This window comes from Pragia fontium DSM 5563 = ATCC 49100 (assembly GCF_900112475.1).
Classification (GTDB): domain Bacteria; phylum Pseudomonadota; class Gammaproteobacteria; order Enterobacterales; family Enterobacteriaceae; genus Pragia; species Pragia fontium.
In genome coordinates, this window is the sequence record NZ_FOLW01000001.1 from 115,343 (window position 1) to 230,685 (window position 115,343).

Annotated in this window: 107 protein-coding genes and 1 riboswitch (2 of these 108 running past the window's edge); of the genes, 40 read left to right on the top strand and 67 right to left on the bottom strand. The window is 46.4% G+C overall.

The window, feature by feature from the left end; translation table 11 throughout:
- The 3 genes in view from ppdD to hofC are tightly spaced (each overlapping or abutting the next) and all read left to right on the top strand, a layout consistent with a single transcriptional unit that may run on beyond the window.
- Window positions 1–367, top strand: partial view of a prepilin peptidase-dependent pilin gene (gene ppdD, locus BMZ28_RS00535; protein ID WP_074820042.1) — the 3' portion only. Its footprint begins 83 nt before the window's first position; only the last 367 of its 450 coding nucleotides appear in the window; its start codon lies off the left edge, out of view; it ends in the stop codon at window positions 365–367.
- Entirely contained in the window at window positions 364–1,854 is a 1,491-nt protein-coding gene (gene gspE, locus BMZ28_RS00540; RefSeq protein ID WP_074820044.1) for a type II secretion system protein GspE, read from the top strand. The genes ppdD and gspE overlap by 4 nt, the downstream gene beginning before the upstream one ends.
- Window positions 1,851–3,038: a protein transport protein HofC gene (gene hofC, locus BMZ28_RS00545; protein WP_074820046.1), complete on the top strand. Its 1,188-nt coding sequence runs from the start codon at window positions 1,851–1,853 to the stop codon at window positions 3,036–3,038. Before gspE ends, hofC begins: the two co-directional genes overlap by 4 nt.
- Before the next feature lie 286 nt (window positions 3,039–3,324).
- On the opposite strand, the gene BMZ28_RS00550 is transcribed toward hofC, so the two are convergent.
- The gene (locus BMZ28_RS00550) at window positions 3,325–4,368 is read right to left on the bottom strand and encodes a GMP reductase (RefSeq protein WP_047780181.1); all 1,044 of its coding nucleotides are present in this window, start codon (window positions 4,366–4,368) and stop codon (window positions 3,325–3,327) included.
- Between the two features lie 177 nt (window positions 4,369–4,545).
- Between BMZ28_RS00550 and BMZ28_RS00555 the strand changes: the two genes are divergently transcribed.
- From BMZ28_RS00555 to yacG, 4 genes are all read left to right on the top strand, one after another.
- Complete coding sequence (locus BMZ28_RS00555) at window positions 4,546–5,394, top strand: prepilin peptidase (RefSeq protein WP_074820048.1); 849 nt, start codon at window positions 4,546–4,548, stop codon at window positions 5,392–5,394.
- Window positions 5,391–6,014, top strand: a complete 624-nt coding sequence (gene coaE / locus BMZ28_RS00560; RefSeq protein ID WP_074820050.1) for a dephospho-CoA kinase — start codon at window positions 5,391–5,393, stop codon at window positions 6,012–6,014. Before BMZ28_RS00555 ends, coaE begins: the two co-directional genes overlap by 4 nt.
- Window positions 6,011–6,763: a cell division protein ZapD gene (gene zapD, locus BMZ28_RS00565; RefSeq protein WP_074820053.1), complete on the top strand. Its 753-nt coding sequence runs from the start codon at window positions 6,011–6,013 to the stop codon at window positions 6,761–6,763. Before coaE ends, zapD begins: the two co-directional genes overlap by 4 nt.
- Before the next feature lie 67 nt (window positions 6,764–6,830).
- Complete coding sequence (gene yacG / locus BMZ28_RS00570) at window positions 6,831–7,028, top strand: DNA gyrase inhibitor YacG (protein ID WP_047780177.1); 198 nt, start codon at window positions 6,831–6,833, stop codon at window positions 7,026–7,028.
- Between the two features lie 76 nt (window positions 7,029–7,104).
- On the opposite strand, the gene mutT is transcribed toward yacG, so the two are convergent.
- The 3 genes from mutT to secM form a co-directional block, all read right to left on the bottom strand.
- Window positions 7,105–7,518 carry an 8-oxo-dGTP diphosphatase MutT gene (gene mutT / locus BMZ28_RS00575; protein WP_327078768.1) on the bottom strand — a complete coding sequence of 138 codons (414 nt, stop codon included), beginning with the start codon at window positions 7,516–7,518 and terminating at the stop codon, window positions 7,105–7,107.
- Window positions 7,519–7,817: 299 nt separating this feature from the next.
- A complete protein-coding gene (secA, locus tag BMZ28_RS00580; protein WP_047780176.1) occupies window positions 7,818–10,535 on the bottom strand; it encodes a preprotein translocase subunit SecA in 2,718 nt (905 codons plus the stop codon).
- 106 nt (window positions 10,536–10,641) lie between these two features.
- Complete coding sequence (secM, locus tag BMZ28_RS00585; protein WP_083399605.1) at window positions 10,642–11,166, bottom strand: secA translation cis-regulator SecM; 525 nt, start codon at window positions 11,164–11,166, stop codon at window positions 10,642–10,644.
- A gap of 36 nt (window positions 11,167–11,202) precedes the next feature.
- On the opposite strand from secM, the gene BMZ28_RS00590 reads away from it, so the two are divergent.
- Complete coding sequence (locus BMZ28_RS00590) at window positions 11,203–11,721, top strand: DUF721 domain-containing protein (protein WP_047780174.1); 519 nt, start codon at window positions 11,203–11,205, stop codon at window positions 11,719–11,721.
- A 3-nt stretch (window positions 11,722–11,724) separates the two neighbouring features.
- Here the strand turns inward: BMZ28_RS00590 and lpxC are convergent, their stop codons facing one another.
- The 21 genes from lpxC to cybC all read right to left on the bottom strand — a co-directional run bounded on the left by lpxC (window position 11,725) and on the right by cybC (window position 36,693).
- Window positions 11,725–12,642, bottom strand: coding sequence for a UDP-3-O-acyl-N-acetylglucosamine deacetylase (lpxC, locus tag BMZ28_RS00595; RefSeq protein WP_047780173.1), 918 nt, complete (start codon window positions 12,640–12,642; stop codon window positions 11,725–11,727).
- 118 nt (window positions 12,643–12,760) lie between these two features.
- Window positions 12,761–13,918 (bottom strand): cell division protein FtsZ, encoded by a 1,158-nt coding sequence (gene ftsZ, locus BMZ28_RS00600; protein WP_047780172.1) that lies wholly within the window; start codon window positions 13,916–13,918, stop codon window positions 12,761–12,763.
- Window positions 13,919–13,987: 69 nt separating this feature from the next.
- Complete coding sequence (gene ftsA / locus BMZ28_RS00605; RefSeq protein ID WP_047780171.1) at window positions 13,988–15,244, bottom strand: cell division protein FtsA; 1,257 nt, start codon at window positions 15,242–15,244, stop codon at window positions 13,988–13,990.
- 2 nt (window positions 15,245–15,246) lie between these two features.
- Window positions 15,247–16,077: a cell division protein FtsQ gene (gene ftsQ, locus BMZ28_RS00610; protein WP_047780170.1), complete on the bottom strand. Its 831-nt coding sequence runs from the start codon at window positions 16,075–16,077 to the stop codon at window positions 15,247–15,249.
- Between the two features lies 1 nt (window position 16,078).
- The gene (locus tag BMZ28_RS00615) at window positions 16,079–16,990 is read right to left on the bottom strand and encodes a D-alanine--D-alanine ligase (RefSeq protein ID WP_047780169.1); all 912 of its coding nucleotides are present in this window, start codon (window positions 16,988–16,990) and stop codon (window positions 16,079–16,081) included.
- Window positions 16,983–18,413 (bottom strand): UDP-N-acetylmuramate--L-alanine ligase, encoded by a 1,431-nt coding sequence (gene murC, locus BMZ28_RS00620; protein WP_217639202.1) that lies wholly within the window; start codon window positions 18,411–18,413, stop codon window positions 16,983–16,985. The genes BMZ28_RS00615 and murC overlap by 8 nt, the downstream gene beginning before the upstream one ends.
- A gap of 104 nt (window positions 18,414–18,517) precedes the next feature.
- Window positions 18,518–19,576 (bottom strand): undecaprenyldiphospho-muramoylpentapeptide beta-N-acetylglucosaminyltransferase, encoded by a 1,059-nt coding sequence (gene murG, locus BMZ28_RS00625; protein ID WP_074820059.1) that lies wholly within the window; start codon window positions 19,574–19,576, stop codon window positions 18,518–18,520.
- Window positions 19,573–20,784 (bottom strand): cell division protein FtsW, encoded by a 1,212-nt coding sequence (ftsW, locus tag BMZ28_RS00630; RefSeq protein ID WP_047780166.1) that lies wholly within the window; start codon window positions 20,782–20,784, stop codon window positions 19,573–19,575. Before ftsW ends, murG begins: the two co-directional genes overlap by 4 nt.
- Window positions 20,784–22,103 carry a UDP-N-acetylmuramoyl-L-alanine--D-glutamate ligase gene (gene murD, locus BMZ28_RS00635; RefSeq protein ID WP_074820061.1) on the bottom strand — a complete coding sequence of 440 codons (1,320 nt, stop codon included), beginning with the start codon at window positions 22,101–22,103 and terminating at the stop codon, window positions 20,784–20,786. The genes ftsW and murD overlap by 1 nt, the downstream gene beginning before the upstream one ends.
- Before the next feature lie 2 nt (window positions 22,104–22,105).
- Window positions 22,106–23,188, bottom strand: coding sequence for a phospho-N-acetylmuramoyl-pentapeptide-transferase (gene mraY / locus BMZ28_RS00640; RefSeq protein ID WP_074820064.1), 1,083 nt, complete (start codon window positions 23,186–23,188; stop codon window positions 22,106–22,108).
- Window positions 23,182–24,558, bottom strand: coding sequence for a UDP-N-acetylmuramoyl-tripeptide--D-alanyl-D-alanine ligase (gene murF / locus BMZ28_RS00645; RefSeq protein WP_074820066.1), 1,377 nt, complete (start codon window positions 24,556–24,558; stop codon window positions 23,182–23,184). Before murF ends, mraY begins: the two co-directional genes overlap by 7 nt.
- The gene (gene murE, locus BMZ28_RS00650; RefSeq protein WP_074820069.1) at window positions 24,555–26,054 is read right to left on the bottom strand and encodes a UDP-N-acetylmuramoyl-L-alanyl-D-glutamate--2,6-diaminopimelate ligase; all 1,500 of its coding nucleotides are present in this window, start codon (window positions 26,052–26,054) and stop codon (window positions 24,555–24,557) included. Before murE ends, murF begins: the two co-directional genes overlap by 4 nt.
- Window positions 26,041–27,810 carry a peptidoglycan glycosyltransferase FtsI gene (ftsI, locus tag BMZ28_RS00655; protein WP_047780161.1) on the bottom strand — a complete coding sequence of 590 codons (1,770 nt, stop codon included), beginning with the start codon at window positions 27,808–27,810 and terminating at the stop codon, window positions 26,041–26,043. The genes murE and ftsI overlap by 14 nt, the downstream gene beginning before the upstream one ends.
- A gap of 82 nt (window positions 27,811–27,892) precedes the next feature.
- Window positions 27,893–28,213 (bottom strand): cell division protein FtsL, encoded by a 321-nt coding sequence (gene ftsL / locus BMZ28_RS00660; protein WP_047780160.1) that lies wholly within the window; start codon window positions 28,211–28,213, stop codon window positions 27,893–27,895.
- A complete protein-coding gene (gene rsmH / locus BMZ28_RS00665) occupies window positions 28,210–29,151 on the bottom strand; it encodes a 16S rRNA (cytosine(1402)-N(4))-methyltransferase RsmH (RefSeq protein ID WP_047780159.1) in 942 nt (313 codons plus the stop codon). Before rsmH ends, ftsL begins: the two co-directional genes overlap by 4 nt.
- 3 nt (window positions 29,152–29,154) lie before the next feature.
- Complete coding sequence (mraZ, locus tag BMZ28_RS00670; RefSeq protein WP_047780158.1) at window positions 29,155–29,613, bottom strand: division/cell wall cluster transcriptional repressor MraZ; 459 nt, start codon at window positions 29,611–29,613, stop codon at window positions 29,155–29,157.
- Window positions 29,614–30,154: 541 nt separating this feature from the next.
- Window positions 30,155–31,165 (bottom strand): catabolite repressor/activator, encoded by a 1,011-nt coding sequence (gene cra, locus BMZ28_RS00675; RefSeq protein ID WP_047780157.1) that lies wholly within the window; start codon window positions 31,163–31,165, stop codon window positions 30,155–30,157.
- 405 nt (window positions 31,166–31,570) lie between these two features.
- The gene (gene ilvN / locus BMZ28_RS00680; RefSeq protein WP_047780156.1) at window positions 31,571–32,062 is read right to left on the bottom strand and encodes an acetolactate synthase small subunit; all 492 of its coding nucleotides are present in this window, start codon (window positions 32,060–32,062) and stop codon (window positions 31,571–31,573) included.
- 2 nt (window positions 32,063–32,064) lie between these two features.
- Window positions 32,065–33,783, bottom strand: a complete 1,719-nt coding sequence (ilvI, locus tag BMZ28_RS00685; RefSeq protein ID WP_074820074.1) for an acetolactate synthase 3 large subunit — start codon at window positions 33,781–33,783, stop codon at window positions 32,065–32,067.
- 414 nt (window positions 33,784–34,197) lie between these two features.
- The gene (locus BMZ28_RS00690; protein WP_047780154.1) at window positions 34,198–35,997 is read right to left on the bottom strand and encodes an AMP-dependent synthetase/ligase; all 1,800 of its coding nucleotides are present in this window, start codon (window positions 35,995–35,997) and stop codon (window positions 34,198–34,200) included.
- A 309-nt stretch (window positions 35,998–36,306) separates the two neighbouring features.
- The gene (gene cybC, locus BMZ28_RS00695; protein WP_074820076.1) at window positions 36,307–36,693 is read right to left on the bottom strand and encodes a cytochrome b562; all 387 of its coding nucleotides are present in this window, start codon (window positions 36,691–36,693) and stop codon (window positions 36,307–36,309) included.
- Between the two features lie 607 nt (window positions 36,694–37,300).
- Here cybC and leuA point away from each other — a divergent pair.
- The 4 genes from leuA to leuD are packed head-to-tail and all read left to right on the top strand — an operon-like array spanning window position 37,301 to window position 42,016.
- Window positions 37,301–38,854 (top strand): 2-isopropylmalate synthase, encoded by a 1,554-nt coding sequence (gene leuA / locus BMZ28_RS00700; protein WP_074820078.1) that lies wholly within the window; start codon window positions 37,301–37,303, stop codon window positions 38,852–38,854.
- 51 nt (window positions 38,855–38,905) lie between these two features.
- Window positions 38,906–39,997 carry a 3-isopropylmalate dehydrogenase gene (gene leuB, locus BMZ28_RS00705; protein ID WP_047780151.1) on the top strand — a complete coding sequence of 364 codons (1,092 nt, stop codon included), beginning with the start codon at window positions 38,906–38,908 and terminating at the stop codon, window positions 39,995–39,997.
- 2 nt (window positions 39,998–39,999) lie between these two features.
- Complete coding sequence (gene leuC, locus BMZ28_RS00710; RefSeq protein ID WP_074820080.1) at window positions 40,000–41,400, top strand: 3-isopropylmalate dehydratase large subunit; 1,401 nt, start codon at window positions 40,000–40,002, stop codon at window positions 41,398–41,400.
- Window positions 41,401–41,413: 13 nt separating this feature from the next.
- Window positions 41,414–42,016, top strand: coding sequence for a 3-isopropylmalate dehydratase small subunit (leuD, locus tag BMZ28_RS00715; RefSeq protein ID WP_074820082.1), 603 nt, complete (start codon window positions 41,414–41,416; stop codon window positions 42,014–42,016).
- 962 nt (window positions 42,017–42,978) lie between these two features.
- On the opposite strand, the gene lafU is transcribed toward leuD, so the two are convergent.
- The 14 genes from lafU to BMZ28_RS00785 form a co-directional block, all read right to left on the bottom strand.
- Window positions 42,979–43,935, bottom strand: coding sequence for a putative lateral flagellar export/assembly protein LafU (lafU, locus tag BMZ28_RS00720; protein WP_074820083.1), 957 nt, complete (start codon window positions 43,933–43,935; stop codon window positions 42,979–42,981).
- Complete coding sequence (gene motA / locus BMZ28_RS00725; RefSeq protein WP_047780147.1) at window positions 43,935–44,798, bottom strand: flagellar motor stator protein MotA; 864 nt, start codon at window positions 44,796–44,798, stop codon at window positions 43,935–43,937. The genes lafU and motA overlap by 1 nt, the downstream gene beginning before the upstream one ends.
- Window positions 44,799–44,810: 12 nt before the next feature.
- Window positions 44,811–45,521, bottom strand: coding sequence for a FliA/WhiG family RNA polymerase sigma factor (locus BMZ28_RS00730; protein WP_047782513.1), 711 nt, complete (start codon window positions 45,519–45,521; stop codon window positions 44,811–44,813).
- A gap of 30 nt (window positions 45,522–45,551) precedes the next feature.
- Entirely contained in the window at window positions 45,552–46,043 is a 492-nt protein-coding gene (locus BMZ28_RS00735) for a flagellar basal body-associated FliL family protein (RefSeq protein ID WP_047780146.1), read from the bottom strand.
- A 14-nt stretch (window positions 46,044–46,057) separates the two neighbouring features.
- Window positions 46,058–47,203 (bottom strand): flagellar hook-length control protein FliK, encoded by a 1,146-nt coding sequence (locus tag BMZ28_RS17275; RefSeq protein WP_074820086.1) that lies wholly within the window; start codon window positions 47,201–47,203, stop codon window positions 46,058–46,060.
- Window positions 47,204–47,207: 4 nt separating this feature from the next.
- Window positions 47,208–47,522 carry a hypothetical protein gene (locus BMZ28_RS00745; protein ID WP_047780145.1) on the bottom strand — a complete coding sequence of 105 codons (315 nt, stop codon included), beginning with the start codon at window positions 47,520–47,522 and terminating at the stop codon, window positions 47,208–47,210.
- Window positions 47,515–47,910 (bottom strand): flagellar export chaperone FliS, encoded by a 396-nt coding sequence (fliS, locus tag BMZ28_RS00750; RefSeq protein ID WP_047780144.1) that lies wholly within the window; start codon window positions 47,908–47,910, stop codon window positions 47,515–47,517. Before fliS ends, BMZ28_RS00745 begins: the two co-directional genes overlap by 8 nt.
- A gap of 29 nt (window positions 47,911–47,939) precedes the next feature.
- Window positions 47,940–49,250, bottom strand: coding sequence for a flagellar filament capping protein FliD (gene fliD / locus BMZ28_RS00755; RefSeq protein ID WP_047780143.1), 1,311 nt, complete (start codon window positions 49,248–49,250; stop codon window positions 47,940–47,942).
- Window positions 49,251–49,601: 351 nt separating this feature from the next.
- A complete protein-coding gene (locus BMZ28_RS00760) occupies window positions 49,602–50,441 on the bottom strand; it encodes a flagellin N-terminal helical domain-containing protein (RefSeq protein WP_047780142.1) in 840 nt (279 codons plus the stop codon).
- 186 nt (window positions 50,442–50,627) lie between these two features.
- On the bottom strand, window positions 50,628–51,458 hold the full coding sequence (locus tag BMZ28_RS00765; protein ID WP_074820087.1) for a flagellin N-terminal helical domain-containing protein: 831 nt from the start codon (window positions 51,456–51,458) through the stop codon (window positions 50,628–50,630).
- Window positions 51,459–51,724: 266 nt separating this feature from the next.
- Window positions 51,725–52,279, bottom strand: coding sequence for a DUF1120 domain-containing protein (locus BMZ28_RS00770; protein WP_074820089.1), 555 nt, complete (start codon window positions 52,277–52,279; stop codon window positions 51,725–51,727).
- 21 nt (window positions 52,280–52,300) lie between these two features.
- A complete protein-coding gene (locus tag BMZ28_RS00775) occupies window positions 52,301–54,745 on the bottom strand; it encodes a fimbrial biogenesis usher protein (RefSeq protein ID WP_126467053.1) in 2,445 nt (814 codons plus the stop codon).
- 12 nt (window positions 54,746–54,757) lie between these two features.
- Window positions 54,758–55,549: a fimbria/pilus chaperone family protein gene (locus BMZ28_RS00780; RefSeq protein ID WP_083399606.1), complete on the bottom strand. Its 792-nt coding sequence runs from the start codon at window positions 55,547–55,549 to the stop codon at window positions 54,758–54,760.
- Window positions 55,550–55,639: 90 nt separating this feature from the next.
- Window positions 55,640–56,335, bottom strand: a complete 696-nt coding sequence (locus BMZ28_RS00785) for a DUF1120 domain-containing protein (RefSeq protein ID WP_074820094.1) — start codon at window positions 56,333–56,335, stop codon at window positions 55,640–55,642.
- Between the two features lie 1,406 nt (window positions 56,336–57,741).
- Here BMZ28_RS00785 and BMZ28_RS00790 point away from each other — a divergent pair.
- Complete coding sequence (locus BMZ28_RS00790; protein WP_074820592.1) at window positions 57,742–58,722, top strand: transcriptional regulator; 981 nt, start codon at window positions 57,742–57,744, stop codon at window positions 58,720–58,722.
- Window positions 58,697–59,236, top strand: coding sequence for a hypothetical protein (locus BMZ28_RS00795; RefSeq protein ID WP_074820096.1), 540 nt, complete (start codon window positions 58,697–58,699; stop codon window positions 59,234–59,236). The genes BMZ28_RS00790 and BMZ28_RS00795 overlap by 26 nt, the downstream gene beginning before the upstream one ends.
- A 347-nt stretch (window positions 59,237–59,583) precedes the next feature.
- Here the strand turns inward: BMZ28_RS00795 and BMZ28_RS00800 are convergent, their stop codons facing one another.
- The 12 genes from BMZ28_RS00800 to BMZ28_RS00855 all read right to left on the bottom strand — a co-directional run bounded on the left by BMZ28_RS00800 (window position 59,584) and on the right by BMZ28_RS00855 (window position 69,583).
- The gene (locus BMZ28_RS00800) at window positions 59,584–60,603 is read right to left on the bottom strand and encodes a hypothetical protein (protein WP_074820097.1); all 1,020 of its coding nucleotides are present in this window, start codon (window positions 60,601–60,603) and stop codon (window positions 59,584–59,586) included.
- Window positions 60,604–60,614: 11 nt separating this feature from the next.
- Window positions 60,615–61,532 carry a flagellar hook-associated protein FlgL gene (flgL, locus tag BMZ28_RS00805; RefSeq protein WP_074820099.1) on the bottom strand — a complete coding sequence of 306 codons (918 nt, stop codon included), beginning with the start codon at window positions 61,530–61,532 and terminating at the stop codon, window positions 60,615–60,617.
- Window positions 61,533–61,636: 104 nt separating this feature from the next.
- The gene (gene flgK / locus BMZ28_RS00810; protein WP_074820101.1) at window positions 61,637–62,998 is read right to left on the bottom strand and encodes a flagellar hook-associated protein FlgK; all 1,362 of its coding nucleotides are present in this window, start codon (window positions 62,996–62,998) and stop codon (window positions 61,637–61,639) included.
- Between the two features lie 113 nt (window positions 62,999–63,111).
- On the bottom strand, window positions 63,112–63,423 hold the full coding sequence (locus BMZ28_RS00815) for a rod-binding protein (protein ID WP_047780133.1): 312 nt from the start codon (window positions 63,421–63,423) through the stop codon (window positions 63,112–63,114).
- Between the two features lie 10 nt (window positions 63,424–63,433).
- Window positions 63,434–64,510, bottom strand: coding sequence for a flagellar basal body P-ring protein FlgI (locus BMZ28_RS00820; protein ID WP_269471918.1), 1,077 nt, complete (start codon window positions 64,508–64,510; stop codon window positions 63,434–63,436).
- Between the two features lie 69 nt (window positions 64,511–64,579).
- Window positions 64,580–65,254, bottom strand: coding sequence for a flagellar basal body L-ring protein FlgH (flgH, locus tag BMZ28_RS00825; RefSeq protein ID WP_074820595.1), 675 nt, complete (start codon window positions 65,252–65,254; stop codon window positions 64,580–64,582).
- 70 nt (window positions 65,255–65,324) lie between these two features.
- Window positions 65,325–66,110, bottom strand: coding sequence for a flagellar basal-body rod protein FlgG (gene flgG / locus BMZ28_RS00830; RefSeq protein WP_047780131.1), 786 nt, complete (start codon window positions 66,108–66,110; stop codon window positions 65,325–65,327).
- A 66-nt stretch (window positions 66,111–66,176) separates the two neighbouring features.
- Window positions 66,177–66,908: a flagellar basal-body rod protein FlgF gene (gene flgF / locus BMZ28_RS00835; RefSeq protein WP_047780130.1), complete on the bottom strand. Its 732-nt coding sequence runs from the start codon at window positions 66,906–66,908 to the stop codon at window positions 66,177–66,179.
- A gap of 10 nt (window positions 66,909–66,918) precedes the next feature.
- On the bottom strand, window positions 66,919–68,106 hold the full coding sequence (gene flgE, locus BMZ28_RS00840; protein ID WP_047780129.1) for a flagellar hook protein FlgE: 1,188 nt from the start codon (window positions 68,104–68,106) through the stop codon (window positions 66,919–66,921).
- Between the two features lie 6 nt (window positions 68,107–68,112).
- Window positions 68,113–68,805: a flagellar hook assembly protein FlgD gene (gene flgD / locus BMZ28_RS00845; protein WP_074820104.1), complete on the bottom strand. Its 693-nt coding sequence runs from the start codon at window positions 68,803–68,805 to the stop codon at window positions 68,113–68,115.
- Window positions 68,805–69,230, bottom strand: a complete 426-nt coding sequence (flgC, locus tag BMZ28_RS00850) for a flagellar basal body rod protein FlgC (protein WP_047780127.1) — start codon at window positions 69,228–69,230, stop codon at window positions 68,805–68,807. Before flgC ends, flgD begins: the two co-directional genes overlap by 1 nt.
- Window positions 69,231–69,232: 2 nt before the next feature.
- Window positions 69,233–69,583 carry a flagellar basal body protein gene (locus BMZ28_RS00855; RefSeq protein ID WP_047780126.1) on the bottom strand — a complete coding sequence of 117 codons (351 nt, stop codon included), beginning with the start codon at window positions 69,581–69,583 and terminating at the stop codon, window positions 69,233–69,235.
- A gap of 102 nt (window positions 69,584–69,685) precedes the next feature.
- Here BMZ28_RS00855 and flgA point away from each other — a divergent pair, with 102 nt between their 5' ends.
- From flgA to flgN, 3 genes are all read left to right on the top strand, one after another.
- Window positions 69,686–70,501: a flagellar basal body P-ring formation chaperone FlgA gene (flgA, locus tag BMZ28_RS00860; protein ID WP_136655860.1), complete on the top strand. Its 816-nt coding sequence runs from the start codon at window positions 69,686–69,688 to the stop codon at window positions 70,499–70,501.
- A 433-nt stretch (window positions 70,502–70,934) separates the two neighbouring features.
- Window positions 70,935–71,213, top strand: a complete 279-nt coding sequence (flgM, locus tag BMZ28_RS00865) for a flagellar biosynthesis anti-sigma factor FlgM (protein WP_047780125.1) — start codon at window positions 70,935–70,937, stop codon at window positions 71,211–71,213.
- Window positions 71,214–71,218: 5 nt separating this feature from the next.
- Window positions 71,219–71,647 carry a flagellar protein FlgN gene (gene flgN / locus BMZ28_RS00870; protein ID WP_074820106.1) on the top strand — a complete coding sequence of 143 codons (429 nt, stop codon included), beginning with the start codon at window positions 71,219–71,221 and terminating at the stop codon, window positions 71,645–71,647.
- Window positions 71,648–71,791: 144 nt separating this feature from the next.
- Here the strand turns inward: flgN and BMZ28_RS00875 are convergent, their stop codons facing one another.
- The gene (locus tag BMZ28_RS00875) at window positions 71,792–72,259 is read right to left on the bottom strand and encodes a YqeJ family protein (protein ID WP_074820109.1); all 468 of its coding nucleotides are present in this window, start codon (window positions 72,257–72,259) and stop codon (window positions 71,792–71,794) included.
- The gene (locus tag BMZ28_RS00880) at window positions 72,249–73,025 is read right to left on the bottom strand and encodes a winged helix-turn-helix domain-containing protein (protein WP_074820112.1); all 777 of its coding nucleotides are present in this window, start codon (window positions 73,023–73,025) and stop codon (window positions 72,249–72,251) included. Before BMZ28_RS00880 ends, BMZ28_RS00875 begins: the two co-directional genes overlap by 11 nt.
- A 750-nt stretch (window positions 73,026–73,775) precedes the next feature.
- On the opposite strand from BMZ28_RS00880, the gene BMZ28_RS00885 reads away from it, so the two are divergent.
- A complete protein-coding gene (locus BMZ28_RS00885; protein ID WP_053007522.1) occupies window positions 73,776–74,171 on the top strand; it encodes a winged helix-turn-helix domain-containing protein in 396 nt (131 codons plus the stop codon).
- 199 nt (window positions 74,172–74,370) lie between these two features.
- Window positions 74,371–77,298: an autotransporter outer membrane beta-barrel domain-containing protein gene (locus tag BMZ28_RS00890; RefSeq protein WP_074820114.1), complete on the top strand. Its 2,928-nt coding sequence runs from the start codon at window positions 74,371–74,373 to the stop codon at window positions 77,296–77,298.
- Between the two features lie 143 nt (window positions 77,299–77,441).
- On the opposite strand, the gene fliJ is transcribed toward BMZ28_RS00890, so the two are convergent.
- The 7 genes from fliJ to BMZ28_RS00925 form a co-directional block, all read right to left on the bottom strand.
- On the bottom strand, window positions 77,442–77,867 hold the full coding sequence (gene fliJ, locus BMZ28_RS00895) for a flagellar export protein FliJ (RefSeq protein ID WP_047780119.1): 426 nt from the start codon (window positions 77,865–77,867) through the stop codon (window positions 77,442–77,444).
- A gap of 73 nt (window positions 77,868–77,940) precedes the next feature.
- On the bottom strand, window positions 77,941–79,260 hold the full coding sequence (gene fliI, locus BMZ28_RS00900) for a flagellar protein export ATPase FliI (protein WP_047780118.1): 1,320 nt from the start codon (window positions 79,258–79,260) through the stop codon (window positions 77,941–77,943).
- Entirely contained in the window at window positions 79,253–80,017 is a 765-nt protein-coding gene (fliH, locus tag BMZ28_RS00905; RefSeq protein WP_047780117.1) for a flagellar assembly protein FliH, read from the bottom strand. The genes fliI and fliH overlap by 8 nt, the downstream gene beginning before the upstream one ends.
- A gap of 4 nt (window positions 80,018–80,021) precedes the next feature.
- Window positions 80,022–81,068 carry a flagellar motor switch protein FliG gene (locus tag BMZ28_RS00910; protein ID WP_047780116.1) on the bottom strand — a complete coding sequence of 349 codons (1,047 nt, stop codon included), beginning with the start codon at window positions 81,066–81,068 and terminating at the stop codon, window positions 80,022–80,024.
- A complete protein-coding gene (gene fliF, locus BMZ28_RS00915) occupies window positions 81,031–82,659 on the bottom strand; it encodes a flagellar basal-body MS-ring/collar protein FliF (RefSeq protein WP_074820116.1) in 1,629 nt (542 codons plus the stop codon). The genes BMZ28_RS00910 and fliF overlap by 38 nt, the downstream gene beginning before the upstream one ends.
- A 10-nt stretch (window positions 82,660–82,669) precedes the next feature.
- Entirely contained in the window at window positions 82,670–83,023 is a 354-nt protein-coding gene (gene fliE / locus BMZ28_RS00920; protein ID WP_047780114.1) for a flagellar hook-basal body complex protein FliE, read from the bottom strand.
- Window positions 83,024–83,096: 73 nt separating this feature from the next.
- Window positions 83,097–84,119, bottom strand: a complete 1,023-nt coding sequence (locus BMZ28_RS00925; protein WP_047780113.1) for a sigma-54 interaction domain-containing protein — start codon at window positions 84,117–84,119, stop codon at window positions 83,097–83,099.
- Between the two features lie 576 nt (window positions 84,120–84,695).
- Between BMZ28_RS00925 and BMZ28_RS00930 the strand changes: the two genes are divergently transcribed.
- From BMZ28_RS00930 to flhA, 7 genes are read left to right on the top strand one after another with little or no spacing between them, the layout of a single operon-like run.
- Complete coding sequence (locus BMZ28_RS00930) at window positions 84,696–85,574, top strand: FliM/FliN family flagellar motor switch protein (RefSeq protein ID WP_047780112.1); 879 nt, start codon at window positions 84,696–84,698, stop codon at window positions 85,572–85,574.
- Complete coding sequence (gene fliN, locus BMZ28_RS00935) at window positions 85,567–85,959, top strand: flagellar motor switch protein FliN (protein ID WP_074820118.1); 393 nt, start codon at window positions 85,567–85,569, stop codon at window positions 85,957–85,959. Before BMZ28_RS00930 ends, fliN begins: the two co-directional genes overlap by 8 nt.
- Window positions 85,956–86,765 (top strand): flagellar type III secretion system pore protein FliP, encoded by an 810-nt coding sequence (gene fliP / locus BMZ28_RS00940; RefSeq protein WP_083399608.1) that lies wholly within the window; start codon window positions 85,956–85,958, stop codon window positions 86,763–86,765. The genes fliN and fliP overlap by 4 nt, the downstream gene beginning before the upstream one ends.
- Window positions 86,766–86,767: 2 nt before the next feature.
- Window positions 86,768–87,040: a flagellar biosynthesis protein FliQ gene (gene fliQ / locus BMZ28_RS00945; protein ID WP_047780110.1), complete on the top strand. Its 273-nt coding sequence runs from the start codon at window positions 86,768–86,770 to the stop codon at window positions 87,038–87,040.
- Between the two features lie 8 nt (window positions 87,041–87,048).
- Window positions 87,049–87,828 carry a flagellar biosynthetic protein FliR gene (fliR, locus tag BMZ28_RS00950; protein WP_074820120.1) on the top strand — a complete coding sequence of 260 codons (780 nt, stop codon included), beginning with the start codon at window positions 87,049–87,051 and terminating at the stop codon, window positions 87,826–87,828.
- Window positions 87,821–88,951 carry a flagellar biosynthesis protein FlhB gene (flhB, locus tag BMZ28_RS00955; RefSeq protein WP_074820122.1) on the top strand — a complete coding sequence of 377 codons (1,131 nt, stop codon included), beginning with the start codon at window positions 87,821–87,823 and terminating at the stop codon, window positions 88,949–88,951. Before fliR ends, flhB begins: the two co-directional genes overlap by 8 nt.
- Window positions 88,944–91,040 (top strand): flagellar biosynthesis protein FlhA, encoded by a 2,097-nt coding sequence (gene flhA / locus BMZ28_RS00960; protein WP_047780107.1) that lies wholly within the window; start codon window positions 88,944–88,946, stop codon window positions 91,038–91,040. The genes flhB and flhA overlap by 8 nt, the downstream gene beginning before the upstream one ends.
- Before the next feature lie 85 nt (window positions 91,041–91,125).
- Here flhA and BMZ28_RS00965 read toward each other — a convergent pair whose 3' ends face one another.
- Together BMZ28_RS00965 and BMZ28_RS00970 are read right to left on the bottom strand one after the other, a co-directional pair.
- Window positions 91,126–91,452: a DUF5862 family protein gene (locus BMZ28_RS00965; protein ID WP_074820124.1), complete on the bottom strand. Its 327-nt coding sequence runs from the start codon at window positions 91,450–91,452 to the stop codon at window positions 91,126–91,128.
- A 102-nt stretch (window positions 91,453–91,554) separates the two neighbouring features.
- Window positions 91,555–91,854 carry a DUF5862 family protein gene (locus tag BMZ28_RS00970; RefSeq protein WP_074820126.1) on the bottom strand — a complete coding sequence of 100 codons (300 nt, stop codon included), beginning with the start codon at window positions 91,852–91,854 and terminating at the stop codon, window positions 91,555–91,557.
- 710 nt (window positions 91,855–92,564) lie between these two features.
- Here BMZ28_RS00970 and BMZ28_RS00980 point away from each other — a divergent pair.
- On the top strand, window positions 92,565–93,281 hold the full coding sequence (locus BMZ28_RS00980; protein WP_047780105.1) for a DUF554 domain-containing protein: 717 nt from the start codon (window positions 92,565–92,567) through the stop codon (window positions 93,279–93,281).
- Window positions 93,282–93,309: 28 nt separating this feature from the next.
- Here BMZ28_RS00980 and BMZ28_RS00985 read toward each other — a convergent pair whose 3' ends face one another.
- A complete protein-coding gene (locus BMZ28_RS00985; protein WP_074820130.1) occupies window positions 93,310–94,005 on the bottom strand; it encodes a DJ-1/PfpI family protein in 696 nt (231 codons plus the stop codon).
- Between the two features lie 141 nt (window positions 94,006–94,146).
- A riboswitch (TPP riboswitch) is annotated at window positions 94,147–94,265 on the top strand.
- Window positions 94,266–94,344: 79 nt separating this feature from the next.
- Between BMZ28_RS00985 and thiB the strand changes: the two genes are divergently transcribed.
- From thiB to BMZ28_RS01005, 4 genes are all read left to right on the top strand, one after another.
- On the top strand, window positions 94,345–95,352 hold the full coding sequence (gene thiB, locus BMZ28_RS00990) for a thiamine ABC transporter substrate binding subunit (protein ID WP_074820132.1): 1,008 nt from the start codon (window positions 94,345–94,347) through the stop codon (window positions 95,350–95,352).
- Window positions 95,328–96,935 carry a thiamine/thiamine pyrophosphate ABC transporter permease ThiP gene (gene thiP / locus BMZ28_RS00995; protein ID WP_074820134.1) on the top strand — a complete coding sequence of 536 codons (1,608 nt, stop codon included), beginning with the start codon at window positions 95,328–95,330 and terminating at the stop codon, window positions 96,933–96,935. Before thiB ends, thiP begins: the two co-directional genes overlap by 25 nt.
- A complete protein-coding gene (gene thiQ, locus BMZ28_RS01000) occupies window positions 96,919–97,620 on the top strand; it encodes a thiamine ABC transporter ATP-binding protein ThiQ (protein WP_047780101.1) in 702 nt (233 codons plus the stop codon). Before thiP ends, thiQ begins: the two co-directional genes overlap by 17 nt.
- Before the next feature lie 82 nt (window positions 97,621–97,702).
- Entirely contained in the window at window positions 97,703–98,143 is a 441-nt protein-coding gene (locus BMZ28_RS01005) for a DUF1090 domain-containing protein (protein ID WP_047780100.1), read from the top strand.
- Between the two features lie 313 nt (window positions 98,144–98,456).
- Here BMZ28_RS01005 and BMZ28_RS01010 read toward each other — a convergent pair whose 3' ends face one another.
- Window positions 98,457–99,164 (bottom strand): DsbA family oxidoreductase, encoded by a 708-nt coding sequence (locus BMZ28_RS01010; protein WP_047780099.1) that lies wholly within the window; start codon window positions 99,162–99,164, stop codon window positions 98,457–98,459.
- 599 nt (window positions 99,165–99,763) lie between these two features.
- Between BMZ28_RS01010 and BMZ28_RS01015 the strand changes: the two genes are divergently transcribed.
- The 3 genes from BMZ28_RS01015 (at window position 99,764) to rluA (ending at window position 105,917) form a co-directional block, all read left to right on the top strand.
- Window positions 99,764–102,130: a DNA polymerase II gene (locus BMZ28_RS01015; RefSeq protein ID WP_074820137.1), complete on the top strand. Its 2,367-nt coding sequence runs from the start codon at window positions 99,764–99,766 to the stop codon at window positions 102,128–102,130.
- A gap of 139 nt (window positions 102,131–102,269) precedes the next feature.
- Window positions 102,270–105,176 (top strand): RNA polymerase-associated protein RapA, encoded by a 2,907-nt coding sequence (gene rapA, locus BMZ28_RS01020; protein WP_047780097.1) that lies wholly within the window; start codon window positions 102,270–102,272, stop codon window positions 105,174–105,176.
- A gap of 87 nt (window positions 105,177–105,263) precedes the next feature.
- Window positions 105,264–105,917, top strand: a complete 654-nt coding sequence (rluA, locus tag BMZ28_RS01025; RefSeq protein WP_047782505.1) for a bifunctional tRNA pseudouridine(32) synthase/23S rRNA pseudouridine(746) synthase RluA — start codon at window positions 105,264–105,266, stop codon at window positions 105,915–105,917.
- A 42-nt stretch (window positions 105,918–105,959) separates the two neighbouring features.
- On the opposite strand, the gene BMZ28_RS01030 is transcribed toward rluA, so the two are convergent.
- The 3 genes from BMZ28_RS01030 to djlA are packed head-to-tail and all read right to left on the bottom strand — an operon-like array spanning window position 105,960 to window position 108,451.
- Window positions 105,960–106,466 (bottom strand): P-loop nucleotide/nucleoside kinase family protein, encoded by a 507-nt coding sequence (locus BMZ28_RS01030; protein WP_074820139.1) that lies wholly within the window; start codon window positions 106,464–106,466, stop codon window positions 105,960–105,962.
- 26 nt (window positions 106,467–106,492) lie between these two features.
- Window positions 106,493–107,575 carry a hypothetical protein gene (locus BMZ28_RS01035; protein WP_074820141.1) on the bottom strand — a complete coding sequence of 361 codons (1,083 nt, stop codon included), beginning with the start codon at window positions 107,573–107,575 and terminating at the stop codon, window positions 106,493–106,495.
- Between the two features lie 60 nt (window positions 107,576–107,635).
- Window positions 107,636–108,451 carry a co-chaperone DjlA gene (gene djlA / locus BMZ28_RS01040; protein ID WP_047780095.1) on the bottom strand — a complete coding sequence of 272 codons (816 nt, stop codon included), beginning with the start codon at window positions 108,449–108,451 and terminating at the stop codon, window positions 107,636–107,638.
- A 179-nt stretch (window positions 108,452–108,630) separates the two neighbouring features.
- Between djlA and lptD the strand changes: the two genes are divergently transcribed.
- From lptD to apaH, 6 genes are all read left to right on the top strand, one after another.
- Window positions 108,631–111,003: an LPS assembly protein LptD gene (gene lptD, locus BMZ28_RS01045; RefSeq protein WP_074820142.1), complete on the top strand. Its 2,373-nt coding sequence runs from the start codon at window positions 108,631–108,633 to the stop codon at window positions 111,001–111,003.
- Window positions 111,004–111,064: 61 nt separating this feature from the next.
- Window positions 111,065–112,414, top strand: a complete 1,350-nt coding sequence (gene surA, locus BMZ28_RS01050; protein ID WP_074820144.1) for a peptidylprolyl isomerase SurA — start codon at window positions 111,065–111,067, stop codon at window positions 112,412–112,414.
- Window positions 112,401–113,399, top strand: a complete 999-nt coding sequence (gene pdxA / locus BMZ28_RS01055; protein ID WP_047780093.1) for a 4-hydroxythreonine-4-phosphate dehydrogenase PdxA — start codon at window positions 112,401–112,403, stop codon at window positions 113,397–113,399. The genes surA and pdxA overlap by 14 nt, the downstream gene beginning before the upstream one ends.
- The gene (rsmA, locus tag BMZ28_RS01060) at window positions 113,392–114,201 is read left to right on the top strand and encodes a 16S rRNA (adenine(1518)-N(6)/adenine(1519)-N(6))-dimethyltransferase RsmA (RefSeq protein ID WP_047780092.1); all 810 of its coding nucleotides are present in this window, start codon (window positions 113,392–113,394) and stop codon (window positions 114,199–114,201) included. Before pdxA ends, rsmA begins: the two co-directional genes overlap by 8 nt.
- 77 nt (window positions 114,202–114,278) lie before the next feature.
- Window positions 114,279–114,656, top strand: a complete 378-nt coding sequence (apaG, locus tag BMZ28_RS01065; protein ID WP_047780091.1) for a Co2+/Mg2+ efflux facilitator ApaG/CorD — start codon at window positions 114,279–114,281, stop codon at window positions 114,654–114,656.
- 35 nt (window positions 114,657–114,691) lie between these two features.
- A protein-coding gene (apaH, locus tag BMZ28_RS01070; protein ID WP_047780090.1) for a bis(5'-nucleosyl)-tetraphosphatase (symmetrical) ApaH crosses the window boundary here: on the top strand, window positions 114,692–115,343 show its 5' portion. 182 nt of this gene lie beyond the right edge of the window; only the first 652 of its 834 coding nucleotides appear in the window; it begins with the start codon at window positions 114,692–114,694; the stop codon falls past the right edge of the window.

The window sequence follows — 115,343 nt, forward strand, 5'->3', positions numbered from 1 at the left end:
CGCCTATCAAGGCTATATCCAAAAAGCCGCATTAACCGATATGCTACAGGCGATGGTACCGTATAAAACCGCTGTAGAACTGTGCGCGCTGGAAAAAGGTGAGCTCAGCCAATGTAATAACGATAGCCATGGTATTCCTGCCAGTAAAACCACCCGCTACGTTTCTCAAATAACCGTCGCTAATGGCTCGATTTCCCTAACTGGCCAAAACGCCCTGTTGGGACTCAGTGTCACCCTAACGTCAGCAATGGATAACGCAGCCGGAGGCCTATTATGGCAGCGCAGTTGCAGCACATCTAATGCCAATGAAAAAATCATTCAGGCCTGTCATGATATTTTCCGCTTTGATGAGGCAAGTGAATCATGAATCGACGTGATTTAGCCGGCAAAGATTTCACTCCGGAACTCATTACTGAATGCCTGCGTCATCGCGTGGTGCCCATAGCAATAGATACCCAGCAATTAACCATTGCCGCAATTGCCGATAGTTTACCGGCACAGGCCATCTCCGAGCTGGCATTTACCAGCGGTCGACACATTAAAGTTATCGACTGGCCGGCAATCAAAATCGAGCAACATCTTCAGCGGTTAAACCATGCTTGTCCTGACACCGCTTTAATAGAAGCCGCACAGCAGAAAAATACAGAGACCAGCAGCATCAATGAGTTATCAGGAAAAGATCATGACGATGAACCTGTAGTGCAGTTTATTAATCAGGTCATCCGACAAGCGCTTCAGCGTAGAGCATCAGATATTCATTTTGAGCCATACAGTCAGCATTATCGCATACGACTGCGCATTGATGGTGCCTTACAGGAAACCCTATCACCACCGTTGGCATTAGCCCCTCAGCTGATCGCACGCTTAAAAATAATGGCCCAACTTAATATTGCTGAACGCCGTCTTCCTCAGGATGGACAGCTTATCTTTCATTATGAACACCAACCGCGAGCACTACGCATAGCCACCATTCCCGTCAACGGCGGCGAAAAAGCGGTATTGCGAGTAATGGAGTCCGACAACCGTCAGCACACCATCTCATCATTGGGAATGAGTCAACGTGAGCAGCAACTTTATAGCGCGATGCTACAACAGCCTCAGGGAATGATATTAGTGACCGGCCCAACGGGCAGCGGCAAAACGGTGACCTTATACAGTGGATTACATCTGTTAAATGATGCTTCTCGTAATATCTGTAGCGTGGAAGATCCGATTGAAATCCCAACGGATGGCATCAACCAAACTCAAGTAAACACCAAAACAGGAGTCACGTTTAATAGCGCATTAAGAGCTTTATTACGTCAGGATCCTGATGTACTGATGATTGGAGAGATTCGGGATAAAGAAACCGCAGAGATAGCCGTTGAGGCTGCTCAAACTGGGCATTTAGTTCTGGCGACGCTACACACCAACTCAACCACTGAAACCTTATTACGCCTAAGTCTGATGGGTATCCCTGAATATCTGTTAGCCGCCAGCCTGAAGTTAGTTGTGGCCCAACGGTTGATCCGCCGCCTCTGCCCCCACTGCAAAGAAAAACGGCTATTACCGGAGCTGGTGCACACAGCAAGTAAAACCATCACGCTCTACACCAGCGAAGCCAAAGGCTGTGAAAACTGTAGCGGTGGCTACTACGGCAGAGTAGGAATTTATGAAATGCTGGTCATCAATGATGCCATAAAACAAGGGCTATTAACCAAACAGCCGGTCAGTGAACTACACCGCTTAGCCTGTGAGCAAGGTATGGTCTCGCTGTTTCAATCCGGTTTATCGCTGGTAGAACAAGATATTACCTCACTATCGGAGCTGTATAGAACCCTTGGTTCATTTTCAGGCCAAGCAATATCACCATGAAATACTCAACCCTGTTTATCTGGCAAGACATTGATGGTAAAACCGGCGAAATCCCAGCCAGCACACGAAACCATGCTAAACAGCTCCTGATTATTCAGGGAACGGTTCCGGTCAGAATAAAAGCCGGAGTAAAGTTAAGCCGGAAATGCTGGCCGCTAAGCGCGCTGTCTCTGGTTACGCGTCAGCTAGCCACAATGCTACAGGCTGGGCTTACCCTCTCCCACTGCCTTGGTTTGATTGCCGCCGAACATCCGCAACCAGCATGGCGCTATCTGCTAAAAGAGCTACAAAATCAGATAGCTCAGGGCAAGGCATTCTCTCTGGCACTATCTGAATACCCTGACGCCTTTCCCCCCTTATTCTGCGAGCTAATTAGAACGGGTGAATTAACCGGTAAATTGGAGCAATGCTGCTGGTTACTGGCCGAGCAACAAGACAAGCTCATCAAACTACAGAAAAAAGTCCGTAAGGCGCTCAGCTATCCGATATTTATTCTGGCTGTCGCGTTGCTGGTGGTACTACTGATGTTAACCTTAGTACTCCCGGCCTTCTCGGAAATCTACCAATCCTTCAATGCTCCCCTGCCGTGGTTTACCCAGTCGTTGATTGATTTATCCGACATCATCAGAGACTTCGGACTACTTATGTTAATCCTTATCTCTATTCCCATTGGCTACTATGTTAAAAAATTACGTCCCCAGCTAAATTGGCAGCAGAGAGAACAAAGGTTATTACTGCGCTTACCCCTGTGCGGAAAGCTGATCCAGACCAATGGATTAGCCAAAATATTCCGCACGCTGGCGATGACTCAACAGGCAGGCATTCCGCTAACCGCCGGCATTAAATCAGCCGCCAACGCATCGGGTAATATTCAATACCTGAATGCACTGCTGACCATACTCAAGTTAATTGAACAGGGATCGCCTTTGTGTGAAGCCCTACGTCAGCAGACACTGTTTCCTTCACTATCACATCAACTAATCCGTGTAGGTGAAGAGTCAGGCACGCTAGACGATATGCTGAATAAGCTGGCGGATATTTACGAAACCGAAGCGGAAACTCTGGCGGAAAATCTGTCCGCAAAAATTGAACCGTTAATCATGATGATACTGGGAGTAATTATCGGTGGGCTGGTGATTGCTATTTATTTACCCATTTTTCAACTGGGGAATGTGATGGCGTAGGGTAAAATATGATAAAAGTCCGCAGTGAGTATTAATGGTTGTTAGTTAAGTTTAATTACGGCGAACATTTCGTCCACTATTAGTACAGAGAATAAATCGACGTTAGTGCATGTGGCCGAGCAGAAGCGCTAAGGCGAGCGCCTCGTCCAGCATCCATGCTGGACGTGCTCCCTCACTCAGTTGTCAGCTGAATTCCAGCGCTCAATAAAAGGACAAAAAATAAAACCAACTTATAAAACTTTCTTAACTCATCAACATTACATTATTGGCGCACGTTTCTACTTCATTAAGACTGACCAAACACTCGATTTTCCTGCTCCGCCACGCGGATAAAGGTAGTGCGTTTGGTCAACTCTTTCAGACGCTCAGCCCCCACATAAGTACAGGCTGAACGCAGGCCACCCAAAATATCACGCACGGTATTCTCAACCGGCCCACGATAGGTCAATTGAACGGTTTTACCTTCAGCAGCACGATATTCAGCAACTCCGCCAACGTGGCGATTCATCGCAGAGGTCGAGCTCATGCCATAAAACAGCATATATTGGTTACCGTTTTCTTCGATAACTTTGCCTTCACACTCTTCATGAGCCGCTAACATGCCACCAAGCATAACGAAGTCGGCACCACCGCCAAAAGCCTTCGCCACATCACCTGGCATAGTACAGCCACCATCACTGACAATCTGACCACCCAGACCGTGAGCAGCATCAGCACATTCAATGACCGCAGATAGCTGAGGATAGCCAACGCCGGTTTTAACTCGAGTGGTACAAACTGAACCTGGGCCAATGCCAACCTTAACGATGTCTGCACCGGATAAAACCAGTTCTTCCACCATTTCACCTGTCACAACATTACCGGCACAGATCACTTTATCCATATGGGCTTCACGCGCTTTTTGCAGGAAGCCAACGAAATGTTCAGAGTAACCATTGGCAACATCAATACAAATAAACTTCAGCGCAGGGGAAAATGACATGATCTGACTTAACTTAGTGAAATCAGCTTCAGAGGTTCCGGTAGACACCATCACGTGACGTAACACCGACTCAGGCACTCTGGCAACAAACTCGCGCCACTGCTCAACGGTATAGTGTTTATGGACGGCAGTGAGCAAGCCAAAAGAGGCCAATGCTTCTGCCATAGTAAAGGTACCAACAGTGTCCATATTCGCGGCAATAATCGGAATACCTGACCACTGATGACCTGAGTGTTTAAAGGTGTAGGTGCGCTCAAGCTCTACTTCTGAGCGACTCTTTAGTGTGGAACGCTTAGGACGAATCAAAACATCTTTGAAGCCTAACTTCAAATCTTCTTCAATACGCATATCGATTGGTTTCCTGGTTTTTGGCGACGTATCGCAAATTAACTATAAGCTGTATGTTGGCCATGTCCAGTGACGTTATCATACACATGAATAATTAATGAACAAGTCTGAGATTTTCAAAAAATTTCAGCTATACTCCCATAAATTTATCTGCGAAAACGCAGATTAGGGCACGCCATGGAAAATGCCTTTTTCGTCGTTTGGTTTGGCCTTTTTGGCCTGTTTATTGGCAGTTTGATTACTCACCTTGCATACCGACTTCCCCTAATCTTAATCTCCCGCTGGCAATTAGCATGTTGTCCAAGCATCGTTCAATCCCTCGATAAACCACATCCATTTTATTTATCACTATTCTCCCCTTCGGGTTGTCCACACTGCCATCAACCGCTCACTTTAGCCTCACTTATTCCTGTCCTATCTTGGCTATACCAACAAGGACGCTGCCGAGATTGTCATCGAACTATTGGTTGCACTTATCCCTTCACGGAACTCACCGTCGCCTTGTTATTTATGGTGTTGGCCTCATCTAATCAGAATCTATTATGGTTAATCATCTTACTGATGATTACCTGCTTACTAATCACAGCAGCACTGATTGATATCGCCCACCAACTGCTGCCCGATGTCTTAACTTTGCCGTTAATTTGTAGTGGCCTGATTGCTGCCAGCCTGGAAGTTTCTCCGGTCACATTATCAACATCACTAGCAGGAACACTTTTTGGATACGGATTACTTTGGTTACCAGCCATCGTTTTCAAAGGGATTAGAAAAATAGAGGGATTAGGTCGAGGAGATATGAAATTATTGGCCGGATTGGGTGCCTGGCTGGGATTAGATATCTTACCCATCGTTATATTAGTCGCCAGTGTCTCAGCACTGCTGTTTATCTTGATAACGCAGAGAAATAAAAAGAATAAAAACAAACGAATTGCTTTTGGCCCCTTTCTGGCGTTTGCCGGGTGGCTTGCACTTCTGAAAGATCCCTTTATGATTGATCTATCAATATTATTACAGGCCTTATTATGAATTATATCGTGGCACTTACCGGCGGAATTGGCAGCGGAAAATCAACCGTTTCTAATGCGTTTTCCCGATTAGGTGTTCCTGTAATAGATGCCGATATTATTGCCCGCCAAGTGGTTGAACCGGGAACAGAAGCCCTTGCTGCCATTGTTCAGCATTTCGGACCATCAATCCTACAGCCAAACGGTTCACTAAATAGACAAAAATTACGAGAATGCATTTTTAACGATTCAGATGAAAAACTGTGGTTAAATAGTTTACTGCACCCACTCATTCAACGTGAAACCCAGCGGCAGTTAGCTGCTATAATATCTCCTTATGTTATTTGGGTTGTGCCATTATTAATTGAGAATAATCTCTGCTCTCGAGCTAATCGGATTTTAGTCGTGGATGTCACTCGAGAAACCCAATTACATAGAATCATGGCGCGGGACGGCAGCAGCGAACATTTAGCCACGCAAATATTAGCCGCCCAAACTTCCCGTGAAATCAGGCTGTCTTACGCGGATGACGTGTTAAACAATGATGACACTCCCGAAGCGTTACTCCCTAAGATACAGCAGCTACATCAAAAATATTTAGCCCTAGCCAATACATTCAACAAGCAGGATTTGTCTATATGAGTGATTTATCCCATAACATACTTTTTGAACATCCGCTTAATGAAAAAGTCCGTACTTGGTTACGCCTTGAATTCTTACTACAACAGTTACAAGACAACCGCACCTTAACTAACTTAACTGATACGCTAAGTTTTTTCCGTACCACCAGTGAACTACTGGATATTATCGACCGCGGTGATGTGCGCACTGAACTGGTAAAAGAACTGGAGCGCCAACAACAAAAACTGGCGCAATGGATAGACGTTCCCGGTGTCGACGTCGAGCGTCTGAATACTTTGCGTCATACGTTAAAAGAGCAATCAAGCGTTTTACTGGCCGCGCCGCGTCTGGGCCAAGCTCTGAAAGAAGACCGTTTAATCAGTATGGTGCGCCAACGCTTAAGCATTCCCGGCGGTTGCTGTAGCTTTGACTTGCCAGTTCTGCATATGTGGTTGAACAATCCTAAACAGGAACGTGATGAACAGGTGGCTGAATGGTTGGCAACCGTAACACCATTACATAATGCCTTAAATACCTGCCTTAATATGATTCGCCAGTCAGGTGAATTTCAAACACAAACCAGCCTGAATGGGTTCTATCAGGATAACGCCGAAGACTGTGATATCCTACGCATCCAGATAGATTCTAGCCATCAAATCTATCCGCAAGTTTCTGGCCATAAAACACGCTTTGCCATACGCTTTATGCCGTTCGACAGCGAGCGAGGAGAAACACCAGAACGATTTCATTTTAAGATAGCCTGCTGTTAATACCGCGGCAGATACTTACTATTTATCGTTGTCCGACATCAGTAATAGATTAAATTTGGAGAATTTTATGAGTAGCAGCCCTCTTCAGGTTAACTGCCCTACCTGCAATAAACTTGTTACCTGGAATGAAGAGAGCCCTTACCGGCCATTTTGCTGCAAACGTTGTCAGCTGATTGATTTAGGCGAGTGGGCCGATGAAGAAAAACGTATTCCAAGTTCAGGCGAAATATCCGACAACGATGAATGGAGTGAGGAACAGGAGTAACTACCGGCATAATACTGGCCGTGAATCGTTCCAACTTCCCCCTCAACTCGATATAACGCAAAAGTTAGCGCCATTTTTAAGCGGTATGATAGCGCTGCTTTAGTTCAGTAATAATGGGTTGATTGGCCTCAGGAAACTCAGCGTCAATTAACTCAGAAACATTAAGCCAGCGCGACTGCTGCCCCTCTCGCCCTTCAGGCGTTCCCTGCCAGCCATTAACAATATAAAAATGCAGCTTCAACTGACGATCCGGGTAATCATATTCTAAGGTTTTCAGCAACGAAGCATCTATGACTTGAATTCCGGTCTCTTCTTGTAATTCTCGACTGAGAGCCGCCTCAACCGACTCCCCACGGCCTGTTTCCACTTTACCGCCGGGAAACTCCCAATAGCCCGCCAGATGACTCCCCTCGGCTCTACGGGTAACAAAAATCGATTTTTTCGAATCGATAATAATACCAACTGCAATTTCAATACGCTTCACGCTCATCGTTATCCCTATTCAGCTTTAATGGATAAACCATACATACAATAAGAGCGCCAGATGGCGCTCTTAGACAGCTAACAAACATTTTTAAATTAGCTACAGTATATGTTCCGGCTGTAAAAAAAACGGCAGAATATCACCCTCGTGCTCAGCCGGAAGATCATCGGTACTTAACTACAGAGAGCGACAGGCCTAGAGTCCCTAGGGGCGCTCCGGCGGGTAAACCCGCTACGACCCCAACGGAACTCTCTCCTGTCGTTTGACAAATAAATACCTTTGTCATCATCTGCTCAGTATCACGATTACTGTAGGCTACCGTGACATTGCTTATATTTCTTACCTGAACCACATGGGCATGGATCGTTACGACCTATTTTACGCTCTTCACGTACCATTGGCTTATTGCTACCGTCAGACTCTTCCATCAGTGAATTCTCTTCCTGATGGCTAAACTGTTGCTGGCTCGCTAAACGCTCGGCCTCTTCACGACGCTGTTGTTCAACGGCTTCAACTTCTTCCGGCATACGCACCTGAACTTTGCTCAGTACGCTAATCACTTCGTATTTTAACGCTTCCAGCATGCTGGCAAACATGGAGAAAGATTCGCGCTTATATTCTTGCTTCGGATCTTTCTGAGCATAACCACGCAAGTGAATACCCTGACGTAAATAGTCCATTGCGGCCAAATGTTCTTTCCACATGGTATCCAGCGTTTGCAGCATCACGCCTTTCTCAAAGTTACGCATCATTTCATCGCCAACAACCTCTTCTTTATCGCGATAAACTTTGATGGATTCTTCCAGAATACGCTCACGCAGGGTCTCTTCGTGCAGTTCATGCTCAGTATCCAACCACTGGGCAATCGGCAACTCAAGATCAAAATCATTTTTCAAACGCGCTTCCAGCCCCGGCACATCCCACATTTCTTCCAGAGACTGATGTGGAATGTAGTTATCAATAACCGCGCTAAATACGTCCTGACGGATGCTATCAATGGTTTCGCTGATATCACTAATATCCAACAGTTCATTACGCTGACTATAGATAGCACGACGCTGATCGTTAGCCACGTCATCAAACTCCAGCAGCTGTTTACGAATATCGAAGTTGCGGCTTTCTACCTTGCGCTGTGCGTTGGCAATCGCTTTGGTTACCCATGGATGCTCAATAGCTTCACCCGGCTTCATACCCAGTTTACGCATCATGCCAGCTACGCGATCTGAGGCGAAAATACGCATCAGGGCATCTTCCATCGACAGGTAGAAACGAGATGAACCCGCATCCCCTTGACGACCAGAACGACCGCGCAATTGGTTATCAATACGGCGTGATTCGTGACGCTCAGTACCAATAATATGTAAACCACCGGCAGCTAATACGCGATCGTGGCGCACCTGCCATGCTTCTTTAATGGCTTTAATCTGCTCTTCAGTCGGCTCTTCCAACTCAGCAATTTCAGTCTGCCAGCTACCACCCAATACGATATCCGTACCACGACCAGCCATGTTAGTAGCAATGGTCACTGCTCCTTCCTGGCCCGCGTTAGCAACGATCTCAGCTTCTTTCTGGTGGAATTTAGCATTCAGTACCTGATGCACAATACCGGCTTTCTTCAGTTCGTTGGAAACCACTTCAGATTTTTCAATTGAAATCGTACCCACCAGAATTGGCTGGCCTTTAACGCTACGCTCTTTGATATCTTCAATAATCGCATCGATTTTTTCCTTCTCAGTCATATAGACTAGATCAGGCATATCGTTACGGATCATTGGGCGGTTGGTTGGCACCACGATAGTATCTAAACGGTAGATTTGACGGAATTCAAAGGCTTCGGTATCAGCCGTACCGGTCATACCAGCCAGTTTTTCATATAAACGGAAATAGTTCTGGAAAGTAATCGATGCTAAAGTCTGGTTCTCATTCTGGATGTCCACACCTTCTTTGGCCTCAACAGCCTGATGCAGACCGTCAGACCAGCGACGACCTTCCATAGTACGACCAGTATGTTCATCAACGATGATAACCTCACCGTCTTTAACAATGTAGTCAACATCGCGGGTAAATAGCGCGTGAGCACGCAGTGCCGCTGTAACATGATGCATTAACATGATATTCGTTGGTGAATACAGTGATTCACCTTCTTCCATCATTCCTGCATCCATCAGCAGCGTTTCAATCAGCACCAAACCACGTTCGGTTAAGTTAACCTGACGGCTTTTCTCATCAACGGAGAAGTGACCTTCACCTTCAAAAGTATCTGAGTCTTCTTTTTCCTGGCGCAGCAACTTAGGAATAATCTTATCGACTTTCTTATACAGCTCAGAGCTATCCTCAGCCGGACCGGAAATAATCAGCGGAGTACGCGCTTCGTCGATTAAAATAGAGTCAACTTCATCCACCAGTGCATAGTTCAGCTTACGCTGCACGCGTTCTTCAGGGCTAAATGCCATGTTATCGCGCAGATAGTCAAAGCCAAACTCGTTATTGGTACCGTAAGTAATATCAGCAGCATAAGCTTCGCGCTTAGCCGGAGGCGGCATGCCAGGAAGGTTGATCCCAACGGTTAAACCCAGGAACTCAAACAACGGGCGGTTATTTTCCGCATCGCGTCGAGCCAGATAGTCGTTCACGGTTACCACGTGTACGCCACGGCCTGACAGAGCATTTAGATAAGCAGGCAACGTTGCGGTTAACGTTTTACCTTCACCTGTACGCATCTCTGCGATACAGCGAGAGTTCAACACCATACCGCCGATCATCTGTACGTCAAAGTGACGCATACCGAATACGCGTTTACTGGCTTCACGTACCACCGCAAAAGCTTCAGGGATTAAAGAGTCCAGCGACTCTCCTTTTTCCAGACGAGCACGGAACTCAACGGTTTTCCCTTGCAGCTGCTCATCAGACAATGCTTCATATTCAGGTTCAAGGCGGTTGATTTCTTCAACGCTTTTACGCATACGGCGCAGTGTACGATCGTTACGGCTGCCGAAAATTTTTGTCATTAACTTAGTTAACATACGTCTCTATATCTCTTTGTGTACTGCCCTTCAGGCAGAGGGAATCAAATAAAAATTACCAATACATACCCCATAAATAACAAGGAAAGACATTGTTACGGGGAAATTATGCGTATAAGGAAGGGCCGGCACGAATGCCTTGAATACTAGATAGCCAGAATCTGACGGGATGTTGTATAAAACCCGTATCAATCTGGACAAGACGTGTTACTGTGAATGGAGATTTGATATCCACCGTAGCCTGTGTGGAAAGTGAATCCAACAGCGCAAGATGGCTAAGGCTTAATTTTTGATTCTCGTCTGCATCGGCTTTGGCCGTATCAGGTGTCGCCTCATCTTTAGCGAGGGAAACTGTCAGGCGAGTAAGATAGTTGCGTATCGCGAAATGCTGCCACGGATTAAGATTTTGCAGCGGGCGATTATTAATTTCACCAGACAGGGCTAATTGCCCAACGCCCGGTACCGCAGGATTAATATGATTGGCGCTGGCCAGAACCGTTGATAGCGAAACCTGTTGTGGTAAGCCATTGAGACTTACGGGCGCCCCAATGCTGGCCGCAACTACCCCGAGTAAGAGGTGAGGCCAAAAATAACGCCTGCCAAATTGTCGCCAACGATTTAGAATGCCCATTATCAATTAACTATTTTATCTGCTGGAATTTTGTTTATGCGCGATAGTCGCCCATTATTATTAGATACACTATTCGATGATGCAAACTTATTGCGAAATATTCAGCAACGAGCGATAGCACTCATCAAACTCAACAAGGCGGTTAAGGCCCTTTTACCTAAGCAAATGCATGCATTTTGTCGTGTTTCTAACTACCGTCAGGGAATGTTAATCCTTGAGGTGGCAAATGCCAGTTGGTTAACTCGCCTGCGTTATGAACAACAAATGCTGCTAAGTACGCTTAGAAGTGAAATATTACCATCTTTAGTCTCAATCGACATAAAGATTAATCCAAAGTTAAGCACAAATAATTCGACTGCTGAAAATTTAGTCCACCGCTACTCGCCCGACAGCCAAAAAGAAGAAACACCGGTGCGTCAACTCAGTGAACAAAGTGCACAGCAGTTAAGGGAATTAGCAGCGAGAAGTCCGGGGAAATTAAAGGAGAAACTAGAACGACTGGCTGCACTGGCAGGAGAGAGAGTTACCAGCACAGCGAGTCGTAATAAGAAGTAGGCCTTAAGCCAATACTGTTCTTGACGTTTTGAATGCCAACGGCATTTCTGCTTCGTCTTCGAAAGTTACGTACTCCCAAGCTTCTTGCTTAGCCAGAACGGCCTGCAATAACTTGTTGTTCAACGCATGACCTGATTTGAACGCGGTGAACGCGCCAATAATATTGTGGCCACACATAAACAGATCACCAATTGCATCAAGCATTTTATGGCGGACAAACTCGTCCTGGAAACGCAAACCATCTTCATTCAGCACGCGATAGTCATCTACTACGATAGCGCAGTCAAAACTACCACCTAAACAGAGTCCCTTAGACTGTAAGTACTCGATATCACGCATAAACCCAAAAGTACGGGCACGGCTAATCTGGCGAACAAACGCATCGGCGGAAAAATCCATACGATAACGTTGTGAACCGGAATCAATCGCCGGGTGATTGAAATCAATCGTAAAGTCTAAGCTGAAACCATTGTGAGGTGTTAATTCAGCCCATTTGTCGCCATCTTCAACGCGAACAGGTTGAGTGATGCGCAAAAACTGCTTAGGTGCGCTCAGCTCTTCAATTCCGCCGTCTAATAATAAGTAGACGAAAGGTGCCGCACTACCATCCATAATTGGAATTTCTGGTGCGTCAACTTCAATAATAATGTTGTCGATGCCTAATCCTGCCAAAGCAGCATTAAGGTGTTCTACGGTAGAGATACGCACGTCATCTTCATTAACCAAGCAAGTACATAGCATGGTATCACGCACGGATTTTGCATCTGCCGGAAAATCAACCGGTGGATTCAAGTCAGTACGACGATAGATGACACCCGTATTCGCCGCGGCTGGGCGCAGAGTCAGGCTAACCTTACGTCCGGTATGAAGACCGACGCCGGTAGCTTGAATGATGCGTTTTAGTGTCCGCTGTTTAATCATCGTATTATCTCGCAATATTGATCCAACTTACCGCAGTTTAAACCACGGTCTCCGCGATAGTTTAGCATAAAGAGCGGAGAATCAAAATCATTCAGTCTATTAGACCTAATAATTCTGATTAATCCGCTTGCTTACGCAGGAATGCCGGAATATCCAAATAATCAGGTTCTTTATTCGGTTGAACACCCTGATCGTTGACTACTTTCGCTGCCGCAGGTTTACTCTCTTGCGGTTGCAAAGGCGCCAAACCATGTTGAGCATAACGATGATCGACTGGCTGAGACGCAGGAGATTTAGATACCAGCGTAATTTCAGGACGCTTGTCCATACCAATACCGGTAGCAACTACGGTTACACGCAGTTCATCACTCATATCCGGATCTAATGACGTACCGATAACCACGGTAGCATTGTCAGAAGCAAATGCACGGATGGTATTACCGACAGTCTCAAACTCATCCAGACGCAGGTCAAAACCTGCCGTAATGTTGACCAGAACGCCGCGGGCACCAGACAGGTCGATATCTTCCAGCAATGGACTGGAGATAGCCATTTCAGCCGCTTCTTCAGCACGGTCTTCACCACGAGCAATACCGGAACCCATCATGGCATAGCCCATTTCTGACATCACAGTACGTACGTCAGCGAAGTCAACGTTCATTAAGCCAGGGCGAGTAATCAGTTCAGCGATACCCTGCACTGCGCCTTTTAATACATCATTCGCTGCACCGAATGCATCCAATAGAGAGATACCGCGACCTAACACTTTCAGCAGCTTATCGTTAGGAATAGTAATCAGCGAGTCAACGTGCTTGGACAGCTCGGCAATGCCTTGCTCAGCAAACGTCATGCGCTTTTTACCTTCAAAGTTAAATGGCTTGGTAACGACCGCAACGGTCAGAATGCCTAATTCTTTAGCCACTTCGGCAACAACCGGAGCTGCACCAGTACCTGTACCGCCACCCATGCCAGCTGCGATGAACACCATGTCGGCGCCTTCAAGAGCAGCACGCAATTGTTCACGGTCTTCCTCTGCAGAATTACGACCCACTTCAGGGTTGGCACCAGCACCTAGCCCTTTGGTGACACCGTTACCGATTTGAATCGTCTGGCCGACTGCTGTTTTACGTAATGCCTGAGCATCGGTATTGATCGCGAAGAATTCAACACCTTCAATATGCTCACGGACCATGTGTTCGACGGCGTTACCACCACCACCACCGACGCCGATGACTTTAATCACCGCATCGTTGGTTAACTCCATTGGTTCAAACATAATCTCTCTCTCCGTTTTTAACTCTTACGCAATGAATTATCGCTTAAAATGCGCTAATTGCACTACTGATTAAAATTCTTTACGTAACCAGCCACTCAAGCGTTGTGCCCAGCTACGCATAGATGTTCTTTTTTCTACTTCAGACTCACCGCGTAAGTGAGATTCTTTACCGTAGTGCAGCAAGCCTACTGCCGTTGAGTAATAAGGCTCCTGCGCATAATCCGTTAGTCCAGTAATATTTAACGGCTGTCCAATTCGTACCTGAGTATGGAATACTCTTTGAGCACATTCAGTCAGCCCATCAATCTGAGCTGCGCCTCCAGTTAACACGATACCCGCAGCTAAATGATGCTTAACACCCTGCTGCCGTAACTGTTCCTGAACCTGCAAAATCTCATCATTGACTAAATTCAGTAGCTCGGTATAACGAGGTTCAATGACATCCGCTAAAGTCTGACGCTGTAAGCTACGCGGTGGTCGACCACCTACGCTTGGTACTTCAACGTTCTCATCTTTGCTGACGATAGAACCCAATGCACAACCGTGACGTACTTTTATCGCTTCGGCATCCGTTGGCGGAGTACCGAAAGCGTAAGCAATATCACTTGTCACAACGTTACCCGCATAAGGAATGACTTTAGTATGACGTAGAGCGCCACCGGTATAAATAGCAATATCCATCGTACCGCCACCGATATCAATAACGCAGACGCCTAACTCACGTTCATCTTCAGTCAAAACCGCATAACTTGCGGCTAAACCAGCAAAAATCAGCTGATCTACTTTCAAACCGCAGCGCTCTACCGCTTTAACAATATTTTTAGCCATATCATTGTGGCAAGTAATCAGATGAACTTTGGCCTGCATCCGCACGCCTGAAAGGCCTACCGGATTTTTAATGCCTTCCTGATAATCAATCGCGTATTCCTGAGGAATAACGTGTAAAATCCGGTGTTCATCGCGAACCCGTACCGACTTAGCGGTATGAACAACGCTTTCGACATCTTCCTGAGTCACTTCTTCTTCTGAGATTGGTACCATACCAATCTCATTTTGACAGCTAATGTGTTTCCCTGAAAGCGCTAAATACACCGAAGCAATTTGGCAATCCGCCATCAGTTCGGCCTGATCGATAGCCCGCTGAACGGATTTCACTACCGACTCTAAGTCGTTAACCCCGCCCTTATCCATCCCGCGAGACGGACAGCTACCGACACCAATAATATTAACCATACCGTCAGGCAGCACTTCTCCAACCAGCGCAGCAACCTTTGCTGTACCAATTTCCAGTCCTACTACCAGTTTTCTGTCTGTCGATTTGATCATTATTAATCTGCCTGACCCTGTTGTTTAACCCAATCAGACAAAATTGTCTGATTCTCAATAAATGCGGGAGCCCAACCAACCGCTGACCCAGTGTCATAACGCATATCCAGTGAAGCAATACGTTTGTCTGCCGGCGCCTGCTGCTGCAATATAGGATAGAGAGAAATAAATCGGTCTAACCGTTGAGTCCTATTCTCTCTTCCCAGCTCAATACGCACATCATTATCTAATACTAGCTGCCATGAACGCCGTTCACTCATCGCTACCGTTTTCAGCTTAAACTTTCCGGCAGCCAGCGCTTGGCTCATGCTGTTGTATCCTTCCAGGACCTCTTTTTCGCCCCCTTCAGGGCCATATAAAAGAGGAAGGGTCTTATCACTGACTCTTTCCGCCGGTACGCTAAACACGTTACCGTCTTTATCTATCAATTGCAGATCGTTCCATCGGGCATACGGTACATACTCAACAATGTGGATTTTCAGCTCATCCGGCCATTGTTTACGCACGCTGGCCTGCTTGATCCACTTTAAATGCAGAATCTGCTGTTGCAGAACATCCACATCCTGAGACATAAAAGTCCCCGGTTCACCCGATGACAAAATCGTCTGCCGAATATCATCATTGGTCGTAATATGTCTTTCGCCGGTCACCACTAATCGAGACAGTGGTAAGCGCTGCGCGTCATTCATCCAACTGATAACCGCCCAGCATCCCCAGACAATCGTTCCAATCACCATCAGCAGGAAGACAACGCCAACCAACTGAGTGCCATTACTACGTCCGGAACGCTTCTTCTCTATTTCTTCACGGACGTTGCGTGCTGCCTGGGACATATCAGTCAGCCAATGCCAGAATCTTTACAACTAACTGAGAAAAGCTCAATCCATACTGGCGTGCCGCCATTGGTACCAAACTATGGTTGGTCATACCCGGCGAAGTATTCACTTCCAGCAGATAAAACTGACCATCGCTGTCCATCATTACGTCTACACGTCCCCAACCACTACAGCCTACTGCGTTATAAGCCGCCAGAGCCAATTCACGGATCTGCTTTTCCTGCTCATCGCTTAAACCGCTTGGACAAAAATACTGTGTTTCATCAGACAAGTATTTTGCCTGATAATCATAGAATACTCCGGCAGGCTGAATGCGAATTGAAGGTAAAACTTCACCGCCTAAAATCGCAACGGTAAACTCAGGTCCGCTTAACCATTTTTCAACCAATACGCTGGTATCATGTTTAAATGCTTCTTCCAGAGCCGGTTGCAGTTGTTCCACCGTATCAACCTTGCTCATACCTACGCTGGAACCTTCATTGCTTGGCTTAACAATTAGCGGTAAACCCAGCTGTTGAACAATCTCATTTGCCTTCACCTGTGCCAATTGATTGCTGTTCAGGGCAACATAAGGCGACACCGCCAACTTAGCGCCCTGCCATAACAATTTAGTTCGCAACTTATCCATGGTCAGCGCTGAAGCCATCACACCGCTACCGGTGTAAGGTAAATTCAGGAACTCCAACATTCCTTGCAGGGTGCCGTCTTCGCCACCGCGACCGTGCAATGCAATAAATACCTTATTGAAACCGTCCGCTTTTAGCTGAGCGACCGGATACTCTTTAGGATCGATAGGGTGCGCATCAACGCCAGCTTCACGCAAACCGGCTAAAACCGCAGCCCCTGAATTCAGTGATACTTCACGTTCTGCCGATGTTCCACCAAGGAGTACCGCTACTTTCTCAGCCATGATTTCCCTCATTTGTATTCATTGCTTGTAATTTTAATTCTGCTAATCGACGAGCCACCCGGCCAATATTACCGGCACCCTGTGTCAGAACCAGATCGCCGCTTTGTAACACCTGCTCTAACATGGCAGGTAATGCATCGACATCTGACACAAAAATCGGATCTAACTTACTGCGCCCACGAATGGTACGGCATAGAGAACGGCTATCTGCGCCCGGAATCGGTGCTTCACCGGCAGGATAAACGTCTAACATAAACAGCACATCAACCTGAGACAGCACATTCGCGAAGTCATCATACAGATCGCGAGTACGCGAATAACGATGCGGCTGGAAAATCATCACCAGACGACGTTCGTTCCATCCGGCTCTCGCCGCTTTAATGGTAACATCCACTTCGCTTGGGTGATGACCATAGTCATCAACCAACATGATGTCGCCACCATCTTCGCGCTCAAACTTACCCAGAAAATCAAAACGACGCCCGGTTCCCTGAAAGTTAGCCAATGCACGGGTAATCGATTCATCATCAATTCCCTCTTCCGTCGCCGTAGCGACCGCTGCCGCCGCGTTTAACGCATTGTGGCGACCCGGTGCATTCAACATCACTTTCAGCTCACTCTTATCCTGACGGCAGATAGTGAAAAAGCCCTGCGAGCGTTTTTGTTCATAATCTTTTATTCGCACATCAGCATCTTCACTGAAGCCGTAGGTAATCACCTGACGTCCAACCTGAGGGATAAGCTCTCTCACTACGGGATCGTCAATACACATCACTGCACGTCCATAAAACGGCAAGTTGTGTAAAAAATTAATAAACGTTTGCTTTAAATTCTCAAAGTCGCCCTGATAGGTATCCATATGGTCGGCTTCGATGTTGGTCACTATTGCAACCATGGGTTGCAAATGTAGGAAGGAGGCATCGCTCTCATCTGCTTCAGCAATCAAATAACGGCTACAGCCTAACGCAGCATGCGTACCGGCGGCTTTAACCAAGCCACCGTTAACAAACGTTGGATCTAAACCGGCTTCGGCATAAATTCCAGTCACCATCGCGGTCGTGGTCGTTTTACCGTGGGTGCCGGCGATAGCAATACCGTGACGAAAACGCATCAGTTCAGCTAACATTTCAGCCCGGCGAATCACCGGAATACGCGCTTCGCGCGCCGCAACCACTTCCGCATTCTCAGCAGGAATTGCGGTAGAAACGACCACCACACTGGCACCGAGCACATTTTCAGCACGGTGATTAAAATAAATTTCCGCACCTAATTCACTTAACTGTTGCGTGACGGCATTTGGCGCCAAATCGGAACCACTGATTTGATATCCTTCATTCGCCAGAACCTCGGCGATCCCGCCCATACCCGCGCCACCAATACCCACAAAGTGGATATGCCGAACGCGACGCATCTCGGGCACCATGGTACGAAGTTTCGCCAATCTTTTTATATCTACATGCTCATTCACGGTTTTCTATTTACTCTTGTTAATTTCGGTGACTTTTAACATTCAATATCAGGAATTATCTATAAAGCGACGCTTTTCACTACCGCCGATACTCTCTCGGTAGCATCCGGTATGGCAATCGCTCTTGCTTCCATCGCCATCGCCAGTAATCCTGAACGATTCAACGCTTCTAATGCCTCAGTCAATGAATCGACATTAAACTGAGGTTGCTCAATAATTTTCGCTGCGCCGGCTTTCTCTAACGGCAGCGCGTTCCAGTATTGTTGACGGTCTTTATGCATAAAGGGCACAAAAATCGCAGGTAAGCCTGCGGCGGCAATCTCACTCACCGTCAACGCGCCAGACCGACATACCACCACATCAGCCCAAGCATAGGCCGAAGCCATATCATCAATAAATTCGGTAATATCATGCCCGGTTAAACCGCGCTGCTGATAATCCTGTTGAACGCTTTCCTGCGCACCTTTACCGACCTGATGCCAGATGGTGATTTTATCACCCAAGCGCTCAGCAGCCTGCGGCATCGTTTGATTCAGGATCCTTGCTCCCTGACTCCCCCCAATCACCAATACCCGGATTGGGCCACTGCGTTCAGATAAACGCACTTCAGGAGCAGGTAAAGCCAGAACATCGGTACGAACCGGATTCCCTACCACATCTGCATGGGGAAACGCCCCGGGAAAAGCCTGCAATACGCGCTTAGCAATTTTAGACAACCAGCGATTGGTTAAACCAGCAATACCATTTTGTTCATGTAGCACCACCGGGATACCGCACAACCATGCCGCTAAACCGCCCGGGCCGGATACATATCCGCCCATGCCCAGTACCACATCCGGCTGATAATTGCGCATAATGGCTTTCGCCTGACGCACTGCACGAAAAATGCGTACTGGTGCCAGCAGCATGGCAAACAAACCTTTGCCGCGAATACCTGAAATGGTAATAAAATCTATCTCGATGCCGTGTTTCGGTACCAATTCAGCTTCCATACGATCGGCAGTACCCAGCCAGCGAACTTCCCAGCCTTGCGCCATCAGGTCATGAGCAACAGCCAATCCGGGGAAAACGTGCCCGCCGGTTCCACCTGCCATCACCATTAAACGCTTCTGCTTCATCGTGTACCTCTTACGTGCGCCTGGCAGTTGGCCAAACGCGTTTCATAATCAATGCGGAGTAATAACACCAACGCCGTCGACATCACCAATAAACTTGAGCCACCGTAACTGATTAACGGCAAGGTTAATCCCTTGGTGGGTAGAATACCTGCTGCGGCGCCAACGTTAACTAACGTCTGGAAACTAAACCAGATTCCAATCTCACACGCCAGAAAACCAGCGAAGCGCTGACCAGCCTCTAATGCACGACGTCCAATGAGCATTGCTCTAAAAGCGACGAAGAATACCATTAAGAGCACTAAAACCACACCAAAATAGCCCAACTCTTCACCAATAATGGCAAAAATAAAGTCCGTATGAGCCTCAGGCAGGTATTCCAGCTTTTGAATTGAATTACCTAAGCCTTGTCCCCAGAACTCTCCACGGCCAAACGCCATCAGTGATTGCGTTAACTGATAGCCAGCGCCAAACGGATCGGCCCATGGGTCCCAGAACGAGGTCACCCGGCGTAAACGATAGGGTTCTGCGATAATCAACAGTGCTACCGCAAATACACCGGAACCGATAATGGCTAAGAACTGCCACAGCTTAGCGCCGGCTAAAAACAGCATCCCCAGCGTTGTCACAAACAAAACCACTACAGTACCTAAGTCTGGTTGAGCCAGCAGTAACACCGCCAGCACCACCATCACACCCATCGGTTTACAGAAGCCCCAAAAATTATTGCGAACTTCATCCACCTTACGTACCAGATAGCTGGCTAAATAGAAAAATAGTGCTAATTTCGATAATTCTGCTGGCTGAATACGCACCGGGCCGAAAGCAATCCAACGCGATGCCCCGTTAACCGAGCTACCGACCACCAAAACAATTAGCAACATCACAATAGCGATTAATAGAATAATCGGGCTATAACGCTGCCACATCGCCAGAGGAATACGTAGAGTTACCAATGCCGCTGCCAGCGCTAATCCGATATAAATCGCATCGCGCTTAGCAAACAAAAACGGGTCATCAGTATAACGTTGAGCAACCGGCATCGATGCCGAAGTCACCATAATAAAGCCGACAATCGCCAAGCCAAAAGCTAACCACAGCAGGGTCCGATCATACATCACACCGCTATCAGCGGCATCACTGCCTGAGCGTGTACCCATTACCCATTGAGTAAAAGACTGGATAGGTTTAGCTAAACTTAATACGCTCATCAGCCAAGCTCCTGCGCCAGTCGAGCAAACTCATGGCCGCGCTGCTCGTAATTCTTAAATTGATCCAGACTGGCACAGGCAGGCGACAGCAATACCATATCGCCGGGCTTCACTCGCTGAGCAATATGCCTCATTGCCTGCTCCATGGTATCGGTCATCTCCGCGACATCCGGACGCAAATTAAATAGCGGCTGCTTATCCTGACCAAAACAGTAAAGACGAACATTCTCGCCCTGCAAATAGGTCAACAGCGGTGAGAAATCCGCAGATTTACCATCACCGCCCAGTAACAAATGTAAAATGCCATCAACCTGAATGCCGTTTAATGCTGCTTCGGTACTGCCCACGTTGGTGGCTTTAGAATCATTAATCCAACGTATTCCGTTATTTTCCCACACCAGTTGGAAACGATGTTCCAGCCCGGTAAATTGAGTCAGCGCTTGTAAACTGGAAGCTCGTGGCAATGAAACTGCATCCGCTAATGCCAGTGCAGCGAGTGCATTCAAATAGTTATGCTGCCCCACCATTTTCATTTCCGCAGCATTGAGAACCTTCTCACCATATACCCGCAGCCAGGTTGCGCCCTGCTGGTGGCTCAAGTGATAATCGCCCACATCCACACCAAAACTCACACAACGTGCATCAGCACCTTGCAACGGCATGGTCAGAGCATCATCGGCATTCACCACGCAAACTTTAGCATCGTTATAAATTCGTAGTTTTGCTTCGCGGTATTGCGGCATACCCAACGGATAACGATCCATATGATCTTCAGTTACATTGAGAATCGTTGCTGCCGCCGCCTTTAAACTGCTGGTGGTTTCTAACTGAAAACTGGATAACTCCATCACATACAGTTGGCAATTGTCGTCAAGCAGCGATAATGCTGGCTGACCAAGATTACCGCCCAGTGCAACATTCCAGCCTGCGGCTTTCGCCATATCTCCAACCAGCGTGGTCACCGTACTTTTACCGTTTGAACCGGTAATTGCTACTATCGGAGCCTGAGCTTCTCGACAAAACAGCTCAATATCACCAACAATCTCAATTCCCGCCTCAGCCGCTTCTTGTAGAATCGGCGTTGCCAGCGCAATACCGGGACTGACCACAATTAAGTCTGCGGCCAAAATCCATTCGCGATGAAAGCTTCCGGTATGACATTCAACGGTTTCTGGTAGCTTATCCAGTCCCGGTGGCGTAGCTCGGGTATCAATAACCCGAGGAGAAACATTTCGGGCAATAAAATAATCGACGCAGGACAATCCTGTAGAACCTAATCCAATGATAACAACCTGCTTGTCCTGATAGTCGATCGCCATTATTACCGCACCTTGAGCGTAGCTAAGCCAATTAATACCAGCATTAATGAGATAATCCAGAAACGCACAATCACTCGCGGTTCTGGCCAGCCTTTCAATTCATAGTGGTGGTGAATCGGCGCCATGCGGAAAATACGCTGACCGCGCAGTTTGAACGATCCCACCTGCAAAATTACCGACAGGGTTTCAACGACAAATACCCCACCCATAATCACTAATAAGAATTCCTGACGCAGCAGTACCGCTATCACACCCAACGCACCACCCAAAGCAAGGGAACCCACATCGCCCATAAATACTTGCGCCGGGTAAGTATTGAACCACAGGAAACCTAGCCCCGCCCCGACAATCGCGGTGCAGAAAATCACCAGTTCGCCAGCGTGACGAATATAGGGAATATGTAAATAGTTAGCAAAATTGACGTTACCGGTCGCCCAAGCCACCAAACTAAAACCGGCGGCTACAAACACCGTTGGCATGATAGCCAGACCATCTAAACCATCAGTCAGGTTAACTGCGTTACTGGTACCCACAATAACAAAGTAAGAAAGCAGGATATAAAGCACGCCTAACTGCGGCATAATATCTTTAAAGAACGGAACCACCAGCTGCGTTGCTGGTGTGTCTTTACCAATGGCATACATGGTAAACGCGACAATTAAGGCGATCACGGATTGCCAAAAATATTTCCAGCGCGCTATCAACCCTTTGGTATCTTTACGTACCACTTTGCGATAGTCATCAACAAAACCAACTACCCCATAACCCAGCAGGACAAACAACGAACACCAGATATAAGGATTGCTTAAGTTAGCCCACAGCAGCACAGAAACAGTGATCGATACCAGAATCAGGATACCGCCCATGGTTGGCGTACCACGTTTACTGAAATGAGATTCCGGACCATCATTGCGTACAACCTGACCAATTTGCAGTTTTTGCAAGAAGGCAATCAAGCGAGGCCCCATCCACAAAGAGAGGAATAACGCGGTCAGCAGACTCACGATAGCGCGAAACGTCAAATAAGAAAAAACGTTAAAACCGGAATAAAATGAAACCAGATGTTCCGCCAGCCATACTAACATTGTGCTATCTCCTGTACTCTGCGTACTACCTGCTCCATTGCGGCACTACGTGAACCTTTGATTAAAATTGTCATGACCGCATGCTCAGATAGCAATTCACCCAGACGTTTAGCGACAGCCTCTTTATCCCTAAAGTGCTCACCATTACCGCTTTCCATACTTATCATTTCACTTAACTGACCAACGCTTAATACTTTATCGACGCCAGCAAGACGCGCTGCCTCACCAACCTGACGGTGGCAATCTTCAGCTTCATCACCTAATTCCCCCATATCGCCAACTACCATCACACGATAGCCCGGCATGGAAGCCAGCACCTGTGCGGCCGCGGTCATCGAACCCACGTTAGCGTTATAGGTATCATCCAGTAATAGCTTGCCTTCACTTAACTGAACCGGGAACAAACGGCCTGGAACCGCTTTAAGCAGGGACAACCCCTGTTTAACATTCTCTAATGTGGCACCAACGGATAGGGCTAATGCCGCCGCGGCTAAGGCGTTTGCAATATTGTGCTTACCCGGCAAAGGCAGCTGTACCGCGATATTGCCCATGGGAGAATGCAGTACAAAATCCGTTCCCTGATGATTGACCACCACATCCGTGGCATAAAACTCAACGTTTGCGGTCTGCCCGGCAGAAAAACGCCATACTTGCTTATCCGCCAGCAAAGACTGCCAACCGGTTAAATCATTGCTGTCGGCATTAATAATCGCTACGCCATGGGGCGGTAATCCTTGAAAAATCTCACCCTTAGCTTTTGCCACGCCAGCCAGAGAACCAAACCCTTCCAAATGCGCCGACGCTAAGTTATTTACCAGCGCAGTTTCAGGATGAGTCAACGCGGTAGTATAGGCAATCTCACCACCATGGTTGGCACCCAGCTCAACCACGGCAAACTTATGTGCTTTCGTCAGGCGTAATAGCGTGAGAGGAACACCGATATCGTTATTAAGATTACCGGCGGTATATAGCACGCTACCGCACTGTTGCAAAATCGTCGCGGTCATTTCTTTAACGCTGGTTTTACCGGATGAACCGGTCAGCGCCACTACTCTGGCCGTCACTTGCTGTCTGACCCAAGCACCTATTTGGCCTAAGGCAATACGCGTATCGCTCACAACAATCTGCGAGACATCCAACGGTAAATGCTGACTCACCAATAGCGCTCCGGCACCGGCTTTAAGCGCATCAGCAGCAAAATCATGAGCATCAAAACGCTCACCTTTTAATGCGATAAACAGGCAACCATCAACGATCTTGCGGGTATCAGTAATCACATCCGTTATCTGACGGCCGGTAATGTCGGTGGTAGAGGCAATTAATTTACCCTCCACCACGTTAGCCAGTTGAGTCAGCGTTATTGGAATCATGCCATGACTCCTGCTGCTATCCCCAGCAGATTAGCGACCGTTGTGCGATCGGAATAGTCTAAACGGCGATTACCGATTACTTGATAGTCTTCGTGACCTTTACCGGCGATCACCACAACATCATCGGCTTTAGCCTGCATCACCACACTGGTTACCGCCTCAGCACGGCCATGAATCACATGAGCATGGCCAGCATCAACAAATCCGGTCAAGATATCTGCCACAATCGCTTGTGGATCTTCGCTACGAGGATTGTCATCAGTGACAATCACTCGATCGGCAAACTGCTCAGCAATACCACCCATCAGTGGGCGCTTACCGCGATCTCTGTCACCGCCGCAGCCAAACACGCACCAAAGCTGACCTTTACAATGCAGTCTCGCCGCTTCCAACGCTTTTTCTAATGCATCTGGAGTGTGGGCATAATCCACCACAATCGTCGGTTTTCCCGGTGCAGTAAATACTTCCATACGACCACATACCGGCTGTAAACTCGATGCAGTCTCAATTAAACCGCTTAATTCATAACCTAAAGCCAGCATGGTGGTTAATGCCACTAGAAGATTACTGACGTTAAATTGCCCCAGCAGTCGGCTTTCAATCACACCGCCGCCCCAACTGGAATCAAACTTAACCGTTGCACCATTATCGTGATAAGACACTTCCAAGGTACGCAACCAGCGCCCTTGCCAACCGACAGGAAGATTATCTTCCATGGTCACTGCGATGGCATTGGGCATATCGGCAATACGACGTAATCCAACTGCATCATCCACGTTAATAATCGCTTCACCCACCTGATGCTGATTAAACAGCAGCCACTTAGCCGCTTCGTATTCTTGCATCGTGCCGTGATAATCAAGATGATCGCGGCTAAGGTTGGTAAAAGCAGCAGCGGCAAACTTCAGTGCAGCAACGCGGTTCTGAACCAGACCATGGGAAGACACTTCCATGGCGGTAAACGTCGCGCCCTGCTGAGTTAAATCGCTTAATTCATGCTGTACATCAATCGCTGAACCAGTGGTATTCTCCGTCGGTATCACATGACCCAGCAGACCATTACCCACCGTGCCCATCACCGCACTGCGTTCACCCAGCAGTTGCCCCCACTGAGCCAATAGCTGAGTGGTAGTAGTTTTACCATTGGTTCCGGTTACGCCAACCAAACGCATTTTTTCCGACGGTTGCTGATAAAAACGACCGGCCAACGCGGACAGATGTTTATTCAACTGTGCAATGTAAATAATCGGTACGCCGTGGGACATGGCTACAGAACCATCGGTTGCTTCGCCCTCCGCTTCAGCAATCACCGCACTAACGCCCTGAGCGATGGCCTGAGCGATATAACGACGCCCATCAACTTTATGCCCCTTAATCGCAAGAAACAGATCGCCGGCGGCGGCCGTTCGGCTATCCAAGGTCATCTCTTTTAACTTGCGCTCAGGAACCTGAATATTCCACGGAGCGAGCAGATCGCTTAAATTAAGATCGGCCACTGGTAGCTCCTTTCTGGTTAATCACTAATTCGTTTTTATCATCCACGGGCAATGCATCGGGTTCGATGTTCATGGTCCGTAAAACCCCGCCCATAATGGCACCAAAAACCGGCGCTGAAATAGCACCGCCGTAATACTGACCGGCACTTGGATCGTTGATGACAACAACCAGTGCATAGCGTGGTTTACTGGCCGGAGCGACTCCAGCAGTATAGGCAATATATTTATTTATGTAGCCGCCATTAGGACCAACTTTTTTCGCGGTCCCGGTTTTAATCGCAATACGATAACCTTTGATTGCTGCCTTGGTACCACCACCGCCCGGTAAGGCTACGGCCTCCATCATATGCACCACAGTACGCACGGTGCTTTCAGGGAAAATACGTTTTCCCTGTACCGGTGGATCGACTTTAGTAATGGAGAGAGGGCGATAAACACCAAAGCTGCCCATAGTGGCGTAAGCACGCGCTAACTGTAATGGCGTAACCATTAGCCCGTAACCAAATGAATAAGTCGCTCTTTCAATATCAGACCAGCGCTTTCTTTGTAAAAACAGACCGCTGCTTTCGCCGACTAATCCCAAATTGGTTGGTTTGCCCAAGCCAAAACGAGAGTAGGTATCCACTAACGCGTCCGATGGCATATCTAACGCTAAATGGGAAACCCCGACGTTACTGGATTTTTGCAGAATACCGGTAATGGTTAACTCAGGATAAAGCGCCACGTCTTTAATTTCATGGCCGTTTACCCGATAAGGTCGGGTATTCAATACTGAGTTTTCTTTAATAATGCCCCGATCCAACGCGGTCATGACCACCATCGGCTTAACCGTTGAACCCGGTTCAAACATATCGGTAATCGCCCGGTTACGGAAGAAATCCTCCGGCGTACCGACCCTGTTATTCGGGTTATAGGACGGGCTGTTGGCCATAGCCAGAATCTCACCGGTATTCACGTCAACCAATACCGCGGTACCCGACTCGGCCTTATTCAAAGCAACCGCATTACTTAACTCACGATAAACCAGTGCCTGTAAACGCTCATCAATACTTAAGGTCAGGTTGTGGGCAGCCTGACTGTCAACCGAGGAGATATCTTCAATCACTCGGCCAAAACGGTCTTTACGTACCGTACGCTCACCGGATTTACCCACCAGTTTATCTTCAAAACTTTTTTCAATGCCTTCCAAGCCGCTATCATCAATATTGGTAAAACCGACAATATGAGCGGTTACCGGGCCAGCGGGATAGAAGCGACGTGACTCACCTTTTAGATAGATACCGGGCAGCTTGAGTTTACGAACATACTCTGCGGTTTCAGCATTAATCTGGCGTGCTAAATAGACAAAACGCCCCCTTGGATTGGCGTTAATGCGTTCGCTAAGTTTTTCTAACGGCATACCCGTGACATCCGCTAGCGCTTTCCAACGCATATCCGGCGAAATACCGCCACGTTCATTGAGTTCTTTCGGATCGGCCCAGATAGCATTAACCGGTACGCTTACCGCCAATGGACGACCAAAGCGGTCAGAAATCATGCCTCGAGCGGTAGGGACTTCCTGAACGCGCAAAGAGCGCATATCGCCCTCTTTGACCAATCTATCCGGTTCAATCACTTGTAGCCAGGCAGCCCGAGCCATTAGGCCAAACATCGCCAATAGAATAAACAGACAAAGCAAACCAAAACGCCAGCTTACAAAGCCGGTTTCGTTCTCTGGACGCTTGATCTTAATTTTATTGGTTCGTGCTGTTTTCATGTAAGTTTATTAGCCACCGTGATTTATCATTTCGTTTATCGGATAAATATTCATCCATTAACGTTTACTGACTCCAGCTACTCTATTTCTGGATAACAATTTGTTCCTGATCGGGCGTAACGTGCTGCATTTGTATTTTTTCATTAGCCAGACGTTCTATTCGGCTATGGTCGCCCAGGGCATTCTCTTCCAAAATCAGGTTACGCCACTCAATTTCCAACGCTTCACGCTCTAAAATCAGCTGCTCCCGCTCGGCAGTGAGTAAACGTGTACGATGGCTGGATAACACCACGGCCATCGCTGAAACTAAAACCAACACCATAAAAATCAGCGGCAATTTAGCGTGACGTAACAGGTCATCACCAATAATGCTGACTAAGTTATGGCGCTCATTTGGAATCATTCCGCCGTCCTTTCGGCAATGCGTAGCACCGAACTACGTGCCCGCGCATTATCGGCGACTTCACGTTCTGACGGCATCATTTTGCCCAGCGCCTTTAATTTTCTACCGCCGTGCTGCTTCAACTGCTCTTCCGTTAACGGCAGCCCAGCCGGAACCTGTGGCCCTTTGCTATGCTGACGAATAAAGCGTTTAACCATCCGGTCTTCCAACGAGTGGAAACTGATAACCGACAGTCGGCCACCTTCTGCCAATACATCCAGAGACCCGTCCAGTGCACGCTCGATCTCTTCCAGCTCACTGTTGATGTAGATACGAATAGCTTGAAAGCTTCGAGTCGCCGGGTGTTTATGCTTGTCACGAATCGGTGTGGCAGTGGCAATTAATTCGGCCAGTTCACGGGTTCGGGTTAACGGCTGTTCGCGATTACGCTCCACAATGGCGCGAGCGATACGCTTGGAAAAACGTTCTTCACCAAAGGTTTTTAATACCCAGGCAATATCTTCTTCTTCCGCTTTCATCAACCATTCCGCCGCAGACAAACCGCGGGTCGGGTCCATACGCATGTCCAACGGCCCATCACGCATAAAAGAAAAACCGCGTTCGGCATCATCCAGCTGCGGCGAAGAAACCCCTAAATCGAGTAACACGCCATTTATTTTGCCTTCCAGATGCAAATCGCGCATATATTCAGCTAAATCGGAAAAAGGACCGTGGATAATGGAAAAACGGGGATCGTTGATGGTTGAAGCGGCTTCAATGGCCTGAGGATCACGGTCAATGGCGATCAAGCGCCCTTCTGGCCCCAGTTGAGATAGAATCAGGCGCGAGTGTCCACCACGGCCAAAAGTACCGTCAATATAGATACCATCTTGCCGAATGCTTAAGGCGTTAACTGCTTCATCCAAAAGCACCGTGGTGTGCTGATAGTTATTCAACATAAGTTATAATGAAAAATCCTGTAACCGCTCTGATAAAGGTGAGTTGGCAGATAGCTCAGCCTCAATATCTTGTTTAACTTGTTGATACCAGTTGTCTTCACTCCACAATTCAAACTTATTGAATTGACCAACCAGCATCACTTCTTTTACCAAGTCCGCATGTTGCCGCAATGTATTAGCAATCAACAAACGACCGGCATTATCCATCTGGCACTCACTGGCATGACCTAACAGCAAGCGTTGCACGCGACGCTCAACCGGATTCATACTGGAAAGCTTGGATAATTTTTGCTCAATTTTTTCCCATTCAGGTAAGGGGTAAAGCAACAGGCACGGCTGATGGAGGTCAATGGTACAAACCAATTGGCCTTCACATCCATCCAGCAATGAATCCCGATAGCGAGTAGGGATTGCCAGACGCCCCTTACTATCAAGATTTACCGTTGTTGCTCCACGAAACATGGGCTGGTCACTCCTTAGCGACAAGTTTTACCACTTTACCCCACAAATCCCCACTTGAATAGAGTTTACGGAGGGTATTAAAAGATTGTCAAGACGAAGTACCAATACTTTTCCTCAAATAGAGGCTAATTTTGTCACCAGAAATAAATTAAAACCGTGTTTATTTAAAATAAATATAAATAACTCTATGAATAGTAATGTTTATTTTATTCGAGTGATAAACGAAGTGTTAGCAGTGATACATTTTGGCAATCAATTAATAAAATTTCCGTTAATTCAAAAAATATGCCTCAACAACCACAATGCTATCTGAATGAAGTGAACGAGGGAGAATATATTAGGTGCGTTATTCTAATCGGGGATGAATCATTGGCTTTAGCGTTTAATCGTAACATAAAGTAACGCCAGTCTATTACTCGCCGATCCTATGGCAATATCGTAAAAAGCAAAACAGAGAGTTAATCACTAACTCTCTGTTTTATTAATAACTTTAAGCGGTAAATCTATCAAAAATTGTATAATCAGGCTGTTTTTGAGGTTTTTATGACTGAACCCTGCTTAAACAACCACGTCGGAACAGGCTACGACGAATGCGCGTTAATCCCGGCTTTGGCTTCTGAGTTTCATCAATGCTTGCCAACACCAGCTCAAGTACCCGCTCAGCAACTTCCCGGTGACGCTGGGCTACGGACAAGACCGGACACTCAAGAAAATCCAATAGTTCATTATCACCAAAGGTGGCGATAGCCAGATCCGAGGGTAAGTGCCCCTGCTTTTGCAGAATCACATCCATCACGCCCTGCAACAGAGCAAATGACGTGGTGTAGATCGCCTGAGGAATCGGATTAGATTTCAGCCATTGGCCAAATGCTTCAGCAGCTGATTCGCGCTCATAGCTGTTAGCATATAAATAGCTTACTGGGCGTTTGTCATCTTTCCATGCCTGACGGAAGCCCTGCTCACGCAATTGGCTAACGGATAATTCGGGTAATGCCCCGATATAGGCAACGGTTTCCGCTTTAAAAGTCCGGAATTCTGAAGCCAACATTTCGGAGTCTTCATAGTCAGCACCGACCACACTAATGAAATGCTCACGATCTAACGCACGGTCAAGGGCAATAATCGGTAATGGGCTATTAATCCAACGCTGATAGAAAGGATGCTCCGGCGGTAACGCCGTCGAAATAATCAATGCATCAACCTTACGTTGCAGTAAATGTTCCACACAGCGCATTTCATTGTCGGGTTGGTCTTCCGAGCAGGCAATCAATAACTGATAGCCCCGCTGACGCGCCTGACGCTCAAGATAATTAGCAATCCGCGTATAACTGGTATTTTCTAAATCTGGAATAACCAAGCCGATAGAACGAGTACGACCGGCACGTAAACCGGCGGCAACGGCATTGGGTTGATAATTATGCTCCCGGACTACCGCCATGACTTTCTCAACTGTTTTATCGCTCACACGGTATTGTTTAGCTTTGCCATTAATTACATAGCTAGCAGTCGTGCGTGAAACGCCAGCGAGACGCGCAATTTCATCCAGTTTCACATTAACCCCTTAAGTATTATTTCGCCCTGTCATTGGAGGCTGAATAGCTATACTAATACAAATAACTTTCAACAAGGTAGATCTAACCCAAGATATAACAATTGAGCAAGGGCTTAATCCATTCAGTCAGTTTAATACAAAATAAAAAGCTCTACACCGGGTAGAGCTTGGGACTTTTTCAAATTGGGCCTAACGAGTATTCTGGCTGTAAAAACCTGTATAAATATCACCTAAGTGCTCAGCCGGAAAACCATCAGTACTCAGCAACGACTAGCGTCGGGCCTGGAATGGCTACGGGCACTCCGGCAGCTTTCGCTGCTACGACCCCCACGCCATTCCCTCCCTCCGATTGAGTGTATGTCAGTAGACTACTTTTTTACTTCTTCGCCCCCAACACACCTCAACCTAACGCATAATCCGCTCACCGCGACCAACGCCCACCAAACCAGAACGAGCGACTTCAACAATCTCTCCCGCTTCACGAATGGCAGCTAAAAACGCATCCAGCTTACCGCTGGTACCGACTAACTGGACGGTATACAGGGATGAGGTCACATCAACAATTTGCCCACGGAAGATATCCGCGCAGCGTTTAACCTCTTCTCTGCCTTCACCGGAAACCCGCAGCTTCACCAGCATGATTTCCCGTTCCACACAGTCGCTTTCCGTCAATTCAGTGACTCGCAACACATCAACCAGCTTATGTAGCTGTTTTTCAATCTGTTCGAGAACTTTCGCGTCCCCTTTAGTTTGAATCGTCATACGAGATAACGTTGGATCGTCCGTTGGCGCAACGGTCAAACTTTCAATGTTGTAGCCACGTTGGGAGAACAGACCAATAACGCGAGACAGAGCTCCTGACTCATTTTCCAGTAATACCGATAATATACGGCGCATGATCAGCTCCTCTCCGTTCTGCTTAACCACATTTCATCCATCGACCCGCCGCGAATCTGCATAGGATAGACGTGTTCTCTTTCATCGACGGCAACATCAACAAACACCAGCTTATTTTTAACCGCTAATGCTTCCGCCAGTTTACTTTCCAATTCTTCCGGCTTGCTAATGGATATACCGATATGACCATAAGCTTCTGCAAGCTTGATGAAATCAGGTAACGAATCCATATAAGAATGGGAATGACGACCGGCATAGATCAGATCTTGCCACTGCTTAACCATACCCAAGAATTTATTATTCAGGTTCAATACGACAACCGGCAAATCATATTGTAGCGCAGTAGATAACTCCTGAATATTCATCTGAATACTGCCATCACCGGTCACGCAAACCACCGTCTCTTGCGGCAGTGCCAGTTTGATCCCCAGAGCTGCCGGTAAGCCAAAGCCCATGGTGCCTAAACCACCAGAGTTAACCCAGTGGCGAGGTTTATCGAATGGATAGTAAAGCGCAGCAAACATTTGGTGTTGACCAACGTCTGACGCGATATAGGCTTTACCTTCGGTTAAACGATACAGGGTTTCAATAACCGCCTGAGGCTTGATGCGATCGCCGCCTTTATCGTAGGCCAATGAGTTTTTAGTGCGCCATTCATCAATGCGCGCCCACCAACCATCCAGATTTTCAAATTGCTGAGATGCATCGCGCTGCTTCAGCAAGTCCAACATCTGATTTAATACCTGCTTGGCATCACCAACAATTGGAACATCCGCGTTAACCGTTTTAGAGATCGATGTTGGGTCAATGTCGATATGCAAAACCGTCGCGTTCGGACAGTACTTCTCTAAATTATTGGTGGTACGATCATCAAACCGCACTCCAACAGCAAAAATCAGGTCACAATGATGCATGGTCATATTGGCTTCGTAGGTACCATGCATACCTAACATCCCGACAAAATGCTTATCGGTTGAAGGAAAAGCTCCCAGCCCCATCAACGAACTGGCTACCGGTAGATTGAGTTTTTCCACCAGCGCTTTCAATTCCACATCACAGGCCGAAGTAATCGCCCCACCGCCAACATAAACCACCGGGTTCTTGGCTGCCAATAACATCTGTAGCGCACGCTTTATCTGCCCGCGATGACCTTGTATCGTTGGGTTATAAGAACGCATTGAGATTTGTTCTGGGTAAGAATACGGAATTTTAATCGCCGGATTAAGAATATCCTTCGGTAAATCAACTACCACAGGCCCAGGTCGACCGGTACTCGCAACGTAAAACGCCTTTTTCAGCACGCTTGGAATATCTTCCGCATGCTTCACCAGAAAACTGTGTTTTACCACTGGGCGAGAAATTCCCACCATATCGCATTCCTGGAAAGCATCGTTACCGATTAGCGACGTCGGAACCTGCCCGGAAAGAACCACCAGTGGAATAGAGTCCATGTACGCCGTTGCAATACCAGTTATCGCATTGGTGGCGCCCGGACCGGATGTCACCAGCACCACGCCCACCTCACCGGTCGCGCGTGCAAAACCATCCGCCATATGCACCGCAGCCTGCTCATGACGCACCAAAATATGATCGATGCCACCCACCGTATGCAGCGCATCGTAAATATCCAGTACCGCGCCCCCCGGATAACCAAATACATGTTTAACGCCTTGATCGATCAGCGATCGGACAACGATCTCAGCTCCTGACAACGACTCCATGGGGCTCTCCTCCAGGTTATTTTATGTTGTGTTCACTGGCGATTTATCGCCATCGAATTATTTATAGGGTTTTACCCATGATTATATTGAATTATGACCGTTGGTCTGCCAATCAAGAGCAGTCATTCTGATAAATCATTTCCCGGTATAAACCGCGATAACGTCAGATAAAAAATAGCCAACGGACAGCTTATTACCATACCGTTGCTTTCCCACGCTGGCAAAGGCAATTTTATGTCCGACGCAAGAAAGTTTATCTGAAAGCTAACAGATTGTTTATTGAAGCAATTGAATTTTAGATAGGATAAGAGCCGCTTTAACGGCTCTATAGGGAATGGGCATAAACAAAGAACGGGTCAACACCGCACTTACCATCGGTGGAACTTCCCCAACCGATGCTAAAGAATGGCGTGATTATTCCCGATACATCTTCTCTATTTCGCTCTGATAGCGGTTTAATATCACTTTGCGACGCAGTTTAAGCGTTGGGGTAAGCTCCCCCTGCTCCATGCTAAAAGCATCAGGTAGCAACGTAAAACGCTTCACCTGTTCAAAACGTGCCAACTCTTTCTGCAATTCATTCAGCCGTTTTTCAAACAGCTCAACAATATGGCTATTGCGCAGCAGCTCCAAACGATCTTTATAAATCAGATTCATTGAATGGGCATACTCTTCCAGACTGGCAAAACAGGGCACAATCAGCGCTGAAACAAACTTACGCGCATCTGCGACAACAGCGATTTGGTCGATAAAGCGATCCTGCCCTAACGCCCCTTCAATCGCCTGTGGAGCAATATACTTGCCGCACGAGGTTTTCATTAAATCTTTAATTCGTTCGGTAATAAACAAATTACCACATTCATCCATCATGCCGGCATCACCGGTCTTTAACCAACCATCGCTAGTGAATGCCTCGGCGGAAGCCTGTGGACGATTGTAATAACCGCGCATCACGATTGGGCCACGAATCTGAATTTCATTCTCTTCGCCAATGCGTACATCAACGCCTGGTAACGGTCGACCAATCGAGCCAAAGCGGAAACCAGTTTCTTCCCAGCAGGAAACCGTTGCACAGGTTTCTGTCATGCCGTAACCATAGGTGATATGTAAACCAACCGCGTGGAAAAACAGAATAATATTATCATCCAGTTTTGCCCCGGCAGCCGGTAAAAAGCGCACATTACCGCCTAATATACCCCGTAGCTTGGTTAGCACCAGCTTATCGGCCAAACGATGACAGACTGACAGCAGTGGGTTCAAACTTTTACCCTGATGCTGAGCCCAGAATTTACGTTGGCCACACCAAATCGCTGCGCGGAACAAGCCTCTCCGATGCCACGGCGCCTGAGCAACTTTGTCATGAATCGCCGAGAACACCTTTTCATAGAAACGAGGAACCGCACACATCACCGTTGGTTTGACATCCGACATGGCTTCACGCACTGCCGCCGTATCACGCAGATACACGTTCTGCGCCCCGGCGTGCATCACATACAAACTCCACGCTCGTTCAAATACGTGAGAAAGAGGTAGGAAACTAAGAGAGACATCCTCAGCACTCACCGTCAGACGTTCATCATGCAGGCAAAACTGGGTAGCCAGATTGCGATAATCCAGCATCACGCCTTTTGGCTCGCCAGTCGTGCCGGAGGTATAAATCAGGGTAAACAGATCGTCAATATTTCGATCGTCAATACGCGACTGCAATTCGGCTAAATGACTGTCATCCGCTAATCGACAAAAATCATCAAGATGAATAGCGATATCGCAATCACCTAAATCAATCTGACTATCGAAGGCAATAATACGCTCTAGCTGAGGACAAAGCTCACGGATGGTTAACGCCGCATCCATCTGAGCCTGCGCACCAACAAACAGAGTACGCGCTTGTGCATCGTTGATCACAAACGCAGACTGGGCAGGGGTATTAGTTGAGTAAATCGGCACACCGATAGCACGTAAATGCTGGATAGATAAATCCGTGATGGCCCAATCCATACTATTAGTAGCAAAAATAGCAACACGATCCTGAACCTGTACACCGGTACTCAACAGAGCCCGGGCAATCAAGGAAATGCGTTCGCCAATTTGTTGCCAGCTCAGAGCGTTTTCCTGATGCTGGTGCCATTCCCTGAAAGCAATCCTGTCCGGATTTTGTTGAATACGATCTTGTACCCGTGCGACAGGATGAAATTGCTCAAGAGTTTGGTTCATAAAGTTGTTTCTCATTTCAGCTTACAGCTGTTCGCTGTTTTTATGATGGGCAGTCTACATTTTCTTTCTCATGGGTCAATGAAAATTCATTGAATATGCAAAAGCAGTAACAAACTTTAACTAAGTTGACAGAGATAGAAGAAAGTCAGTCCGGGGAAATTTTTCAGAAAAAATGGAAGGGGTGTTTATCTTTCAGACAATATAGCGGCAATCAGGATAAGCATACATATTAACCCCTGAATAACCGCTTTCAGGTATAGATACCGCCATACTTTCACAGAAACGGCGGTGTCTCTTCACGCAATACGATTACTTATATTTCTGGTGATACTCGTTACGCGTCATTTTGAACTGTTGCGCCGCTTCTTTGGCCTTATCTAACTGACCCGCATCGGCTAATGCTTTAGCACCGTCAATTTCCCCCATCAATACATCTAATCCATGGCGGTAGTCTTTCATACTGGCACTATCTTTATCCTGACCTTTCAGCTTGTCCGGTACGCCCTGTTGAGCTTTAGTGGCGGCGTCTTTCATTGCAGCCAATCCCTGCTTAAACTCATCAGGAGAGTTGGTGCTTAGAATCGTGCCGTAATTTTTAGCAATCACCATCATCTGATCTTGTACTTCATTAGCCTGACTTAGTGTACTGACGGATACCAACGTCATACCAATCAGCATCGCTAACCATTTATTCATGACATGCTCCTAATTATATTATTAATAAAATTATTTTATTTTCACTGCAATAATATAGTGTAGCTGTTCTGGAAATAAAGTAAGTCGTACAGAAAAAACTCACCCTATTAATGAGCAAACGATCTTATTCGTCCAATCATCCAAGGGGCAGAAACTAAATATTTTGATTCAGTACGATAATTTCATTGAAAATACAGACTTTATAGTATGTCACTATATAGCCTTCTAAATAGCGACCTTCACTTAATACATGCATCAAATCAGATTTGGATTTTGGAAAAAACGCTATTTACCTGTCAATCAACTGAATTAGCAGGTGGTTTTTTTCATTCAAATCCAAAACAATTATTGACAAACCAACGTCAATCCAGTATCAATTTACCCCATTGCTAATTTATGACATTAAGAGCACTGAATCACATGATTAAAACTGTTCGTCTCCTCAGCCTCCTCCTCCTCGCATCTCGTTGCGCGGCTGGCTTGTGGAACTCGAACTGATCAGATTCAGACAAAACACAAGAAACCCGCGCTGCCTGCGCGGGTTTTTTTTTGACCTCGCAGGGCGTTTCAACCCGATAAACCGGTCTAAAAGTAGAAGGAACACAATATGAGCCAGCAAGTCATTATTTTTGATACCACCCTGCGGGACGGCGAACAGGCATTACAGGCCAGTCTGAGCGTCAAAGAAAAAATGCAGATCGCGTTAGCCCTGGAGCGTATGGGCGTAGACGTGATGGAAGTCGGTTTTCCGGTTTCCTCCCCCGGTGACTTTGAATCAGTGCAAAGTATCGCTCGCCAAATTAAAAACAGCCGGGTATGTGCTTTAGCCCGCTGCGTAGATAAAGATATTGATGTAGCCGCAGAAGCATTGCGCGTAGCCGAAGCCTTCCGTATTCACGTGTTCTTAGCTACCTCCACCTTACATATTGAATCCAAGTTGAAGCGCTCTTTTGAAGATGTGATGGAAATGGCTATCCGTTCAGTGAAAAGAGCCCGTAATCACACCGATGATGTCGAATTCTCCTGTGAAGATGCAGGCCGTACCCCAATCGATAATCTGTGCCGTATTGTCGAAGCGGCTATTAATGCCGGTGCTACCACCATTAACATTCCTGATACCGTCGGCTATACCGTTCCACGTCAGTTTGGCGGCATTATCGAAAGTCTGTATCAACGCGTTCCTAACATTGATAAAGCCATTTTGTCGGTTCACTGCCATGATGACTTGGGCATGTCGGTAGCCAACTCCATTACCGCCGTTCAGGCCGGTGCTCGTCAAATAGAAGGCACCATCAACGGTATCGGCGAACGTGCCGGTAACTGTGCGCTGGAAGAAGTGATTATGGCGATTAAAGTGCGTCAGGATATCATGGGCGTGCACACCAATATCAATCATCAGGAAATTTACCGCACCAGCCAGTTGGTCAGCCAACTGTGCAATATGCCAGTACCGGCGAATAAAGCCGTGGTCGGTTCCAATGCCTATGCCCACTCTTCCGGTATTCATCAGGATGGCGTGCTGAAGAACCGTGAAACTTACGAAATCATGACGCCAGAATCCATCGGTTTCAGCCAGGTTCAGTTAAACTTAACCTCCCGCTCTGGCCGTGCCGCCGTGAAGCACCGTATGGAAGCCATGGGATATAGCGAAAATGATTACTCGCTGGACGATTTATATGCCGCCTTCCTGAAGTTGGCCGATAAGAAAGGTCAGGTATTTGATTACGATTTGGAAGCTTTAGTCTTCATTAGTAAGCAGCAGGAAGAGCAGGATCATTTTTCTTTGGACTATTTCAGCGTACAGTCAGGTACCAATCTGATGGCAACAGCCTCAGTGCGTTTAGCCTGTGGTGATGAAATCAAGTCAGAAGCCGCTACCGGTAACGGGCCAGTAGATGCCGTTTATCAAGCCGTTAACCGCATTGCTGGCTACCCGATCTCTATTGTGAAGTATCAGTTAACCGCAAAAGGTCAGGGTAAAGATGCATTAGGTCAGGTGGATATCGTGGCTGAATATGAAGGTCGCCGCTTCCACGGTGTTGGTCTGGCAACGGATATCGTTGAGTCTTCTGCCTTGGCATTAGTTCACGTATTGAACCACATTTGGCGGGCGCAGCAGGTTGAACAACAAAAACAGCGCTTGGCCCAATCAGTTGAATAATTTTAAAACACATTAGCAATAACAAAATAAATCATAAAGTATGGAGCAAATATGACGCGTTCTTATCACATTGCAGTTCTGCCCGGAGATGGCATCGGCCCAGAAGTTATGCAGCAGGCGACAAAAGTATTAGATGCGCTGCGCAAGCGCTTTAATATGGATATCACGACCAAAGAATATGATGTCGGTGGTGCTGCCATTGACCGCCACGGTATGCCGCTGCCAGCGGAAACCGTCGCAGGCTGTGAACAGGCTGATGCGATCCTGTTTGGATCGGTTGGCGGGCCAAAATGGGAGCATCTGCCCCCTACCGAACAACCAGAACGTGGCGCGTTATTACCATTAAGAAAACACTTCCAGTTATTCAGTAACCTGCGTCCGGCTAAACTGTATCAGGGTCTGGAAGATTTCAGTCCATTAAGAAGCGATATCTCCCATAAGGGCTTTGATATCTTATGCGTACGTGAACTGACCGGCGGTATTTACTTCGGTCAACCAAAAGGCCGTGAAGGTTCCGGTCCTCAGGAAAAAGCCTTTGATACCGAAGTGTATCATCGCTTTGAAATCGAACGTATTGCTCACATCGCGTTTGAATCGGCCCGTAAACGCCGCCATAAAGTGACGTCTATCGATAAGTCAAACGTACTGCAAAGCTCCATCTTATGGCGTGAAGTGGTCAGTGAAGTGGCCAAGCAATATCCAGACGTAGCCCTGAATCATATGTATATCGACAACGCCACCATGCAAATGGTGAAAGAGCCATCTCAGTTCGATGTGGTGTTATGCTCTAACCTGTTTGGCGATATTCTGTCCGATGAATGTGCCATGATCACCGGCTCGATGGGAATGCTGCCATCTGCCAGCCTGAACGAAAAAGGTTTTGGCTTATACGAGCCTGCTGGTGGTTCCGCTCCGGATATTGCTGGAAAAGACATTGCTAACCCAATTGCCCAAATTCTTTCCCTGTCCTTATTACTGCGCTACAGCCTGAATGCCGGTGATGCTGCCGACGCCGTTGAAAAAGCCATTAATCAGGCATTAGAACAGGGTTACCGTACCTCTGACTTAGCCGGTAATGGTAAATCCGTCAGTACCAGTCAAATGGGCGATATCATCGCTCAGTTCGTTGCACAGGGGGCATAACCATGGCCAAGACACTGTACCAAAAATTATACGATGCTCACGTGGTTTACGAAGCACCCAATGAAACACCGCTGCTGTATATTGACCGTCACTTAGTCCATGAAGTGACGTCGCCGCAGGCCTTCGATGGCTTGCGTGCGATGAAGCGCCCAGTGCGTCAGCCGGGTAAAACCTTCGCCACCATGGATCATAACGTCTCTACTCAAACTAAAGACATTAATGCCTGCGGCGAGATGGCACGAATTCAGATGCAGGAGTTAATGAAAAACTGCAAAGAGTTCAATGTCTCCCTATACGATTTGAATCACCCTTATCAGGGCATTGTTCACGTAATCGGGCCTGAACAAGGGATGACCCTGCCGGGCATGACTATTGTTTGTGGTGACTCCCATACCGCCACTCACGGCGCTTTTGGTTCTTTGGCATTCGGTATCGGTACCTCAGAAGTTGAGCATGTACTGGCAACCCAAACGCTGAAGCAGTCGCGCGCCAAGACCATGAAAATTGAGGTTCAGGGCGATGTCGCTACCGGCATCACCGCGAAAGATATCGTTTTAGCCATCATCGGTAAAATCGGCCACGCTGGCGGTACCGGCTATGTGGTGGAATTCTGCGGTAACGCGATAGAAGCCTTATCCATGGAAGGTCGAATGACCTTATGTAATATGGCGATCGAGATGGGCGCTAAAGCCGGTCTGGTTGCACCTGATGACATCACCTTCAACTACGTTAAAGGTCGTCAGTTTGCTCCTAAAGCAGATCAGTGGGATGAAGCGGTCGCTTACTGGCGCACCCTGAAATCAGATAACGGTGCCAAATTTGATGCGGTAATCAGCTTAAATGCTGCTGATATCGCACCACAGGTAACCTGGGGTACTAACCCCGGTCAGGTTATGGCGATTGATCAAGTCATTCCTGAACCCGCCTCTTTCACCGATCCGGTAGAACGCGCTTCAGCAGAAAAAGCGTTAGCCTATATGGATCTGAAAGCCGGTACCAAATTAACCGATGTCGCCATTGATAAAGTATTTATCGGTTCATGCACTAACTCGCGTATTGAAGATTTACGCGCAGCGGCAGAAGTCGCCAAAGGCCGCAAAGTCGCCCCTGGCGTGGTCGCTATGGTGGTACCTGGCTCTGGCCCGGTTAAAGCGCAAGCTGAAGAAGAAGGTTTGGATAAGATCTTTATTGAAGCGGGCTTTGAGTGGCGTTTACCCGGTTGTTCTATGTGCTTAGCCATGAATAATGACCGCTTAAACCCAGGTGAGCGCTGTGCTTCAACCAGTAACCGTAACTTTGAAGGCCGTCAGGGCCGCGGTGGCCGTACTCATTTAGTGAGCCCGGCAATGGCAGCCGCCGCTGCCGTCAGCGGTCACTTTGCCGATATCCGTAAGCTGAGCTAAGGAGACACCCAGCATGACTAAATTTACTCAACATACCGGCATTGTGGTTCCGTTAGATGCAGCAAACGTTGATACTGACGCCATTATTCCGAAACAGTTTTTGCAGAAAGTCACCCGCACCGGTTTCGGCCAGCATTTGTTTAACGACTGGCGCTTTTTGGACGATGCCGGCCAGCAGCCGAATCCTGACTTTGTGTTGAACAAACCGCGTTACAAAGGCGCTTCGATTCTGCTAACCCGTGAAAACTTTGGCTGTGGTTCATCCCGTGAGCATGCGCCATGGGCCTTAACCGATTATGGTTTTAAAGTAGTTATCGCGCCAAGCTTCGCCGATATCTTCTACGGTAACTCATTTAACAACCAGCTGTTGCCGGTGATTCTGAGCGAAACCGAAATTGATGAACTGTTTAATCTGGTGGCAAGTCAGGAAGGCGTCGAGTTTACGGTTGATCTGGAAAACCAAGCGGTTATGGCCGGCGGTAAGCGTTATGCATTCAATATTGATGCATTCCGTAAACACTGCATGATTAACGGTCTGGACAGCATTGGCTTAACCCTGCAACACGGTGATGCTATCGCCGCCTATGAAGCTAAACAACCGGCGTTTTTGCGTTGATGGTTTGATTAAGGTATTTCTCCCTTACCGTCATCCCAATTCTCGTCATCCCAATTATCCCCGCGAAAGCGGGGATCTCATCTTTAAGCCAAACATTGTCATTAAGCTAAAACCTGGATGCTGGTTTTAGCTTAATGACGAAGGGTACTGAGTAGGTTATATCGGCAATATTAATGCCGTCATCCTCACGAAAGCGGGAACGCGTAGCCGCAGGCGAAGCTAACATTCACATAGTGAATGGCCCGAAGGGGGAGCGCAGCGAATCATCTCATCTTTAAGCCAAACGTTGTCATTAAGCTAAACCTGGATGCTGGTTATCACCAGCATGACGAAGGGTACTGAGTAGGCCATATTAATAATATTAATGCCGTCATCCTCGCGAAAGCGCTGAGGAATCCCCACAAATTTTTTCTTTGGGGATTCAAAGGATTAAAGTGGGTGTTTTGTGAGCGATTTGTTCCACTTATTAGTGACTCAGTCAGAATATGATCGCATTCCCCCCCTTCGTCATTCCGGTGAAAACCGGAACGCGTAGCCGCAGGCGTAGCAAACATTCGCATAGCGAATGGCCCGAAGGGGAGCGCAGCGAATCATCTAATGTTTTCGCTTAACGACAACGCTTGGCTTAAGAACGAGATCCCCGCTTTCGCGGGGATGACGGTATAAATGTGGGAATGACAATATAAATCATAGTTAAGAATTCATGTTTATTTTTCTGGGGATTCCTCAGCGCGAAAGTGGGAATGCGTAGCCATAGATTTTCACTGGAATGACGTAGGGGAGTCGCCAACGGCGACCTGGATTCGGGGCGAAGGCGTGGGAGTGCAGAGGGCGTTCGCCTAACGCCCTCTTCTCGGCCACGTGCACCTACGTTGATTAATGCTCTGCACTGATAGTGGACGAAACTTTCGCTGTCATTAAGCTTAACTGACAAGCATTAGGACTAAATGCCCCCATTAACATTAACCTGCGGCATTCTGCGTAAGTTTATCCGCCGCTGGCTTCACCACTTTCTCACCGTGATCGCCAAAGAACTGATACAGGGCATCCGCCGCACTTTTGGTCAGAACCATAATTTCAATTCTGCGGTTCTGTGCACCGTCAGGATCGTTTTTATCCAGCAGCATCTGAGAAGACATGGCATTAACTTGCAGCACTTTGCTTTCGTCCAGACCACTTTTCTCTAACACTCTCCGTGCTTCCAGCGCCCGGTCACCGGACAGATTCCAGTTATTATAATTTTCTCGGCTCTTATAAGGCACCGCATCGGTATGGCCGGTGATAATCATTGGATTATCAATTTCATTAAACACCGGGCCAAGCTGCATCAGCAAGTCATTAAAAAAAGGTGATAAGTGCGCACTACCGCGCTGGAACATTTCCCGAGAATTATCATCCTGAATTAAAATACGTAACCCCTGCGGCACAATTTCAATATTCAGGTTAGAGCCAGCGTCCAACGCCTCGGTGATTTTTAAAATCACCCGAGCCAGTTCTTCCATTTCCATTTTGGAGTTATTTAAAGCTGCCGCCAAAGAAACCCGAGGATTAGGAATCTGTGGTAATGGTGGCTGAATCGAACGATGGGGAGCAATATTTGAGGTTTTCTCTAGCGGAATCGTTCCCGAACTCACCGGCGCTCTCACCGGCATCGGCTTCGCGGGTAAACCATCAAATGAACTAATCGGTGAAAAAGGATTACCGTCAAAAATGGAATGACGGTTAAGCATAGAAACAATTTCTTCACGCTCTTCCTGAGACACTGAGTTAACAATCCACAGCACCATAAACAGCGCCATCATTGCCAACGTAAAATCAGCAAAGGCCACTTTCCATGCGCCGGTATGCAGCGCATGATGCCCACGTTTAGACGAACGTTTAATTATCGTGGTATGACCCGACTTTCCAGCCCTCTTCATTATGCCGCTTCCATCATCTCATTAACCCAGGCATCCAGCTTGGCAAAGGTCGGTTTAGTATCTAACGGCAGCATTTTGCGTCCGGCATCCACCGCCAACAACGTTGGCTTACCGGCAACGTGATTGACTAATACGGTACGAACACATTCCAACAGTGAAAGCTGAATACGTGAGCGCTGCTCCATTGCATTAGATAATGGATCTAACAGACAATAACTAAAAAATACGCCGAGGAAAGTTCCCACCAGTGCAGCAGCAACTTTTAAACCGATAACCGCAATGGAACCATCGATAGACTGCATGGTAATAATAATACCCAAAACCGCAGCACAGATACCAAATCCAGGCATCGCTTCAGCAATACGCTGCATTGAACGGGAAGGAATTAAAATTTCATCTTCAACCGCTTCAATTTCCTGCTCAAGGATCCCTTCAAGCTCATGCTCATTAATTTTGCCCATCGCCATCAGTCGGAAGTTATCTGATACGAAGGTCATCAATTTTTTATCTTTAAGCAGTAAAGGGTAACGCTGAAATAAAGTACTCTCTTCCGGTACTTCAATATGTTGATCCAGTACTTTTAAGCCGCCATCCTGTACCATTTCCAGCAGCTCATACAGCATCATTAGTAACTGACGTTGAAATTCTGCGGTATATTCGCTTTTCTTAAATGAGGCTTTACTCTGAGCAAAAATCTCTTTTAGCACATGCTTCGGGTTAGCAATCACCAAAGCACCAAATCCAGCGCCCAAAATAATAATAATTTCAGCAGGCTGCCATATCGAAACAATTTTACCACCGGCGGCAACATATCCACCAAAAACGCAACCAAATACAATTAGCATGCCTAATAATTTCTGCATAACTTCCTCAAACTAGAAAAAACACTTAATTTTTTCAGAAATTTTCTTGTTCATCTGACAGATACGCGCTTCAGTCAGGTCCATAACCAATGCAATTTCTTTTAAACTCATCTCTTCCTGATAGTAGAGACTCAAAATCACTTTCTCACGCTCATCCAGCGACTTAATCGCCGTGGCTAACATTCTCCGGGCGATCTCTTCATCTTCAATAGAACGGCTTTGCAATACGTCCGTCTGAGATTCTGGCATCAACAATTCATCCAGACTCTCCATTGCTCTGGCACTATCCAGCAGCAAATATTCTTGATATTCCTCAGCGGAAATGCCCAGTGCCTGAGAAATTTCGTCAAAATTGGGTTCTTTACCCAGCTTTTTAGTCAGTTCACGAATCGCATCATTTAACTTATGCGTTTTCTGACGTAAACGCCGTGGCCGCCAGTCAAGCTGACGCAGTTCATCCAATATTGCCCCTCTGACCCGATGAATCGCATAAGCGGCAAACTGCTCATCTGGCGGACCGTAACGTCTTAAACAGTCCAATAATCCCATTAGCGCAATTTGTTCCATATCCTGACGATCCATAACGCTACTGGCCTGAAATGCCAGCTGGTTCACCGTGCGCTTGACCAGAGGTAGGTAGCTTTTCAGATGTGCCTCCTCTTCCTGCGCACTCATCAGAGCGACATCTTGAAACTCCGCTATCCCATGCGTTGTAGTATGCATTTCGCTCATTACTCCGTATCCAGTTCCCCGCTATTGGAAAACCATTTTGCTGATCAATACGTCATTGAATGTGACTGTCATATTCAGGCCCTTATAGGCCTTCTGATACTCAGCCAACAACTTTTTTCTTAAGTCCGATACGTTGGTGTTACGAATATCGGAGTACTTCATATTGGTCAGCAGGTTCACCGTTGAGCTCTGTATTAAAGGTATAGCACTTTCAATTTTTTTCACACTGTCGGTATCTTTGGCCGTCAACGCTAAATCCAGTAACAAATAGTGTTCATATCCGCTGGCGTTATTACCGGATAAATCAGAATTCAAAGTGATAACAATATTTTTAATGGTGACGAAGTGAACCTCAGTTTCCTTTTCTTTGGAGGAAAACAGGCTGCTAATACCGGATCCTTCCTTATCTTGTTCTTTTGTCGCCATACCATTACCGGCAAAGAACATGACGCATCCCGTTAAAGAGGCGCTAAAAATCGCTACAATTAAGGCCAGTACTATATTTTTTTTCATCCGCTCAAAATCCCTTAAGCTGTCGTTAAGATGGTGTCATCTTTCGGTTTTGCTGACTCTTCAGCCTCGGACTGTTTGGCAATTTCAGGTTCCTGAGGCTGCCCATTCGCTTGGCGATGCTGCCCCTGCTGTTGCTGCTGTCCATTTGAGGTAATTTGTACGCTAACCTGAGTAAAATTTTGTTCAACCAGAGTCTGTCTCAACTCATGGCTAATTTGTTGCAGCGCCTTATAGATATCATTCTGATTGGCATTGATCTGCACTTGCAGCTTGCCGCCGTCCATATGAAGCGAAATATCAATCTTGCCCATATCCGGTGGATCAAGGCGAATAGTGGCGTGCTGAATTCGATTATCGCTCTGGATTTGTAACCTATCGCTTAATACTGAATGCAGCTGCTGCGACCAATTTTCCTGTCTTGGCTGCATCTTTACCGTAGACCAGTTAGCAGTACGCTCAACCGTCTGGTCTTCCGTTGATAAACTATTTGGCAACCCCGTCATTATTGACGCCAGAGATGTCGATGACGATGCTGATGACACCGTCGATGAACCTTCGGTCTTGTCCAGCAGCGATCTCACCATCGTCAATGGTGTCGTTGTTGCCGCAACTTCAGGTTGAGTGTTCTCAGTGCGTAACATCGGCGTCGGATTCAGTAACTCGGTCAAATTGACGTTTGCCGCAGGCATCGCCGGACCTTGAGCCACCAGTCCATTATTTAACAATAAACTTTGTCTCATCTCCGGTGTTATCACCGGCGTCGCCCCGTTCATTGGCGTAGTTTGCTTTACCGATGCGTCTTGCGGCTGAGCATTGACATCCCCCGTCTTCGGCTTGGGAACTTCACCATTCACCAGATAGGCCAACAATGCCGCAATACCTTCCTGAGGATTACCTGCAGACAGATTCTCCAACAGCAACGCAGGATCGATTTGCACTTCACTACCAGACTCCGGTAGCGTTAAATCCGAGTTTTTATCGGCCATTTCATTGACGTGCGCGGTTAATGCCGGCAATAAATCCGTCAGTGAGAATGTCGCTCCATCCTGCCCTTGACTAGCGCTGGATAATAAGCCCATCAGATTCTCCAGTGGACTTGCCTGTGCCGAGGATTGTCCTGACGCAGGAGAAGAAAACTGGGCAAAAGAGTTAATATTCATTTAGCTACTCTTCCTCATGAAATCCAACCGAGGCGTAGGCTGCCATGCCCTCGCGATTACTCCGATGATGCCGCATTTTGCTTTCGAGTATGACTTGTTCACGACGACAATATTCGATAGTTTTCAAATGCAACTGCTGGAGGCGCTTAAGCGCTTCCAGCGTTTCAGGTGAGAGATCATCCCGCTGACGAAATGTCAGTAATAACTGAGCCACTTTCTGATCAACTTCAAGCAATCGAACCCATTGATGCAGCGAAGCTACGCGCTTTAATTCAATACCTAACTCGCGAATGGCGTTAACCTCATTAACCTCATTCACTTTTGGTACCCAGATTCTTCCAGCCATCGTGGATATTGGCCAAAATAGCTTCAACTTCTTCAATTTGAGTAATTGACAGCTTATCGCTGGCATCGTACAGACGATAAACGCTGTAATCGTACAAGCGGGCTAAATTAATAGACAGCTCGCCGCCTTTTTCAAAATCCAACGCACTGGTTAAGGCGTTCAGAATATCAATACATTTATTGATACTGTGAGCCTTACGCTCATAGCGCTTAGCTTCAATATGGCTTTTTGCCCGCACTAATTCATCCATTAGGCCGTCAAAAAGCATAATCACTAATTGATAAGGCGTTGCCGCTGCCGCTTGCATTGCCAAATCGGATTCCTGATACAGCGAGTATCCATCTGTTTGATTGCTATACATAATTGTCCTTATTTAACTCACCAGCCGGTCTATTTTGTTGTGGTAAACATACTCAACGTTGAGTTCATTTGTGCCATAACTTTCTGTAACTGACTGAATTGCTTAAGATAGCGGCTATATGATGTGTTATAGCGCGTTTCAATCAAGGCTTCGCGATCGGTCAACTGGCTCTCTTTACGATCCAGCGTTTCCTGACGCATTTTCAGTTCGCCTTTAGAAGAACTGAGGTAGCCATCCATTAATTTATCAACACCTTTAATCAGCCCATCGTTGCCGTTAAAGAAATTGGTCAATGCGGCAGGCTCTGACTTAAGGAGTTTGCTGAATTTATCGCTATCCAGTTTCAACTTACCTTCACGATCGGCGGTAATACCAAACTCAGTTAACTGATGACCGCCAAAGTCAGCGCGGATAATGCTGTTCAACTGGCGTTCCAGCGCCATAATGCCCGAGTCACCGGCAAAAGGACCGCGATCTGAACGGTTGCCACCACTCTTAGTCAGCGTACCTAAATCCGTCGCCAGCTTGTTATAGGCGTCGATAAAAGACTGCATCTTCTCTTTGGTCACCGTATCATCGGTGCCAACATTGATTCTTAGTGCAGCATCACCAGGCTTACTCGCCTGATTAAACTCAAGCGTTACACCTTGGATCAGGTTGGTGAAGGTATTGGAGTCATTGGTAACTTTAATACCTTTACCCTCTTCACCAATCCACACCTCGGCATCTTGAGCCTTAGTAATTTCAGTTTCTTGAGCGTTAACAAATGCACTACCGCTCATCGTTACATCAATTTGGTTTTTCGCTCCGGTTTCATCGCTGCTTAACATCAGCGAAATCTCACCATTAGAGCGGATAACGGAAGCGGTCATTCCTGGATTATCATCATTACCGTTAATGGCTACAGCTAGCTCTTCAATACTGTTGATATCGGTCATATCAATATCAAGCTGCTTACCATTCATCGACAGAGAAAGCGTTCCGCTACCGTTGGCAATATCATCATCGGTGATGTTAGTCAGCGCCGACTGATGTGCACTTGCCAGTTGTGAAACAAAAAAGGAGTAGTTGCCTTTAGCCGCGTTTGAATTGGTGGTGATATTCGCCATCCCTTCAACACTGGCCTTTGCCGAAGTCTGCAACATACCGTTATTAGTTTTATTTAGATCGTTCATTGCGGTACGGAAATCACTTAACGATGTTCTTAGTGATTTCAAAGCAGCCTGTTGAGAAGCCAGCTGTTTTTGTTGTGATACAAGTTGCGTCTTCATCGTCAAGATGTCGTAATACGCAAGTTTCTCAGCGGTACCCTGTGGATCTAAATTTAAAAAATCTGACATACACCTTCTCCTCTCTTCTTATCTAGCAAGTTCCATGCCAAAAAATAATTCGTTATAAAACAAATCAATAAACAAGATGCGGAAGGAAACCTTCCTTTTCGACCATTGGGAAATAGACCGTATTCTTCCGCTATTTCCCCATGCCTAACGGATTAAGACCATTAGCACCTTGGTTATGGCGTAATCCCACTAATCTAGAGCGGTACAAAACAGTGAAAACTTAATAACAAATAGAAAATATGTAGGATGAAATAATTTAGATGGGAAAAGTGTCAGATTAAGGCGGAATTGAGAGGTAAAAAAAACACCGCCATAAAGGCAGTGTTTTTATCTATACATTCTGTGGGAAAATTATCCCAGCAGTGACATAACCATACCAGACATGCTGTTAGACTGCTTCAGCATTGACATGCTGGTTTGTGCTAACATTTGGTTACGGCTCATGTTAGAAGCTTCAGAAGCGAAGTCTGCATCCATGATGTTACCGATAGCTACGTTAGTGTTGTCTTTCATGTTAGACAGGTTGTTCGCTGTGTGGCCCAGACGGTTAATGTTGGCACCCAGAGTAGAACGAACACCACTCACGTTATCTAATGCAGTATTGATGGTATCAATCATGCCGTTTGCTTTGTCTGCAACACTGATATCAGCTGCACCAACGGTGGTTTTTAGCTCAGTATCCAGCGCTGTTAATTTAGTGCTTAAGTCTAATGTCATAGTTTCGGTAGAGCTTGCACCGATTTGGAACTTAACTTCAGCGCCTAACTTTTTGTCACCAAACAGCTTGTCGCCGCTGTAGCTGGTGTTTTCCATGATGTTACCCAGTTCTTTACCTAACTCGGCGAATTCAGACTGCATAGAAGTTAAGTCTTTTGCGGTGTTAGTGCCGTTTGCTGCCTGGGTAGACAGATCTTTCATACGGTGCAGGATGTTAGTCACTTCATCGAACGCACCTTCAGCTGTTTGCAGCATTGCTGTTGCATCAGAAATGTTACGTTGAGCAACGCCCATACCGTTTGACTGTGCTTGAAGACGAGTCGCAATTTGCAGACCAGCAGCATCATCAGCGGCTGAGTTAATACGTTTACCGGTACCTAAACGTTCCATAGCGGTGCTCAGTGCGCCGTTAGATTTGTTCAGAGAGTTGGTAGAAGCCATTGCAGAAGCGTTAGTGAAAATTGATAGTGCCATTATATTATCTCCTAAATATAAACCTGTTTTTCTATCCGTTGTGGTTAGTACTTAATATAAACGACACAATCAATCGTAATATTAAGTCCTCCAGTCACTTTTTTTATTCTTTTTTGCTAAATAATTTTATTAGCAATGAAATATCAGAGATAACGCCCATATCCGGGCGTTATTTCAACGATAAAATTAACCCAGCAGAGACATCACCATGCCAGACATACTGTTAGATTGCTTCAGCATTGACATGCTGGTTTGTGCCAACATTTGGTTACGGCTCATGTTAGAAGCTTCAGAAGCGAAGTCTGCATCCATGATGTTACCGATAGCTACGTTAGTGTTGTCTTTCATGTTAGACAGGTTGTTCGCTGTGTGGCCCAGACGGTTAATGTTGGCACCCAGTGAAGAACGCACGCCACTGACTTCGTCCAGAGCGGTATTCAATGTATCGATCATGGCGTTTGCATCAGTACCTGTTGCGATGGTACCGGTCTTCAGCGCGGTAACACGATCGGTAACTTTAGTCAGATCGGCACTGATATCCAGAGTCATTTTTTCAGATGAAGAAGCACCGATTTGGAAATCTACAGCCGCTCCCAGCTTAGTGAACAATTTGTCACCGCTGTAAGAGGTGTTAGTCATGATATTGTCCAGCTCTTTACTTAGCTCACCAAACTCAGACTGCATAGAGGTTAAGTCTTTAGTGGTGTTAGTGCCGTTAGCTGCCTGAGTAGACAGGTCTTTCATACGGTGCAGAATGTTTGTAACTTCATCAAATGAGCCTTCAGCTGTTTGCAGCATTGCTGTTGCATCAGAAATGTTACGTTGAGCAACGCTCATACCGTTTGACTGCGCCTGAAGACGAGTAGCAATTTGTAGACCAGCAGCATCGTCAGCTGCAGAGTTAATACGTTTACCAGTACCTAAACGCTCCATTGCAGTACTCAGAGCATTATTAGATTTATTCAATGAATTGGTAGAAGCCATTGATGAAGCATTTGTATAAATTGATAGTGCCATGTTCCATATCTCCGCAAGTTTAGATTCAATTTCTATCCATAGTGTGGTTAGTACTTGAGATAAACGGCACAAATTCTTCCAGAATTAAATTCAAAGTATAAAATAAGATAAAAAGTCTAATTAAAAGAATAAATACAGCTAATAACACTAGCAACATTTCAATAAAAAGATTAATCGCAACAGAATGGTGGATATAACCGTTCTAATCACCGCTCTACTATGTCGAATGGAGCAAATAGGTTATCTGACGCCGAAAAAACTCAATGCTATTGATACACCTCAAACCTTATCTGGCCGTCCAACTCGGTCAAATCACGAACCCGTCCCTCATTTCCTGTTGCCGGAAAATCTAAACGCAGTTGCAGAGTCAATAAATGACGATCGTCCCCGGCATATTCTGACGCTAAGGTCGTCAGTTGGCTCCCTGGTGACAATATGACTGACTGCCCGGATGATACCCGCCGCTCTTCTTGTTGCGCAGCACTGAGCCTCAATTCGGTATCCCTACCGTTATACTGCATCGATAACAGCGACACTAACATCCTACCCGCGGTGCCAAAACGGAAATACTGGCCACTAACATCCGACTCACCGTCAATCAGCAACGTTATCGGCCCCTCCTCCGCACACTCTGCCGTCACAGTCAGTTCCTGACGGGTAAACAGCATGTCCGCATCGGCAGAATAACGCTGACTACCCAGCGCTATTTCCGGGCGTGCCGCCACCACCTGACAGCCTTGTGCAATGCTGTGTGCAGCAACACCCCATAACACTAATGCCAAGCTAACAAACTGAAATAATTGATTTATGTTACGTTGCACACATCCACCTTTATTATGCGATTAACTGCATGTCGCTGTGATACTTTCATATGCCTCACCCTTCCCTGCTTTTTCAGGCACAGAATAATGCAGGCTACAGCTTTGCTCTTGCCAACGTGCCATAAGCGGACGTTGGCCGTTTAAGTCAGTGAGAAACACCGTCCCAAAATCCACTGCCGTAGTCACATAACTACCGTCCTCAGTGGTAATGGCGCTGCCCTTCGGCAAGGGTTTTCCATCCGCCATCGTTACCGTCAGCAGCCCATTACGCGTTTGCTGTAGAAGAAAGCGGGTATCGGTCACGGCACCATGCCCAGCAACCACCTGTCGATAGCCATTGTTGACGTCGATATTTTCCGGCAATTGTTCGGTGTTCAACTCAATTTTACCGGGAGCATAGGCTGGTAAACCAGGCACAACCGCTTTCCCCCGCCAATCTGTCCATACCGTTCCCTGCGGAGTATTGATTTCCACTCCGCTGACGGCAGGTTCCACCGCTACCACGCCAAAGGTGTCGTGAATCTTATGCGGTGAAAACACAATCCCCTGCTGATGTAGCACCACACCACCGGATAAGGTGCCGGAGTAGTTACGTACATTATTATCCTCTGCATAGCCATATAGCCCCGCAGTGGTGTAATGCAGGTTGCCGGTCAAATTACCCGATAAGCTATTATTACGTTCCTGTTTTAAATTGTGCTCTGCCGCTAGCGACCAGTTGCTATTTTGCGTCATGCTGCCACTCGCCTGCATACCCGCCACCGATGAATCCGATGAATGACGGTAATAACTGCTGACCTGCTGCCCACCCAGCGGAAAACTAAAGTTAACAAACACGCTGTCACGATCGGTATCATGACACCGATAAGACTCGTGACAGTCGCGCAGATGCCGACTCTGGCGCTGCCAGTTTACTGATGCACTCATAAAACCAAAGTTACGGTTCCAGGTAGCCATCAGGCGGCGGGTGTCCCCGCTATTATTCCCTTGACGAATCTGACTGGCAGAGATCGAAACATTACCCAGCATCCTCTGGTGCCAGCTCATTCTCAGACCGGCACTGGTTCGATTGTAAGGAGAATCGGTAATGGAAACTGAATCTGTTAGCTCGCGATAACCGGGTGAATACCGGGTGATATCCCCACCAAAGCCAATATTCATCGGCGCTTGCCAGTTCACCGAGGCGGTACTCTTTGCTCCCCGCCGATCGTGGTTCCGATCCTGACTCAATGCCATAGACAGACCCATCGATATTTTCTGGTGTGGGCTAACGGTCAAACCTGCACCGCCCGCCAAATAATCAGAAGCGGTGATAGCCCCCGCCTCCAGTAATACCTGACGGGAAAGCCCCCAACCATCAGACAGGCTGGCCACCCAAGGGCGCTGATAGTCTTGGCTGACATCATCAGCTCTCAGGCGACCCAACGCCAAAGACCAGCTTTCTGGTGCCTTTGGTACCAGACTACGGAATGATGCCGCAGTGACGGTATACGCTTCTTCCTGCCCGCTCGGCGTTATCACCTTTAGGTGTAAATCGCCGGTAGTGTTCAAGACAGGAATATCGGTCAGCGTAAAGGGGCCAACCGGTACCAACGTAGAATAAATCAGGATTCCATTCTGACGAATGTCCACTCGTGACTGGTCGGCTCTGGCCATCCCATTCACTTGCACACCGCTACCCAACTGGTTCAGTGCGGTCTGCGGCACCAACTGCATGCCATCAATCGCCGCACCAGTCAGTAGATTATTGGAAAAGTTTATCTGCCCGGCCTGCAGCAACTGCTTTCTATTCACCAGCGTTTTTTGTGCGTATATATAAGCATTATCGAAAGTGAATCCACCTGCGCTGCTCTGGCGCAGGTTATGAGTACCTCGAACCATCCAGTCACCGACGTTAAGGCCAGTTTCCAGGTTCAGGTAACTAAAATCTGAACGGCTAAAATCAGAGGTAAAATGTGAATGATAAGCCGAATAATTTAGCAGGCCGGCGGTACCGCCCTGTTGATAATTTTTTTGATTATTTTCCTTCTCCAGCGCTTCAGGCGGCACCACAATCTTGACTTCCTGAGTCGCTGGCAGCAAAGAGATCGTCGCGGTTGGCCAGACATCGGTTAACGCCGGGCACGCGTCGGCTTGCGCCGAATCCCGCGGCAGGGAAGAGGTAAGCTGAATACCTGCTAACGTAAAAAATGATTCATCCGCACACATCTCACCACGGCGACCGAAATTGAGCCTCTGCATACCCCGGCTGGCACCGTTTATCTGTAACGCCACTTCCATAATACCCGGCGTAAAACGAGCACCTTCAGAGAAGTAAGCCGCAGTGGATGGATCAATACCGAGAGCCTTCAACCGACTCTCATTGAAGCGTGTCGGTCGGGAACCTTCAGCTTGCACAGAATACGCCCAACAGAAACCCGTTAGCGTAATAGCCATAATCAGTAATGAGCGGTGAAGTATTTTCATAATACTGAGCAATTATTTCCCGCTCAGAAGGGCTTTTTGTTCCCCCACATCAAACCCGTAACGCGTCACTGGGGAAAACACGACTTGTTGCTGACTGCTAAGACGAATACCGTTAGGCACGGTAGCAAACAGGCTTTCACCAGGCAGGATATAGTTTTTGCTCAGAGACAGAACTTTCCCTGCTGGCTGCAACGTGATCTGCGGTGTCAGACGCACCACATGACGCCCGGTATTGGTCACTTTTAGACGATCAGCACTCACAGACCAGTCCAGATCGACCCACATATCGCGTTTATTACTCAGTCCTTTCGGCACAATAATCACCGGTAAGTCCTGACGCACTGAAACAGATATTTGACTATTATCAGAGGTTTGTTCAGTCACCCCTTCAAAATAAACGCGCTTAATATGTTCATGCTGCAGCGGTGTATTGCTGTTCAAGACAAAGCGTACTCGCTGAGACTGACCGGGTTCTAAACGCGCCACAGGTTGGGTCACAATCAGGCGAGGTTCACGATCGTCAGATAGCTCAACAATTTTGGTATACAACAGCACCGGAACACTTTCAGTATTTTTTACATTAATGCTGCCGCCTTTCTGTGCTTCGTTAATAATAACGGCGGAAGACTCCGGTAATACTCCGGATGCATGTGCTCCAACAGTAAAAATTGATAACACCGCCAATAATAAACAGGACAACAACGTTGATCTTTTATGGCCCAAATGAGGGGGCGCGACAGAGAATAACTTATTCAAGCGGTCGCGCTTAACCAAGAGTAAATAAGCAGACAATTGAAAATTCATACAAATACACTTTATAGAAAATGGTCTTGATAAAAAGAACGGCGGATAAGTATTGTCTGGCAGGTGACTGCCAGACAATATGGTGATGGTTTACAGATATTGCAGGGTTATAGTGGTGTTGGCGCTAAAGTTAATAGCGTCTTTCGCCTCATCCACGACTTTAGGATCAACGGCAGCAGAGATATTGATAATTCCAGCGATATTAGAAGCGCTCTGTGGTACCAGGCCTTTTCCCCAGGTATGCCATTTAGTGCCATCTTGATTCATTAATGAGTTAACGTTCTTACTGTCCGCCGCCCAAGTACTTCCGTTATTATCGGAATATATCAGCTCGGCATCGTCACCATCTACCGTTGCACTGGCCAGAATAGCGGTAAAATAACCGAGCTCTTGCTCACCAACCATGCCCAAAATACCGAGTTGCTGTTGCTCACTATTCATCGTGCTCGTATCACTAAAGTAGCTTCTGATACCAAAACCAGGCTTGGTCGCTGGTTGGCTATCCGCTTGTGCAGATATCGCCACTTTTGCCGGAGTGCTGCATTGGATATTAAAATTAACAGGCTTATGCTTCAGCTGATATCCATTTTGCTCTGGGCCTTGCTCTTTCAGCTCGCCAATTTTCAAATTGCCATAATCCGCTGAACCATCAATAGAAATAGCGCACGCAGAAGGAGCCAATGTGCCTTTTACAGTAATTCTGGCAGATTCAGCCGCAATAGCAGAAAGGGAACATGTGGAAGTGACAAAAAGAAGAAACAGTGCCGTACTTTTACAGACTTTCATTTAAATACCATTATTAAAATTAGCTAACATTACACTCTCTCTGAGAGCCACACTTCCTCCATGAAAATACATTAACGCAACATCTAGTGTTGAATTCCATCAGAATACCAAAACAAACAACCACACCTAAAAATTAGGCGGGATATTATAAATCTAAAAACAACATATTTGAAAGCCATAAACCAACGTTAATTATTATTATTTAATAAATAATTCCAGTTAAAAGTAAAATACCGACACTAAATAGAAACAATAAAAAAACAATCACCGATAAATCGCAACACAATGGAAACAATCAACGCATAAATAATTTAAGTTGCACTTAAAAAGGAACATTATCTTTACAGGGAAAACAAGGAAGTATTGAAGTAACCGCATTCAAAGAACGGTAAGAGGTAAATTGGAAAAACAGTGAGCACTCACCGCGATCATATCAACTCACTTTACAGTAGAAAAATGAGCATAACTCACCAGCAAACCAAGTATTTGGAGCAGTAAGCCCACAAATTCTAATGTATTCACGTTATTTGACGAGCTTAATACACAATGTAGCGTATAAAAAACAGCAAAAAAATAACCAGTAGAATCTACAATAAAAAAACAAGAAATAAGAACATTTAAGCAGTTAGTAAACTAACACTAATAATCGCCAGTCATAACGTTACGAAAAAATCGTTACCCAAATTAAAGCCGATAAAAAGATAAAAAAAGATTTACTCTCTGGCAAATAAGTAGCTTCATATTTAGGTGAAAATCGTATTTTTCCATTATAAATAGTTAAAATAACCATACTTTTTATATGGTTTATTCGATTTTTATCATAGAAATAGTCTTGCTCAAATAAAATAAAATCGATTTATTTTTTATATTAATTTTCACATTAATTTCAAAAAAAATATTTTTAACAAAAAAAGAACATCCAGAAAACATTCCGCCAAATGACAACAACAATCATCACACATATTAATTAATAATTAATATCCTTTTTTTTCAAGATGATAAATTAAAAATCAATGTTTTTAGATATAAAAATCGCGAAGATTAATGATGAGAATATTATTTAGTTACAACTATTAATAAAATATTATTTGAGTCAGGTTGATTATTTCAAAGGTTTAAAGTAAAAATATAGACATAACGGCTATAGGATTCAGCTTAGGAAAAACCAGCATTAATCTTACATTGATTGTTCATAACGCTTAACATCTATCTCTGTAAGAGTTTTTATAACCCCTGCTATTCCTCCTTCAGAACGGACTCACCGGTAAATAAACTGATATTAAAATGGCTATAAAAGAATTCTATTTTTCTCTTTCCTGCCGTTTTAGTTCTAATTATTAACGATAGAGCATCATTAAGACGCGACAAAAAAGGTTTTTACCTCATTAAACATGAAAGATAATAACATGCACTGCTTCGTCAATGGTTGGCTAATCGATCATGAGTCGGGTTCCATCATCCACAAGGAAACAAAGGAAGTTAAACGCCTTGGTGAATACCAACTGAAATTATTGGATACATTAGCCCAGCATGCTGGCGTCGTTCTTTCCAGAGAGCGGCTTACCAGTCTGGTCTGGGAAAAACGCGTTATTGGTAACAATAGCCTGCCAAATGCTATCCATGCATTAAGAGCGGCTTTGGACGATGATGGCAAAAATCAAAAAGTCATCAAAACCATTCCCAAGAAAGGTTACTTACTGGAAAAAGAGTTCTGCAAATATCAAGAGCAGGAAGCCCCAAGTAATCCGGATATCGCTGATGATGAACCACTCTCTAACACATTGAGTGATACACCCGCTCCTGAAGCGACAAGTATGGAACTTGAGCAATGTTTGGAAAACCATCAGGGAGAAGAGCAAAGCACCGAGCATCAGGCGGGCAATCTTAATTCATCCGCGACTGCCACCATCATCAGCAAAATACCAAGCAGACGTAGAAGATATCCGTTTTATATTGGTGCTGTTGTCATGGCGGCACTGGCTTTTGCTATTGGCGTATTTTTCTTTAATCCCAACGCGCCGATATCCCCACCTCAGGGGATGGTGATCAATAAAGAAGTCAATCAGCCCTACGATCACATTAATCTTTATCAGGTGTCGAAAAGCTCAATACCTTTGAGTCAGGCTTCTTACAGCGTACCGGAACGTTTGAAAGAATCGCTGAACAACATAAATGGTAAGTTACGCCAAAGTAATGCAACACTCGATGTCTATTATCGGGCGACTGATTCAATACTGCATTACACTATTTCTATAAAGACCAGTTGTGAACACAAAGAACTCAGCATGAATATTTACCACTGGCGTATTAATAACGAACGACTGAATACACTGATTTACCATGAAACAGAGAGAAAACTTAATGAGCTTGCTACGTGTAATAATTAAAGGCCTGGTACTTGTGTCTGGTCTGGTAGCAATTAGCCTATCGCTGGTTAATATAGCTTCCGCTAATTCACCAGAAGTGCAGGATAGTGAAATCCTAAAAGATATGGATCTTGAGTCGCAACTTGGTTTCTACGATCTGCTGTCAAAAAAAGAAGAGGTTTATGACGTTCGGCTCTATCCTGGTATGCAGGATATTCTGGTTAACGTGACCACTCCAAAGAACAGCCGACTAATCATCAAAGGAAGAATGGTTCTGGATACTCAGGTTAGTGGAAATAACAGTTTTAAATTTTCCACCATTTATTACTACAATCCGATGCCTGACCAGCTCATTGATAGTGTAATGGACAGCTCAAAACGGGAGCCACTGCTAATAAATAGCTACGCAACTGAAACCGATCAACTGGTTGTAACACAAAATGGCCTGCTGTTTGTTCATCCTAAAGGAAGCAATATATTACAAGTACTTGCGCCCAAGCCACTAGCAGCACCAGCTAGCAATAAAAATGGTTAATCGGTAAGAAAAAAGCAATCTGATGGGATAATACCGTTTACTTGAGTATGTTCACTTTATAGGTAATGACTTATTCACTCTGTCATCTCAATATTTACTTTGTAAATCTGTTAGTTACCTCGAGATCCCATCACTAATCTTGTCATCCCAGCGAAAGCTGGAACGCATAGCCGTAGGCGAAGTAAACATTCACATAGTGATGGCCCGAAGGGGGAGCGCAGCGAATCATCTCACCCTTAGGCCAAACGTTGTCATTAATCTAAAACCTAGATGCTGGTTTTCACCAGCATGACGAAGGGGGTTAGTTTTCACCGGAATAACGGAGGTTGTTTTAGCTTGTTATTCCCTTAACCCAACAAGTTTCTTACCGTTAGGCTACGAACATTAGCCTGACCACCAAGTGCCTGAGTGACGGTGCTAAAATCATTACTTCCGGAACTCAATTTATCAGACAGAATCGCTGAAGCTTGCAACGCGGCTCCCTCATTCTGAAAGGTTGCCATACCGTCAATACGCGAACGCACATTGTCTTTAATTTGCATAAGCTGTCGACGCTGGCCATTCACCTGCTCCAAAATGCCCTGGATATCTCTCAACTGAGATCGGGCACCAGACAGGTTATCGCTAACCTTACGAATCGTATCTTCCGGTGCAGGTTCAGCCACGGCCTTCAGCGGATAAAAGACCCCATCAGGATAACGCTGTCCTTCACCTCTGACGCTTAAATGCTCAGATACCCGCTCCCATTGGCTCTCATTAACTGCAAAAACCACCTGATTACCATCAACCGATTTTCCCTGAACGCCAAACTTACCTAATCCAAGATTAAGGCTTCTCAGTACCTGCGAAGGTGAACTATTCTCTCGAATCGTCACCGCGGCAATATCGCGCTTGGTACCCGCCAATGAGAAAATTAACGTTTCTCCCTCTGGCTTCTGCAACACATTGCCAATTCCCTGTAGCGAGAAATTCACTTGAGGCTGTTTCTCACCCAATACCGCATTCAACCGACGGTCTACTGTGCCACCAGAATATGCATTACGCTTATCCATCAGCGATGTCAGGCTATCAGCATGCTTTTGCAGCTTAGCGGCACTCACGGCACCGTTGGACGACACACCTTGGCGCAAAGCCAACAGATGATTCTCCACTTTACGCAAAAAATTATCCGCTTGTTGGACAGACGTTAGCTGCTCATTAAGCTGAACGTTATAGCGTAATGGCCGAGTAGAAATAAAGGGGGAATCGGGAAAGTCTGACGGGCGACTTCCGGTAACTTGCCCAACGCCAGCCGTACGAGAAACCTGTCCCCGCGAAAGCGGGGAAGTGGAACTAAAACTATTGGGTGATTGTAAAGCTACTTGCATAACCCGCTCGGTTAAATCGCATCAAACAGCGATAGTCTGGTAATTTGTACGTAGGTTGCCTGAGTAGCTTCCATCGCGACCATATAACCCTTTAACTTGATAGAGGCTTCAGCATAATCCAACTCGGACAGATCCTTTTGAACCAGCTCATTTGAAGTCGCCACATCAGTATGGGCATCACCCAGCATGCTCAGCGTATTCTGACGCCCACCCAGCTCGGTAACTTTTGAACTCACGGCATCATAAGCATCATCAACCGTATCAATCATGTTCTTCATTGCATCGGAAAACTCTTCAGAACTGAAGTCAGTATTTGGATCTTTTAGCTTGCCAACCAACGAATTAAGATCATTGAGAAGGTCGTGACTTCCATCGAAAAACACATCACCCACGGTGGTATTTTCTTTAATATCAATGCCGTTAGCTACCGTGGTTTCACGCTGACTATTATTGCCCTGAAAAACGTACTTACCGGAAGCCTCATCAAACACTACGGTTTGCACACCAGTTTTAGTACCAGAGAAAATATAACGTCCATCTTCGCTTTTGGTGTTCAGCTCTGCGACAACCGAGTCCAACATCGCCTGCATTTCACTGGCATAGCCATCCATATCTTTAGCGGTATTGGTGGCATTAGAAGCGGTTAGCAGCTTATCTCTCAAAGAAAGCAGCTGTTTATTTATCGCATCCATATGCGTTTCTTGTTGCGCTAAGCTACCGGAAACCGCAGTAATATTGCTCTTATACTGACCAATCGCCGCCTGTTCACGACTTAACTGAACCAAACGCGTACTGGCAATAGGATCGTCTGAAGGCACCAACACCCGTTTCTTTTGGGACATTTGCTCCATGGTTTTATTCAGCGCGATTGAGTTATTATTGATACTTCTTAGCATCGCTGATGATGTGTGTAAGCTACTGATTCTCATTTAATTATTCCTTTATTATTCATTTCAGGCTCCCGTGACTGCTGAGCTATTTCCTGCTCTTATGTCGTCAGCCACACCTGACAAAACAAGGGCTTAATACTGTCTTAGAACAACGCCAGTAAATCAGAAAAAATCTGATCGCCAGTGGCGATAACTTTCAGATTCGATTGATAAGCCTGGGTATAAACCAACAGATTAACCGCTTCTTCATCCAAATTTACCGCACTCAGACTATCGCGTTGGGTTTGAGCTTCATGCAGCACCGCACCAGCAGCCCTGAGTTCAACCTGATTCTGACGACTGGCAATACCGACCTTACTCACTAAAGCGGCACTGGCGTCACTCAGGCTCATATTGCCCAAGCCATCAATCGGCATGTTTTCATTTTTAATATTAATCAGCGCCTGCAGGTTTTCACCGTTACCTTCTTCATCATCTGCCGAAGAAAAAGCTAATTCATCTGAGCTTATGTCAGTAACTTGTAGCATGCCTTTTGGATTATTCGGATCGAAGGTAAACAGTGGCTTACCCGGTTGTCCATTCAGGTCATAGCCTTTTGCCAACTGCGCATTGAAATTTTCAGCGATGCTTTTCGCCATGCTGGCTACGGTGGACTGCATTTCTGCCAACGTACCTGTTTCATAGTCGTGCAGTGCTCCCAACTGTCCACCGGTAGACATATCGACACCAAATGTCGTACCAGAGAAAGTTAACTGCATGGCAGGATTACCGCTGCCATCAACGCCCATTTGTAAGGTAGATGAGTTTCTGCCACTCACCAGCGGTTGGCCGTCTTTCAACGCAATGGTCAACGTACCATCACCCGCTTCCGTCACACGAACCTCAACCAGATTACTTAACTCATTAATCATCTGGTCACGTTCATCGCGCAACGCGTTGGCGTTGTATCCCTTAGCTTCCAGCTCACTGATTTGCTTATTGAACTCCGCAAGGCTGCTGCTCATGGAATTAATGCTGGTCATCGTCGCATCGCGCTGAGTAGTAATCCCCTGCTGCTGAGTATTAATAAACTCATTAATGCTGTTAAAGCGGGTTGCCGTGGCTTTAGCTTCATTAATCACCTGCTCACGCAGTGCACGATTATCCGGCTTGCTGGTTGCTGAATTCATAGATGCAAAGAGTTTATCCAGTCCGTAGCCCAGACCGGTACTTTCAGAACCAATAATTTGTTCCAACGCACCAACATATTGTTGGTTCATGGAGTAATAGCCGTTCTCACTATGAGAACGCCATAGCTGATTAACCAGATACTGATCGGAAATACGGCGAATGCTGGTCACTTCGACACCACTGCCCGCCGACATACCATATCCAACCAGTGCGCTCTGTTCCGCCCGCTGACGACTATAGCCTGGCGTATAGGCGTTGGCCGTATTCATCGCCGTGGTATTCAACTGCGACTGCGCAGCCTGAGCACCACTGTAAGCAATATTTATCATACTCATACTGTTATCCTACGTTATATCGTTCCCTGAGCCAGCAGCAGCAATCGGGTCATCGCATCGTTTTCAGTTTGTCGCTTAATTAGAGCGACAAAATTTCACTGAACTTAAATCCCTTATTTAACATCTTTACTGCCGAGCTGTTGAATCAACATATTAGCAATGCCGCCACTGCGCTGAGACGCCAGCGATGTCGCTAACGTATCATCATAAAGTTCACGCATCATCCGCTGTTGTTTGCTGTTAAATGGGTCATCATCAGCCGCTAATACATCGGCAGCCTTACGCATCTGCTGTAACATAGAACGCAAGAATAACGCTTCAAATTGCTGAGCCGCCTGCTCCAAACTTTCTGGCCGAGCTGTACCGCTAAGGTCACCGGCAATCGTATTATTTACCGCGCCGAAACCTGATATTGAATTAACCATTCCGCTCTCCTTAAATAACGATCAGCTCAGCATCCAACGCACCAGCTTCATGCAGCGATTGCAGAATCGACATCACGTCATCTGGGGTAGCACCTAAGCTGTTAATGGTATTCACGATAGATTTCAGGCTGGTACCGGCAGGAACCGTAACCATATGCGCGCCGCCCTGAGTCACGTTAACATCACTTTCTGGCGTGACTGCCGTTTGACCACCGCCAAAAGAGTTCGGCTGACTAACGTTCTGACGCTCATTAATGGTGACGGAAAGATTACCGTGTGCCACAGCCGCAGCCCGTACCACAACACCTTCCCCCATCACAACCGTTCCGGTACGCGCATTAAACACCACGCGCGCCTTCTGCGGACCGGATTCAACCTTCAACTCTTCCAACATCGACATAAAAGAGACTCTGGCGCTAGGATCCATCGGCGCAGTCACCGCAATATTGGTCGCGCTTTGCGCTTTTGCGGTGTTCTCACCAAACGCTTGATTAATCACCACGGCAATATTGTTGGCTGTTTTAAAGCTTGGACGCTTCAGATTAAGCATGACTTGATTGTTGCTCTGAAAGTCGCTGGGAATTTCACGTTCAATGCTGGCACCATTGGGTACGCGACCCGCAGTGGTGGTATTCACCGTCACGCTGGAACCGCTATTGCCCTGTGCACTAACGCCGCCAACCACAACATTACCCTGAGCCAACGCATAAACTTCACCATCGGCACCGCGCAGCTGTGCTAACAGTAGCGTTCCACCGCGTAAACTTTTGGCATCACCAATGGATGAAACCGTCACATCAATCGACTGACCACGCGCATACATCGGTGGCAGTGTCGCGCTGATAGCTACCGCCGCGACGTTTTTCACTTTCGGGTCAATCTTGGCTGGCATCTGCACGCCAAACTGACGCAACATATTAGTGACGGACTGACTGGTAAATTTCACCTGATTTTTATCACCAGTACCATCCAGACCCACCACCAGACTGTATCCCACCAGTTGGTTACCACGAACCCCCTGAATGTCTACCAAATTGCCAACCGTCTGGCTGAATGCCGTTGGTGAAACCATCACCAAAACGGTCATTGCTACCCACAGCGAGCGTTTAATCCTTAACATAGTGTGTACCTGTTTTCTGTTTAGTCAGATAAATAATCAAATCGGGAACAGCGGATGGTTAAAGAAACGAGTGAACCATCCAGCGGCATTCGCGTCGCTAAGCGCCCCACGCCCGGCGTAAGAAATACGGGCATTGGCAATACGCTGCGATGAAATAGAATTATCCCGCTCCACGTCTTCGGCCCTGACCAGCCCGGTAACGCGCATATATTCATCACCCTGATTCAAGGTAAGCCACTTCTCACCGCGAATCTCTAACACGCCATTGGGCATCACCCGATGCACTGCTACGGAGATTGAGCCACGCAACATATTCTGTTGTTGGCTGGCGCCATTACCACCAAAGTTACGGTCACCGGATACCGAGCCACTTAACTTATCGAATGTCTTACCGAATACTTCAGGTGCACCGATAGTGACATCGTTTTTCTTGCCAAAATTGGTTTTGGCCTGCTTGCTGGACTGAGTCGACTCATCCAGTTTCACCGTCAGAATATCGCCAACGCGATAGGCGCGACGATCCTGCATCAGCGTCCAGTTATAACCGGTCTGATAGAGCCCACCACCGCTCACCGGCGGTAACTGGGTGGAGAAATTCTCTGGTGGTGCAAATTCTGCATCGTCTTTCTTCACCAACATTGCCGGGCTTTCACAGCCAGCAAGAACCAGTAACAGAGGTAGACCACACAGTAAAAAAACTATTTTTTTCATCATATTAACGACAGCATTGTTTCCGTAAGGGAAGGCGTACCTCAGTACGCCATATGTTAAATCCACAGGATTACAGCGTCTGAGTAATAAACTTCAACATATCGTCCGATGCTGACACCATTTTGGCGTTCATCTCATAGGCGCGTTGTACGGTGATCATATCCACCATTTCTTCAACCACCTGAACGTTGGAACCTTCTAAGGCACCCTGTTTCAACTGACCAAATGCCTCTTCACCCGGCACTCCTTCAGTAGCTTCACCGCTGGCGGCAGTTTCTTTGTACATATTGCCGCCAATCGCCTGCAAACCGGCCGGATTAATAAAGTTCACCAGCGTAATCTGCCCGAGTTCAGCCGGATCGGTATCACCGGCCACAATGGCAGAAACCGTACCGTCAGTACCGATGGTGATTGACGAGGTATTCGGCGGCAGATCGATTTGAGGAACAATCGGTAAGCCTTGAGCGGTAACAATAGTCCCGTCAGCATTAACCTGTAGGTTCCCCGCACGGGTATAGGCCATATCGCCATCCGGCGTTTCCACCTGGAAAAAACCCTGACCGGTGATTGCCACATCAAGATTTTGTGAAGTGGTTTGAATGCTACCGACGGTAAACTGCTTCTGGGTACCAATGATATTAACGCCGCTACCATATTGGATACCTGATGGCGCAACATTAAGCTGATCCATTTGGGTACCGGGTGCCCGAGCCGTTTGATAAAACAGGTCTTCAAAAATCACGCGATCCCGTTTAAAGCCGGTGGTATTCACGTTGGCCAGGTTATTGGAGATAGCGCTCATTTTGGCATCTTGCGCTGCCAAACCTGTTTTACTAATCCATAATGCAGGATTCATATCTACTTTCCTTAATCTATGGTGACCGTTACGTTTCTCTTAATCTGAAACGCCATCACCCGATATTTAGCTATTACGCAACAGTTTATTACCGGCCTGAGCCAACTCTTCCGCGGCCTTCATCATCTTGATTTGTGCTTCAAACTGACGATTGAGCGAAACGGTAGACACCATTTCGGTAATGGCTGACACGTTGCTACTCTCCAGATGCTTACCCACTACCTGCACCATTTCACTGCGCGCAGCGGCACGGTTGTTGGAAATCAACAGCCCGGTCTCGTTTTTGTTCAGTTGATTGGCTGGAATATCCACCAGTTTGATCCGATCAACGTCCATCGCAGCGGACATATCACCATCATCCGGCGTAATGGTAATGGTGCCATCACGCCCGATAGCGACAGAAGAGTACGGAGGCAGGACAATCGGTCCACCATCACCTAATACCGGCAAACCACCCACAGTTAAGTTGCCATCCGGATCGATCTCAATGGCGCCGTTACGGGTATAAACCTCACGACCACCATTTTGTAATGCAATCAGGCCATTGCCTTGAATCGCCACATCCAGTTCACGACCGGTTTGATGGATAGAACCCGGCGTCATATCAACGCCGCCGTTCTGCCCTTGCACTAAATAGCGAGTATCAAAACCGGTTCCGGTGACCTGACGGCTGTTCGCCTGCTCCAGATCGGCACGAAACCCTTGAGTATTGGCATTCGCCAAGTTATTCGCACTAATCTGCTGCTGAGATAGCGTACGATTAGCGCCGCTCACTGCGGTATAAATTAATGGATCCATAACTTACTCGTTAAAGTGCCTGGAACAGCGACTGCATCATGCTGTCATTGGTTGAAATCACTTTAGTGTTCGCCTGATAGTTACGCTGTGCTGTCATTAGATTGACCAGCTCCGCCGTCAGATTCACATTAGAGCCTTCCAGCGCATAGGACTGAACTGCACCCAATAAACCACTGCCTGGAGTTCCCAGTACTGGGTTACCGGAAGCGGATGTTTGAGTCCAGCTAGTACCATTACTTGGTGACAAACCGTTAGGATTGGTAAAGTTAGCTAATACCAACTGCCCTTGCAGCATACGTTCACCGTTGCTGTAGGTTGCATAAATAGTACCGTCTTTATCAACCTGTACACCGGTACGTTCTGCAGAAGCATAACCAGAACTGGAATTGTTAGAAACGCTGAAACCTGAGCCATACTGGCTGCTGCCACCGTAGTTAACGGCAATATTCAGATCCTGGGCACCAGCAATCGGGCAATCAACCATCACATTGCCTAGTGGCTCCAGCATCGCACCATTCTGATCGAACTTAATGTCTACCGGCGAACCGACAGAAGTCCCGTCAACGCTGTAATGAACCTGCCACTCATTTTCATTGGTTTTAACAATATACTGAGTCATGGTGTGTTCACGTCCCAGAGAGTCGAAAACCTGAGTCGTATAAGAATGGTTATAGGAATCTTTATCTGCCGGGTCAAAAGGCGACTTCACCGGTTCTTTAGCCTGTGCATCAAAGTTCGCGGTAAAGTTCAGGCTATCAGTGGCTTTTGCCGGAATAGAACCGGTACTGATTTGCAGATCGGAAACGGTACCAACCTGTAAATTGCCGCTACCATCAACCGGGAAACCCTGAATTTTCATACCGGTGTTGTTAACGATATAGCCTTCTTTATCAAAGCCAAAATAGCCAGCACGGGTATAGCTGGTAGCACCGGAAGAATCGTGTACCACAAAAAAGCCATTACCGCTGATAGCTAAATCCAGTGGATTAGTTCCGGCAGTAATATCACCACCGCGGGTAATACTTTGCGTTACACCGCTAACGGACACACCCAGTGGTTGAGACTGAGCATAAATCGAGGAAAACTCGGCACGTGAAGATTTATAGCCGACGGTACCTGAGTTAGCGATGTTGTTACTGATTGAATTCATTTGTTCAGTGACGGCATTCAGCCCACTGTTTGCAATATTAAAGCTCATTTAACGTTAAACTCCTTGTTTTGAACTATCTGGTGATGTTTTGCCGTTAGGGCCGAACTGACTGACGTTATAGAAAGGAACTTCTCCCAGTCCTGAAACGTTAACCAATGCAGAACCACCCTCAAGCGGAATACGTACGTTGTTAACCGTACCGGCAACTTCCAGCGGAACTTTCTTTTCCCCTACGTCAGTGACAACGCTCAGAGAATATTCGCCCGGGGCCAGACCCAGCTCTTTCGGATCAATGGTGAACTCAACCTGTCCTGAAGCCTGTTTCCCCAGTTCAACTTTGCGTTCCACTCCGGCTGAATCTTTAACAATAATGTTAACCGTATTAGCACTCTGCCCTAGCGTGATACGTCCGTTAATCGGCTGATCTTCCAACTGAACTTTGTCGGTCTGCACCATAACGGATTGCCCTACCAGACCGGCGGTAGACAACACCTGAAGGTTATCCATCAGGACTGAATTGTTCTTCATCAATTGAGACATAGTCTCCATTGATTGAACCTGAGTCATTTGCGCCAGTTGGCTGACATATTCAGTACCATCGGTCGGATTCAATGGATCCTGATTCTGAATTTGGGCGACTAACAGCGTCATAAACAAGCTATTCAGATCGCTACCGTCGTTCTTCTGCACGCCGGGATCGTTACCTGAACCGCTATAATTTCGTGTATTATCGACGTTGATCGACATTATCCCTCTCCTAGTTTCAGCAAACTTTGCTGCATACTTTTCACGTTATTCAAGACTTCAACATTGGTTTCAAAACTACGTGATGCCGACATCATGTCGGCCATTTCTTCCACAACGCTGATGTCCGGGTAATACACATACCCTTTTTGGTTGGCCATCGGATGACCAGGCTCGTAACGTTGTACCGCCCCACCCGTTTCCACTACATCAGTGACCTGAACGCTGGCACCCGCAGATGCCCGGTTAGCCATTAATTCACTGCTTTGGTAAATGGCAGAAAATACCGGACGGCGCGCTTTATAAACTGCACCTTCAGATGCAGCGGGTGATTCGGCGTTGGCCAAGTTACTGGCAATGGTATTAAGACGAATAGTCTGAGCCGTCATGGCCGAGCCGGATACTCGATAAATCGAGGAAAAGGACATCGTTATTTCCCTTCAATCGCTTTTTTTAACCCACTCAATTTCATATTGAGAAAAGTTAAACTGGTTTGATAATCCAGACTGTTTTCAGAAAAAGCAGCCTGCTCAACGTTTAATGCAACCGTATTACCATCTTTCGACGGCTGGGTCGGCACGCGATACATCGTTTCTGGCGATCGGTGCATGCCGGTTGAAAATTTTGTACGTTGCATTTCGGCCGCAAAATTTATATCTTTAGCCTGAAAGTTGGGCGTATCCACATTGGCTAAATTCGCAGACAGCAACTCGGCCCTCGCAAGACGAAGCTGTAATGCCGACGGATGAACTCCCAACGCTTTATCAAAACTTATACCCATAAGAAACTTCCTGTAGATGTTATTTATTGCAACGGACAGGCATACATTAAGCAAAATGCGTGCCACATTTTTAACTGCGTGAATAGTAGGAGTTTTATGGATATGCCATCATTAAAGGGGAAGGCCTGCTTCCTCCCTAAAAGGAAGAAAGCAGACAGCGCAAACCGCTTCCTGTTTTCCACTTTTATCACCTTCAGTCTGGTGCTATATATTGTCGCTATGGCTTCATCCGCCAGCGCCGCACCATCATCCAACTCAGCGCGTAAACAGGTTTACGCACTCGCGGTTGAACAAGCGGGTTCGGATATTGCTCAAATAGCCAAACGTAAAGGCTGGAAGGGATATAACAGCAAAGTTAACGTCTTCATTCCTAACGATGTGAGTCGTAATAAAGCGTGTCGGACACCGCTCAAAGCCTCTTCACCGGCCGGTAACAAGATGGAGCTGTCGCGTCTTCGCTACGATATTCGCTGTGAAGATGGCAGTGGATGGGAAGTCGCCGTTACCGTCAAGCCTGATATTTATCTGCCTGTACTGGTGGCTAAAAACACTATCGAACGCGGAGAAAAAATTACCGCGGGAGATATTGAGATGAAAAAGCGCAATATCAGCAGCTCACGCAATGGGTTTATTAGTAACCCTGATGAAGCGGTAGGCCTAACGGTCAAGCGCCGAATTCGTCCCTTGCAGCCCATTATTCCTTCTCAGCTTGAACAGCCTATACTGGTTAATCGCGGTCAGCGGGTTATTATGATTGCCTCTCAAGACGGTATTGAAGCGCGTACCATGGGCGAAGCAATGAAAAATGGCCGTAAAGGCGACATGATTAAAGTCAAAAATCTTAGCAGTAAGAAAGTGGTCACCGCAGTGGTTGATGGTATGGGCGTAGTCAGAATGCTGTATGCACCCGGGCAGTAATCAGAATTTTGGCCGTTTGTATCAGGTGAAAATATTATCTGATAATTTTGCATCAAAACCATTAATCCATCAGTTTGGTGAAAAAGAGTAAAGATGGATTAAAGTTTTTAATACGGCGTGTCGCTTAACTAAAGTATGAAGGAAATCTTCCTTAAATATGGGGGGCTTCCACCAAATAGTTTCGATTCATATGTGCGACGCAAGGCATGCGACTAGTGATAACGACACCTAACAGGTGCGAGGACATCACCCACAGCCGAAACAAAACGTATAGTGCTTTATGCACTATGCCATGCTTAAATAATTAATAAGCGCGTTACGTTGCATATACATGAAGTGAAATTTTTCGGGTTGCCAATGTCCAGGCAAATGTTCACAACATTTAATGCAACACGTGGTCAAAACTATGCGAAAAAACGCCAGAGGAAGAGTTATGAAAATCACCCATACTCAAATGAATCACCAGCATTTGACAACAGCGCAAAATCAAAAGGCTCAGCCGACCGCAGAAACGGCTCAGAAACGCAATGTGGCATCACAGGCTAACGAAGCGTTATCGGAAACCGTTAAGGTAGCTCAAAAAGAGCTGGCCAGTATGCCAGAAGTTGATTTGCAGAAAGTTGCCGAGATCAAAGCCGCTATTCAGGATGGCAAAATCAATATTGACGCGGATGAACTGGCTGCGGCAATACAAAAATATTATCGGGGATAACCTAAGTGAAAACATTACAGGAGCAGGTGAAAGAGCTACTGTCCGAGATCCAAAGCGATCGGAAGTACTATATCAAGCTTATTCACCTGCTTAAGCAGCAACATACGATGATCATCGAACGCAAAACGGATGCGATCGACGAGCTGAATCAGCATATGACCACGATTTATAACCTGCTTGCTGAATCAACTAAAAAACGTATGGCCACTTTAAAAAACCTGTGCATCCCGCCTCATGCGGAAGGAATGCGCTTTTTGTTTTCTCGTCTACCGGCCACCCATCATATTCAAGCCAAAGCGCTGTGGGATGATTTGGAGCTACGAGTACGAGAATGTAAAGAGCTAAACGAGCGCAATGCCCATATCCTGACAATGCAACAGGATATTGTGAATACCATTTTAGGTCATGAACCAGATCCGATTTATCAGCGCTAATCTGATGAGGGAAAAATAGTTTCCCGATTGATAGGTCATTAAACATGTTTACCGCTACATGGCTAAAAAAGCTTATCGTCATTTTACTAACGATGACATAAGCTTATTTACCGCCTCCGCCGTTCATATCTATCAGTCATCTGCTTAGGATTTCGCACAGTAATAGTTCGGTATGTTATTACTTTCAAAAATATAATCGCCCGTTTTAAGTCGATGGATCTTTATCTTATACCCCGTATCTTTTCGCAAGAAGAAATCCAGTACTAAAGGCCTTAATAGCTCAACCAACCGGGGATTATTATCAAACGATTCTTTTGACGAAAAGGTAAAAACGTTATTTTCATGTTGATATGAAAAATTAATTTTCCGATTAATATTGGCAGCGACCTTCCCAGACTCAGATAAATTTCCCGTCACTTCTAATTCCCCATCCCCTCCCTCGAAAGAGTAATGCAAAACAACATTCAATAAATTATTTTTATACAGCACTTGGAGGTTACTTTCGCAAGAGAAATGGTCGTTCTGATACCAATAATATGCTTTAGGTAACAACGGTGATAACACCAGCATTATCACCAGAATGAGAGTAAGAGCCTGCCGTTTAGTTATCATCTTCTGCCTTCATATAATATTTAGACTCGCAATAGACCCCGTGAGTAGAGATAGCTTTGTCACAAGTTATCACCGATACTCTTGGCGCAGTCCGATATATTGTCAGATAAGAAAAGTGGCCAGGGGGGCAGGTTACCTTATTCTCTTGAATAAACGTGATGTAATTATTGGTGTTTTTCCCCCGGGCATAGAAAGTACAATCGCCTATCTTATCCAGATATTGATAATCGGAAAAATATTCACCCTCACCGATATAGCTTGAGTACGACCACCAAGATAACCCGAAAAAGATGAATACCGCACAACACGTTAATAACCAAAGAAATCGCCGGCCAACAATCATATTGCTCTGAGGCAACATCGGTGATGAAACTACAGACTCTACAGTTGAAACAGGCTCAGCGACATGCGTATCATGACTGCCTTCATACGCAACGACTGAGACAGATTTTGATAGCGTAAGCCCTATTTTTGGTACGGTTTTTATCAATTCCTCCTGCAATCCGACTGCCTTTAACCCCTTCCTCAATATTGAAATATTCTGGTAAAAGGTATTGGCTGTGACATAGCTACCGTGGTTTTCCCATACTTCTTTAAAGAACTCTCGCTGCGTCACCACCCCATTTTGACGTTCAATCAATAACAAAAAACACATGCTGGCAGGCATATTGAGTGTCACAGCAGAACTGCTGTCATCACGCGAAACCAGTAATGAACGTTCTGGATAGAACAGGATTGTATTATTAATTAGATAAGATTTTTCCATTTAACAGCCACTTACGTAAAAACAATTTTACGATTAAGATTCAGTTAAGATATTTAAGTCTAGATCAATAATGTCATTAAGACACAGTGGATAGGTTATTTTATCTTATTAAGATTTTTTCAGCGGCGATAAACATACGCCATTCTACTTACCTCTTACTCTGCATTAATATTATCCCTCAGCCCGCCACTCTTTTTATTCCTTACTTAAGCAAAGTTCACTACCCAGAAGCGCACTGGCAGCTTAATCTTATTGCATCCCGACAGGCAGTAAGCAGTTTGTCAGTCAGGTCGGGGAAGATGCAAATAACGCATACTCCCCCTCTTACTTCTCTTCGTCAGCATAAATGATGTTGATAATGAAGAAAGCAAGAAAATACACATATAACTGTTTACTAGTCATAGCATTAGAACAGAAAACAGCCAAACAAGTTAAATATGGAGCTAAAGAATGATGACTATATAGATTTATACTCTTTCATAAGTAAAAGTTTAGCGTTTAATTCTTATTTATTTTGTAGTGAAAACACAGCCACACCAGAAAGGAGCCTAAGTATCTTATTGAATGTTTACTCTCAATAATTTTTATATACAAAATTAAATATCAAGCAGGAAATAAAAACACATTTTTATGTTTATGTTTTTGCATGTTTGATAGTTTTTATATACATGTGTAAATTAGCGATGAATCTTCATAAGAATATTTAGCCCTGAAGTCATCTAAAATAAATAAATGGTTTATACGGATAAAATGGAAAAGAAAGCCTCCGGTTATTATATCGGGAAAGATGTACTTTTAGATATTCATCATAACATTTTAATGAACTTAACCGCCTCTCATAACGAAAGGTTAATCAGGACAGTTAAATTAAAAGGCACCATGATGAGACTATTGGTTTACTTGCTGGAGAATGCCGATAACAAACTGATATCAAACAATGATATTTTAGTCAACGTTTGGGATAACTTTAATCTAAAGTCTTCTTCACCACGGTTATGGCAGGTAATTAATCTATTGAAACTTAAGCTAATTACAACAGGAGTACCTTATGACTTCATTACCAAGTCTGGCAATAAAGGTTACACCATAAGGGCTGAGCTTATCATGCCAATATATTACAACGAAAAGATTCAATGTAATACATAGCCTCAAGCCAATATAAATAAATTTCAAATAAATAGGTTAATTCAAATTAATCTAAAACAGAATTATTTCATCATGATTTATCCAGAGGATTTAAAATTATGATTTAAAAATTCCAAACAAATAAAAAAGCTTATTTGTTACCAAACCAAACAGAAACAACTTTTCTATATTTTTTATTTTTATTTAAGGTAGTTAAAGTATGAACAAGATATATTCATTAGTCTGGAACACCACGTTGCAATCTTGGATCGCTGTATCTGAACTGACAAGATCCGGAAAAAAATCAGTACAATCAAATGGTATGATAACGGCCGCATTATTATTAATGCTGCCTTTTACTGCCAGCGCCGCCACCAATACCTGTACCGGTACCGGCCCCGTTACCGTGAGTGCAGGTAACAGCTGTACGATTGAATCAGTAACCGTTACGTCTTCTGGTATAGCATCGACAAACTCTGCGCTACAGGCTAGCGGAGCCAATACCATTATGAACGCTACCAACGTATCGGCAACCAGTAACGGTAGTTCTGCCGGATACGCCAGCGCTGGTGGTGCAATAAATATCATTGGTGGTCTCTACCAGAGTTCGGGCACCAACAGACATGCCGTTGTCGCATCAGGGGATCAGAGTCAAGTTAATGTCAATGGCGCAAAGCTAATCGCGACAGGCGCATCTGCTGCTGGTGCACAAGCCGTATATGCTGGTGCTACGGTAAATATCACCAACAGTGAAATCGAAAGCACGGGAACCTCAGCATATGGTGTATACGCTGTCAGCCAGGGACAACTGAATATCACTGATAGTACCATCAAAACATCGGGGATCGGGTTAGCTAGCCTATATGCTGGTTCTCAGATCGTCGCTGGTAATACCAAAATTGAAGCCCAAGTTGGTGCTCAGGCCACCACAGGTACAACCATATCTATTAATGGCGGTTCAATGCTCACAAACGGGTATGGCCTCTACGCTAGCGGGACTAACGGCCGGGTTGATCTTTCTGACACCTCTACGACACAGATTATAACCATGAATGCTGATGGTACAGGTGCATACGCTCGCAGTGGTCATATCGCTCTCGACAATGATGCAATATATACTCTGGGCACAGCCGCTTATGGGCTCTCCGCCGACACTAACGGTACCATCCATGCGAACAAAAGCAGCATCAATACCTCTGGCGTTAGCGCTTATGGCGTTTATGCCCTCAATGGTGCAAATATAGACTTACAGCAGAGTAACATTTCCACCGACTGTGAGCTTGCCCATGGTTTGGTCGTTAAGAATGCCCTGCCGATGACGCTAACAGGAAGTAAAATTACTACTCACGGTGCGGAAGCAACAGGATTTGTCTTAATGGGTCCCAATAGCGGCAATACTGGAGCAACCAAATACCAGCTATCACTGCTTGACGACAGTCATATCATTTCTAACAACGGTATTGGCGCAATTATAGACGGTGAAGCAGATATTGATGTTCGCAATGCCAGTTCGTTAGTTGGCGTAAGTGAGAGCGGTCTTGCACTGGATATTTTGTCAAACAGCAAGTTAAATATTCTATTTGAAAATGGCAGCCAGCTAAATGGTTCGGTACGCACTGCTGCGGATGGTACCAGCAATGTGACGCTACTGGATGGTTCTTTATGGATGCTAGCCGGTGACTCCAACATCAGCAATTTAAATAACTCGCGCAGTTCTATTATGTTTACCGGTTTGGATAATACGTTTAATACATTAACTGTTAATGGTGATTATCTGTCAGATAATGGCACCCTAAGAATCAGAACTCAGTTAAGCAGCGATGACTCATTGACTGATAAAGTGATCGTTAACGGCAACACATCTGGTCATACTTACCTACAGGTCAATAACAACGGCGGTACCGGTGACTTCACCCATAATGACGGCATTCAGGTCATTCAAGTGAATGGCGCTTCTGATGGTGTATTCTCACTCGCTGAGCGTGTAGTCGCAGGTACTAATGAGTACCTGTTATTTCAGGGTGGAAAAAGTACGGCAAATGATGGTAACTGGTACCTGCGTTCTGAAGTGCCTGCACCGGTTATCGTCCCACCGAAGCCTACCGAGCCTGAAAAACCGGAGACTGGCGAAACTGAAATACCTGGGTCCGTGGTACCGGAAAAAGTACGCCCGCCGGTGCGACCATCCAGCCTTTACCGTCCAGAGATCGGCGCTTACCTGGGTAACCAGCTTGCAGCGACCAATATGTTCCGTCATACCCTGCATCAGCGTTTAGGTGAGCTGGATTTCAGTGAAGCACAGCGTACTTCAGAAGGTACCCCGGGCTCAGTCTGGTTGCGCGTACAGCGTAATGACTTCACCGCGGATACCGGCTCAAAACAGATCGATGTCGATACCACCACCGATATTCTGCAGTTGGGCGGTGATCTGGCGCGCTGGAGCAACGGTGATAGCCGCTACCATTTAGGTGTGATGGCGGGTATCGGCCACGCAAAAACCGACGTTAACTCTAACGTACTGAGCTACAAAGCCAAAGGTGACGTGGATGGTTATAGTGCCGGACTCTACGGTACTTGGTATCAGAGCGCCAGCCAACCTACCGGTGCCTATATTGATACCTGGCTACAATTTGGCCGCTATAACAACAGTGTGAAAGGTGATGGGCTGGCAACAGAGGAGTATGACAGCAAAACCTTCAGCGCTTCCGTTGAGGCTGGCTATGCCTTCGAAGCGGCTCGTGGCGAAAATTACGCTTGGTTTATCGAACCTCAGGCTCAAGTTATCTACACCAGCTTTGACGCTGATAAACACCGTGAAAAGAACGGCACCCTAGTCACAACTAAAGATTCACAGGATGTCACTACCCGTTTGGGTGCGCGTACCTACATACGCCCAGTGACTCAATCTACAGTTAGCATTCAGCCATTTGTGGAAACTAACTGGTGGCATCAGGCAGGTGATAATAGTATTGCCTTTAACAACAGTACGATGAAACTCAATAGTGCCAAGAACGTCTATGAGGCAAAAGTGGGTGCTGAAGTTGCGCTAAATAAAGGCTTCGGTATCTGGGGTAACGTAGGTAAACAGTTTTCCGCTGGCGAGCAGCGTGATGTATCAGGCCAGATTGGCGTGAAATACAGCTGGTAACCCCAACTTATCGCAATCAACCAACAACGCTCAGCTTATGCTGAGCGTTGTTTTTTTATATGGTAAATAAATATATCTCTGGCAAAACCAGTAGAAAAGATCATCACTCGGCAACATCGAGTGACTTGGAGAATATGAAGCAGTTAACGTCCGCGCAGCCAACACTGTGCCGATAGTGCATCAGTCACTTTCTGCTGTTTACGATCTTCTTCCAGTGCAATATCCGATTTTTGCTCATCCAACACCAGCTCAACGGTTTTCTCACGGCAGGCTTCTTTAACCAAATTTTCCTGTAAAACTTTGGCCTGATTATCCGCCATGGCAAATTCCTGCTGCTGCCAGTTAATCAAATAACGCAGATGATTTTTATAGTGGGATTGATTATTCATCAGTATCGGTGAATCGCCCGGCTTAACCTGGGTATCGTCATTCAGGGAAGTCAGGGCATCAATATTGTTCTGATAACGCTGACAAAGCTGCTTTTGTTGGGAAAGCTGGCCGGTCAATTCCGACACCGCTCGACTACGTAGTTGCTTTAGCAGTTGCAGCGTTTTGATGGTTTGATCCATGATGCAAGGTTTCCTAATTTAATACCGCATAAATTTCAGACGCTGAGTAAAAAGAGCAAAACCAAAAACAGGATTATCCCCGACTAATATTCCCCAACTGTTCCACCACACTCCCCAGCGGCGCAGCTTCATCAGTTTCCTGACACAGAAAACGACTGATCGCCGGATGCAGGTTTACTGCGCGATCCGCGTCAGGATCGGCACCAGGCACATAGCCTCCCAGTGGGATAAGTGGTTTAATGCCCATATAGGTGGCATACAGTTGCTTCATGGTCCGGGCTGATTTCTGATGATCTTTATCGGTAATCTGGCTCATACAACGGCTAATCGACTGACCAATATCAATCGCTGGATAGTGCCCGGATTCAGCCAGTTTACGCGACAGAACAATATGTCCATCCAGTACCGCACGGGCGCAGTCAACAATCGGATCCTGCTGATCGTCACCCTCGGCCAATACCGTATAGATCGCGGTCATTGAACCGTTACTGGCACTGTTACCCGCACTCTCCACTAGCTTAGGAATAATACCAAATGCTGAAGGCGGATAACCTTTGGTGGCTGGAGGTTCCCCCAAGGAAAGGGCAATCTCCCGCTGAGCCATGGCATAGCGGGTCAGGGAATCTACCAACAACAAAACATCCTTACCTTTGTCACGAAAATAAGCAGCAATCGTGTGGCAAAGCTCAGTTGCTTTGATACGCATCAGCGGAGACTCATCCGCTGGGGCGGCAATAACAATGGATTTAGCCATGCCCTCAGCTTTCAGGGAGTGCTCAATAAATTCTCTGACTTCTCGGCCACGCTCACCAATTAAGCCAACAATAACCACTTCAGCCTGAGTCTGCCGAGTAATCATACCCAGCAACACGCTTTTTCCGACGCCACTACCCGCCATCAAGCCAACGCGCTGACCTTTACCAATGGTCAGCAAACCATTGATCGCTTTAACTCCCACGTCTAACGGTTCAATGACTGGTTGGCGGGTCAACGGATGAATTTGCGTCGGTTGAGGAGACAGAGGGGTATCACCGCTGAGTTTACCTTTGTTATCCATCGGTTCCCCCAGTCCATTGACCACCCTACCCAACCAGCTATCGCCAATCTGGATATCCTGCTCTTTTTCACAGGGAAAAACCCGTGCTCCGGCAATTAAACCCATCGGCGATTTAAACGGCATTAAAAAGGTAACGTCTCGGTCAAAACCAACGACCTGCGCATCGATTAACGTATGATCTGCCCCTTCAATACGGCAACGCTGGCCAATAGCCAGCCGACATCCTACACATTCCAGCAGAATGCCGTTTACCCGTACCAGACGCCCGGCCACCCGAGCCAGATTAATACTCTCAATTGACTTGAGCGCCTTATCCAAAGAGGAGAAATCAGTCATCGATCGTTCCCGTTCCCGTTTCGCGTTCAACTTCCGGCGGCAACAAATTCTCTTTTAACACATCAATGCATTGATCCAACCGATGCTGACAGCCCACATCAATTTCCGTGGTATCGGTCGCTACTCGGCATTCGCCGTGCTCCATATTGGCATCTGGCGTGAGTCCCCATTCGCGGACTTTCTCCGGTTCGGCATCGTTCAAGCGGGAAAACTCTTCCGGGTTAACGTGTACCCGAATTTGTTTCGGTTGTTCTGGTAGCCCTGCCAGCGCTTCTTCAACCAACGCTAACAGCTGCGTTGGTTGTAACGCCAGTTCACAGCGAATAACCTGCCGAGTGACTTTATCCACCAACTGTAGCAGTTCTGTACGGCGCTGAACTTCATAGTTATCCAGAAATGTCTGAAACTGCTGAACCATACCATCCAGAGGATCGGCTGCTCGCTCAAACATTGCCCGGCCTTCGAGAGAGCCTTCTTTGTTGCCTTTTTTCAGCCCTTCTTCAAAGCCAAGGCGTAATCCTTCCTGATAGCCTTCTTCTTTACCCTGATTAACACCCTGTTCAAATCCTTTATCCAATCCTTCCTGAAAACCGTTCATCAGCTGTTGCTGATATTCAGCCGGTTCCAACGTTTGGGACTCATTAAGAGAAACTTCCCAACGCTTACGCAGAGGTGGAAACTGATGCACGCGGTACTTTCCCGCATTACGGCTATTTTTCTGGGTTAATAAATTGAGCTTTTCGCGACCGTCACTCATCACATCACTCCATGGTCTGTTCCGAGAACAGCTGAATTTGAATCTCACCATCCTCAGCCAATTCACGTACCGTCGCCATAATATCTTTACGCACCTGATCAATACGGCTGACCGGTACCGGACCCAAACGGGTGGTACTCAGCTGTAATTGCTGAACCTGACGCTTTGGCATTACGTTGTAGATGGATTGGCGCAGTACCGGCTCAGTGCCTTTCAATGCCACCGCCCAATCTTCCATTGGAATTTCATCTAACAACCGCTGAATGGTGGCTTCGGTCTGACGACTGAGAATAAAGAATTCATACATTTCATCCTTCAATTCATCCACTACCGCTTCATCACGCTCACGTAGTTGATCCAATAGCTGCTGCTGATTATTCGGAATACGGTTAACGATATTCGCTGCCTGTTTAATCCCTTTGACTTTAGAACCATGTTCAGAAAGCACGGCAACGCCGCGTTCAATCAAACGATCCAGTTCGTCCACCACATCACGGTTAACATCATCCAGTTTGGCAATGCGATACAGGATCTCATCCTGACGTTCCGCTTCAATGAACGACAGCACAGTCGCAGCCACATCCGGCGGTAAGAATGCCAGGAATACCGCCTGAAGCTGTAAATGTTCCTGATCGATAAGTGCCGCTAGTTGGCGAGTATCAACCCACTGTAAGCGTGCCATACGATGGCGAATTTCATCGCCATAAATGCCGTTAATCACGCTGGTAGCGATTTCGCCCCCCAGCGCTTTATCCAGAATACTTTGTAAATAGGAACGTGAGGCACCATTGATACCACTCTGTTCTCTGTAGTCCTGGAAAAAGCTATTCATCGCCTGTCTGGCCTGAGTGATCTTGATACCGTGCAGTCTGGCCATGGTTTCACTCAGTCGAATAACTTCCTCACGAGTCAGTTTTTTCATTACCGTAGCAGCAGCTTCTTCTCCCACGCTCAACAGCAGAATTGCCGCCTGTTCCAGACGATTACGCGAGTTGTTGGCGCTGCTGGCAGACTTACTGCTCTTGCTTGGCGTTTGTGTTGCTTCGGTCATTACTGTTTATCCACTGTTTAATTACTTCCGCTACGCGGTCCGTTTCGCTCTGCGCTAACAGCTGTAAGTATTCAACTTTTGTTTCCAGGCCAGAACTCAGCGGTGGGAGATTATCCTCACCCTGGAAGCTTGCGCGCGGTAGCTCAAGCCCTTTGCCGCTTTCTGACTCATCATCTTCTTCTTCGCCGTCTTCACCTGTTCGGCGAACGGCTAACGCCGGGACATTCTCTTCTTTTCTGGTTAACCGTTTAATTAACGGATTCATACCAAAGAACAGGAACAGCAGAGATAGCAAACCAATGCCGCCCATCTCAGCCCAACGAATAATGCTTGGATCCTGCCACCACGGCAACGCCACATCATCGATTGGCGATGGCGCTGTAAATGCCATCATACTCAGGGTTAACGAGTCACCGCGTTGACGATCGATACCTGCTGCATCGTCCACCAGCTTATTGAGCTTAGCAATCTGTTCATCATTCCAACCGGCAACGGCTGGCGCATCCTTATTCAGGATGATGGCGACCGTCATTTTCTCCAGCTTAAAGCCCGGATGATTGATGCTGCGAATATCACGATCGTAAGCATATTTACGCTGCGACTGGCTACGTATTGAAGTAGAGGCAGTAGCATTATTATTCGCTTGATTAGCCGGTCGATTACTCAATGCGCCAGGAATTCCCTGTGCCGCATCATCAGACGCATTTTCCTGATTAACATTTTCATCGCTAACCCGAGGATCACCAATATAACGCTCTTGAGTTTCATTTATTTTACTCAAATCAAGCTGCGGCATAACGCTAACCCGATAATTGCCGGTGCCAACCAACGGCCCCAAAATATGGGCAACGTTTTTCTCAATTTCCGCCTGCAAACGGCCTGAAATATCGGAGCGGCTCTTCATACTGGCCAGCCCCGGATTATTGGACTGATAGCTTCCCGACAGCAGTTCGCCGTCCTGATCAATCACCTGTACATTACTCGGGTTCAAGCCCGGTACGCTGCCAGAAACTAAATGAATAATCGCACCAATCTGTTCTTCATTCAGATGCTGACCATATCGTAAACGCACGATAACCGAAGCACTATTCTCCGGTTTATTATTAATCACAAAGGAACTGGCTTCGCTAATGCCCAAATGCACTCTGGCCTGAGAAATGGAATCCAGCGCCATAATACTCTGAGCTAGCTCTCCCTCCAGACTCCGTTTATAGCGTACGTTCTGAATAAACTGGCTGCTGCCAAGCAGTGCCTCTTTATCCATCAGCTCATAGCCGGATGGCACCATCACGGTGATTCCTTTAGCGGCTAATGCCATACGCGCTTTCGCCAAACTATTTTCAGGAACCAAAATCTGACCGCCGTTCGGATCGATGCGGTAACTAATCGACTCGCCGCCCAAGACTTCTACGACCTGAGAAACTGGAATATTTTCCTGAGCGCCAAATAAAGCCACATAGCCTTGCGTGCTGCGCCATAGTGAGAAAACGATAATTCCGGTAATCAGAGCCGCGGTGGCAATGCCAATCATCATGCCCTGATTCTTACTGAGCCTTAATGAGGTAATTTTCTGTTTAAATTGTTCTAGCACTTTGATGGCCTTACAACGAGATATTCATCACTTGATCAAGTGCATGGGTTAACTTATTGCGAACTTCCATCATCGCGGAAAAAGCAATCCCGGCTTTCTGACTTTCAACCATGGTTTCCATCAGATTATCGCTGGTACCCATGTCAATGGCAGTCTGCATTTCACTGGCTTTATGCTGCATACCATCAACATGATTGATGGCACCGTTAAACACCTGGGAAAACGCCACACCCTGAGTCTGACTGGCGCTACCGACATTCGCAGCCGGCAGAATTTCGGCACCGGACATGGCCGACATGCGCTGCATTTCCTGCATCATATTTAACTGGGAGCGTTGGATACCCACTGAATCTATTTTATCCATTTCTGGTTATTTCCTTTGTGAAATATAAAGCAAATCTTTGGCGCTTTAATCAACGCCGGTAGTAAAACTGATTTTATGAAAAGCATTCCACATCGATGCCCTGTTCACGCATAGACGCCAAACGATAGCGCAGCGCTCGTGGCGTAATGCCCAGAAACTGTGCCGTCTTTGATTTGTTGCCCTTATGTCGTTTCAATAAATCAACAATGTATTGGTACTCTGCAATGCGACCGCGCACTTTAAGATGTCTGGCCGGTTCGTTCAGTTGGGTCACGATGACTTGAGGAGCTGCATCACTTTCTATTGGCATTTCCTCATTGATCTTCAATCCCAGATCGGTGACCTGAATAACGCTGTCATTACTCATAATGATGCCGCGTTGGATCACATTCTCCAGCTCACGTACGTTTCCCGGCCATTCATAACGCTGTAGCTGGTGCTGTGCCTCTTCGGATAAATGAATACCACCCGCAGAGAACATGCCATATTTACGAATAAAACGATTAGCCAGAGGCAGGATATCTTCACTGCGTTCACGTAACGGCGTGATATGGATGGGAACAACGGATAAGCGATAAAAGAGATCCTGCCGGAAACGACCTTCCTCGATTTCAGTTTCCAAACTCTTATTGGTTGAAGCAATTAAACGAATATTCAGCGGGATTCTTTTATGGCTACCTAAGCGTTCTACTTCTTGTTCCTGTAATACACGTAATAGCTTAGCCTGTAGAGAAAGTGGCATATCACCAATTTCATCCAGTAATAAGGTACCGCCATTCGCCTGTTCAAATTTACCGGCTACGCTATTCACTGCACCGGTAAATGCGCCTTTTTCATAACCAAATAACATGGCCTCCAGCATACTTTCTGGAATAGCTGCACAGTTAACACCAATATAAGGTGCTGCATTATCTTTAAAAGCGTGGTGATGAATATATTTAGCAATACACTCTTTACCCGTTCCTGTCTCACCAGTAATTAAAACCGGGACATTGTACTTTGCAACTTTTTTGGCAAGAGAAAACAGACTAATCGTTGAAGGTGCGCTCGCAACAAAAGTTGTCTCATTAACTGAGATAGCTGATTTTAGATGCATAATTTATTTCACCCGACTCAAATCAATTCCGTTTGTAATCCAAATTACTTAGCTCTAGGCAACAACAATAAATAGAATATATATAAATATTTTCTATTTAACTAAAAGTAAATATTTTAAAAAAAACTTTTGATGCCAGTTAAGCCAATCAATATTCACATAATTGACAGAATTATAACCATAGTATTCAAATTTTATTCAATTAATTAAATATTAAATAATAAGTCATTGAATATTATATGATTAATATTTTTTTAATGGTTATTTCGCGAGGATTAATAATAGATTAATAAGTCCCATGCTATTGATCGGGGACTTAATAGAGAGTTTAATATCGGGCGTTACGCAGGAATGTAATAAAAGAGAAGGAATCTGCATTCACTACCGCCGTTAAATATTGATAACGACACAGTGTGGTGAAAACTTAAATATTCTTCTATCTTTTATTTAAAAATATCTAAAAATAACGCTTAAAGTGCAGCAGACACCTTTCTCAGTCTGTTTTCGCTGTTTAAAAATTCAGGAAGAAATGAGAAGAACGCAAACAATATATTGCAACCCTTATTGGATAAAACGATGTTACGCAAACGGCAAAAGAGTAGAATTTTTCACATTCATGACTTGCCTCAGATAATGAAGTTGGAAGTTAATAAATTAGGACGACCGTATCATAAGGTTCCTAAAATATTCACCAACAACTTCGATATATTAGATGCAAAAATTAGCACGTACTTTTTGAAAAAGTATCGTGTCAATGTCGCGCTTGATGATATTACTTTTCATATGGATTCAGAGCATAAATATGCTCAAATCTTTTCTACTCCGTTTGGTAATATCGCTTTTGATATTGATCGGATGTTATTACTTAACATTCTTAATGACTATTATGGATTAGGTAAAGACAATGTGCAGATCCACCCCGATCTGCAAACACCGATCACTAAAACTGAAGAACGCCTTAAAAACAAGCTGGGGCTTGAGCTGTCATCATTGGTATTACACCCCGGTATTTTTGGTGATGAGCTGGAAATCAAAAACGATTACTCCACCATTATCAATAAATGGTCCTACAAAATTACCTTTTCGCTGGAAGGGTACGATCAGGGGCAGTTCCATATTCTGTTGGATAATCAGCACGTCGATCGCTTGCTGGCTACCTTACGCCGCCCTAATGAACAAGATCGTAAAGAGAGCGAAAACCTCTCTAACGAGCAGCTTGAACGCATGATTAATTGTTTACCGGTACGCCTTGTTGGTCGACTGTCATGCTCACAGCTCACCGTGGCGGAATTAATGACGCTAACGGCCGGGGATATTATCCCGGTTTCATTACCTAACCGTTTCCCTCTGTTAATCGGAAAAGAACAGCTATTTAACGCCGTGATAGCCGAAGATCGGGGCAAATTATACTTTTCTGAGTTTAACGACAATAGCAACGAGACAAAACATGATTGATAACAACGACGATCACAACGATTTAGATTTTAACTTTAATCTGGACGATGACATGCTGTCCCCCGACAGTGACGCGCTGTTAGCCACCGCAGGACAATCGGCAGAAGAGCTGGCGCAGGCGGAGAAAAAACGCAACATGTCACTGTTCAGTCGTATTCCGGTCACCATGACGCTGGAAGTGGCTTCGGTCGAAATCTCATTGGCTGAACTGATGTCTATCACCGGTGACTCCGTTATCGAACTGGATAAACTCGCGGGAGAGCCGTTGGATATTAAAGTTAACGGTATTCAGTTTGGTAAAGCCGAAGTGGTGGTACTAAATGATAAATACGGTTTGCGCATCATTGAGTTTAACAATAAGAATTTAGGTGATCTGTCATTATGATAGCGCTCTCTTCTGGCACGCTCGCCGGTGTGAATAGGAAAAACACGCTATTATCAGGCCGGTTTCGTACCGGGCTGCTGTTACTGCTTTTACTGGCGGCTGCGCTATTTTCTGGCAAAATCTTTGCTGCCGGAGGCGATCTAACGCTATTTAGCAGTAACACCACGGCCAACGGTCAGGAATATAGCGTAAAGATTCAGGTTTTGATTTTAATGACCCTGCTAGGTCTGTTGCCTATCATGTTGTTAATGATGACCTGCTTTACCCGTTTTATTATTGTGCTGGCCATCTTACGTCAGGCGCTGGGATTACAACAAAGCCCGCCGAATAAAATTCTAACCGGTATTGCTCTGGCATTAACCCTGCTGATTATGCGTCCGGTTTGGGATCAGGTGTATACCACTGCGGTTGAGCCATTTCAGAACGATCAAATCACCCTGAATCAAGCGCTGAGCAATGCCGAATCCCCACTGAAGACCTTTATGCTGGCTCAAACCAGTAAAAAAGCCTTAAGCCAAATCATGGATATTGCCAAAGTTACCGGCGAACCAAAGGATCAGAGCCTGTCGGTTATCATTCCCGCTTTTGTTCTCAGTGAGCTAAAAACCGCTTTCCAGATTGGGTTTATGATTTATATCCCATTTTTGGTTATCGACATGATTGTGGCCAGCGTTTTGATGGCCATGGGTATGATGATGCTATCACCGCTGATTGTCTCATTACCGTTTAAGCTAATGCTGTTTGTGCTCTGTGACGGCTGGGCATTAACGGTAGGCACTCTCACCGCCAGCATACAGGCGACTTAGCTATGATGACGATCGATCTGGCTTCCGATATCGTTTCTCGCGGTATTTATCTGATCTTAATTGTTTGTGCGGTGGCGATTATCCCCAGCCTGCTTATTGGCCTGTGCGTCAGTATTTTTCAGGCGGTCACGCAAATCAATGAGCAGACGCTCAGCTTTTTGCCGCGTCTGGTCATGACGTTGGTGGTATTGATCATTGGTGGAAAATGGATGTTGCTGAAGCTCAGCGACTTCACCATTGAAATGTTTCATCAAGCCGCGCAGTATGTCGGGTAACACGAAAAATGGGCATTGATATTAATACGCTGATCACACCAATGTTAGCCATCTGGCTACCATTTGTGCGTATCTTGGCGTTTTTCCATTTCTGTCCAATTTTCGATCAACGATCGTTTCCGCTTAAGGCTAAAGTGGCCCTATCGCTGGTATTAGCGATTGTCATGACGCCAATGATAGCCAGTAACGTAGTGCTCAACGATTTACTCACCGTGCGCAGTTTAGTCTTAATTGGCGAACAGATTATCTGGGGCTTTATTTTCGGCACGCTGCTACAGTTTGTCTTCGTCGCTCTGCAAACCGCTGGCCATATTCTGTCTTTCAATATGGGTTTGGGTATGGCGATCATGAACGACCCAAACAGCGGCGCATCAACCACCGTTATCTCTCAGATTATTTTTATTTTTTCCGCCCTGCTGTTCCTCTCGATGGATGGGCACCTGCTATTTATCACGATTCTGTTTAAAGGCTTCACCTATTGGCCAATTGGCCAGGCAATCAACGACCTTTCACTACACACTTTAGTGTTGGGTCTGAGTTGGGTCATTTCCTCCGCCGTATTGCTGTCTCTGCCCACCACCCTGATTATGCTGGTGGTTCAGGGGGTATTTGGCCTGCTTAATCGCGTCTCACCAACCTTGAACCTGTTTTCGCTGGGTTTTCCCATCAGCATGTTATTTGGCCTGTTTTGCCTGATGTTGCTGGCCGGTAATATTCCGGACCACTATCTCAACCTAACCAATATGGTGCTCGACCAATTGGATAAGCTAAGGATTAATCATGGCTGAGCAAAGCAGCGGCGAAAAGTCGGAAAAACCTACCGCAGGAAAACTGCGTAAGGCCAGAGAAAAAGGGGAAATCCCCCGCTCAAAAGACGTGACGATGGCGGCTGGCTTGGTGGCATCACTGTTCACCATCACCAGCTTTTTCCCTTATTACGGTAAATTGATTGAAGAGTCATTTCATACCATTGCCAAAATGGCCGGTAAGCTGGATGACACCGAGGCCATGGCCCAGTTTTTGATGGCCAATGTGATGATCATTATTAAATTTATTGCCACATTGCTGCCTATCCCGGCGACCTGTTTTGTTGCTTCGCTGGTTCCCGGCGGCTGGCTCTTTACCCCCAACAAGCTGATTCCTGATTTTAAGAAACTCAGTCCAATCAGCGGCGTTAAGCGCCTGTTCTCCGCTAGTCATCTGACTGACGTGATTAAGATGCTACTGAAATGTGGCATTTTGATTTATCTGCTGTACGTCATGGTACAAAGCTCGATTGGCGACATGATGCAGCTACAGGGACTGTTTCTGAATGATGCTATTAAGAAAGGATTTCAGGAATACTACAGCATCATGATCTACTTTGTGATTACTATCGCGCTGTTTGCCTTTATTGATATTCCATTGAGTAAGCATCTGTTTACCAAAAAAATGAAAATGACCAAGCAGGAAATCAAAGACGAATATAAAAACAGTGAAGGTAAACCTGAAGTTAAAAACCGCATTCGTCAGCTACAGCGCCAGTTTGCTATGGGACAAATCAATAAAACCGTGCCCAAAGCCGATGTCATTATTACTAACCCCACTCACTTCGCCGTGGCATTAAAATATGAACCGGAGAAAGCCAGTGCGCCCTACGTCGTTGCCAAAGGTATTGATGAGGTCGCTTTATATATTCGTGAAGTGGCCCGAACCAACCAAATTGAAATTGTTGAGTTACCCCCGCTGGCCCGCGCGATTTATCACACCACCCGCGTGAATCAACAGGTTCCCGCACAGTTGTATCGCGCTATCGCCTACATATTGACTTACGTTTTGCAATTAAAGTCATGGCGAGCCGGCAAAGCTGATAAACCCAAACTGAACACTGGGATCTCCATTCCTAACGAGGTATTGAAGCAGTATGAGTAAGTTTTCATTAAAAGGAATATTTGCCGCATTAAGGCATGGGCACATAGGGGTGCCAATTCTGCTATTGTGCGTACTGGCGATGGTTATTCTGCCGCTTCCGCCTATCGTGCTGGACGTCCTGTTCACCTTTAATATTGTGCTGGCCATTTTGGTTCTGCTGGTGAGCGTGAACAGTAAACGTCCGCTGGATTTTGCCATTTTCCCTACCATTTTGCTGATTACCACGCTGATGCGCCTGACCCTGAACGTCGCATCAACCCGTGTGGTACTACTCAATGGTCATGAAGGGGTTGGTGCCGCGGGTAAGGTGATTGAAGCCTTCGGTCAGGTGGTGATCGGCGGCAACTTCGTGGTTGGTTTCGTGGTGTTCGTGATTCTGATGATCATCAACTTTGTGGTGGTGACCAAAGGTGCCGAGCGAATTTCTGAAGTTTCTGCACGCTTTACACTGGATGCCCTGCCCGGTAAACAGATGGCGATTGACGCAGACCTGAACGCAGGCTTGATCAATCAAGAGCAGGCCAGAGCACGGCGTAAAGATGTGTCCAATGAGGCCGACTTCTACGGGGCAATGGACGGCGCCTCCAAATTTGTGCGCGGTGATGCCATTGCCGGGATCATGATCCTGGTAATTAACGTCATCGGCGGTATCTTAATTGGTATTTTCAAACATAATCTGGATGCTGGCACCGCATTTGAACAGTATGTGCTGTTAACCATCGGTGATGGCTTGGTCGGCCAGATCCCATCATTGCTGCTATCAACGGCGGCAGCGATCATCGTTACTCGCGTAAGTGACAGCGGTGATATGTCCGATGAGATTAAAACTCAACTGCTGGCATCACCATCGCTGTTATATACCGCTGCGGGAGTCATGTTTATTCTGGCGATTGTGCCGGGCATGCCACATATGGCTTTCTTAACGTTTACTGGCGTATTGCTGTTTGTCGCCTGGAAACGCAGTAAAGCCATAGAAAAACCCGCCCCGGTTGAAGATCTTGTCGCGATTACCAATGCCATGACCGAGGACACCGCGCAAACGGTCAGTTGGGATACCATTCCCATTGTTGAGCCGATTGGTCTGAATCTGGGTTATAAACTGGTGACGCTGGTGGATCAATCCAAGGGTGATCCACTCACTCAGCGAATTCGCGGGGTACGTCAGGTCATTTCAGAAACCTGCGGAGTGTTATTACCCGAAGTAAGAATTCGCGAAAATTTCCGGCTCAAACCCGCGCAATATGCCATTCATATCAATGGCGTAAAAGTGGCTACCGGTGAGGTTCATGCCGACAAGATGATGGCTATTCCATCAACGGAAACTTACGGTGAAATCGATGGTGTACTGGATAACGATCCGGCTTACGGTATGCCCGTTACGTGGATTACGCCAGAACAAAAACCCAAAGCCCTGAACCTCGGTTATCAGGTGGTAGATTGCGCCAGCGTCGTGGCTACTCATGTTAATAAAGTGGCACGTCAATGCCTGCCGGACCTGTTTAACTACGATGACATTACTCATTTGCATGAGCGTCTATCTTCCATCGCACCCAAATTGGCAGAAGACTTATCCGCTGCGCTAAATTTCAGTCAGCAGTTACGAATCTATCGCCAGTTGCTGGTCGAACAGGTTTCCCTGAAAGATATTGTGACCATTAGTTCAACCCTGTTGGAGAGTTCTACCGTCACCAAAGATCCGATTCTGTTAGCATCGGATGTGCGTTATGCCTTACGTCGCGCTATCGTCTATGGACTGAATCAGGATCGCAAAAAACTGGCGACCTATACCATCGATAATGCACTGGAAAATATGTTATTGAGTTCGTTAAATCAGGCGCAGCAATCCGGTAAAGTCGCATTGGACAGTTTCCCGGTCGATCCGAATATTCTGACTCAATTACAAACCAATATGCCGGTGATTAAAGAGCAAATGAAAGCCCAGGGATGTGAACCTATTTTACTGGTAACGCCACAGCTCAGGCCAATATTGGCACGCTATGCCCGGTTGTTTGCTCCCGGTTTACACGTTTTATCTTACAATGAAGTCCCGGATGAGAGTGAACTGAGTATTGTCGGCTCACTAGCCTGATAGGAATTTAACGGTAAAAATTCATCATAAAAAAACAGAGGGAATTCCCTCTGTTTGAATATCTGCATACGATTAATCAATACAATTAGATAATTGATTGTCCGCTAGCCTTGCCTCTGCCGATATTTTCACGGTAGTGGGCTAAGGTGTTTTTCACTTCATCTTTACCAAACGCCAGACCGGCTAAACCACCGAAAATGCCACCCACGATTGGGCCAACAAATAAACCACCTACGGCTTGAGCAAGAGTACCAAAGCCTAAACCGCCAGAAGCTGTTGCAGTACCACCGAGAGCAATACCGGTTGTTACACCATCACCAACTCCCCAAAGAAAACCTTCGATAGAATCAGTAATACCAGATGTCCAGGCGCCGCTTACCATTTCTACTTCGTTGTTCTGTAATTCACGCATTGTTATTATCCCTAATGAATAAACAAATCATCAAATCCGGATAAACACGTTTATCCGGATCCTGAAAACAAAATGCCTATTGGCAAATACACCAACAGTTAATTAACCGTGGATATTTTCACGATAGTGAGCCAGAGTGGCTTTCACTTCATCTTTACCAAAGATCGCACCAGCCAGCGTACCAAAAATACCGCCAACAAGAGGACCAACTAACAGACCACCAACGGCTTGAGCAAGAGTACCAAAACCTAAACCGCCAGAAGAAGTTGCAGTTCCACCAATAGCGATACCGGTAGTCAGGCCGTCACCTAAGCCCCAAGCAGCACCTTCGATAGTGTCATTAACGCTAGCAGTCCAACCACCGCTGATCATTTCAACTTCATTGTTTTGTAATTCACGCATATTAAAATCCCTTCTCAAATATATATAATTAGACATCTGTTATAGGACGACTTAATAACAAGACCGACCAATTTCTATTTTTACCATATAAAATTATTTTGTTTTATTAGAATTTATTTTATTTATTTAAATAACAAGAATAATTAAGCATTCGTTTTAGCTTCAGCATAAAGTCATTTATCAAAAAAACGAATTTACTTATCAAAACATAAGGGAATTAAACAAAAACCTTAAAAATCAAAAGAAAGAAATTAACAACGATAAAACAATAATGCTAAAAATTCGCATCAAATCCATTTTACCAACAATAAGGAAAAATAATAAACCCGAAAAACAAAAGGGTAAATAAAAATAAGTATTAAAATTTAAATGGTGAAAGAAATCATTATTTTCAATTACCATGGAAAAACAATAATTAAATAAAAATATAACCATAACAATGTATATACACAAATAATCCTATGCCAATAGTTTTTTATTTATCGCATTAAACAAAAACCTCACCATATTACGATATAAATCCCTGGCCTAAACGGAGTATCATTTCTTCTCTTTACAACCCAACATCGCGCATTTCGCTATGGTCGACCATATAGATATCGTCAGCGATAAAAACAAACGATTGTCGAGCACGATGATACCATCACCTGACTTAACAACAGCATCTAACAAGGCAAGGTGAGCACCTTCAACCAATTTAAGGAGAATAAATGACAGGTCCGTTACTAAATAGCGCCGCCGTCTTTATCGGTGGCGGGCTTGGCTTGCTATTAGCCCCGGTGATACCCCAACGTTTAAGAGATGGCCTACCTGCCGCTTTTGCCATGATATCCATCGCCATGGGGGTGGTGATGACGATTAAGGTGCAACAATTACCCGCCGTCGCTCTGGCGCTAATACTCGGTTTAGCTATTGGTGAACTGTGTTTTATGGAAAAAGGCGTTCAACGATTTGGCAGCTTTATTCAACGCGTGTTGGCTCGAATTCTGCCGGTGCGCAATCATAATATGACGCCTGAACTTTATAGCCAAAACTTTACCGCTCTGATCGTGCTGTTTTGTGCCGGAGGAACCGGCGTGGTTGGTGCATTAACCGAAGGGATGACCGGTAACTATCAGCTCTTGCTGGTCAAATCATTGCTGGATATCTTTACCGCCATGATTTTCGCTACCACGCTGGGTGCCGCTGTGATGTCAATCGCCTTCCCCCAGTTACTCATCCAAAGCCTGCTCTACTTCTCCGCCCGTCTTATCATGCCCTATATGAACGAGATCACGCTGGGAGACTTTTCAGCCTGCGGTGGCATTATTATGATTGCCGTTGGCTTGCGCATCGCCCAAATTAAGACCTTCGCCGTGGTTAACTTTTTGCCAGCATTGCTGATTATTATTCCCATATCTCTGTATTGGCATAGATTTATGGGATGACATAACAAGAGAGTTCTCTTTCCCCGACTTAAGGTTGAATCAGTTTAGCGGCAACCTTTTTAGCTATCTGCTCACGCTGCTGCTGAAAAGAACAGGTTAAATCCCTAACCTGAGCCACTAACTCTGGTTCTGCTTTAGCCGGCGAACCGCCAATAAACGGTGGAGCCGGGTCATATTCCATCCTGAGCTGCGCCAACTTAGCCCGTTCAGTACCAAACACTTCCGCCATTAGTGACAAAGCAAAATCAATGCCCGACGTTACCCCAGCCCCCGTCACCCGATTACCATCGATAACCACCCGCTGATTAACCGGCTCAACGTTAAAAAAAGCCAGCTGATTCAGAGAAAGCCAATGACAAGTCGCACGATAGCCGGTAAGTAATCCGGCCGCCGCCAGAATCAGTGAACCGGTACACACTGAAGTGACATACAGTGCCGTTTGCGCCTGGCCTCGTAAGAAAGTTAGTACTTCCTCATCCTCCATCAGTGGCAACTGACCAGCCCCTCCCGGGACAAACAAAATATCCGCCTGCGGACACTGCGCCATACTCACCGTGGGCAAAATCGCCAAACCGTTAACATCCCTGACCGGTGCCATATCCTTCCACACCAAATGAATCTGTAACTCTTTAAAACTGGAAAACACCTCAAATGGGCCCGTTAAATCCAATTGCGTCATATTAGGATAAATCAGCATTACAACATTGAGAGTGGCTTTATTCATCACGGTTTTCCTACTTACTCAGAAGACGGGCGTTTCCCTCTAAATAACACTAATCTGTATCAAATAACAATCCGTCCTATGTCAGTATTCACTCACCGTCATAATATCCTTTCACCTAACCTCAAGAGTCTCTACAATAGCCCCTTCTCAACGGGGTGCTTGTTAAAGCTGAGAATGCATTTGGGCTGATAAATCCTGAACCATACCCGTAGAACCTGATCCGGTTAATACCGGCGGAGGGATTTGAGAACCCATTCATCATCCGCGCTACCCTTGAATGGTTTCCTCGCTCAAAGACCTTTGTTCCTGACCCATTATTTTGCTGTATAGGAGCACAACGTGTTGAAGAAACTGATTGCTGCAACCCTGCTGTTAATCACCACACAGGTATGGGCGAATGCCGAGCAAAGCAAACCCACGCTGACGGTCTATACCTACGATTCGTTTGCTTCGGATTGGGGCCCGGGACCTAAAATCAAAGAGATATTTGAACAACAGTGCCAGTGCAATCTGAAGTTTGTTGCTTTGGCCGATGGCGTTTCGCTACTTAACCGACTCAGAATGGAAGGGAAAAATAGCCCGGCTGACGTGGTACTAGGGTTGGATAACAACTTACTCACTGCGGCAAAACAATCCGGCCTGTTTGCTCCACATCAGCAGAATGTGAATACCCACTCACTGACCCTGCCCGGCGGCTGGCAAGATGATACGTTCATTCCCTATGATTACGGTTACTTCGCTTTTGTTTATAACCAGCAAACTCTGAAAAATCCACCTAAAAGCCTGCATGAGTTAATTGAAAGCCCGGAAAAGTGGCGAGTAATTTATCAGGATCCGCGCACCAGTACCCCCGGCCAGGGTTTACTGCTGTGGATACAAAAAGTTTATGGCGATCAAGCGCCACAAGCCTGGCAGCAACTGGCTAAAAAAACGGTCACGGTAACCAAAGGCTGGAGCGACGCCTATGGCCTGTTTTTAAAAGGAGAAGCCGATCTGGTGCTCAGTTATACCACTTCTCCTGCTTATCATGTGATTGAAGAAAAAGATCATCGTTATGTCGCTGCACCATTCAGTGAAGGCCATTACTTGCAAGTTGAGATTGCCGGACAGCTGGCCAGCAGCAAACAACCTAAACTGGCTGCCGAATTTATGGCATTTATCACTACGCCTGCATTCCAAAGCCAAATTCCCACCACCAATTGGATGTATCCGGTGATTGATATCCCATTACCAGAAGCATTTATTGAGACGCCCAAACCCGTCACTACGCTGGAATTTAGCCCTCAAGAAGTGGCTCAGTCTCGTCGCTCATGGATTCAGGTATGGCAGAACGCCGTCAGCCGTTAATCGCACCTTGGCTATGGCCTGGCCTGATTGCTGCGATGCTGATTCTTGGCATCGCGCTCTCGGCGTTTATCGCGCTCTGGGTTTATTCTCCTCCGGGTAATGTCGGCCAACTGTTGAATGACCGCTATTTATGGCACGTCATTCGTTTTACCTTTTGGCAAGCGTTTTTATCCGCGATGATTTCCTTGATTCCGGCGATATTTATTGCCGGAGCGTTGTATCGCCGCCGCTTTATGGGCAGAGCCATCTTGCTACGCTTGTGCGCTATGACGTTGGTTCTGCCAGTATTGGTGGCCGTTTTTGGGTTGTTAAGCGTTTATGGCCGTCAAGGCTGGTTGGCGCAGCTATGTCATTTTATTGGCCTTGATTACCAATTCTCACCCTATGGGCTACAGGGCATTTTATTAGCCCACGCGTTCTTTAATTTGCCGCTGGCTACCCGTCTACTTCTTCAATCACTGGAAACCATTGCCGTTGAACAACGACAATTAGCCGCACAGTTAGGCATGAATACATGGCAGCGTTTTCGTTTTGTGGAATGGCCAGCATTACGGCGACAGATTCTACCTACCGGTGCCTTAATCTTTATGCTGTGCTTTGCCAGCTTCGCTACCGTACTTTCTCTGGGCGGTGGGCCGCAAGCGACCACTATTGAATTGGCTATCTATCAATCATTACATTATGATTTTGATCCGCAACGGGCAGCACTGCTCGGTCTGATTCAATTAACCTTTTGTCTGGGAATCGTGTTGCTTAGTCAACGTCTGAATCCTTCACTGCCAGTGGGAACCACCTATGGTCAAAAGTGGCGAGATCCTCAGGACTCTGCAATGGGAAAAATCATTGATAGTCTGCTGATTGCCTTTACCCTGTGTTTATTAATGCCGCCTTTATTAGCGGTCATTATCGATGGCATCAACAGTACCATCGGTAACGTACTCAGCCAGCCCGCTCTTTGGCAAGCATTAGCTACGTCATTACGCATTGCTGCCGGTTCCGGGGTACTTAGCCTGATATTAACCATGATGCTGTTATGGAGCAGTCGTGAACTAAAACTGCGCCATAACCCTTGGGGCGCCAGACTGGAAATTAGTGGCATGGCTATTTTAGCAATGCCCGCGATTGTATTAGCCACTGGCTTCTTTCTTCTGCTCAATAATAGCGTTGGCTTGCCTGAATCCGCCGATGGCATTGTGATATTCACCAACGCCCTGATGGCTATTCCTTACGCATTAAAAGTATTAGAAAACCCAATGCGCGATTTGGCTGAACGCTATACTTTACTTAGTCAGTCTCTTGGCCTCAGCGGCTGGAACCGTTTGCGCTGGATAGAATTAAAAGCCCTGAAACGCCCCATTGCTCAGGCTCTTGCCTTTGCCAGCGTGTTATCAATTGGGGATTTTGGGGTTATTGCCCTATTCGGCAATGAACAATTCCGTACATTACCCTATTATCTTTATCAGCAGTTGGGCAACTATCGTAGCGAATCAGGCGCAGTGACTGCGCTAATTTTGCTGATACTGTGCTTTTTGCTGTTTACTCTGATTGAACGATTACCCGGACGCCATGATCACACTGAATAAACTAAGTTATCTTTATCCCCCACTGGCGATGTGCTTCGACCTTAAGGTGAGCGCTGGTGAACGGGTGGCGATTCTGGGCCCTAGCGGGGCAGGAAAAAGCACCCTTCTTCATCTGATCGCCGGCTTTGTCATGGCTGAAAGTGGAACCCTGCTGTTGAATAATCAGGATCATAGCCATACTCCGCCGTCACTACGCCCGGTATCGATGCTGTTTCAAGAGAACAATCTGTTTGCTCATCTTACCGTTGAGCAAAATATTGGGCTGGGGTTAGACCCCGGTCTAAGGCTCAGCGCTGAACAACAGCAAAAGCGTCTGGCGATCTGCCAACGCATTGGCTTAATTGACTACCTCGATCGCTTACCTTCCCAACTTTCTGGCGGACAAAGGCAAAGAGCAGCACTGGCTCGTTGTTTAGTGCGTGATAAACCGATTTTACTGCTGGATGAGCCTTTCTCAGCCCTCGATCCAGCTTTGCGTTACGATATGTTGTCACTGTTGGAGGAGGTCTGTGACGAACAATTATTGACGCTTCTGATGGTGTCACATAATCTGGAGGACGCAACACGAATTGCCGCCAGAACCCTATTGGTTGTGGATGGAAATATTGCCTATGACGGCTCAACCACAGATTTACTGGCAGGAAAAGCCGATGCAGCCAGAATTTTAGGCGTATTGCAGCAATAGAATCGTTTCCGGTATAGGCCAGAAGCAGCAATGTTCAGCCTACCCATCACATACCTGTTTGATACATTGATAAGGAAAGACAATGAACGTAAAAACGTTGGCTAAATTAACCGTACTGCCTTTAGTATTCGCCTTTAGTGCAGGTCACGCCAGTGCCGCAGGTAACGATTGTGCGGCGAAACGCGCAGAAATAGAAAACCAAATTGTTCAGGCAAAAGCACATAACAATAGCCATCGTGTTGCCGGCCTGGAAACGGCATTAGCGCAGTTAGGCGCCAACTGCACTACCGAAGGTTTAATTAAGAGTGCACAGGAAAAAGCCACTAAATTAGAACAGAAGATTGCTGAAAAACAGCAAGATATCGCTAAGATTGAAGCCGACAAGCAACAAGCGCAATCAGCAGGCAATAGCAAGAAAGTCGCTAAATACGACAAAAAAATTGCGCAGAAAAAAGGTGATATCACTGAACTGGAAGCCGAACTCACCGAAGCACGCGCGGAGTTAGCCGGGTTAAAAGGATAATTTGTCAGCGTTGACTGTTGATGGCGTCTTTACCCCCGCCATCCCAGCACGCGTAGCCGCAGGAGTAGCAAATATTCACCGAGTGAATGGCTTCCCCTGAAAAATAAGCATGAATTTCTGACGATTATTTATATTGTCATTCCCGCATTTATACCGTCATCCCTGCGAAAGCGGGGACCTCGTTCTTCAGCCCAGTGTGGATATTAAGCTAAAAACTGGATTTCGGTTTTCACCGAAATAACGTAATAATGGCATGCCAGAATGGCAACCGTTCAAATTCACTCAAGCCCTACTCACAATCAGACTGTCGCCCTTAACTTTTACATTCGCCATCGGAGCACGACGGTCCATGACCATAATGCTGACTCTCCACCTCTGACAAGCGTTGCGCCTCTTCCTGAACTTTTACCAACACTTCACTAAAGGCACTTACTGGCTGCGCGCCTGATAACGCATATTTATTATCAAACACGAAAAAAGGGACCGAGGTAATTTTTAGCTGACGAGCCAAGGACTCATCTTCCCGAACCTTGTCCGCATAGCGGTCTGAATTCAGCACGTTTGTGACTTCGCTCCCATCCAAACCAGCCTGCACCGCTAAATTCACCAGCGTTTCACGATCGGCTAAATTAGCCGAGTCGGTAAACAGCGCCTTAAATAGCATTTCACCGATCGCCTCCATTGCACCCTGCTCGGCCGCATAATGTAGTAGCCGATGGGCATCAAAGGTATTGGTAGGAACCAAGGTATCAAAATGAAAATCCAGCCCAGCCTGTTTACCCTGTTGGCTAATATGCTGCGTCATCTCTCTGGCTTCCTGCACGCTCATGTCATATTTTTCCGACAGGTTGGTATATATATTATTCTGGCTCTGCTTTGGCGCATCGGGATCGAGTTCAAAACTGCGTAGAACCACCTCAACCCCCTCTTTCCCGGCAAAAGACGCCATCGCTTTATTAAGATGGTGCTTACCGATATAGCAAAACGGACAGGAAAAATCGGACCATATTTGTATTTTCATAATATCTCTATTCCTTACAACAGATCGGTAAATCGCGGATCCAGAAAATTCTCCGATCAATTAACGAGCGGATAAAAACACAGTTTGGCGCTTTTATGCTGAAGTTATTGAGTCGTTCGGATTAAAAGCCTTAATCCGATTGATATATCTATAAAAACTGATTTTAAGGAAATGCGCATAGGATACAATGGCGATGAACAAACACATCTCTACTTTTTAAAGATAGAACAAAAACACGCCACACCCCAAATAATGACCCAATATTGCTGAGAACCTTGACTAAGGTAAAATTATTAAAAAAAAAGCCATGAAAACTGATACCAGCCGGCGCCTCAATCACCCGTTATCTGATTCATCTTTTCATCATCAGGCTGTCACCGGCTAAGCCACACATTTTTCTCTATTATTCTTGGCTGAAAATCACCAAACGCCATTTATGGATAAAACCGCTAACACCTGTATGGATACACAGTCTATAATAGACCCCATATTATTTCGCAGAATATCAGCGTCATCATTGGATAATCCGCGTCCTTACAGGTAAGCGATCCAATAACCCCAACATTTCATTGAGCATAACCAACGCAGGTAAACATACGGTGACGGTGATACAACAAGGTTTTATCCTGACTCGACACTGGCGCGATACCCCTTCCGGCATTGAGATCGACTATTGGCTGGCAACGGACAATGGCCCACAGCGTATTCGTTTACCTTTACAGCAAGCCGTTGCTTTCACCCCTTCGGCCAGCCAATCCCGAATCCGCTCACTGCTCACCAGCGAACGCGGCTGGAATCTGCGATCGCTGGACATGCAGGACTTTCGCTGCCAATCCATTGACGGACTGTATTGTCGACAATATCGCCAGCTGCAACGCATAGAGAAAAACTTAAACGAAGCGGGAATCACCGTATACGAAGCGGATATTCGACCACCGGAACGTTATTTAATGGAGCGGTTTATTACCGCCCCAATCTGGTTTCAGGGTGAGCCTGGGCCTAACGGCAGCCTAATCAATGCGCGGATAAAACCGGCACCGGACTATCGTCCTACTTTGCGTTTTGTATCGCTGGATATTGAAACCACTGAACACGGTGAACTCTACTCCATTGGCCTACACGGCTGTGGCCAGAATCAGGTGTATATGTTGGGGCCAGAAAATGGCACGCCACAGCACGGTGATTTTCAGTTGGAATACGTTGCCAGCCGTCCATTAATGTTGCAAAAACTTAACCAGTGGATAGCAGAACACGACCCCGATGCAATTATCGGCTGGAATCTGGTGCAGTTTGACCTGCGGGTGCTGCAAAAGCACGCCGAACGCTATCAAACACCGCTGACGTTCGGTCGAGACGGTAGTGCGCTGGAGTGGCGAGAACACGGTTTTAAGCAAGGTCACTTTTTTGCCGCCGCCAGCGGTCGATTAATTATTGATGGCATTGAAGCGCTGAAAAGTGCCACCTGGAATTTTGCTTCGTTCAGTCTTGAAAATGTTGCCAGAGAGCTATTGAATGAGGGAAAAGCCATTGATAACCCTTATCAGCGGATGGATGAAATCAATCGCATGTTCCGTGAAGATAAGCCGGCTCTGGCACATTACAACCTGATGGACTGTATACTGGTTGCCAAAATTTTTGCCAAAACTCAGCTGATGCCTTTTCTACTGGAGAGAGCCACCGTAACCGGGCTGGCAGCAGACCGTAGCGGCGGTTCCGTGGCTGCTTTCACCCATCTCTATTTGCCTCGAATGCACCGTATTGGTTATGTTGCCCCCAATCTTGGCACCTTACCGGAAGAACACAGCCCCGGCGGCTATGTGATGTCATCTACGCCTGGTTTATATGACTCCGTGCTGGTGTTGGATTATAAAAGCCTGTATCCCGCCATTATCCGCACCTTCCTTATCGATCCAGTCGGGCTGATTGAAGGCTCGTTAAAAGATAAAGAGCAAGATTCTGTCGCCGGTTTTCGTCAGGCTCGATTCTCACGTACCGTCCACTGCTTGCCGGATATCGTGGCGCAAATTTGGCAGGGTCGTGAGCAGGCCAAGCGAACCGCTAACAAGCCGCTGTCTCAGGCATTAAAGATTATTATGAATGCCTTTTATGGGGTATTAGGCTCCAGCGGATGCCGTTTTTTCGATCCCCGTTTGGCGTCTTCCATTACCCTGCGCGGCCATGAAATTATGCTGCAAACCAAATCGCTGATAGAACAACAGGGCTATCAGGTTATTTATGGCGATACCGACTCAACCTTTGTTTGGTTGAAACAAGCCCACACCAATGAACAGGCTAGCCAAATAGGCCGGGCATTGGTCAATCACGTTAATCAGTGGTGGCGACAAACCTTAAAGCAGGATATGGGGCTGGAATCGGCTCTGGAGCTGGAGTTTGAAACCCATTTCAACCGTTTTCTGATGCCCACTATTCGCGGAGCCGAACAAGGAAGCAAAAAGCGTTATGCCGGCTTAATCCTTAGTGATGACGGTGGTGATGAGATGATTTATAAAGGAATGGAAACGGTACGCACCGACTGGACACCGCTAGCACAACAGTTTCAGCAACAGCTTTATCAACGAATATTCCATAATCAGCCTTATCAGGACTTTATTCGTGATTATGTTGCCAAAACCCTGAATGGCGAATTCGACGATCTCTTAATTTATAGTAAACGCTTACGTCGTCGTTTATCCGAATATCAGCGTAATATTCCACCACACGCCAGAGCAGCCAAGCTGGCTGATGAATATAATCACGCCCACGGCAGGCCGTTACAGTACCAAAATGGCGGCACTATTCGTTATCTAATTACCTTGCAGGGCCCGCAGCCACTGGAGAACTTACAATCTGCTATTGATTACCAGCACTATATTTCCCGCCAATTAGAGCCGATAGCGGATGCAATTTTGCCATTTATGCACGATAATTTTGATTCGTTGATTACTGGTCAGATGGGGTTGTTTTAACTGCCGCCGATCATTACCATATCGCCCTTATTCCACATCCCTGAAAAACATAACCATAAAACTATTGTGTCGTAACGCCGTTACCACGATTTATGATTGTTATGGTAAACATTAATTAAAAAAAGAAGCCGATAAACATATGCCCTTTACTCTAGGCCAACGCTGGATTAGTGACACTGAAAGTGATTTAGGACTGGGAACAGTCGTTGCAACGGATGCACGTACCGTAACTTTATTATTTCCTGCTATTGGCGAAAATCGCCTGTATGCCAAGCAAGATTCTCCTATCACTCGCGTCATGTTTAACCCTGGCGATACGGTAACCAGTCATGAAGGCTGGCAACTTTTGGTTGAAGAAGTTAAAGAGAAAGACGGAGTTCTATCTTATGTCGGTCATCGATTAGATACCGATGAAGCCAATGTCACCCTGCGTGAAGTGATGTTGGATAGTAAACTAACCTTCAGCAAACCACAGGATCGCCTGTTTGCCGGCCAGCTCGATCGTATGGATCGCTACTGCCTGCGCTATCGCGCCAGAAAATATCAGAGCGAACAATATCGTATGCCGTGGAGTGGCCTGACTGGCGTACGCGCCAGTTTAATTCCGCACCAGCTACACATTGCCAATGAAGTCGGCCATCGCCATGCACCTCGGGTGTTATTAGCCGATGAAGTGGGTTTGGGTAAAACCATTGAAGCCGGCATGATCATTTATCAGCAGTTGCTGGCCGGTCGTGTTGACCGTGTTTTAATCGTGGTGCCGGAAACCCTACAACATCAGTGGCTGGTGGAAATGCTGCGCCGCTTTAATCTGCATTTCTCCCTGTTTGATGAAGAACGCTATGCCGAAGCGCGCCTCGATTTCAGCAACCCGTTTGAAACCGAGCAATTAGTGATCTGTTCGCTGAATTTTGTCTGTCAAAGTAAGCAACGCCTGAGCGATTTGGTTGAAGCGGACTGGGATCTGCTGGTAGTCGATGAAGCCCATCATCTGGTCTGGAGCGAAGAAGCGCCGAGCCGTAACTATTTGGCTATTGAGCAACTCGCTGAAAACACTCCCGGCGTATTACTGTTAACCGCGACCCCAGAGCAACTAGGTCAGGAAAGCCACTTTGCCCGTTTGCGCCTGCTGGATCCCAACCGTTTCCATGATTATCACGAATTTGTTGAAGAACAGCAGAAATATCGTCCGGTTGCCGATGCCGTCAGTTTATTGGTCAGCGGAGACAAGCTGGATGACAACGCGCTAAATTCGTTGGGCGATCTCATTAATGAACAAGATATTGAACCGCTGCTTAAAGCGGTCAATTTAGACGGTGAAGAGAGCGAGTCCGCCCGTAACGAGCTGGTGAATATGTTGATGGATCGCCACGGTACCAGCCGCGTGCTGTTCCGTAACACCCGCCAAGGGGTTAAAGGCTTCCCGATGCGCTATCTGCATCAGATTAAGCTACCGCTGCCATCACAGTATCAAACCGCCTTTAAAGTGGCGAAGTTAATGAATGACAAAAAGTCATTCAGCGTACGCGCCCATGACATGCTTTATCCAGAGCAAATTTTCCAAACGTTTGAGGGCGATAGCGTCAGTTGGCTGAACTTTGATCCCCGCGTTGAATGGCTAATGGAGTACCTCAAGCAAAATCGCGATGAGAAAGTCTTGGTCATTTGCGCTCAGGCTGCCACCGCATTGCAACTGGAGCAAACCCTGCGCGAGCGGGAAGCTATCCATGCAGCGGTATTCCACGAAGGTTTATCCATTATTGAACGCGATCGCGCTGCCGCCTATTTTGCCGCAGAAGAAAACGGCGCTCAGGTACTGCTCTGTTCGGAAATCGGTTCTGAAGGCCGTAACTTCCAGTTTGCCAGCCGTCTGATTATGTTCGATCTGCCATTTAACCCAGATTTACTGGAACAGCGCATCGGTCGTTTGGATCGTATTGGCCAAAGCCATGATATCCAAATCATCGTACCGTATCTGGAAAATACCGCTCAGGCGATTCTGATCCGTTGGTTCCACGAAGGGTTGGATGCTTTTGAACACACCTGCCCTACCGGACGTCCGGTGTATGATGCGCTACATGATGAGTTAATGACCTATTTGGCAGAACCCTCAGAGCAGAGCGGGCTCGACGACTTTATCCATCGTAGTCGTACTATGCATAACGCGCTGAAAGCGCAGTTAGAGAACGGTCGTGACCGACTACTGGAAATGAACTCTAACGGTGGGGAGCCAGCACAAAAGCTGGTAGCGACTATCGCCGAACAGGATAACAACGTTGATCTGATCGGTTTTACCATCAACCTGTTTGATATTATCGGTATCAATCAGGAAGATGATACTGATAACCTGATGATTCTGACCCCGTCCGATCATATGCTGGTACCTGATTTCCCGGGAATTCCTCAGGATGGCTGTACCATTACGTTTGACCGCGATAAAGCCCTGTCACGAGAAGATGCCCAGTTTATCAGTTGGGAACATCCAATTGTGCGCAATGGTCTGGATCTGATTTTGTCCGGCGATACCGGTAGCTGTAACGTTTCCCTGCTAAAAAATAAAGCATTACCCGTTGGCACCATGCTAATGGAGCTGATTTATGTGGTTGAAGCTCAGGCACCGAAAAACTTACAGCTTACCCGTTTCTTGCCACCTACCCCGATCAGATTGTTACTGGATCGTAAAGGTACCAATCTGGCCGCTCAGGTTGAGTTTGAAAGCTTTAATCGTCAGCTCAATGCGTTAAATCGCCATACCGGCAGCAAGCTGGTTAATGCGGTACAGAAAGACATCCATGAAGTACTGCAAATGTCTGAAGCTGAGATTGCTAAACAAGCGCAAACAATCATCGATGCCGCCAAGCAGGAAGCGGATGATACGCTAACGCTGGAGCTCAATCGCCTGAATGCGCTGAAAGCGATTAATCCAACCATTCGCGATGATGAGGTAGAAGCTATCGAAGATAACCGACAGCAGATCCTCGCCTGTTTGCAACAGGCAAGCTGGAGACTGGACGCGCTACGAATGATTGTGGTTAGTCACCAATAATGATGATTCAGGATGCCAATCATTGTCTGACGATGATTGGCATCAATACTGACTCAAACCTGAACATCACCGGAGAAAACCCCCATGATGGAAGCCTATAATCCCCCAACCGATCCTTGGCTATATATCCTTTATCAGGATGAACACATTATGGTGGTCAACAAACCCAGTGGATTACTTTCCGTTCCGGGTAAAGCACCAGAACACCATGACAGCATTATGGCGCGCGTTCAGCGTGATTTTCCCAGCGCAGAATCGGTGCATCGATTGGATATGGCCACCAGCGGTGTGATGGTCGTTGCGCTAACGAAAGCGGCGGAACGCGAGCTAAAACGCCAGTTTCGTGAACGTGAGCCGAAGAAATCCTATATCGCCCGAGTGTGGGGGCATCTGGAGAAGGATGAGGGATTAATCGATTTACCGTTGATTTGCGACTGGCCAAATCGGCCTAAACAAAAAGTATGCTATGACACCGGTAAAAGTGCTCAAACGGAGTATCAGGTTATTCAGCGTGATGAGGATGGTTCCACTCGCGTTAAGCTTATGCCGATTACCGGGCGATCCCATCAGTTACGCGTACATATGCTGGCAATGGATCACCCGATTTTAGGCGATCGTTTTTATGCCCATCCGGAAGCGAAAGCGATGGCTTCCCGGCTCCAGCTTCATGCTCAAGAGCTTTGTATTACTCATCCGGCTTTTGGCACACCGATGCACTTTCGTTGTGAACCGGATTTCTAAAATCTGGTTTTTCAGCCATAAAATCATCAGCTTTAGTGTGAATTACTCGCAGACATGAATATGAGCCAGTAGCTCATCAACACAGCAGGCAATCTCTTTACCTGCGGTATCAATCACTATTCTTGCTCGTTGCCACGGCTGATACTCTTTGCTCATAATCGCTGCCCAGTCGGGCAATGTGAGCTCGGGAACATCCACTTTTCGGGTTTCAACCCGTTGGCGGTGCTCGACTAAATCAGAGCAAACGATCTCCACTTCTAACCCCGGCACCTCAGCTTCAGTGGCAACACGCATCCAGGCATCCCGCGACCAACTCACCGGATTAACGCAGTCAGCGATCACCGTTTGCCCCAGCAATAGGTTATCTTTCGCTAAAGCATAGCAGGCAGCGTATCCTGAAATCCCAATATCATCCCTTAGCACCTTGGCACTGCGAATCGCCTGCTCAACGGAATCAATGCGCAAATAAATGGCCGAGGTCTTTTTTGCCAGCGCTTTAGCAAGGGTACTTTTACCCACGCCAGGTAATCCACTGAATACAATTAACATTATGTCTCCGTTTACTTATTCCAGTATTACGGCAGTAAAATTGTGATCGGCAAGGTTTTTCCCTGTGATATCCAGCTTCCCTGATACTCTCCCTCTTTTAAGGTCAGTTCAATACGTTCAGCTGCGGTATCTCCGGAGGAGGTGGTCATTACTACCGATTGAGCATTAGCACTCAGGCAAGAACCGTTCAGCTCAATAGGTTGACCATATTTAGTATAAAAATAAGCGCCATTAACCGACTTGGATAAGCAATTAGCGTTGATCGCAATAGACGTTTTATTGCCAATCGTGCCGTATAACATCCGATTAAATAGCTGAGCCGGCGGTGATATCACCCCATCCTTTTTTCCAGATAACAGACTGCGGCCATAAGGCGTTAAAAGATCGGCTATTTTGCTCACTGAGATTTTAGTGGTAAATTCCCCTAACTCATCCAAAGCGCGGTTGGCATGGTTACTGCAACGGTCATTGAAAAATACCAGTTTGCCTTTTTCCAACGAAAAACTATTGGTGAAACGAATGTCGTCTTCATCCCTCATTACCCAGCAATCACCATAAAATGCCTGATAATCAACATAGTCTTCGTCTTGTTTTTCAACTGGCGTTGGGGATTTATTTTGCCGCTTAATCAAAGCATCAATTTCCCCCCGAATATTAGCCTTTATCATATCGTTGATTGAACTTAACGCTTCAGGGCGAATGATATCGGTGAGTAAAATGCCGGTACCGTGTTTGAGATCAAAACTAAATTGGCTGGTATCGCTTTCGCAATAAGCACCGCAGAACTCAGTAAAGATGGCCAGAGTAATAAAGTTGTCGTTACTCTCAACTAAACCATAATCCAGACTGGCGACACCATCAATGCCCTGCTTCACCGCATTATTCAGGGTTAATTGGGGATCATTGCCAGGAAGATACGCCACAGAGCGGCTAAAAATAGCGTCATTAATTCGTTGTGCTGACTGAGGATTATCTGACTGAGTCACCCAAGGTAAACGGTACTTGTTATAGCTGTCGGTTTGATAAACCAATTCACTGACCTTCACCGACTGCGCTGAAGCCAATGAACAACACAACAGCGCACTGATACCGACCAATAACCGTTTCATTTGAACACTCCTTATTGAGCAATGGTTCCCTGTTCACTGATTGATTAACTGAAAGTAGGCCTACTTAAATCCTTTTTCTCGCTTAATCAAATCATAGGCACCCTGAATTTCCTGCGCTTTCTGTTTAGCGATTTCCATCATTTCCTGTGGTAATCCTTTTGCCACCAACTTGTCCGGATGATGTTCAGTCATCAACTTACGGTAAGCGCGCTTAATCGTAGCCACCTCATCATCCGGCTTGACACCTAAAACTTTACAGGCATCCGCTAAGGTAGGCCCTGATGCCGGGCGATATCCTTGCTGCTGTCCTTGCCATCCACCGGACTGGCCAAACTGTCTGCCACCGTCAATCATGCTGAGCAGTTGATCTAACTGAGCGCGGGAAATCCCCAACTCTTCACCAATAATGTACAATACCTGCCGTTCATTAGGGTGTAACACCCCATCGGCAAACGCCGCCTGAAGCTGAATTTCCAGAAACATACGGATCAGATCGGCACGGCCAAAACAAATTGTTCTCAGTTCACGCAGTTTTTCACGCAGCGGATATCCACTCTGTTTACCTTCGCGAAAGGCCTGTTGCGCATCTTCTCTGCGCGTACCGTGAATACGCATACGATCCATAATCATAGACGCATTCTGAATATCTACCTCCGTTACCCGACCTTTCGATTTGGTTAAGTGCCCCATCACCTGAAAAGTGGTACGGAAAAAAAGATCCTGACGAGCCTGCTGATTGGCAAAAAAACCACCCCGACGAGCATTTCTTACATTATCAACCATATGGCCAACGAATAGCCCCAAAAGTATCGCCCAGAAGCCTCCGCCGGATACTACACCTAAAATAACGCCAAGGATTTTTCCCCAATACTGCATATGATCCTCAATTGACAATGCCGTTAGCCGTAAATTGCATTATCATACCCGTCAAATATTGAACCACCTAACGGTGATGGTAAGATTTAACGCTGGTGTAACCGAGATGAGTGATATAATCTCAACATATTTACTTCTGCATAAATCGCCGCAACTGACGGAATACCAAGAATAACCGAATGAAAAAACGTTATCCCACACTGCTTGCCACCACCATCTGGATGGCGTTATACAGCCAAAGTGCACTGGCTAACCCTTTAGCGGAACAATGTCGACTCGGCATTCCAATGTATGAACGTCCATTAGTTTCGGGCGATCCGAACTCGTTACCGGTTAACATTCAATCGGATGACAGTGAAGTCAATTACCCTGCCAGTGCCATATTTAAAGGCAACGTTATCATAGAGCAAGGTAATCGTTTGCTGGTCTCTGATGAAGCCGAGGTCACCCAAACACCTCAAGAAGGTCAAACCGATCCACTGCGTACCGTGACTGCAACCGGTAACGTTAAGTATGATGATGATATGATCAAGCTTAGCGGTCCTAAAGCCTGGTCAAACCTGAATAGCAAAGATACTGACTTGTATCAGGGAACCTATCAGATGGTAGGCCGTCAAGGCCGTGGTGAAGCCGATCAGATGAAACTGCGTGAAGATAACCGCTATGCGATTCTGGAAAACGGTACCTTTACCTCCTGTTTACCCGGCGATAGCAGTTGGAGTATCGTGGGTTCCGAAATTATTCACGATAATGAAGAAGAGCTGGCTGAGATTTGGAATGCCCGCTTTAAAATCGGCCCCGTACCGGTTTTCTATAGCCCCTATTTACAGATGCCGACCGGTAATAAACGCCGCTCCGGTTTCCTACTGCCTAACGCTAAATACAGTAATAACAGCGGCTTCGAGTTTATGCTGCCGTATTACTGGAATATTGCCCCTAACTTCGATGCTACGCTGACGCCACACTATATCAGTGAGCGCGGCACACAGTTTCAGAACGAGTTCCGTTATTTACTGGCACCGGGTGCCGGTATTATGGAATTTGATTGGTTAAAAAGCGACGACCAATACGCTTCCGATTTCCCTAACGCCAGCAATACCGACCGCTGGCTGTTCTACTGGAATCACAATGGGGTCATGGATAAGTTTTGGCGCTTTAATATTGACTACACCAAGTTAAGTGATGGCCGTTACTTAAGCGATTTTGACAGCGATTACGGCTCCAGCACCGATGGTTATGCCACCCAGAAATATAGCGTAGGCTACGCCAACCAAAACTGGGACGCGACCGTGGCGATGAAAAAGTTTCAGATTATCGCCGGTTTTGGTAACGCTAATGCCTATCGCGCCGAACCACAAATCGATATTAATAACTACCAAAACAATATCTTCGGTTTTGATCTGCATACCTATGGTCAACTCGCCAAGTTTTCCAGTGAAAATCCAAGTAATCCAACGGCGGTTCGTGCCCATCTTGAGCCCACGCTAAACTACCCTATCGCCAACCGCTGGGGTAGTCTGGATACCGAAGTAAAGCTGATGGCCACTCACTATGAGCAGGATTTTTCGGATAATTTTTACAAATATTACGGTACTCTAGCTCCTCATCTACAAGACTCCGTTAACCGGGTGTTACCACAATATAAAATATCAGGCAAAGTCATTTTCGATCGCCCGATGGATATGTGGCAGGACTATACACAAACGCTGGAACCTCGCGTGCAATATCTCTACGTACCTTATAAAGATCAGAGCGATATTTATGTTTATGACTCAACGCTACTGCAAAGCGATTACACCGGATTATTCCGCGATCGCACCTATGGTGGATTAGATCGTATTGCTTCAGCTAACCAGTTCACTACCGGTTTGACAACCCGAGTATATGATGAACGCCAAAACGAGCGGTTTAATGCCTCGCTCGGTCAGATTTATTTCTTTGAAAAATCTCGTACTGGCAATGAAGATTTTTACACCAACAAGATCGAGAAAAGCAGAGACACCGGTAGCGTTGTCTGGGCCGGGGACAGTTACTGGAAAATTGACTCCAATTTTGGCCTGCGCGGCGGTGTGCAATATGATGCCCGTCTGGATACGATAGCGGTTGGTAACGCAGTAGCAGAATACCGCAAAGACAGCGAGCGAGTGCTACAATTGAGCTACCGTTACGCCAGTAAAGAGTATGTCTCAGCCATGACCACCAACATATCTAATGGTAGAACATCCTATAATCAGGATATTTCACAGGTTGGTAGTATTGCAACCTGGCCAATTGCAGACAGATGGTCTGTTACTGGCGCATATTTCTATGATACGAAACTAAATCAGACTGCCGATAGTCTAATAGGCGTTCAGTACAATACCTGCTGTTGGGCTGTCGGTGTCGGATACGAACGTAAAATTGTTGGTTGGAACTCCAAAGGCAACTTCCAGAGCGATTATGACAACAAAGTATCCTTTAACGTTGAGCTGCGTGGTTTAAGTAGTAACCACAGCCTGGGCGGAAGCAAAATGTTACGCTCCGGTATTCTGCCGTATCAGCAAGCTTTCTAATGCTAATCGTTTAAACGTTAGTAAAATTTTTACCCTAAACCGCCAAAAGCGGATGGACTATATGAAAAAAGTAATGAAAAACTGGAGATCGCTGACCGCAAGTTTAGCGATCTGCGCATCGCTCGCATCAATGTCTTTAGCATCGCATACCGCTCTTGCTGCACCTCAAGGGCAACATGTTGATAGCGTCGCCGCTATCGTCAACAATGGCGTGGTATTGGAAAGCGACGTCAATAATTTGATGTCTTCGGTTAAAAGCAATGCCCGTCGGGCAGGACAGCAGTTGCCGGATGACAAAACCCTGCGCACCCAGATTACTGAACGACTGATAATGGACAGCATTATCAGTCAGTTAGGCACATCAATGGGTATTAAAATTGATGAAGCGCAGCTTGACCGAGGCATTGCTGATATCGCTCAACAAAACCGCATGAGCGTTGCCCAGCTTAAAAGTCGCCTTGCTACTGAAGGTATCAACTACAACCGCTATCGTGAGCAAATCCGTAAAGAGATGCTGTTAAGCGAAGTGCGTAGTAATGAAGTACGCCGTCGCGTCACGGTGTTACCTCAGGAAGTCGACACGCTGGCTAACCAAATCTCTAATCAGCTTAGCGGCAGTGCTGAACTTAACTTAAGCCATATCCTGATTCCTCTGCCAGAAAACCCAACGCAGGATCAGATGAATAAGGCTGGCGAGTTAGCCACGGGTTTAGTTGAGCAGCTGAAAGCTGGCGCCGACTTCGGCAAGATGGCGGTAACCTATTCAGCCGATCCTCAGGCGCTGCAAGGCGGCAAGATGGGCTGGGGTAAAATGCAGGAACTACCATCCATTTTTGCCAATGAACTACAAACCTCGAAAAAAGGCAGCATTGTTGGGCCTATTCGCTCCAACGTCGGCTTCCATATTTTGAAAGTTAACGATATTCGCGGTGAGCAAAAAGCCATTTCCGTAATGGAAGTCAACGCCCGTCATATTCTGATTAAGCCATCGATTGTCCTGACGGATGATCAGGCCAGAGCCAAAATAGAATCTATTGCCGCCGATATCCGCAGTGGTAAAGCTGATTTTAAAGAAATGGCGCGTAAATACTCTGAAGATCCAGGTTCAGCCCAACAAGGCGGCGACTTGGGTTGGTCATCACCTGAAGCTTACGATCCCGCTTTCCGCGATGCTTTAATGCGTTTGCAGAAAAATGAAACCAGCGCGCCGGTACACTCTTCCTTTGGCTGGCATCTGATTCAGTTGCTGGATACCCGTCAGGTTGATAAAACTGATGTGGCCCAGAAAGATCGCGCTTACCGCATGATTTTCAACCGTAAGTTCTCTGAAGAAGTGCCAAGCTGGATGCAAGAAATTCGCGCCAGTGCTTACGTTAAGATTATGAATAACAGCGGCAATGATGGTCAGTAATCCCCAGCGGGTCGTTATCACACCGGGTGAACCGGCTGGTATCGGCCCCGATTTAACGGTTCAGTTAGCTCAGCAGGCTTGGCCGGTTGAGTTAGTGACCTGTGCAGATCCTGACTTACTACAGCAAAGAGCAGCCCTACTTGGGCTGCCTTTACAATTGCGCAGCTACGATCCCTTACAGCCGCCGCGCGCTCAGGAAAAAGGCTCACTCACTATTCTTCCCGTTCCTGTAAAAGCACCGGTCAAACCGGGTCAGCTTGAAATAAAAAACGGGCAATATGTGATAGAGACTCTGGCTCGCGCCTGCGACGGTTGTTTAAACGGTGAATTCGCCGCATTGATAACCGGTCCGGTGCATAAAGGTATTATTAATGATGCCGGCCATACATTTAGCGGTCATACCGAATTTTTTGCCGAAAGAAGCCAGCGACCACGTGTGGTTATGATGCTGGCGACGGAAGAGTTACGGGTTGCGCTGGTGACCACCCATTTGCCGTTATCACAAGTTTCCGCTGCGATTACGCCACAGAGCCTGACGGAAACCATCACTATTTTACATCATGACCTGCAAACCAAGTTTGGTATCCACCAACCACAAATTTATGTTTGCGGACTTAACCCTCATGCTGGCGAAGGCGGGCATATGGGACATGAGGAGATAGACACTATCTCCCCTACGCTGGAGAAATTACGTCAGCAAGGGATCCACTTAGTTGGTCCATTGCCTGCCGATACCCTATTCCAGCCCAAATACTTACAGCATGCTGATGCAGTATTAGCCATGTATCACGATCAGGGATTACCGGTATTGAAATATCAAGGGTTTGGCCGAGCGGTGAATATCACGCTGGGGCTGCCTTTTATCCGGACCTCTGTCGACCATGGTACGGCGCTGGACCTTGCTGCTACAGGAAACGCCGATGTGGGCAGTTTTACCGTAGCGCTCAATCTTGCTATTAAAATGATAAATAATCGTAATGAATAATCGTGTTCACCAAGGCCACTTCGCCCGTAAGCGTTTTGGGCAAAACTTTTTAAGCGATCCCTATGTGATCGACAGTATCGTATCCGCCATTCACCCTCAGCCGGGTCAGGCAATGCTGGAGATTGGCCCAGGTTTAGCCGCGTTAACCGAACCCGTAGCTGAGCGCTTGGATCATATGACGGTAATTGAACTGGATCGGGATTTGGCCGCCCGTCTGGAAGTAAACCCGAAGCTGAAAGATAAGCTAACGATTTACCAGCAAGATGCAATGACCTTTGATTTCGCTGCGCTGGCCAAAGAAATCGGCCAGCCGTTAAGAGTGTTTGGCAACCTGCCTTATAACATCTCAACGCCGCTGATGTTCCACCTTTTCAGCTATACTAATGCTATCAGCGATATGCATTTTATGTTGCAGAAAGAAGTGGTTAACCGACTGGTTGCCGGGCCTAACAGCAAGGCTTATGGCCGATTAAGCGTGATGGCGCAATATTATTGCCGAGTGATTCCAGTGCTGGAAGTGCCGCCAACGGCATTCCGCCCGGCACCAAAAGTTGATTCGGCAGTCGTACGGCTGATTCCACACGATAATATTCCTTATCCTGTGGAAGACATCCGCATCTTAAGCCGTCTGACCACTGAGGCATTTAACCAACGGCGAAAAACTATCCGCAATAGCCTGGGTCATCTGTTCACCGCTGAACAGCTTACTGACTTAGGTTTAGATTTGAACATGCGGGCAGAAAATATCTCCGTTGAGCTATATTGTAAAATGGCGAATTGGTTATCAACCAAGGGTATATAAACTAAGTCATTCAAGATACGTTCAGGCAGCTTGAAAGATAAAGTGTATAAGACCGGAGGCTGAACAGGAGTTGTACCATGATCAACAAACCCCGGATTTTTATTCAGGCACAAAGTTTCTATGTTGAAACCCAATCTTTGCCGGATGAAGAGCGCTTTGTCTTTGCTTATACCATGACAGTACGCAATCTGGGGCGAGAACAGGTTCAACTGCTGGGACGTTATTGGTTAATTACCAATGCAAATGGTAAACATACTGAAGTTCAGGGCGAAGGCGTAATCGGTGAACAACCGATTATTGCCGCCGGCAGTGAATATCAGTACACCAGCGGTGCTATTCTGGAAACACCGCTGGGGACAATGGAAGGCCACTACAATATGATCGATCATTTGGGGCAGCCATTCCAAATTGTGATTCCAGTGTTTCGTCTGGCGATTCCATCGCTGATTCACTGATCAATATTGAATAATAAAAAGGCTAGTTCCTGTCTATGGCTACACTTTTAGTTGGTGATGTTCACGGCTGCTTTAACGAATTACAGGCCCTTCTGGCTCAGGCCGATTTTAACCCCACCGTCGATACCCTCTGGTTGACCGGCGATTTAGTTGCTCGCGGGCCTGACTCACTACAAGTCCTGCGCTATGTGCGTTCATTAGGGGACTCCGCTCGTCTTGTACTGGGCAATCATGACCTTCACCTGCTGGCCATTTACGCCGGTATCAGTCGCAATAAACCAAAAGATAACCTAACGCCGTTACTTGAAGCCCCTGACTGTGACGAATTAATTAACTGGCTACGCCGTCAGCCAGTCCTTCAGGTTGATGAAGAAAAAGCGCTGGTGATGGGACATGCCGGAATCAGCCCACAGTGGACAATTGAAACCGCTAAACGCTGTGCTCGGGAGGTGGAGTCCATTCTCTCCAGCGATAGTTATCCACTGTTTCTTGATTCAATGTACGGTGATTTACCCAACTGCTGGAACGATGAGCTGTCAGGGCTGCCGAGATTACGCTATGCCACTAATGCCCTAACCAGAATGCGCTTTTGCTATCCCAACGGCTGTCTGGATATGATTTGCAAAGACGTTCCCAAGAAAGCACCGGCACCGTTAAAACCCTGGTTTGATTTACCGGGTTCAGTAA

Bases quoted from the DNA above. Each gene is read 5' to 3' on its own strand.
- gspE (WP_074820044.1), top strand. From the start codon at position 364: ATGAATCGACGTGATTTAGCCGGCAAAGATTTCACTCCGGAACTCATT.
- hofC (WP_074820046.1), top strand. From the start codon at position 1,851: ATGAAATACTCAACCCTGTTTATCTGGCAAGACATTGATGGTAAAACC.
- BMZ28_RS00550 (WP_047780181.1), bottom strand. From the start codon at position 4,368: ATGCGTATTGAAGAAGATTTGAAGTTAGGCTTCAAAGATGTTTTGATT.
- BMZ28_RS00555 (WP_074820048.1), top strand. From the start codon at position 4,546: ATGGAAAATGCCTTTTTCGTCGTTTGGTTTGGCCTTTTTGGCCTGTTT.
- coaE (WP_074820050.1), top strand. From the start codon at position 5,391: ATGAATTATATCGTGGCACTTACCGGCGGAATTGGCAGCGGAAAATCA.
- zapD (WP_074820053.1), top strand. From the start codon at position 6,011: ATGAGTGATTTATCCCATAACATACTTTTTGAACATCCGCTTAATGAA.
- yacG (WP_047780177.1), top strand. From the start codon at position 6,831: ATGAGTAGCAGCCCTCTTCAGGTTAACTGCCCTACCTGCAATAAACTT.
- mutT (WP_327078768.1), bottom strand. From the start codon at position 7,518: ATGAGCGTGAAGCGTATTGAAATTGCAGTTGGTATTATTATCGATTCG.
- secA (WP_047780176.1), bottom strand. From the start codon at position 10,535: ATGTTAACTAAGTTAATGACAAAAATTTTCGGCAGCCGTAACGATCGT.
- secM (WP_083399605.1), bottom strand. From the start codon at position 11,166: ATGGGCATTCTAAATCGTTGGCGACAATTTGGCAGGCGTTATTTTTGG.
- BMZ28_RS00590 (WP_047780174.1), top strand. From the start codon at position 11,203: ATGCGCGATAGTCGCCCATTATTATTAGATACACTATTCGATGATGCA.
- lpxC (WP_047780173.1), bottom strand. From the start codon at position 12,642: ATGATTAAACAGCGGACACTAAAACGCATCATTCAAGCTACCGGCGTC.
- ftsZ (WP_047780172.1), bottom strand. From the start codon at position 13,918: ATGTTTGAACCAATGGAGTTAACCAACGATGCGGTGATTAAAGTCATC.
- ftsA (WP_047780171.1), bottom strand. From the start codon at position 15,244: ATGATCAAATCGACAGACAGAAAACTGGTAGTAGGACTGGAAATTGGT.
- ftsQ (WP_047780170.1), bottom strand. From the start codon at position 16,077: ATGTCCCAGGCAGCACGCAACGTCCGTGAAGAAATAGAGAAGAAGCGT.
- BMZ28_RS00615 (WP_047780169.1), bottom strand. From the start codon at position 16,990: ATGGCTGAGAAAGTAGCGGTACTCCTTGGTGGAACATCGGCAGAACGT.
- murC (WP_217639202.1), bottom strand. From the start codon at position 18,413: ATGGTGCCCGAGATGCGTCGCGTTCGGCATATCCACTTTGTGGGTATT.
- murG (WP_074820059.1), bottom strand. From the start codon at position 19,576: ATGAAGCAGAAGCGTTTAATGGTGATGGCAGGTGGAACCGGCGGGCAC.
- ftsW (WP_047780166.1), bottom strand. From the start codon at position 20,784: ATGAGCGTATTAAGTTTAGCTAAACCTATCCAGTCTTTTACTCAATGG.
- murD (WP_074820061.1), bottom strand. From the start codon at position 22,103: ATGGCGATCGACTATCAGGACAAGCAGGTTGTTATCATTGGATTAGGT.
- mraY (WP_074820064.1), bottom strand. From the start codon at position 23,188: ATGTTAGTATGGCTGGCGGAACATCTGGTTTCATTTTATTCCGGTTTT.
- murF (WP_074820066.1), bottom strand. From the start codon at position 24,558: ATGATTCCAATAACGCTGACTCAACTGGCTAACGTGGTGGAGGGTAAA.
- ftsI (WP_047780161.1), bottom strand. From the start codon at position 27,810: ATGAAAACAGCACGAACCAATAAAATTAAGATCAAGCGTCCAGAGAAC.
- ftsL (WP_047780160.1), bottom strand. From the start codon at position 28,213: ATGATTCCAAATGAGCGCCATAACTTAGTCAGCATTATTGGTGATGAC.
- rsmH (WP_047780159.1), bottom strand. From the start codon at position 29,151: ATGTTGAATAACTATCAGCACACCACGGTGCTTTTGGATGAAGCAGTT.
- mraZ (WP_047780158.1), bottom strand. From the start codon at position 29,613: ATGTTTCGTGGAGCAACAACGGTAAATCTTGATAGTAAGGGGCGTCTG.
- ilvN (WP_047780156.1), bottom strand. From the start codon at position 32,062: ATGCGCCGTATATTATCGGTATTACTGGAAAATGAGTCAGGAGCTCTG.
- ilvI (WP_074820074.1), bottom strand. From the start codon at position 33,783: ATGGAGTCGTTGTCAGGAGCTGAGATCGTTGTCCGATCGCTGATCGAT.
- BMZ28_RS00690 (WP_047780154.1), bottom strand. From the start codon at position 35,997: ATGAACCAAACTCTTGAGCAATTTCATCCTGTCGCACGGGTACAAGAT.
- cybC (WP_074820076.1), bottom strand. From the start codon at position 36,693: ATGAATAAATGGTTAGCGATGCTGATTGGTATGACGTTGGTATCCGTC.
- leuA (WP_074820078.1), top strand. From the start codon at position 37,301: ATGAGCCAGCAAGTCATTATTTTTGATACCACCCTGCGGGACGGCGAA.
- leuB (WP_047780151.1), top strand. From the start codon at position 38,906: ATGACGCGTTCTTATCACATTGCAGTTCTGCCCGGAGATGGCATCGGC.
- leuC (WP_074820080.1), top strand. From the start codon at position 40,000: ATGGCCAAGACACTGTACCAAAAATTATACGATGCTCACGTGGTTTAC.
- leuD (WP_074820082.1), top strand. From the start codon at position 41,414: ATGACTAAATTTACTCAACATACCGGCATTGTGGTTCCGTTAGATGCA.
- lafU (WP_074820083.1), bottom strand. From the start codon at position 43,935: ATGAAGAGGGCTGGAAAGTCGGGTCATACCACGATAATTAAACGTTCG.
- motA (WP_047780147.1), bottom strand. From the start codon at position 44,798: ATGCAGAAATTATTAGGCATGCTAATTGTATTTGGTTGCGTTTTTGGT.
- BMZ28_RS00730 (WP_047782513.1), bottom strand. From the start codon at position 45,521: ATGCATACTACAACGCATGGGATAGCGGAGTTTCAAGATGTCGCTCTG.
- BMZ28_RS00735 (WP_047780146.1), bottom strand. From the start codon at position 46,043: ATGAAAAAAAATATAGTACTGGCCTTAATTGTAGCGATTTTTAGCGCC.
- BMZ28_RS17275 (WP_074820086.1), bottom strand. From the start codon at position 47,203: ATGAATATTAACTCTTTTGCCCAGTTTTCTTCTCCTGCGTCAGGACAA.
- fliS (WP_047780144.1), bottom strand. From the start codon at position 47,910: ATGTATAGCAATCAAACAGATGGATACTCGCTGTATCAGGAATCCGAT.
- fliD (WP_047780143.1), bottom strand. From the start codon at position 49,250: ATGTCAGATTTTTTAAATTTAGATCCACAGGGTACCGCTGAGAAACTT.
- BMZ28_RS00760 (WP_047780142.1), bottom strand. From the start codon at position 50,441: ATGGCACTATCAATTTTCACTAACGCTTCTGCAATGGCTTCTACCAAC.
- BMZ28_RS00765 (WP_074820087.1), bottom strand. From the start codon at position 51,458: ATGGCACTATCAATTTATACAAATGCTTCATCAATGGCTTCTACCAAT.
- BMZ28_RS00775 (WP_126467053.1), bottom strand. From the start codon at position 54,745: ATGAAAATACTTCACCGCTCATTACTGATTATGGCTATTACGCTAACG.
- BMZ28_RS00780 (WP_083399606.1), bottom strand. From the start codon at position 55,549: ATGAATTTTCAATTGTCTGCTTATTTACTCTTGGTTAAGCGCGACCGC.
- BMZ28_RS00785 (WP_074820094.1), bottom strand. From the start codon at position 56,335: ATGAAAGTCTGTAAAAGTACGGCACTGTTTCTTCTTTTTGTCACTTCC.
- BMZ28_RS00790 (WP_074820592.1), top strand. From the start codon at position 57,742: ATGCACTGCTTCGTCAATGGTTGGCTAATCGATCATGAGTCGGGTTCC.
- BMZ28_RS00795 (WP_074820096.1), top strand. From the start codon at position 58,697: ATGAGCTTGCTACGTGTAATAATTAAAGGCCTGGTACTTGTGTCTGGT.
- BMZ28_RS00800 (WP_074820097.1), bottom strand. From the start codon at position 60,603: ATGCAAGTAGCTTTACAATCACCCAATAGTTTTAGTTCCACTTCCCCG.
- flgL (WP_074820099.1), bottom strand. From the start codon at position 61,532: ATGAGAATCAGTAGCTTACACACATCATCAGCGATGCTAAGAAGTATC.
- flgK (WP_074820101.1), bottom strand. From the start codon at position 62,998: ATGAGTATGATAAATATTGCTTACAGTGGTGCTCAGGCTGCGCAGTCG.
- BMZ28_RS00815 (WP_047780133.1), bottom strand. From the start codon at position 63,423: ATGGTTAATTCAATATCAGGTTTCGGCGCGGTAAATAATACGATTGCC.
- BMZ28_RS00820 (WP_269471918.1), bottom strand. From the start codon at position 64,510: ATGACCGTTTTGGTGATGGTTTCACCAACGGCATTCAGCCAGACGGTT.
- flgH (WP_074820595.1), bottom strand. From the start codon at position 65,254: ATGAAAAAAATAGTTTTTTTACTGTGTGGTCTACCTCTGTTACTGGTT.
- flgG (WP_047780131.1), bottom strand. From the start codon at position 66,110: ATGAATCCTGCATTATGGATTAGTAAAACAGGTTTGGCAGCGCAAGAT.
- flgF (WP_047780130.1), bottom strand. From the start codon at position 66,908: ATGGATCCATTAATTTATACCGCAGTGAGCGGCGCTAATCGTACGCTA.
- flgE (WP_047780129.1), bottom strand. From the start codon at position 68,106: ATGAGCTTTAATATTGCAAACAGTGGGCTGAATGCCGTCACTGAACAA.
- flgD (WP_074820104.1), bottom strand. From the start codon at position 68,805: ATGTCGATCAACGTCGATAATACACGAAATTATAGCGGTTCAGGTAAC.
- flgC (WP_047780127.1), bottom strand. From the start codon at position 69,230: ATGTCCTTTTCCTCGATTTATCGAGTATCCGGCTCGGCCATGACGGCT.
- BMZ28_RS00855 (WP_047780126.1), bottom strand. From the start codon at position 69,583: ATGGGTATAAGTTTTGATAAAGCGTTGGGAGTTCATCCGTCGGCATTA.
- flgA (WP_136655860.1), top strand. From the start codon at position 69,686: ATGCCATCATTAAAGGGGAAGGCCTGCTTCCTCCCTAAAAGGAAGAAA.
- flgM (WP_047780125.1), top strand. From the start codon at position 70,935: ATGAAAATCACCCATACTCAAATGAATCACCAGCATTTGACAACAGCG.
- BMZ28_RS00875 (WP_074820109.1), bottom strand. From the start codon at position 72,259: ATGATAACTAAACGGCAGGCTCTTACTCTCATTCTGGTGATAATGCTG.
- BMZ28_RS00880 (WP_074820112.1), bottom strand. From the start codon at position 73,025: ATGGAAAAATCTTATCTAATTAATAATACAATCCTGTTCTATCCAGAA.
- BMZ28_RS00885 (WP_053007522.1), top strand. From the start codon at position 73,776: ATGGAAAAGAAAGCCTCCGGTTATTATATCGGGAAAGATGTACTTTTA.
- BMZ28_RS00890 (WP_074820114.1), top strand. From the start codon at position 74,371: ATGAACAAGATATATTCATTAGTCTGGAACACCACGTTGCAATCTTGG.
- fliJ (WP_047780119.1), bottom strand. From the start codon at position 77,867: ATGGATCAAACCATCAAAACGCTGCAACTGCTAAAGCAACTACGTAGT.
- fliI (WP_047780118.1), bottom strand. From the start codon at position 79,260: ATGACTGATTTCTCCTCTTTGGATAAGGCGCTCAAGTCAATTGAGAGT.
- fliH (WP_047780117.1), bottom strand. From the start codon at position 80,017: ATGAGTGACGGTCGCGAAAAGCTCAATTTATTAACCCAGAAAAATAGC.
- BMZ28_RS00910 (WP_047780116.1), bottom strand. From the start codon at position 81,068: ATGACCGAAGCAACACAAACGCCAAGCAAGAGCAGTAAGTCTGCCAGC.
- fliE (WP_047780114.1), bottom strand. From the start codon at position 83,023: ATGGATAAAATAGATTCAGTGGGTATCCAACGCTCCCAGTTAAATATG.
- BMZ28_RS00925 (WP_047780113.1), bottom strand. From the start codon at position 84,119: ATGCATCTAAAATCAGCTATCTCAGTTAATGAGACAACTTTTGTTGCG.
- BMZ28_RS00930 (WP_047780112.1), top strand. From the start codon at position 84,696: ATGTTACGCAAACGGCAAAAGAGTAGAATTTTTCACATTCATGACTTG.
- fliN (WP_074820118.1), top strand. From the start codon at position 85,567: ATGATTGATAACAACGACGATCACAACGATTTAGATTTTAACTTTAAT.
- fliP (WP_083399608.1), top strand. From the start codon at position 85,956: ATGATAGCGCTCTCTTCTGGCACGCTCGCCGGTGTGAATAGGAAAAAC.
- fliQ (WP_047780110.1), top strand. From the start codon at position 86,768: ATGATGACGATCGATCTGGCTTCCGATATCGTTTCTCGCGGTATTTAT.
- fliR (WP_074820120.1), top strand. From the start codon at position 87,049: ATGGGCATTGATATTAATACGCTGATCACACCAATGTTAGCCATCTGG.
- flhB (WP_074820122.1), top strand. From the start codon at position 87,821: ATGGCTGAGCAAAGCAGCGGCGAAAAGTCGGAAAAACCTACCGCAGGA.
- flhA (WP_047780107.1), top strand. From the start codon at position 88,944: ATGAGTAAGTTTTCATTAAAAGGAATATTTGCCGCATTAAGGCATGGG.
- BMZ28_RS00965 (WP_074820124.1), bottom strand. From the start codon at position 91,452: ATGCGTGAATTACAGAACAACGAAGTAGAAATGGTAAGCGGCGCCTGG.
- BMZ28_RS00970 (WP_074820126.1), bottom strand. From the start codon at position 91,854: ATGCGTGAATTACAAAACAATGAAGTTGAAATGATCAGCGGTGGTTGG.
- BMZ28_RS00980 (WP_047780105.1), top strand. From the start codon at position 92,565: ATGACAGGTCCGTTACTAAATAGCGCCGCCGTCTTTATCGGTGGCGGG.
- BMZ28_RS00985 (WP_074820130.1), bottom strand. From the start codon at position 94,005: ATGAATAAAGCCACTCTCAATGTTGTAATGCTGATTTATCCTAATATG.
- thiP (WP_074820134.1), top strand. From the start codon at position 95,328: ATGGCAGAACGCCGTCAGCCGTTAATCGCACCTTGGCTATGGCCTGGC.
- thiQ (WP_047780101.1), top strand. From the start codon at position 96,919: ATGATCACACTGAATAAACTAAGTTATCTTTATCCCCCACTGGCGATG.
- BMZ28_RS01005 (WP_047780100.1), top strand. From the start codon at position 97,703: ATGAACGTAAAAACGTTGGCTAAATTAACCGTACTGCCTTTAGTATTC.
- BMZ28_RS01010 (WP_047780099.1), bottom strand. From the start codon at position 99,164: ATGAAAATACAAATATGGTCCGATTTTTCCTGTCCGTTTTGCTATATC.
- rapA (WP_047780097.1), top strand. From the start codon at position 102,270: ATGCCCTTTACTCTAGGCCAACGCTGGATTAGTGACACTGAAAGTGAT.
- rluA (WP_047782505.1), top strand. From the start codon at position 105,264: ATGGAAGCCTATAATCCCCCAACCGATCCTTGGCTATATATCCTTTAT.
- BMZ28_RS01030 (WP_074820139.1), bottom strand. From the start codon at position 106,466: ATGTTAATTGTATTCAGTGGATTACCTGGCGTGGGTAAAAGTACCCTT.
- BMZ28_RS01035 (WP_074820141.1), bottom strand. From the start codon at position 107,575: ATGAAACGGTTATTGGTCGGTATCAGTGCGCTGTTGTGTTGTTCATTG.
- djlA (WP_047780095.1), bottom strand. From the start codon at position 108,451: ATGCAGTATTGGGGAAAAATCCTTGGCGTTATTTTAGGTGTAGTATCC.
- lptD (WP_074820142.1), top strand. From the start codon at position 108,631: ATGAAAAAACGTTATCCCACACTGCTTGCCACCACCATCTGGATGGCG.
- surA (WP_074820144.1), top strand. From the start codon at position 111,065: ATGAAAAAAGTAATGAAAAACTGGAGATCGCTGACCGCAAGTTTAGCG.
- pdxA (WP_047780093.1), top strand. From the start codon at position 112,401: ATGATGGTCAGTAATCCCCAGCGGGTCGTTATCACACCGGGTGAACCG.
- rsmA (WP_047780092.1), top strand. From the start codon at position 113,392: ATGAATAATCGTGTTCACCAAGGCCACTTCGCCCGTAAGCGTTTTGGG.
- apaG (WP_047780091.1), top strand. From the start codon at position 114,279: ATGATCAACAAACCCCGGATTTTTATTCAGGCACAAAGTTTCTATGTT.